Here is an 81497-nt window from a genome sequence, read left to right on the forward strand (position 1 = left end):
TTAGACGATATGGAGTGACACACCGCTTGTTCGTGGGGGTTTCGCTCCTCTTGGTGAGCCGGTACGTCCCTCGGTCGATGAGGGCGCGCTCAGCGCAGGGGTCGATGTCAACGTCGTTCATGCTCGCTGCGCTGCGCGTGCTCCACGTTGACATCACGGCCTGCGTTGAGCGGATACGCGATGATCGAGGGACGCCCCGATGACTGTGGCCCCACCTCGGCCAGGCCGAGGCCTCACGCACAAGATTCGTGGGTTACCGAGCAGACAAAGCCCGTCTGTCCGGCCTATCCGACAATTGTGGGAGGCCCCGGTGTTTACCGAGCGTACGAGCGTTGGACTGGACGTGCACGCACGTTCGGTCGCGGCAGCGGCCATCGACAACGTCACCGGCGAAGTGTTCCAAACCAAACTGACGCCGTCCTACGACCACATCCGGTCCTGGATCGCGGATCTTCCGAGTCCTGCAGCAGTGACCTACGAGGCCGGCCCGACCGGCTTCGGACTGTATCGAGCGTTGACGGACGCGCAGGTGCGGTGTGAAGTGGCCGCCCCGTCCAAACTGCAGAAACCGGCTGGAGACCGAGTCAAGACCGATACCCGAGATGCGCTACACCTGGCCCGGTTGCTGCGACTCGACGAGATCTGCACGGTGTCGATCCCCACCGTGGATCAGGAAGCGGCCCGCGATCTCGTGCGGGCCCGAGAGGATTGCCGCGGCGATCTGATGCGGGCCCGTCACCGCCTGTCGAAACTGCTCTTGCGGCATGGCATCGTCTACTACGGCGGAGCGGCGTGGACCGGAGTGCACGATCGATGGCTGCGCACCGAGGCAGCACCACAGCTGACCGCGGCGGCGACCAGGATGGCGTTCGACGCCGACTACGAGCATGTCCTCACGATGCAGGCCCGGCGTCGGCGTCTCGATACGGCGATCGAAGAGATGGCTGCCGCAAGTGAATTCACCCCGGTGGTGCGCCGGATGTGCTGTTTGCGTGGGGTGGGTACCTTGACCGGGTTCGGTTTGGCGGTGGAGATCGGCGACTGGAACCGGTTCACCGGCAATACCATCGGTTCGTTCGTCGGATTGGTGCCGTCGGAGTACTCGTCCGGTTCGTCACGGGTGCAGGGGTCGATTACGAAGACCGGCAACACCCATGCGCGTCGCCTGCTCGTGGAAGCTGCCTGGCATCACCGACCTCGATATTCCGTCGGGGCGGTGATGCGGTCGCGGTGGGATCAGGCCCCGGCAGCGGCCCGTGTCCGTGGTGACGAGGGTAATCGTCGCCTGCACGGCCGGTGGGTAGGGTTCCTCGAGCGCCGGAAACGGCCGGTGATTGCGAACGTGGCGATCGCGCGTGAGCTGGCGGGCTGGTGCTGGTCGTTGGCGGTGATGGACTGCTGATCGTCCCCTGAACTGCTTCGCCGGCGAGCTCGGTGATGACAAGCGCGTGGATCGACCCGCGATCCGACTATGAGCAGGTCTCTCGGGGCCGACGCTCGATTTTAGACACGCGGATGCGATCCTGCCGAACACCGTCCTGCGGTAGCCAATCCGCGTATATCAGTCTGACCGCGCGTCGTTTTATCGACACGCTCACCATAGGGCTTGGTGGCGAAGCGTAGAGGCGTCCCCGGGGCCGCTCCCCGGTGGCGCCTCACTCTGCTCTCTTGACAAACTTCTCGACATATCAGTCGGACATCCGGCCCGTCGGGAGTTGCCGCTCCTGGCGGGCCTTCTTCAATTGTGGCGCCACTCGGATCGGTGACGATCTTGGAATCCTGGCATCGAACGATTGCAAAGGCAATAGAAACGACGAATATTGCCCATGCCCAACGTGATTAACGCTGGGCATGGGCAACAACTGCATCAGGATGAGCGCGCCTGCACACTGAGATCGCGCAACGACCGCCCGTCGGAGAGCCTCCAGTCGCGCCAGCCGTTCCGGGTGCGACCGCACTTCTGGATAAGGGGAGCGGACGGGTGGTCGTACTCGTGACCATCGAACCCGAGATGTCCGGTGGCGGTCACTTCCGCGGTATGGGTGAGACCAGTGGCAGCGTCCTGGTAGCGAAGAGCGTCCCCCACGCTCAGCCGGCCGTCCCGCACGTGGTCGTACAACGCACCAGTGGCGCCGAGGTCGTCGGGTGTTATCCACTCCTCGATCCGGACCTTGTCCTCGGTGTCAGGACGAGATCCACCGACCAGCTGGCCGATGCCCCGCCCCACGACTCCCAGTCCTGATCCCACACCCGACAACCCCGCACCGAGGGCCCGGCCTGCGACCGATCCGGCTGCGAGCGCACGGCTGCCTACTTCGGCCAGGGCATCCCCAACGTTCGGTTTCTCGGCTTCCACCCATTCAGTGACCTGCCGGCCGCGGGCCTCGGCGAACCCGTCGAGGTCGTTGCGGAGGTGGACGATATCGTGCGAGAGACTGTGGGTGGCGCCCCATCGGAAACCGTCGAGCCGATCCATGCGGGCGTACTCGGACAGATGCTCGCGCGCGTGGTGCAACAGCATGCCGTCCTGTTCGGCGTTACCGGCGAGGAGTCCGCGGGCATCGTCGAGCACGATCTGGAGGTGGTCGGGTTCGGTTGCCTGAACCCGCGCGATCCGCAGTCGCTGCCACAGGTACAGAGACTGCTCGCTCACCACCAGCAGATGGAGGGTCTCGCCGAGTCGGTTGTCCTCGAGAGCCTTTCTGAGGTAATCAGCACGTTCGTTGACGGGCTTGGTGGGATCGAAGCCGGCGAGAGTGCGTTTGGCGTGTTCGCGTAGGCGCTCGATGGTGACCACGAGATCAGGACCGAGGCCCGCGACGGATTCCCAGTCTGTGTTCGTCAGGATCTGTCGTTCGTCGAGCTGGGCTGTGAGACGACTCAGGACGACGTAGTGGCCGCGGACATCGCCGGCGCGCGAAGCTTCGGCGAGCGCGAGGACTCGACCGACCTTGCCTTCGACACGAGCGATCGACTTCTCGACCGATGCGATGGCGCTGGCTAGTGCGACTTGGACGGCAAGCAGCTGGACGGTTGCCATACGCGCCGGGGCCATCGACACGTGCTGCCACTGCACCTGGTGCGTGAACTTTCCTGTGTTGCCGACCAATGTTCCGCGAAAAAATCCATTGCCGACAGGGAGTGCCCGAGCAGTCTTCAATGCCTCGACCGTTTCGGAAGAAAGCCGTACGAACTCTCCGGCTTGAGACGAGATGGCAAGTCCGGCTGCCGCAATTGCAGAGGCGTGTGCAGCGACCACAGGGGAGACATTGGCCGTGTCTATCGCATCCGAGACTAGCCCGCGGAGTTCGGCCACGTACTTGGCGACGGCGTTCTGGTCGCCACATACCAGCAATCCCTCCGGCTCGAGACACACCGCGAGGTCGGTGCCGGGGTCGCCCTCCACCGGCGCCACTGCTGCACCTGGGGTCCGCGCCAACTCATCCATTCGCTTGCTCTCCTCCGCTCGGCCCGACGGACCGGGAACCTACCCTGCGCTCCCGACATCGGTACAAACGGGATGTACGTAACAGGACAGTGCGCGACCGATTCAGGGTTCGTGCTGTCCAGGTCCTATCGGTCGCCGAAGCGATCCGCCCAGAACGCTCGGTTGCGGACGAGATCGATGTCCTGCTTCCGGTCGTCGAAAGCGAAGCCGATCAGGTCGTCCGCCAAGCTGTGAACATCTCGCGCGAGAGCCCACACGGGATCCTGGCTCGTGTACAGGAAGTACTGGCGGGGAGTCGTAAACGGCGGCTCCCACGACACTCGCACGGAGCACCCGTCGCCCGGGTTCTCAGTGATGGTTCCGCGGAGGTAGAAATCCATGACGGACACGCGGTGACCTCGTCGATCGAACGGGAGGTCGTCGGCGGTGGTATTCCGTCGCGTGCGAACTGCGATGGGTTCACCGGAGAGCATGTCCGCGACTTTCGCTTCATACCGAGGGTCGGGATCCATCCGCCATTCGCCCTTTGCGATGAAGTCATCGATCTGGTTTCTCCCTGATACGCGTGGCCCGCACCCCACGATCCAGTAGAGGTCCACGTCGCCGAGGTCCTCGACGTCGATGTTCGTGTCGGCCTCTGCGTCGATGCTCACGGACTCGACGTACGGAATGGAAGAATCCAGCTGTGTAGTGGCATCCTCTTGCGAATCGTCTGCCGACCTTCGATATTCGGGATAGACCAACTGCACCAGCTGCGGGCAGTGGTACCGCGTGTAGACACAGAAGTGCTTACGCATGAGGTCGAGGACGAGCTGCGCTGCGGCCGCCGTGACGTCGGGATCGGCCAGCAGTCCTTCAAGTGCATTCAGGTCCCTTGGCTTGAGGCAGATCAGGTCACCTCCGGCATCCACGTAATCGCGCACTTCGATGTGAACACCGGGATGCCTGCGTCGTAGGGAGCGCATCGACCCGACTCGCGATGACAGCGTGCTTTCGCGCACGTTCAAGATTCCCTGGACGGCACCGGGGGAGTCCTTGACGCCGTGGGCGACGAAGACTTCCATCATTCCGACGCTGACGCAGAATCGCCGAGGGAACTTACTGCCTCCGTACGTTCCGGTACTCACCGACCAGTACTGGAACTCCGTAGCGCGGGGCGACGGCACACACGCTTCGAGGAAAGTGCGCAGCAGCGCGGTCAGCGCAGCCGATTCGGGGAGGTCGCTGAAGCGGCGGGCGGCCGTAGAATACCGCACCTCCTGCTCGGAGAGATCCTTGAGGGGAGTGGTGTCGCGAGCATTGACTCCTCGCGGGTCGCGAATCCACAGCTTCTGCATTTCGTCGCTGAGCAGTTCCTTGAGCGCGTCGCGACCAGTCGTCACATCGGAATGAACGACGTTGCGCAGCGGAATCTTCTGTGCTCTCAACTCACGAATCAGCGAGCGCTCCACGACGCGAAGCTGTTGCTTCGATGCTGCTTTCGGCAGGAGACGAACTGTCGCAATTTCGTCACCCCACTTCGCCGCATGTCCGCCCATCCGAGAGCGGAGGTCGACCGATTCTCCGAGGTAGTACGTGTCGTCATTGAAGCTGAGCAGGTACCAGCCGCTCCGTTTCGGTCCGTCAGCCGACAGTGCGGACCGTCGCACATCCGCAAAGCTCACAGGAGCGCGGAACTTCCAGCCGTCTGCCCAATCATCGACACTACGAATCGTCACGGGCGAATAATAAGACTCCGCATATCGGGAGTTTCACGCGACCGGGTCATATCGGATGAATGTAACGAAGTGTGAAGCAGGGTCGATACAGGACAATTGGTGGTCGAATTCTGGCGCTCCGACCATATCGAGGAATCGAGCCCCTGATGACGCCGCTGCTCGTGGATCATTGGGCCCGATACTCACCACTCGTTCGGGTGGGACGGGTCGTACATTTCGTAGCTTCCGACTGCCCGCCACAGCACTGATCCGGTTGGCAGCGCAGCGTACGCTCCTCGCGCAACCGACTCGGTGCGCTTGTACAACAGCGGTATTCGTGTAGCCGAAGCGATATCAGGTAGGGATGCCCGACTCAAGGCGCGCGACATGTGTTCGAGCACCGGCATGCTGGCGGATTTTGCGAGATTGCATCGTGGATCGGTGGCTACGAGGTTGGCTACGCCGTCGATCGGGAGAAGCGACCAGGGGAGGACGTGGTCGATGTGGACCTCAGTCACTATGCGGCCGTCGCAGTAGAAGCACCGATTGTTCTGCAGTTCTCGGAGCGGCTCGGCGAGTGCGCGGAGAGCGGTACGGTCGGAACCGAACAGGAATCCGTCGAGATCTTCCGCATCGAGTTCCGCCCGGTTGAAGCCGATGACATCTTGGGCCCACCGCGACCGTACGAAGGTGCGGAGCAAGGTCGATGTTCGCCGCAATCCTTCGGGTACGCCTGGCCATAGGACGATGACGCCGATCCGGTCGATCTCAGTAACCGTCATCTTCTTGTGGAACTCGCTCGCATCGAACAGGAAGTCGTCGCGAATACGACTACGTGGCACCGTTTGAAGGTGGGTAAGCGGTTGTTGGGCAATCGTTGTCCGGAGTTCCCGAACCAGTGAGCGGTAAGCAGGATGGCCGACTTCGCGTGCTGCCTCCGCCGTGCGCAAACCGTCGCGCAGCAGTATCTCTTTCGCGTCGGCGATCTTGTCCGGAATCGATCTTCCTTGGCGTGACTGTGCGAGCCGGCCGTGTTGGTGAAATACCCGAACCTGCGGCCAGTAGTACCCGACGAACCGATGAGAGATCTCGTCGATAGGTACTGTGAGCGTTCCGTCGGGAGCCGACGAGTGCTCGACACAGATATCGATCAATGCCATCAAGGTCGCGAGCTTGTACGTCGACTCTCGACGTCCGGTTTCCACGAGCTGAACCACTCGGGCGGCGAGGTCCACCGCGTCGAGGGGTCCGCTGGCAGCCTGTTGCAGATCGCTCATCCTCGGTTCCATCAAGCGCAATAGTCGCAGCGCCCGCTACGAGGAAGGACAGTGTGATGCTCGGGGCACAGTTCGACTTTCTCGGGACGAGCGGCCGCGGCCTTACGCGCTGCCGCTTCGCGTGATGCGGTGACCTGGGGCGGGAGCGTAGGCGTGCCCCCATTAGAGGGGAGATCGGTGCTGTATGCGCGGTAGCACCTGAGGCGGGCTTCGGCAGCGTGATGATCGAAATCGTCGGGGATGGGCTCACCTGCCGTCTCGAGGACGAAGCGGTACCCGTCGCCGACGGTCTGGTTCTGGGTGACGCACAGCGAGGTGAGTGGCGGCTCGTCCCGCCGCGCACATTCTTCGACGACGACTGCCAGGACCTTGCCGATCCAATTGCGCATCTGCGACTTCGTTCGGATTCCGGAGATCTCCTGGACCTTCTCGGCCAGCTCCTTGTAGGTGACGAAGTCGTTGTAGCGGGAAGCGGTCTCGAGCAGGACGTCGTATGCGACCGCTCCCCACTCTGCGATCGCATCTCGGAAGGACACAGCAGATCCATCGGACACGCGCCAAGTGCCTGGGGTCGTGGTGGTCGCCGGCCCGGACTGATCGATTGTCTCGACGCTATCTGTGGGTCCGTCGCCTGCAGGCTCTGTATCCGAGGCACCGCGTGGCACGTAGACGCTCGTCGCAAAACCGCACTTCCGGAGCTGAGCCAGAGCGTAGTGGGTATTGAACTCGGAGCGTGGCTGCCCACTGATCAGGTGATACGCCTGCTTCGGAGGATAGAGAACTCCATCGATGTCGGCCCAATGCTCCTGGAGAGGTTCGGGCGCGTTCTTCCTGATCAGTGTGGCTGCAGCCGCGGAGTCGAAATCGGGCGTATCACTCATGTGCCCATTAGAGCGTGTCTGGCCGACACCCGTTGTCCCGGGTTCGGCATATCGGATTCTCGACGCCCCCGCGAGGGATCGACTTGCTTTCGTGAAGCGTTCTCCGAAGTCCCACGAGGGGAGTTCTTGAGTCAATCGTCTCTGCCAACGGCTCGGGATAGACGTGCGGTGTCCCCACCGCTGGACCACCAGCTGTGTCACGTAATGTGCCCAACCTTTGGGGCGATTCACCGGATGAGCGAGTAAACGCGAATGCGCCTTCGTTCCAATGATCTTGAAGTTTGACCGGCGAGGGCAGCATGGCCGAGAACATGACCCCATCAGAGGCGAAAGCTATCGCTGAGCGGCATCTTAGGTCGCTCGGGTTCACCGTTATCGCAAGCGGTGGGTCAAGCCGGATGCATATCGCAGCGACAGGCCTGGTTGCAAAGGTCACTGTTCGCGCCGCTCCAGTCAGCAGATCGGAGTTGGTGACCTTCTACATGAACCGCGACGTCGGTCCGCTCGACGCTCGGGCCTTCTTTGCGCTCAATGGCTATGGACCGACGGCCGTTGACTATGCAACGACGCACCGGATTCAACTGTTCGACATCGATCGTGCAGGTCGGGTCATCGAGCGCAACAAAGTAGGGCTCCCAGCACCCGGCGGGACGACACCACCATTGCCGCTCTTCCAAAGGACGGCCACTCCTCGGCGGGAATGGCCGACCGATCCCCGGGACCAGACAATACGGGTATTGGAGAATCTTGAAGCGGAGAAGGTCGGGAAGCTTCTCCTCCGCATTGCCAAATTTGTCGGGGCCGCAATCTCAGCGCACTTAGCGAAGAGGACCAAAACGGTGCCGCAGCGTGAAGTCTCGGCCACCCCCTCGATCCGCCGTGCGAATCGAGGTCTCCTTGCGGTCGGGGCCGTGATGTTTATCGTTGTCGTGGGAGCCGTATTGGCGGCGGTGAGTCGTCCGGATACGGGCCTACCGGCGGGCACCTCACCATCGGCATCCATGACGACGGTTCGTGAACTCTCGTCGGCAGTCACGACGCAAGAGACCACCCGATCGGACACTCAAGCACCGACAAAGGTCGAGTCCTCGAGCGCGATACCGACGACCAGTGTTATCACACCGCCACCGCCATTACTGACGCCATCAAGAACTCCGACGTACCTGCCCCCACCACCGGTGAACACTCCCGAGTACACGCCTCCGCCGGCACCGTCAGACTCGTGGGCTTATTACAAGAACTGCGACGCTGCCCGCAATGCTGGCGCCGCGCCTCTCCTTCGGGGCCAAGCAGGCTATAGGTCCGAGCTGGATCGCGATGACGATGGCGTAGCCTGCGAATGGAATTGAGTGCTGAGGGACAGTGATTTCGCTGACGTTCGATCGTGATGGTCATCGGGCTGCCGAGATCGCACGGACCGGCATCGCCGTTATCCCCTCTCAGGTGTTGGTGCGACTCCGCAAATCGATGACGAGTTCACGTCGAATACGGTCGTGGAGCGGCGTACGAGCTTCCTCTGCATCTGTTTCGGCCTCGTCGGCACTCGAGGCGCGGCCCATAACGACATCGAACCACGCTGCTCGGTCCTTCACGACACGGAACATTTTCTCGTCGTGAGTGCCTGCGAGATACGGCTCGTAGACCTGAATCTTCTCACCCACGGTTTCGGCGTATGAACCGATCCGATCGAGACGTCCGGTGCGCTGTTCGAGCTTGCTCGGGTTCCAATCCAGGTCGTGGTGGATCACGTGCCGGCACTCGTGGTGCAGGTCGATGCCTTCTCCCATCACCGAACTCGCAACGAGGATGTCCGGTGCGAAGGGGGTGTTGAAGACGGCGATAAGTCGCTCACGGTCTTCGCGTCGCGTACCTCCGTACGCGCGACGCACCGGGACGAGGCTTGCGCCGCGCCCCTCTTGCGTGGTCGAGTTATCATGTTCGCCGGTGAGATTCAATAATGTCTTCTCGCGTTCGACGTCTGTCGTAGACGCAAGACGAGCCGCGAAGGCCGTCCAACGATCGAGCAGAGCGACCCTGGCCGGATTTGCGCCGGCGAGACCATCGAGGACCGTTGTGCTGTCCATCCCAGGGGCGATGTGGGTATACCGGATGAGATTGGCCCGAGTCCGGAGATTGCGGATCGCGATAGCCGTCAACTGCTCTGCGAGGTCGGGGTCGTTCGCCACTGCGTCGAACGACTTGACCAGATGATGGTGGACGGTCTTGTACGAGGTGCTGGTGGGATCGAAAAGGCGTCGGGACGTCCGGTTCAGTTCGGTCACGGCCTGCGTGCGCGGGACACCGAACAGGTCCGCGGCACGGGTTTCGACCAGGTCGTCCACTCGGCGGCGCAAGGCGTCGCGGAGTGCTTCGGTGGTCCTGATGTACCAACAGAAGATCAGACACTTCTCGCCGGCCATCCACAACGAGGATGCTCGCTCGACCGTCGCTTCCACCTTGGGATGTCGCTGTCGCCGCTCCTCCGTCGCAAGGACATCGGAGATGTACCGGTGGTACCAGGCAGCAGAACCCGAAACCGAATGAGCAGGTACTTCCTCAGCAGATTCCTCGGTGTCCGAGTCGAGAGGAGTGCTGCCGGTTTCCAGACGAAGGTATGTCTCGTACGACGATGCGATGCCATATGCGAACAACGGTCGCGGAGCGCCTTCTTCGGAAGCGATCGCTTGAGCACGTGCTGCGAGGAGAAACGGCATCGCATCCTCGTCACGTATCGGAATGCCGCCCTCGCCATCCGCTGTACGGGGGAGCATGGCAGAGCCGCACAGGTAGTCGCGTCGGTGCGGTCGCTCATGCCGTATCAACCATGGCCGGAGACGGTCGTGCATGTGCCGACGCGCGCGAACGGTGAGTTGAGCGTCTTTCCAGGCACGCACCACGTGGGCGTCGAGCGACGTATCCGCCGGCGCGTCCGGGGACCACGAATCGAATGCCGGTAGGTCTTCGGCCGTGATCTTCGACCATGACTCGTCGAAACGGATCGCTGACACTTGCGCGTCGTACAAGGCGGCACCGAGCTGCGTGAGTCGTTGATCCAATGTCTGCGCGGGCTGTGGCTTGAGCGGACGGACCGCTTCGAGTCGGCGCAGGACGTTGACGAGCTCGTTGTGCCCCAGTTCGAACGGTGTTGCTGTGAGGAGGAGGATTCGGTCGAAGATTCCGTAGAGCGCTCCGTCGGTCGGATGATCCGGGTGCGGCGAGAACAAACGACTGATGCGGGTGTGATCGTTCTTCAGCGCATGAGCTTCGTCGATGATAAGAAGTGGAAGACGGATGTTCGCTTGAGTCAGAGCCTGTTTCCACACGAGTTGGGTGGCATCGTTCAGTGCTGTTCGTGCGTCCTTCAACCGCTGCTTCAGATTGGACGATTGCCGTTGCGGAAGTTCTCGTAGTACCTCCCAGACAGCATCCAGATCGAGCTCGCTCGATACTTGGTCGAGCGCGTGTGGAACGGGGTCGTCCCCGAGGTCTTCACCGGTGAGAGAAAGCCATTCGTCCCGCCACTTCGATGTCGGAGTCGACAGAAGTCGCTCGACGCGTTCCGGTGTGAACCGAGCGGTAGGGATCAGCCCATGGGTCTTTTCCGACCATTTTGCGATACGCGTGCGCACCTCGTTCGCTCCGCGCCGGTTGTAGACCGCATATGAGAGCAGAGCGAGCTGGATGAAGTGATCTTTCAGTGAAGTCGTCAACGCGCCGTGGGTAACGACCACAAGGTGTTTGCGACGTGATGCAGGATCGTCGAGCAGCCTGAGAAAGTCCTCGCCGCTGCGGATCGGTGCATCGACGCACCTGATCGTCCGAGCGGATGGCTCGAGTAACGCCTCACTGAACTTGCCCCACTCGTCCACCCACTTCTGCGCGACGCGTGCAGGGACGAACGCAACGACCTGTTGACCGGTGCTCTTCTTCAGGATCTCGGAGACCGCGACGGCGAGCGCGACATAGGTTTTCCCCATACCGACCTGGTCCGCGAGAACAACGCCTTCTTGAGTCTGAAGTCGTCTCAGGATGTCCTCGGCAGTCCGCCGTTGTCTCTCCCAGTCGTCGGCGAACTGGTTGTCGAGTGAGCGGCGAAGGTGCGTGCTCAGAAGTTCAGACATGCCCGTGCTTCCTTCGATGCGCTGTCGCTGTACTCCACTACTTCCCCTCCGCCGGTAAGCAGGTCGGAGCGCAGCCGGTCGAGATCGTCGAGAACCTGGCGAACAAGACGACGACCATCGGCGATGTCGATATGGGCACACACGGTCGGCCAGCGAACTCGCGAGATGGAGAGAGAAACCTCCGCCAGAGTGAACAACGCCTCTGCATTGCTCATGTGACGGGCCGCCGCATCCTCGACGACCTTCCTTGCAAGGAACCGGGGACCTAGCGGTCCTGACAAGCGAGCAGCAAGCATCTCGGTAGTAACCACCGGACGGGACAATCGCCGTTCGAAAGCGGCGAGTGCTGCGCCGAGCGCCCGCCCGCGTCGCATCAGGGTGCTGAGCGAATCAAAACGCTTCAGGGGATCGACAACTACGGGAGCGCCGGCTCTCGTGATGCCCCGCTCCTGTGTCTCTCGCACGATTTGCACAATCGAGTGACCCGACGAGAGAGCGGCAAACAAGTGGGAGGACAGCAGGTCCTCGAGGCCGAATCCGGGAGGAAGTGTTTGGCGGTCATCGGCCAGTACTGCCCATGTCGAGATCTTGCCTGCCCACCGAACATCGATGAACAGTGGGATCTCATCCTCCTTTACGGGGAAAGCGAACTGACCTGATCGCCCCTCGGAATCCCATCTCGCGGAGTTGAGAATTGCTGTTCCCGAAGGCATTCGGATTTCCCAGCTATCCGGGCTGGGTGCCGAGGTGAGTACGATCGTCAATTTCCAGTCGTTCTGATTGGTGCTGAGACGGCAGGTACCGAAAAAGGCGGGCAATGCGACGAGTTCGCTGACATCTTCGTCTTCGTCATCGGGCGCTGTGAAGGGAAGGTCGATGGTGAGGCTCTTGCCGCGCGGGATCAATGTGGAGAGAGCTTTGCCTTCCTTACTGTCCAGCGAAGCGCTGAGCCACACGTTCAGCTCACGGTGGCGATGCGCTCCCTTCAGGCCGAGGCCCGCTTCCGTGTGGTTGGAGCTGCCGACCATCACGGCGACCCGTGTCCTGCTGTAGAGAGCAAGGCATTTGGCGTGGAGTCGCCTGATTTCGTTGTCCACAGGCCCGAGCTCGACAACATCATCTACGTATTCTTCGGCGAGGAATTGTGGTGGGAACGTTGTCTCACCAGCGGGTCCGAGTGCGACCGCAACATCATGGTGCCGTGCCGATAGCGGAAGTCCGGTCAGTAGCTTGCGGACTGTGGTCAGAACAGTCGGCGAGGTCGAGTCCCAGAATGCGGAGACATGCGTGGCGCCCAGCGGCCGATTGCCATTCCATACCGACTCGAAGGAATCCAATGGACGAGTTGTTTCATTGGTGGGAGCGATTGCCACCGCTACAGAGGACGACGTACTCGGTTGAGCGGCGATACGACTTCGGAATTCATCGATCAGTGCGACCGCACGATGTCGCGCAGGTACGCCGTCAGTGAGGCCGGGAACGAGCGCGAGATAGGACTGCAGCTCGTTTGCGATGGACTGCAATACGTTCGGTGGAAACAGGCAATTGGGACCGAGGTCCGCTGCGAGCGCCATCTCGATATTCCGGCGATAACCGGCCTCTGTGAGGTTCGCCGAACCGACCATGACCCGGGTCGCGCGCTCCCACAGGAGTACAACCACTTTGGAGTGGAGAAGTCCACCGTTGACCTGGCAGTGGAGGACATCCCACCGAAGACTCGACCGCTCCGCCTGAGTGTGCCGATCCGCCAGCACGGTCACAGTCGTCGACCGCAAACCCTCTTCGAGTTCGAGCCGCGCCACGAGATCGTCGACGGAGCCGGTGTCCTCGTCGACGCTCTCCACCGCGAGGAATCGGGCGAGGCAATTTCGTTCGAAGAAGTCGGGTTCGAGGGTGAAGGTCGTGGCAATGACGCCGACGGGTTCGCCGGCGCCCGGTGGTGCCTGCCAGTGATCCAAGAGCGGAGAGGTCTTAGGTTGGCCTTTCACATGGTCTCCCGGACGAAAGTGGCGAGCGTATTGATCCGCATCGGATGGGTCCAGTAAGCGTTGTCCAGATCCAGGCTCTGGTTTCGGTACGGCGGTCTGACAACCCACCGGTTGTTCAGCTGGTCGAGCCACATCCGCTTGTGTTTCGCGTCCTGCACTTCTTGATGTCGAAGAATCAGTGCCGTGACAAACTCCGAGGGAGTGAGCCTATGGTCGAAGAGGGACAGGACCTGGGAGACATCGCGTGCCAAGTGCTCGTCGAGTGCGTGTGCCGCTTCGACGGCCCAAGCCACGAGATCCTCCAGCTGCGCTGCCGTCTCGGCTACGAGCGGAGCGTCGCAGCCTTGCTCCACAGAAAAAGCTCCGCCGAGACTGGTGGCGTAGGCAAGCAACCGTCGATATGCATATTCGATTGCAGTAGCGCACTGTTCGAACTTGATTGCAGTGGACAGAGCGACTCGGGTGGGCGTTGACGCGCGGGATAATAGATTCTCCGCCACTACCTGCTGGGGTGTGCCGGCTTCTGGCAAGTCGGTACGCAGCAGCGAGGCAAGCTCGTCGTGGATCGGCTGCCCGGTCGCGGTGACCAGCCTTCCCAGTTCGGCGCGTTCCCGCTTACGAACTCCTCCAGGCCTGAGAATCTCCGCGAGGCGTTGCATCAACCACCCGGTAGGGGGTGCGACGCTGTGGTTCGCGGCGAGAGCACGCTCCACTTCACGCTCGATCTCGCGACGGAGCTTTTCCCCCTCCGATCGGTAGGTGCCGTCAACGAAGCCCGATACGCCGTTGTCGGTTTCCCACGCGCGGACGAGCTGGTAGGCAGCCTCGCCCGGTAGCCCCTCCTTGCCGAGAACTTCTGACGCAACAGAGAAAGGTCTGTAGACGCCGGTGAATCCGAACACCCGAGGCCCGGACAGATATGTCGAAGGACCCAGTCGTTCCTTGGCTTTCTCTGCTCGCCGCGCCTTCTGGATACCGGGAAGGCCACGAATATCGTCAGCGGGTGCGTGACGCACCAGCGCTTCGACAAGGATCCACTCGAAGGCGATATCTGGTTTGGTCTTACCGTCCGTCGACACCACATCTTCGAGCTGTTGCCAGCCGAACGCGCCCACAGCGGCAAGTGTGACGAACCGTGGTTGAGCCATGCGTGCTCGTAAGTTCGGTACGAGGTGCTGTGCAATCCGCTCGGCGACCGCCCCGAGGCCGAGCGGATCGAGACTGCCTTCGCCTATCGCGCCCGGGTCGTACTGAGAGAAGTGGGGGAGTTGGTCGAGAAGCGTCACGGCAGTTGTCGGCTCTCGTTGTGGAGTGGGGGCAGCCCACACCTTCGCTCCGCTGTGTCGATGTACACGTGCTCCCGCATTTCTTCTCCGACCGATGCAACCCTGCATCGCACCTGGATCCGTTGTAGTGCCTCCTGCAAGAAGCTAGATCGACGACACGCCGTGTTTCGTTGCATCCCGGCGGGATATAAGCGCAGTTATCCAGTGCGCATTGGTGCATGACCGTCGAAGAAGCGGTCTCGGTCGCCTCGGTGCTAGCCATATCCGGGCATGGCGCACCAGCCGCTGACGGCTCTGCGGGCTTCGGCGGTGTCTTCCGTTCGCTGGAGGATGCCGAGTCGTGTGCGGTGATGGTGCTGCGGATCAACTCGCTGTGTGCGGTCATTTGGGTAGCACGGCAGCGAATGGTCGGCAATTGGACACGATTTGTGTGGTGCCAACCCCACTATCCGGGGTCGGAGCCACACAAATCGGTCAGAGGAAATGTGGTCGCCTCTGGGCCGCCCTTCGATTTACCTTTCCGCCAGACGCGACCGTCGTTGCTGCAGATCAGCGCAGCTGAGGTTCTTGCCGTCCCGCGCGATCGCTGCCGCCTCGCGGTCACCAGTGGATGGCTGCGACCGAATCCAGCGGTTCGGTGATCGCCTCCGTCGCGACCTGCAGATCCGCATCACGCAAGGCCTGCGGGAACCGCAGCAGTGCGCGCTGTTCGATCTCGGTCAACGGCACCTGGAAGACCCGGAACTCGTCGAGATCGAGCACCTCGAGCTGGTCGAGGTTCTGGGTCAGCAGGAAGCCTCGGGCCTTGAGCTCGCCGTTCTCGACGAATACGAGAACCTTCCAGAACTCGCGCGGGATCTTCACCCTCCTGAACTCGCGGTCGTCGTCCGCGAACACCGGGCCGCCGAACGCCGATACCTTCAGATCATCGACGTCCACGTCTGCGAAGACCGCGTCCTCGAGCTTGCCCCAGACGCCGTCGCGGGCGCTCTGGTTGAAGTCGTCCATCTGCGGGGTGATGTTGGTGTAGAAGAACGAGTCTCTGTTCGCCTTTGTTGCTTCGCTCAGACTGCCCCACAACAGGTCGGCCCGGCGTGCGAGGTGCCCGCGGTCGAGTCGGTTCGCCCGGTACAGCTCGTTGCCGACCTGGGCGTCCGCCGCCAGACGTGGGTCCTTGACGAAGTCGATGTTCTTGCGGCTGAGCTTCTTCATGGATCCGCCGTCGATGTTCCACGCCACCCAGGCCGCGAACCGGAGCGACTTCCGCATCGCCAGCGAGAAGTGCGTGTAGTGCAGCACCTCGGACCCGTCGTTCGCCTTCGCGATGTCGGGCTTCACCTCGGCCGTCACTTCGGGAAGGGGGACGGGCGTCGACAGGAAGTTCGGGTCGTAACCGACGGCCGCAACCGCCTCTTCCGACGTGGGCGGGGTGAGGGTCACACCCAGCTTCTCGAAGACGGACTGCGGCAGGCACGCCAGCGCGTGCTCGTCGGAGCTGCCGTTCGCTTCGCCGGCGAAATGCAGCCCGGCCAGGACGGTGGTCGCCGCGCCGGTTCCGGACCGGAACATCCACGCGGAACCCGAGTCGCCGCCGCTGCTGATCTCGCCGGCGGCTGCCGGGTGCTTCGGGTCGGGTCCGATCTCGAACCCACCGATGGACTTCGTGCCGACCCCTCGATACGTGATCTTGGCGATCACATCGACACGACGCACCAGACCGTGGGTGATACCGGTGGTGCGGCCGCTCTTGATCACCTTGTCACCGAGCTCGGGTTCTCCGATCGCGTCCGGAACGACGCCGAGCCCGCAGATCTCCGGATCGAACTGCCGATCCTCGATCGCCGCCACGGCACAGTCCCCGGCCGGCCCCAGATGCGACCGTACGAGTCGTCCTACCCGGTTGTCGTTGATGCGATTGTCGTCGTGCGGGCCGGGCTGGACGATCGTGTCGCCCACCCGACCCGTCGCGTTGTGCAGCACGTGCCAGTTGCTGAGCATGTACGGGGTGTGGTTGTCGATGTCGTAGACGATGCATCCGATCGTCCCGGCACTGACACTCGTGTGCCCGACGCTCACACCCGGGACGATCGGATCCAGTCGCGTCTTCCGGGGCGGCGTCGCTGCCTCCGGGACGCGATGGAATGCGGGTTCGTACGACCGCTCGATCACGTCGGTCGGAACTTCGACACCGTTCACAGTGATGCTCTCGGGAAGCGGGGAGGTGCCCAATGCTTCGAGAGCCTCGGGCTCCGATACCTTCTCGTTCACCGTGAACTGCACGGCGAGCTCGTCGGTGGGCATGCCGTCCACGTGCTTGTAACCGACGCCGACGGACGAGACATTCGGATCGTCGAGGTAGTCGGCGCCCTTGCTGCGGATGAACTTCCGCAGAGCGACGGCGAGCTCGTCCTTCTCGGGCCGGGGTGTGCGGCTGGTCCTGCCGTTCTTGGTAGCCATGTTCGATCCTTGTGGATACGACGCGACGATGACGCGGCGCCGTCGGGTGGATGAATCGGAAGCCGATCAGCTGAAGACGACCGTGTGATCCAGGCTCGTGGTGGGAACGATCAGCTTCTGGAGACCGCGGTTGGTTCCCGACGAGCTGGCGGTGTTCCAGCACCAGTCGAATGCCTGCTGCGGCAGGTTGGTGACGAACGGCCCGCTCCATTCCGGGCTGCCGCCTTCGCCGTGCGCGTAGAAGAAGAACTTGCTCCCGCCGACGAATCCCGAGCGGACCTTGGCCGTGGCACCCGGCGCGAGTCGCCACCAGCCTTTCTTCGCCCAGTTGCCGCCGTCCGAGCATCCCGATGAACTGTATGCGTATGCGACCCAGACGGATTCACCCGTCCGATTGCGGAAGAAGAGTCCCATGATCTATTCCTGTGTTGTGAGCGGCGGGTCGGCCGACAGATCGGCGTCCCCGTTGTCGTCGGTGGCATCGTTCGAGCCTGGGAAGTGCTCCGAGGCGGTTGCCGTGTAGGCCGGGGAGTCGGTATCGGGTTTGTCGACGGTCGGCGTCACCGGCATCGATTCGTCGGCCAGGGAGAGTGCGGCGGCCTCGGCTTCGTCCAACAGCCGCCACTGTCCGGGTTGCGTACTCATTCTCGGGACTCCGATCTGGAGGAACGCGGATCCGTCCGCGGTCTGTGAGAAGAAAGCTACGAGCGCGCAAGCACTCCGGGGAGAGTAGAGGGCTACTCGATTCGTGGTGGGACAGCGCATTCGGCGCTGCGGACCGGCAACTCGGGTCCGCCGCAGCAATCCAGCAGGGGTCGTACGTCTGCCGGTGAACGAGTAGTGGAGTACTCGTGACCGGACATATCCGTCGGTTCTACGGTCATGACGAATCGAAGAACTGCCGGAGCTCCAGCAGAGGTTGCGAGATGCGCGCGCTCGAAGGCTTCAACACACGATCTCGGTATCGGACCGCGGGCGCCGTCGTGGCCTTGGTGTTCTGCGTCGTGGGAGTCGCGGGGTGTGATCGGACATCCGGTGGATCGGGGTCGCCGACGTCCTCGGTGACGGGGAGTGTGCCTCGGCCTTCGTCGGAGTCCGTGCTGCCGACGATCGAAACAACGACGTGGTCGGCAACGACGTCATACACGGTGCCGACACGTAACCCGGGTCCTCGACCGACTACGACGGACACACCGCCTGGCCCGACGACGACCATAGAGCCCACGGTTCCCACCACAACCGACGTGACGGGTGACGACGTACCACCCGACGAGGATGTGCCGGTCCCCGATGAGTGACGATGCCATCCGCTCGAAAACGGCGTATCCGACCCACATGTGGGTCGGCCTGCTCGCCGGCATCGTCGCGCCGACGACCCTGCTTACGGGTCTGTGCTACTACTTCGGTTTCGTCTCCGCCCGAGCATATTTCGCGTACTTCGGTGTCGACACCGGTGCCTTCGGCTTCACGACGGCCGACTACGTGCTGCGCAGCGTCAGCGTCCTGTATCCCGCACTCGTCTCGTTCCTCGCCGTGGCGTGTGTGGCGTTCTGGGTCCGCACTCACGGTCTGCGGCTGGTTCGACGAGGCAGGCAACGTAGAGTCGTCCGGCACGCCGGATGGAGTGCGATCGGTGTGGGAGTTCTGCTCGCGGTTCTGTCGGTCTCCGCCGTGATGGTGCCGCGGTTCTCCCCGGTGCGCAGCGCGACACTTGTTCCGATCTTCCTGGCGGTGGGAGCGGTGCTGATCATCGTCGGAGTCGGCATCCGGTCGGCGCTGGGGGCGGACGGCGACTCGACGGTGTCGGCCGCGGAGCGATCGACCTGGTTGTTCGCAGGTGTTGCACTCGTGCTGGCGCTGTTCTGGTGCACCAACATCTTCGCCACCGAGTACGGACGTGGTCAGGCGCAGAACGTCGCGTCCGAACTGTGGGACAAGGAGACCGTCGTTATCCTCGACACCGCCGATCGCCTGTACGCGCCTGCGAACCTCGTCCACGAGACCGTTCTCGATCCGAGCCCGGAAGAACGATTCGGTTATCGGTACCAGTGTCTGAGAACGCTGTTGGTCGGACAGAACTATTGGGTGCTGCTTCCTGCGCGGTGGACGACCCAGTACGGATATGTCCTGGTTCTCCCCGTCGACGAGTACTCGCGCATCAGCATGACGCGGCTCGAAGGGATCGACAAGACCGACGCGGCGAATTGGGATGCGGAGTGGACGTGCCCGGAGGTCGCCCCGTTCTGAGACGCCGCGTGACCACAATCGCGTAGCGCACTACTCGTGCCTGCCGCACCCTGCCGCGTGACGATCGTTGCACCAGCTTCGAACCGATGCGGCAAGGACGAATCGACATGCCGAAGAACATCATCTATTGCGCTGACGGAACCTGGAATTCAGGGAAGCGGACGAACACGAATGTGCATCGTTTCCACGAAGCACTCGCGTCGACCCCCACCCAGGTCAAGATCTACGACTCCGGAGTGGGTACGGAAGGAAACCTGCTCTCGCGCTTGCGGGGCGGTGCCTTCGGGCGGGGCCTCGTCGAGAACGTACGGGAAGGCTACGGACGCATCGCCGACGTCTTCGAGGAAGGCGACCGCCTCTTCCTCATCGGCTTCAGCCGCGGCGCCTACACCGCGCGGAGTCTCGGCGGCATGATCGCCTACTGCGGGCTGCCGTCCCGTCGTCCCGCCGATCGCCTCGTCGAGCAGGCCTTCCGCGCCTACCGCAACCGGACACCCGCCGAGAAGAAGTGGACCGGACCTTCCGGCGGAACCCGCATGGTCGACGGGCACATCGAGATGATCGGCGTGTGGGACACGGTCGGAACACTCGGAATCCCGGGCGCACTCTTCGGCCGGCTCGACCAGAAGGACTACGGCTTCCTGGACACCCGGCTCCACCGCGACGTCAAGGCCGGCTACCACGCGCTGTCGCTCGACGAACGGCGTCGACAGTTCCCACCGACCCTCTGGGAGGGCCCAGGGGCGGACGGGCAGACCATCGAACAGGTCTGGTTCGCGGGAGTGCACTGCGACGTCGGCGGCGGCTTCCCGACGACCTCGCTCGCCGACATCAGCCTCGCCTGGATGTTGTCGAACGCCGAGAGGCACGGTGTCGAGATCGACCCGGCTGTCGCGGCGACCTATCCTGCACTCCTGCTGGACTGCACTGCGGCACTCGGACCGGTCAACGAGTCGTGGAATCCCCTGTGGGGCTTCCCTCGTCGCCGGACGGTCGGAAGCGATGCTCGCGTGGCCGACTCGGTTGTCTTCCGGGTGACCATGAACTCCCGATACTCACCTCCGCTCACCATGGACGCCAACCCGCGGCGACTGTCGGCGTCGTACCGGCTCGCCTCGGTGGTTCGCATCTAGCCGGTAATCACCGGCATCGATATCGACGACGGGAAACTCGATGTTCACACCTCTGCTGTTACCGACTCGCCGTCCACGTCGGCGCCACTCCACGCTGAAGTCGTCACCCCTGCTCTCCGGTCGTCTCCCGTGGATCGGGGCCGAGGTGGTCGGGCGGATCCCGCTCGCTCGGCGTCAGGCGAGCAGGTTGGCGATCGAGAAGTACGCCAACGCCGTGCCGCCGCGCCCGCGCCCGCTGACGTTGGCCGCCGATTACACGACGTGGACGAGCCTGACCGACCGCACCTACAGCGGACGCCACCTTCCTCCGTCCACCACACCGCCGGAGGAGTTGCCGGCGGTCGGGGACGTGGTGTCGTTGTTCCGGCGCACCCGCGACATTCCCTCGACCGATACGAGTGTGTGGTTCGCGTTCTTCGCTCAGTGGTTCACCGACAGTTTTCTGCGTACGAACAGGAAAGACCCGAGGAAGAACGACTCGAACCACGAGATCGACCTGTGCCAGATCTACGGGGTGAACCGGGCCAAGACGAAGATGCTGCGGGCCGGCTACGGAGGTCGTCTCGACAGTCAGGTCATCGACGAGGAGGAATATCCGCCGTTCCTGTTCATCGAGCGCAAGCCGGGGGAGGAGCTGCGGTTCGTTCCGAAGTTCGCGAAGCTGCACAACCGGGAGTACCTGCTGGAGACGGTTCTCCCACTGTGCCCGGACGAGCGGAAGGGGTCGGTGTTCGCGGTCGGACTCGAGCACGGCAACAGCACGATCGGCAACACCGTCCTGAACGTGCTGTTCCTCCGCGAACACAACCGGATCGCCGGCATTCTCGAAGGCGCGTATCCGGACTGGGACGACGACCGGTTGTTCGAGACCACCCGCAACATCATGATCGTCATCCTGTTGAAGATCGTCATCGAGGAGTACATCAAGCACATCGGGCCGTTCGACTTCCCGATCGAATTCGTGCCGTTCATGGCAGACAAAGCTTCGTGGAACAGAACGAACTGGTGCGCAATCGAATTCAACCTCCTGTACCGGTGGCATTCGCTGATTCCGGATTCGGTGGTGTTCGATTCGCAACGGGTGAGCACGCATAACTTCGTCGACAACAATCCCTTGGTGATCGACAGGGGCATCGAGTCGATCATCGGGCAGTTCTCGCGGCAGAAGGCGTCGAGGATAGGACTCGGGAACACCCCGGCCTTCCTGGTCGACCGTCATCCGATGTGCCCCGACCGCGAATCGGTCGAGGAGAGGACCGTCGGGCTCATGCGTCAGGCGCGGCTGCGCTCGTTCAACGACTACCTGGAGGCGTTCGGCCTCGGACGGCTGACGAGCTTCGCCGAGCTCACCGGTGATGTCGAGGTGCAGCAGAAGCTCGAGCGGCTCTATGGCGATATCGCCGAGCTCGAGTGGTACGTGGGGATCTTCGCCGAGGACTATCCGCGTCACCGCATGATGGGTGAGCTGCTGACCACGATGGTCGCCCACGACGCGTTCACGCAGGCGTTCACGAATCCGCTGCTGGCGCGCAACGTCTACAACGAGGACACCTTCTCGAAGGTCGGCATGGGCATCATCGAGCAGACACACTGCCTGCAGCAGATCGTCGAGCGGAATTCGCGGACAGGTCAGAAGGTGTACGCGAGCTTTCGCATCGAGTGAGCGGAACCTGTCAGAGAAGACGCACGACGACCGGCGCATGATCGGAATCCGCCGTGGCCCGCCGCAAGCGGGGGTCTGCGGTGATTCCGGTCAACGCGTCGGTGACCGCTGTGGCGGATTCGAGGTGGTCGAGCAGGCGATGGCTGACCAGGATGTGGTCGATCAGCTCGGGTTGTCCCTCGAAGATCCGCGAGAAGCGGTGCTCTTCGGGGATCAGTGGGGCGACGTTCCACAGGCGCGTTCGGTCGCCGTGATCGGGACGCGGGAACCCACCGGTGCCGATCTGCGAGCCGGGCGGTCCGTGGAGCACACGGGTGGTGGCGGCGTCGGCGGTGTCGTTGAGGTCGCCGAGCACGATGACCGCGGGATCGTCGCGCGGCGACCTGTCGTCGATCGCACCGTCGAGCAGGACGGTCGCCGCTGCCCGCACGGTGGCGGCTTCGGCTGCGCGCCGGTAGAGCGCGTAGGCACCGAAACGTGCACGCTCGTCCTCGTCGCGCGGAGAGAACCGGTTGCCGGGATAGGTGAGCAGCTTCGACTTCAGATGCGTGGTGATCAGGTCGAGCACACCGATCTCCGTCGCAACTCGAACTCTCAACGCGCCGCGTCCCATCCGCGTGGCGAAGCTGCCGGCCTCCGACCCGTCGGCCACCCGTACGGATCCCAGTTGCTCCGGGAAGGCCGTGATCTCGGACGAGTCGAGGAAGGTCGGCCGGGATACGAAACCCACCCGGATCCCGCGTGCATCCGGATGGGCGGACAGGCATCGGTGCCAGCGGTCGGGCAGCAGCGCGACGAGGTCGTCGAGGGCAGCGGGGTCGCCGACCTCCTGGACGGCGAGGATGTCGGCGTCGATCTCGGTCACGATGTCGGCGAGAGTGTCGAGCTTGCGCTGGTAGACCTCGTCGTTCGGGGGTCCGGATTCGTGCCCCGGACGGTACAGGTTCTCCAGGTTCCATGTCGCGACGGTGACCATGCGCTGCTCCCGGGATCTCCGCGTCGTCACGATGCGGATCCGGACGGCGCTGCGTTCTTCTCCCGAGCATGGGGGACGGCCGTCGGCATGTCGCGAGTAGCGCACTACTCGTTGACGTCACTCGTCCTCGTTGCGCATCAAGCGCCCGAGCTGTTCCCGATCGCTGACGCCGAGCTTGATACACGCCCGATAGAGATGACCTTCGACGGTGCGGACCGACACGAACAGCCGGTCGGAGATCTGCCGGTTCGTCAGCCCCGTGGCGACGAGCGCAGCGATCTCCCGCTCACGGGCGGTCAACGGAAGCGGGTGGGCGGCAGACTGGATCGCGGGCGTCGTGATCCCACCGCAGCGGGCGGCGAGTTTGAATGCCTTGGCAGCGGATTCGGTGCTCTGCCGCTTGTGGTCGTCATGGGTGTGGGCCGACGCCGCGAGCGCTGCGGCATCCGCCGCGTGCAGTAGTAGCCCCCGGTTCTCGAAGTCGTCGCTGACGGCGTCCAACCCGGCCGCATCGCCCTTCGCGACCGCGGCGGCGTGACGGGCCTGGAGCGACACCACCGGGCCGTCGACATGGTCGACGAGTTCGGCCAGGCGGCACGCGACGCTGCGGTCTCCGAAGCGTGCGGCATCGTGGAGGGCGTCCGCCTCGACGGCGTACTGCCCGGACGTGCGGGCGGCCTCGGCGGCTTCGCGGGCGAAGGCGATGCTGCGCTGCTCGGAGTTCTCGGCGGCGGCCAGCCAAGATTGGGCGATGAGTCGTGCGGGTCGGTGGATCGCCGTGTGGAGTCCGGTGTGTTCGTCGGCGGCGTCGAGGACTCGCTGTGCCTGCTGGGGTTGTCCGAGCACGGCGTACGCCTTGGCCAGAAGGATGGCGGCCGGCAGTCGCCACGGCAGAGGTACTTCGGCGGTGAACGCGGCCAGCGCCTGTTCGATCTCCGTGACGACCTCGGGGAAACACCCGCGGTTCGTGTGGATCACGGCGGCCATGATCTTGGAGAGCGCCCACGCGAGGTACTGGCCGGACGACGAGAAGTGCGAGATCTCGGCGACCCGCTGTTCGGCCAGTGCCAGGTCGCCGATCTGGGCGAGGGCGACGACGTCGCCGTAGCGGATCATCGTGCGGATCATGCCGTCGGTCGACTTGCGCATGTCGAAGCAGCGGCGGGCGATGGGTTCGAACTCGCTGCCCCGGCCGATGACCGGCAGGCCGAGGCCGGCGCTGAACGCGGCCCACTCGACCGCCTGTGCCAGCGCATCCGGGTCGGACAGGACCTCGGCCGACAGGGTGAGCCCCTCGTCGAGCCTGTTCTCGTGGACGGCGACCGAGGCGGTCACGGCGTCGACGAGCGTTCGCAGGGCGGGATGGTGGACCCGTTCGCGGAGCAGGTCGAGGACCCGGTGGGCACGCTCGACCTCACCGAGGGACCAGAACAGGACGGACATCTGCGGCATGCCCCACTGGACCAGTTCGAGCTCGTTCAGGCCGTCCGGATCGAACCGGGACAGTGTCTTCTCGGCGTGCTTGGGGTGACCCTGCCACAGGAGCGCGCGGGCCAGCAGTTCGGCAGCGGCGATTCCACCTCCGTTCTCACAGGCGCGACGGGCGATGCGTTCACCGAGCGGATGATTCGACAACGAGACCGCGTCGCGCGCCGCTGTGACGAGGAGTTCGGTGTCGGGCGTGCGGTCGCTACCCATGTAGAGCTCGGCGAGGCGGATGCGTTCCGCAGCGGTACTCGTACCGCGCTGTTGCAGTTCGTCGACGAGTCGCCCGCGAAGCCTGCGGGCCGATGCGGTGCCCATGCGTCCCCGCACGACCTCGCCGAGCAGGGGGTGGCTGAACCGCACGTCGAACCGGGAGCCGTCGGGTTCGATGCGGATCAGGTCGCGCAGCTCGGCCGCATCCACGGCGTCCTCGCCGGCGATGCGGAGCAGGACGTCGAGGTCGAGCGGCTCGCACAGGGCGAGCGGTCCGAGAGCGGCACGGACCTCCTGTCCGGCACGATCGAGGCGCAGTTCCAGCAGTTCGGCGAGCCCGGGGGTTGCGGCGGTCTGTCCGCGGAGCTGCCACACCCCGGACGTCTGCACCAGGTGGCCGGCGTCGAGCGCACCTTCGACGAGGTGCCGGAGGAACAGTGCGTTGCCGCCGGACATCTCCCACATGACGTCGGCGCTCAATTCCTCGAGCTGTCCGCCGAGGACGGACCGGACGAGGCGGATGCTCTCCTCCTTGGTGAACGGTCGCAGTTCGATGCGCTGCAGGTAGTCGTCCTTCCACAGCGAGGTGACGGCGTCGGGGACGGGTTCGCCGGAGCGGATCGTGGAGATGATCCGCACGGTGTGTTCGATTGCGAGCTGCTGGAGCAGGGTCGCCGACAGCTGGTCGAGCAGATGCGCGTCGTCGACGCCGAGCACGATGTCTCCCTGTCGGAGGAGGGACTGCCGCGCGGATCCGACCAGGGCGACTGCGTCACGGGTCGTCGACGGATCGACGAGCGGAGCGAACGCACCGAGCGGGATGCTGCGCGCGGACTCCGTCCCGGCGACCCACTGCACGGGAGAGCCGAGGGAGTCGGCGACGAGGTGGGCGAGCGTGGTCTTGCCGACCCCCGCGGCGCCGATCAAGATGGCGCCCTGGCCGTCTCCGGTCAGCTGGGATCGGATCGTATCGAATTCGTCGGGACGATCGATCAACTGCCAATTGATGGCCACGGTAACTCAGTATAAGGAGGCCGGGATCGGAAAAATGTGGATTGAGCAGTGCAAATGCAGTCTCCGCTATTCGGGAATATCGGAAATTGCGGTCGGCTCCACGCGGTCGATTCCGTTCACGCGGTGCCGGAATTCGCTCGACGCGTTGTACACGCGAAGCTTGAGACGGTTGATCGAACCCAGCGGCCGATGGGCGGCGAGCCCCGTCCACGAATTGAACGACACGACGTCTTCGGCGTAGTCACGCAACGCCTTGCTGCTCGTGTCCTGGCGAGGAATCCGGATTCGGGCCACCGGGACATGCCGTGACTCGTCCGCAGACCAGTGCACGGTGGCATCCTCGATCGGCATCTTCTCCGGATCGGTGCAGAGTTGGACGCGAACCTCGTAGTCGGCGCCGCTGTGCGCGAAGAACTTCTCGACGGACAGGCGATGGGCGTCGTCACCCGCACTGCTCGGAATACGTTGGCCGGTGAGGGCTTTGACCGAATCGGACAGGGGAGTGATGCACACCTTGGCGACGTGATCGCCGTAGCGCAGTGGCGCCGCCGAATGGTAGGTCTCGCCGAGGACGTGGGTGTTCGGTCGCGCGAACAGGAGCACCCCTGTCGGAAGGCGGACGTGCAGGGGAACGGCGACGCGCGCCGCGCCGCGGGCGAGCACGCAGGCTGCACGGAGCAGGGGATCGGGTGTACGCGCGAGGACCTTCGCGAGTCGCATCCCCTTACCCGCATACGAACGCACATCGGCGAACGGGAACGTATCGCTGTTCACGAGGATGAAATCCTGGGTGCTGTGGCCGTCCGGGACGATCCGTTCGCCGGTCACGCCGATCACTTTGATGGCCATTCCGCGGACGCCGCGAATCTGATCGCTGCGAATCGCTCCGGCCGTGCTCGACAGGCGAATGAGTACCGGATATGTCCGGGCTTTCGCGAACAATCCCTGCCGATACGGTTGCGGAAGATTCGGATATACGGCGAGTTCTCCCCGCATGACGCCGAGCCCTTTGGCATGGGCGTCGCGGATCGCGTGCTTGTATTTCTCGGCCGCCCATTCGTTGTTGCGGTGCAGCGACTCGACGATCCGCTCGATCAGGGCGTCTTCGTCGGGGTCGCGGCGTTCCAGGTCGTCGCGGTAGCGGACGAAGGTAGGAGCGAGTTTCGGGTGGGCCGTGGAACTGGTGAGAGACATGAGTTCTCCGATGGTCGGGACCTGCCGTTCCGTGAATACGAGTTTGGCGCGACCGACGTCCCGGGGCGTGAGTAGTGGTGTACTCGAATTCGAGATGACCCATCACCCCGATTTGTGTGGAATCAGCCCCGCTGAGCGGGGTCGAATCCACTGAAGATCGTCGAAGGAGTGAACCGCATGCGTCCGACCGGCATCACCACGAACATCAACGTCCCGGACATCGAAGGAGCGCGGAGCTTCTATACGGACTATCTGGGGCTGAGCGTCGAAGAGATGAACCTCGGATGGGTCGCGCGGTTCACCACTCCCGATGGTCGTGCCGTCGTCCAGTTGGTCAGCGGTGACGAGAGTGCTCCCGTGGACTCGGCGATCTCCGTCCACGTCGGCGACGAGGTGGAAGCCGCCTACGAGGAGGCGCAGCGTCGCGGGTTCGAAATCGTGTATCCGCTGACGACGGAGCCGTGGGGAGTGCGGCGGTTCTTCGTGCGCGCACCGGACGGCACGGTCGTCAACGTCGTCAGCCACTCCGACGACCCGCGGTAGATAGGCGTCCGATTCCTCTTTCCTGAACATCGGTGTACGAGTTACGGTGGTTCCGGCAGCACTGTTCGACTCAGCGGCAGACGTGAGCACGCCCGCGCCGTCGCGTGCGGAGGTCCGATCGACATGGCCACCTATACATTCGACGTCTTCACCAGCCTCGACGGATTCGGCACCGCGGTGGACTGGCCCGGATATTGGGGGAAGGAAGGACCCGAACTCGTCGAGAGTCGTGCGGAGGCATTCGGGGCGGATCGGATCCTTGTCCTCGGTGCCGACACCTACCGCGACTTCTATCGCATCGTGCAGTCCGGAGACGACCCGACGTTCGACCTCATCAACGCGGCAAGGAAGGTCGTCGTCTCCAAGACGCTCGAGGAGCCGCTGGAATGGTCGAACACGACGCTCGTCGCGGATGATGCCGTCTCGGCGATCCCGCGGTTGAAGGCCGAATCGGACGTGCCGCTGTGGTCGCACGGAAGTTTGTCGATGAACCGGGCGTTGATGGAAGCGGGGCTCGTGGACAGGCTCGTGATCACGGTCTTCCCGGTGATCACGGGGACCAGAGGTCGTGATCCGGTGTTCGTGCCGGGTGCGGAGTTCGATCTCGAACTCCTCGACGCACGACTATTCGACGGTCGCGTCCAGCAACTGACATACGCCCCGGCCCTTCACGAACGGAACTGAACGTCGAACAGAGGATCAGCACGATGTCGGATAGTGCTCTGAACCGATTCGCCGACGAGAAGGTCGTGCAACTCCAGACGCGTAAGCGCGACGGCACATGGGTGGACACCCCCGTCAACCTCGTCGTCGAAGCCGATCACGCCTACTTCCGCACGCCGGGTAAGGCGTCGAAGAACAAACGGTTACACAACTACCCCGAGGTCCGCATCCGTCCCTGCACGTGGTCGGGTAAGCCGACAGGCGCACCCGCGAAGGCGACCGCGCGGTTGTTGTCCGGCGACGAGTCGAAGCACGCCGGTGAGCTCATCGACAAGAAGTACCCGGTCGTGCAGCACGTCGGCGTCCACCTCGCGCATCGGCTGATGCGGACGTCGACGTTGCACTACGAGCTGACCGACATCACCGAGCTGTAGGTACATCAACCGGGATCACCGTGCGTGGCGCATCCGGAACATGCGTTTCGCGATCCTCATGTCCCGCTCGGGAGTGTCGACCGCGAACAGGGCCAGCGGGGCGCGGAACCGTTCCACCGTCACCGCGTGCGGCCGGCTGAACTCGCGCAGGCCGTCGGCACCGTGGATCCTGCCGAACCCCGACTCGCCGATACCGCCGAAGGGAAGAGCGGGTACCGCGCCGAAACTGAAGACACTGTTCACCGCGACTGCGCCACTACGGATCCGGCGTGCTGCCTCCAGACCCCGCTTCTTGCGACGTGTGAACACCGCTGCGCCCAGACCGTAGTGCGTGCCGTTGGCCCGTTCGATGGCTTCGTCGAGGTCGCGGACCGGATCGACGACCACGGTCGGCCCGAAGGTTTCCTCCTGAACAGCGGGGGAATCGTCCGGCACGTCCTGCAGGATGACGGGTTCGATATATCGCTCCCGGACGGAATCGAGACTGCCCATGACGGCCGTTGCACCGTGGTCCAGCGCCTCGCGGAGGTGACGGCGCACCACCTCGACCTGTCGCGGCAACGTCATCGGACCGTACGTGGCGGTGTCCTCGGGGCCAGGACGGGCGCGGGAGAGGGCAGCGGTAAGTTTGTCGACGAACTGCTGGTAAACCGGTTCGGCGACATAGATTCGTTCGACACTCGCGCATGCCTGTCCTGCGTTCAGGACCGTGCCGAACGCAGCAGCTTCCGCAGCCTTGTCGAGGTCGGCGTCCTCGGCGACGATCACGGCGTCCTTACCGCCGCATTCGGCGACCATGGGCGTCAACGTCTCGGCGCATACGGCCATCACCTTCCGTGCCGTGGCACCGGAGCCGGTGAAGGCGATCTTGTCGACGCCGGCACGTGCGAGCGACGCGCCCGTGTCGCCGAAGCCGGTGATCACCTGCAGGACCGGATGGTCGGGGACCACAGAATTCCACGTCGTCTCGAACCAGGTACCGACTCCGGGTGTCAGTTCGGACGGCTTGAACACCACCGCGTTGCCTGCAGCGAGTGCGTAGGAGATCGAGCCCATCGGAGTGAATGCGGGGAAGTTCCATGGGCCGATCACTCCGACGACGCCGAGAGGCAGATACTCGAGGATCGCCTTCTGGTTCATCGACGGCATAGAGGAGGAGACGCGCCGTGGTCGAAGAATCCTCGAGGCGTTCCTTGCGGCCCAGTCGAGGTGTTCGACGGTGAGCATCACCTCGACGAAACCGTCGTCGTGAGGCTTTCCGGTTTCGGCGGAGATGAGTGATGCCAGTGAATCAGCCTCGGCGGCAATGGCTTTCTTGAACTCGAGGAGAACCTCACGTCGACCGCGGAAACCGATTCCGTCCCACCACTGGGCGGCGGAGTGGGCACGCTCGACAGCCACCGCAACTTCTGTGGCATTGGTGATGCGATACATGCCCAGGGTGGTCCCGTCGCGCGGATCGACACTGGTGAACATGTGATCGGACTCGGTGGCGTCGGACAGCGCGGGTGCTTCGATGTCGTGGCTCATGGCGAACGCATCCTTCGTCGAGATCACGTCGGACCTAACGGCGTGGTCTAGTGGGCGGATACTCGATGCGGCGCCAAGAAGAAGCGTATCCCCGCGGTTCCTAGACAGTCCAGATGATGTACCGGAACCGATTTGTGTGGCTGCGACCCCGGATAGCGGGGCTGAAACCACATAAACAAGATCAGGCCGGTACCGATCCCCGCTGCTTGTATGCCACGATCAAACCCGCCGCCGCTATCACCTGACCGATCATCAGAGCCGTAGGCAAAGCGATCAGCTCCCAGCCGGTCGACGCGAAGCCGAATGCCCACACCACGATGGCCGCGGCTAAGGCCACTGTTGTCACGTGACCGAGCGCCATGAGGGCCGTCGCGCCTCCGCGGGTGCGTTGCTGAAAAACACAGGCCATGCCGACGACGGCTCCGACGAAGGAACAGGGCAATCCGATCAGTGTCGGAAGCGCCACCAGAAGTCCGAAATACGGACCGAGCTCGACCACACCGGACACGAACAGTTGAGGCACGACGAAGAGCAGCATCCCTACTGTGCACAACACCGAGACGATCGACACGGCCCGGAGCGTCTTCATGGAGTGAACGTAACGGACGAAGTGGACGATGTACCGGAACCGATTCGGGTGGGTTCGACCCCGGATAGCGGGGCTGAGTCCACATTAATCAGCTCAGACCGAGGTCGATCGCGGCGAGTCCTGCTTGGGTGCGGTTGTGGACGTCGAGCTTGGTGTACACGTGCTCGACGTGATTGCGGGTCGTCTTGTGGGCGATACCCAGCTCGTCGGCGATCTGCCGGTTCGAATAACCCAGAGCGACGAGTCTGAGGATCTCCACCTCGCGACCCGTCAGTCCCGCAGGCCAGGGCGCGCGTCGCTTCGTCGGGTGCCCCGCCGCGAGCAGCACGGCCTCGACCGCTTCCGTGTCGAACCGGCCTGCTTGTGCGTCGCGGCACATCCGGGCGGCCGTGGCCTCGGCCGTCAGAGCTCTACGGTGCGGTCGAGGTTCTCGTAGCCGCTGGTAGGTTTCCGCCGCGACGAGGATCCGCGCCGTCACGCCCAGGTCGGCGGCCCGGAGTCCGCCGGGATATCCGGAGCCGTCGAGTCGCTCGCGGTGCGTCACAGCGACGGCGACGACGGCCTCCAGCCCACCGACGCGGCTGAGGATCCGTCCGGTCAGATACGGATACAAGCGGACCCGCTCCCATTCCGCGGTGGTGAGCGGACCGACCTTCTCCCAGATCTGATTGGGCACACCCATCCGCCCCAGTCCGTGCACGAGACCCGCGCGGTAGAGGAGTTCGACCTCCGCGACCGGAAGTCCGCGATGCCGGCCCGCGGCCGCCGCCAGATCCGCCACGCGTCTCGAATGCCCCAACAGGTAAGGACATTTGAGGTCGACGAAATCCGCCATCGCACGCAACATCTCGTCCAGCTCGGGTCTGCTCAGGGTGTAGTCGTGATCGGATGCCTGCGCGAGCGCCGTAGACCACGCGTCCTGTTCGAGCACACCCGCCGTGATGGCGTCGACGTCGTCGACGAACACCTGCGCCACGCGCGGGCCGAACTGGGTTCCGCTTCGCGCACGAGCGACAGTGACCGCCTGCGCGGACCCACCGAGACGGACGTACACCTCGGCGACGTCGGCCAACTGCACGATCTGCATCTCGACAGGAATCTCGTCACCGCGAACGCCAGAAGGTAGCCCCGCACCGTCCCAGCGCTCGAAGGTGAAGGTCAGCATCGCGCTCACCCGAGGGTCCAGCCCGACGCGATCGGAGAGAACACTTGCGGACCCGCAGTGGGACCGGATGAGATCGGACACCTGCCGGCGCGCGGTGAACAGGAAGGCCGTGGCGTGGAGGAAGCGCTCGGCGTACGGCAGTCCCCGCCCGCTGTGCCCCATCAGCATGCGGAAGAAGGGGAGTCCCGTCATGTCCACCGCGTAGGTATCGGCGCGGAACGCGATGTCGTCGCCGAACATCCGAGCCAGTTCGTGGGAGTCCGCGTGGCATCCGATCCAGGCCACCAGGTTGGCGTAGAAGACGACGTCCCGCTGGTCGGCGCTCAGTCCCATCCGGTCGGCGATGCGCGTGGCGATCACTGCCGAGCGCAGCATGTGCTCCATCGGCTGACCGAGACCCAGATCGATGGCGAGGGACAGCGCGGCGACCAGTTCCGCCCGTCGCGGACCGTCACCCGTGGACGTCATGGAATCAGTGTCCTCGCACGATGCCCGGTCCGAAAGATGAGGCAGCGGCCTCATGACGTGCGGACGCCGCGAGCACAGGATCGAAGTACCCGCAATCGAGGAGGACGACATGACCATCACCCCGCACGCAGCCGCCCAGCAGTCCTGCGAACTGCCCCGGGTTTCCGGAGAGCGTTTCGCCGGCTACGCCGTGATCGGCGCGCCGTTCGCGAGCGGCCACTATCTCGCGCTGCGCAGATTCCCGACCAACAGCATCGGCGACGGCTTCACATCGGTATGGCATCGCGACCCGGACGGCACATGGACGGTGTACAGCGACGTCCCGGCCGAGCTGAGCTGCCCGCGCTATCTCGGTCGCGCGCTGAGCCGAACCGAGCAGACCGACGTGCGCGCCGAGTGGACCGGCCCGGCCGACCTGCACGTGACGGTCGGTACCGAACTGGAGTGGGACCTCCGGATGACCACCTCGCGGGCGACCACCGTCATGAACGCGGCGGGCAGTCTGATGCCCGACGCCCTCTGGCACAGTCCGACGGTGCTGGCCGCGATGGGTCGCGTCGCCGGACCGGTGCTCGGCGCCGGCCGGATGCGACTCGGTGGGCACCTGCCGAACGGGCAGTGGTTCCGGGCCAACCCGCGGCAACTGTGGGCCGCGCACACCGAGCGTGCCGTCGTCCGTGGAGTGGATCTCGGACCGGAAGGTCCACTGACCCAGCAGGACCGCTTCGGCGACTTCCGGCTCCCGCAGCGGGGATTGTTCGCGACGGTGCAGGTCTGGCTCGAACCGTACGACGCCCGGCGCCACCACCCGGCACGTCCCGACACGGTGTATGCGGACGGCGAGTGATCGGTGGGTGTTCCCGGCGGTAACAGCCTCTGGGGCAGAAGTGCCGCAAGGTTTCGTTCGAAAGTCGAGGCAACTCTTGCGCAAATGACACACAATGGATTTCGGTAACGAGTCGTCAAGTGGGAAAGGCAATTCAAGGTCAATTCACCCGCCCGCTCCGGTCTGCTGACACCTGCGGGAGGCCTGGCGTTTTCGGGATGCGCGATGATCGAAGCAGTCTTGGGAATCCATGCGAGAGACTACGAGCCCGTCGAGGTTCGATCCGTCCCGCCCACACGGACGGACGACGACGCAGGGGGCGGCGTAGAACTCGGAAGACTGCTTGCCGTAGCGACTTTGACGCCTGCGCAGGCCGCGCTGCTCGTCACCGATACGGTCGATCAACTCGAACTCGCGCACACCCGGGGCCACCATCCGATCCGCCTCCGAGGCGACGCCGTGATGGTGTCCGAGGATGGTCAGCTCACCATCGACTGCGTCAAGAACGCGGGCTCCTGGGACGAGGTGCGCGACGCGACGGCCGGACTTCTTCGCCGAATCGTGACGAACTGCCGCAACGAAGCGCTCGAGGAGAGGGTGGACGCGGCGATCGCCGAGTCGTCGGATCTCGTCGGCCTGGCGAGACGCGTTCGTTATGCTGCCGCAACCGAATTCGATGAAACCGAGGTAGGAAGGAAACGATCGCAGATCGCCGCGCTCGTCTCGGTGGTGAAGGGGCATGCTCGTCCGGTGGACGGTACGGCGGAACGGGCAGACGTGCCGCGCGTGACGGAAGAGAGGACCTTCGTCCCGAATCGACGTCGCCCGCCGGCCGGGACGGTGTGGCATCGCAAGAAGCGACGGCTGCCGCGACGCCGGACGGTCATCGCGCTGGTCGCGATCATCGCGCTCGTCGGGCTGGCGTGGGTAGCTCCCGCAGCGTGGTCGGAGCTGAATCGGGGCTGGCACACCCTTCTCGACCCGGTGGACTCGTCGATGGACGACCGGATCGATCCGGTCTCACCACCGCCACCGGTGCCCGAAGCGGCACCAGAGGCGGGCGTGCCGGGTCCCGTCGACACCGGTCTTCCCGCGAACGCCGGACCGATCACGCAGGTCGCCGCGAGCTTCGCGAACGGTCCGTGCGAGCCGGGACGATCGTGCACCGTCCGCGTCGACGTCGGGCTCGACCCCGCGGCGAATATCGGTGCGGTCACGTGGAATCTGACCGTCTACGACCGATGTACGGGCGTGACACTGCCGGGCGGGGCGATCACCCTGCCGGTGCCGGCGGGAAGCCCGGAGGCCTACGGCATCGGAAGCGTCGACATGCCACCCGGGTCGGCACTCGCCGTCGCCGCGGTCACCACCGTTCCTGCAGCGGCCGCGTCCGAGCCGGTGTACGTTCCCACCGAGAATGCCGCCTGCGTGCCCGGGGGCTCTCGTGACGGCGGATAGGCACCCATCCGATCCCTGGCTCGTCACGGCGGCCGTCGCACTGGTCGCTCTCGGCATGCTCAACATGATCTCGACGGGCATGTCGTCGCTCGCAGTGCGTCACGCCCTGCTCGCCGCCGTGGGGATCGGTGCGATGTGGGTGACGTCGCGCATGCGGATCGCCGCTCTGGGCCGTTTCGGGTGGGCGCTGTTCACCGCCTCGGTGGTCCTCCTCGCAGCGGTGCCGCTGGTGGGTATCGCGACCAAGGGCGCTCAACGCTGGCTCGATCTCGGCGTGTTCACCCTGCAGCCCTCCGAGATCGCCAAGCTCGCTTTGGTCATGGTTCCCGCCGCGATACTGGCCGGCGGATACACGCTCGGCAGGTTCGTCGGTGTCCTGATCGTGTCGGCGGTGCCGATCGCCCTGGTGGCGCTGCAACCCGACCTTTCGACCGCCGTGGTGCTCGTGGCGACCGTGCTGCTCATGCTGATCCTGGCGAGAGTCCCGCTGCGGTCGCTGTTCCCGCTGTTCGCGCTCGGGCTCGCCTCGTTGCCGATGGCCGTGCTGTTCCTGCGTCCGTATCAGCTCGAGCGGATCCACGTCTTCCTGTCGAACGACGCCGACCCGCAGGGATCGGGTTGGGCCGCATGGCAGGCGGACATCGCGATCGGCAGTGCGGGGTGGTGGGGCCTCGGCCGCGAACCGGACTACGACCTGCGGGCCCAGTACCTCCCCGAATCGGAACACGACCTCGCCTTCGCGAGTCTCGTGTACGGGTGGGGTCTGGTCGCCGGCATCGCCGTGGTGGCGGCTGTCGTGATCATCGTGTGGCGTTCCGTGGTCGCCGCCCGCGTCGCACGCACCCGGGAGGCGGCACTCGTCGCAGCGGGCATCGGCGGTGTGTTCGGGCTGCACACCGTGGTGTCGGTGGCCCAGAGCCTGTCGCTGCTGCCGCACACCGGCATGCCGATCCCGATTTTCAGCTACGGAGGCACCGCCTCGATCATCGGGTTCGTCTCGATCGGGTTGGTGCTCGCAGTGCGCCGCGACGGGGTGACCCGGCCGCTGTGGGTGACCGAGCCCAAGAAGCGGCGTCTGCCGCGAGGAGTGTCGGTGGGTGCGCTGACGCTGACGGCCTCGCTCGCCGCGATGTCGGTGTTCGCGTGGCAGATGCAGACCGAGCACGGCACCGAGTTCCGCGCGACGAGCGATACCCAAATGCTCCGCTGCATCCGCCTGCCCGCCGAGCGCGGCCAGATCCTCGACCGGACCGGCGTTCCCGTCGCGACCAACGTCGCCGAGTACACCGTCGCCGTGGTCGCCCGGATGTTCGCCGAAGGTGCCCCGTCGGCGCGCTACGAGCTCGCCGCGCTGCTCGGCATGCCCCCGGAGAAGCTCGACGAGGAACTGCGGAGCAGTACCAGCGGGGAGATCCAGGTCGTGCTGGGACGTGTCGGGCCCGAACAGGCCCGGGCGATCGTGGACGCTCGGCTGCCCTGGGTGCTCGTCTACCCGACGGGCCGCAGACAGTACCCGCACGGGGAGATGCTGGCGTCGCTCCTCGGATACGTCGGGATCGCGGACGAGCAGGACATGGAGCTGTGGCCGACACTCGCGCTCGGATCACGGGTCGGCAAGGCCGGGCTCGAGCGGCAGTACGACGCGTTGCTGCGCGGCGTCGACGGCAGGCAGTGCGTCTACGTCGACCCGTCCGGGCGCCCGGTGGGCACGGGGGAGCGGGTGGATCCGATCCGCGGCCACGACCTGCGATTGCACCTCGATCTCGGCATGCAGCAGGCCGCGACCGATGCGCTCGCGCAGACGGTGCGCACCAGCGGAGGCGACCTGGGCGCGGCGGTCGTGATGGACGCCCGCACCGGCGCGGTGCTGGCGCTGGCCAGCGTTCCCGGCTACGACAACAACGTCTACGGACCCCCGGCCGACCTCGCCGCGATCGCGGCGCAGACCGCGGCATCGGGTCCGGGCCGCATGCTCAACCACGCGGTGCAGACGGCAGCGCCACCGGGGTCGACGTTCAAGATCGTCACAGCGTCGACGAACGCGGCGTTCGACGTGCTGTCCCCGGATGCCTTCCTGGCGGGTGGTGCGGCCTACACCTACGGCGGTCACACCTTCGCCAATTGGCAGCCGATGGGCCCGAACAACCTGCTCGGGGCGATCCAGTGGTCCGACAACGTCTACTTCTACCAACTGGCCGACCTTCTCGGTCCCTACCGCATCGCGCAGATCGCTTCCGAGCTCGGCGCGGGTGCCCCCTCGGGAATCGATCTGCCGGCCGAGTCCGCAGGCTTCCTCGGTACCCCGGACAACGTCGAGAGCATCGGAGGTGCCTGGTATCCGGGTTCGACCCTGCTCATGGGTATCGGCCAGGGCACCGTCACGGCAACCCCCATCCAGGTCGCGCGGTGGACGGCGGGTATCGCGTCGGGGCAGATGGTGACGCCGAAGCTCGCTGCCGCCTACGGCCCCGGCGACGCGGTCCCGATTCCTACCGAGAAACCGCGGCCGTTGTCGTTCGCCGACAAGCTCGAACCGGTGCGCGCGGGCATGCGGGCGTCGGCGTCGGNCCGGTCAGCTCGCGAGCCTGCCGGTCACGGCCGCCGCCAAGACCGGCACGGCAGAGGATCCGTCGGCGCCGGGCAAGGGACTCAACGCGTGGTTCTCCGCGGTGGTGCCCGCCGAGTCGCCGGAGGTGGTGGTGACGGCGCTGGTGCGCGGCGGCGGCTTCGGATCGGCCACCTCGGGACCGGTCGTCAAGGGTCTGCTCGAGCGTTACCTCGCACAGCTCCGGACGCCGAATCCCTGAGTGGGTCGGGCGGCCGAGGGGTCAGGCGGCGTAGGCGGCGATCACGTCGGCGTGCTCGATGCACGAGGTCGCGCCCTCGGCGACGCAGGTGAGCGGCCGCTCGGCGGTCTTCACCGGCAGGCCGAAGGCCTCCTCGAGCAGTTGCGGCACGCCACGCAGCATCGATCCGCCGCCGATCGCCAGAATGCCTTCGGCCATCACGTCGCTGATCGCGCGCGGCGGCAGGTCGTCCAGGCAGCTCGACAGCGTCTGCACGATGCTCGTCGTGGTGGGCCGAACCGCATCCATGATCTCCTCGGTCTCGAGCGTCACCAGACGCGCGCGGCCGGTCGCGGCGTCGCGACCCTCGACCACGAGCGACCGTTCGTCGGCGGTCTCGGGCGCACCCACCTTGGCGCGCTCGGCGGTGAGTTCGCCGACGATGATCTGGTGTTCCGCGCGGAGATACCGGAGGATCGCGCTCGTCAGGTCGTCCCCGGCGATGCGGCAGCTGCGGTGCGACAGGACACCGCCGTAGCAGAGAGCGGTGACTTCCGAAGTGCCACCGCCGATGTCGACGACGAGATGGGTTCGGGGCTCGAGCGGGTCGATCCCGCAACCGATGGCACCGGCGACCGGCTCGGGAATCAACCCGACCTTCCGCAGGCCGGCCTCGTGTCCGACCTCGAGCAGCGCACGACGCTCGAGCGGCGTGGCCCCGGCGGGAGCTGCGATGACGCCCACGGGCCGGATGCCGTAGCGGCGGCGCGGGGCGAGCTGGGCGAGCACGGCCGTGACGAATGTCCGTGCCGTTTCGAGATCGACGATCACCCCGTCGCGTATCGGGTGGACGGGGGTGATCCCACCGGGTGTGCGGTCGACGAGGTCGCTCGCCTCCTTGCCGATCGCGAGCGCGCGGCGCGGTTCCTTCGTCCGAACCATCATCAGTGACGGTTCGTTGAGGACTATGCCCTCGTCGGGCGTTCCGACGACGGTGTTGGCTGTTCCGAGATCGATACCGAATCCACGCACGTCGGCCTCCGAGAGGATCCCAGCGAAATTTTCCGGATGGTGTCCAGCGGCATCGTGATGATGTCGTGTACCGCTCAGGTTACCGCCGCCGAATTCCCTTACGCGCGTTGTTCACCGGAATGATATGGCGCGTTGTGCCGCTGAGTGCCCCACTCGTCTCGGATGACCGGATCAGGCGGGATCGAGTTGCAGCACAACCTCGACGCGACCGCGTTCGTCGCGTGTCGCGACGGCGTGGCCGGTGCGTCCCTTGTCGTCGAGTTGGATGCTCATGGGAGCACCGGCGCCGAGAAAGTTGCGCCACCAGGACTTCTCGTCGGGCATCGCGACGCCGATCGTCACGGAGTCGCCCGAACGTCGGTAACTGATCGGCAACGTGATCTTCCTGCCGGATTTTCGACCCGTGTACGTGATCGGTGCGACATAGTTACGGATCCGGTTACCGATGACGGGTAGACCGGCGGCTCCCATGACCATGGAGTTGAAGGGACCTGCGAGACGGAACAGTGAACCGGCAATTGTCATGTCTACCTCCCGCAGACACGGTACGGGAAGGCGTAACCGTCCGACATCGGTTCGACTTCGGCCGGCCCACGACGATCTTCGCGCAGTGGGCCGGTGCGCACGTCGACGAGTTCCGCTGAGGTCTACTCCTCTGCCGGCCTCTACCCCTCTTCGGAAGCAGTGCTGGGAGGAGCCGGTATCACCGCGGTCGTCAGGGTGATGCGCATTCGGTCGTCACCGGTATCCGTGCGATACGGGGCGAGGATGTCGGCGAGCCTGCTCTGGATCTCCGCGAGATCGTCGGTCGTGACATAGAGCGGGGTGGTCCCGAAACCCAGATAGTCCCGCAGGCTCCGATCGTCGTCCCCGATGAACTTGTCGAAGCTCTCGCCGAGCGCACCCAGGAAGGTGACGAAGGCATTGCGCAGTTCGGCGTCGCTCATCGCCGCGAGGTCGTCGTGGCCGACGTGTGCCATGCGGTCACCGAGCGCGAGGGTGCGTTCTACGGTTCCACGCACGCGACGTTCGTCGACGACGGTGACGATCTCGGCGTCGATCAATGCTGCGACGTGCCGGTAGAGCGTGGCCTGGGTGACGTCGGGTAGTGCCGACCGGAGTTCGCTCGTGGTCAGCTGCCGTCCTCCGAGTTGCTGCACGATCCGCAGTCGAACCGGATGCAGCACGACTTCCGCGATCGGGGACGTCTTCGCCATCGGTACCTACCCATCATTGTTATCACCGTGATAATGTTCTCAGTGCTGTAGCCAGTTTACCGTCGACGGAAGGTCCGACGTCATGGCCGAAACGACATACGACAACGCAACCCTCCACCTGTCCTTCTCTCGGTGGGAAGCCTTCATGGTCCGCCGATCCGCGATGGAGGTGCCGATCTCGGCGATCACCGGCGTGGAGGTCCTTCCGGGATGGACGTCCGAGATCCTCGGCATCAGATCGGGCATGGTGATCTCCGGCTTCTTGAAGGTGGGCACCTTCCGGCACCCGCGCGGCATCAAGCGCCTGGTCGCCATGAAGCGAGGTCATCCGGTGCTGCGTGTCGCGCTGGGTGGCCCGGGCGTCGAGTTCGGCGAACTTCTCCTGAGCTCTCCGGAGGCGTACACCCTCGCGGACGCCCTGCGCTCGGCCGGGGTCCGATGAGCGGCGGCCTCAGTCGGTGAGTTCCGCGAACAGGGCCCGCGCCGCCTCCACGGTCGCGTTCTCGTCGCCGGCGATCACGGCGGCGACCAGAGCGGTGTGTTCCGGTTCGAAGCCGAGACCGGTGACGCGGACGTGCCGGTCGATGGTCCGCCGGATCGGCGGGAGCAGCGAGTCGTAGAACTCGAGGTACACCGCGTTGTGGCTGGCCTCGACGATGCCGCGGTGCAAGGCGACGTCGGCGGCCACCGCGGCGTCGGTGTCGGATCCGGCGAACAGCCGGTTGCGTTCGGCGAGCAACTGCTCGAGCCGGGCCACGTCGTCGGGGGTGCGTCGTCGCGCGGCCAGGACGGCGGCGGTGACGTCGAGTGCCTGCCGCAGTTCGAGGACGTCGCGTTCGTGGGCGGTGGCGAAGTATTTGCCGAGGGTGCCGGTGACGTCGGAGGTCGCAATGACATAGGTGCCCGAGCCCTGCCGGCGTTCGAGCATGCCGGTATGGACGAGTGCCTGCACGGCCTCGCGGACGGTGTTGCGTCCCGTGCCGGTGAACTCGCACAGCTGCGGTTCGGTGGGGACCTTCTCGCCCACCTTCCAGCGACCGCTGCAGATCTCACTGCGCAACTGCTCGGTGACCTGCTCGATCAGGTTCGTCCGCTGAACAGGTTTTCCCAAAGTCATCCCATCATCCTATGATTTCCGGTGTGAGTCTTCTGCGTGGCCGGCTGCTGGTGTTCTGTGCGATCGCGATGTCGGCCCTCGTGCTGAGACTTGCGGTCACCTCGTTCAGCCCGCTCGCCGCGCAGATCAGTGAGGAGATCGGCTTCTCGTCCACGGTCGTCGGTGTCTTCGGCATGATCCCGACCGCGATGTTCGCAATCTTCGGACTCGCCACCCCGGCGCTCGGCCGACGATGGGGACTCGAACGCACCGCGCTGATCGCGATGCTCATGGCCGGCGTGGGCATGGCGACCCGCGCGCTCATGACCGACACGTGGTCGCTGCTGCTCCTGTCGGGTCTCGCGCTCGGTGGGATGGGCATCGGCAACGTCGTCATCCCTCCTCTGGTCAAGCGCTACTTCTCCGACACGCTGGCACTCGTCAGCTCGGTATACATCGTCGGCGTGCAGCTGAGCACCATCGTGCCCGCTTTCGTCGCGGTTCCCCTCGCCGACGCCTTCGGCTGGCGCGTCTCGCTCGGGGTGTGGGCGCTCGTCGGATTCGCCGCGGCCGTCCCGTGGGTGTGGGTGCTGCTGCGTCATCGGAATGCCGATACCGGGGAGGTGGCTCCCGTCGACCCGAAGACTGACGGCAGAGTGTGGCGGTCGCCGGTGGGCTGGGGGATGGCCGGCATGTTCGGCATGACCTCGCTCGTCACCTACTCGATGTTCACGTGGATCCCGGACATCCTCGCCGACGCCGGAGCCAGTCCCGCCTTCGGAGGCGCGATGGTGGGACTGTTCGCCCTGCTCGGGTTGGTCTCCGCGTTCGGCGCTCCGTCGCTGTGCGCGCGGATGGAGAATCCGTTCCCCGTGGTCGTGGCGTGCGCGTCGTGCTTCCTCATCGCGTTCGCCGGTCTGTGGATCGCGCCGATGAGCGCGCCCATCTTGTGGATCGTCCTGCTCGGACTCGGGCCGAGCACGTTCCCGATGGCCCTGACGCTCATCAACCTGCGCTCCCGCAGCCATGCCGGATCCGCCGCTCTCTCGGGATTCACCCAGGGCGTCGGCTACACCGTCGCGTGCCTGGGCCCGCTGCTGTTCGGTGTCTTCCACGACCTCACCTCGGGCTGGACGGCCTCGTTCGCCTTCATGACCGTCGCCGTCGCCGTGTTGGTGACCGGCGCCTATCAGGCCTGCAAGCCGCGGGTGGTCGAGGACAGCTGGAACGCTCGCCCGATCTCGGTGGGTTAGACCCCGCTCAGCGGGGCCGGATCCACCGAAATCGTCGTTCGGTCCTGAGCCTTCCGGGAACGTCCCATTGAGCGGGCGCGTCCTTGGATCGTCTCGCCCGGGTCGACAGAGTCGAGGTGATGGGCGTCACGCAACCGCTGTGACCCCATCGATTCCGTCCCTGCGATCCCCAGGAGTGCTGAATGGAGCAGCCTGCGTCGGCCCCCACCGAGGAAACGAACACAGCACGCGACGTACAGAGCCCGCCGTCCGGTGACATCGCGCAACTGCGGAAGGTCACCCTCTCGAGCCTGCTCGGCACCACCATCGAGTACTACGACTTCCTGCTCTACAGCACGATGGCCGCCCTCGTCTTCGGCGACCTGTTCTTCCCGTCGTCGAACTCGGCGGTCTCGACGATCGCCGCCTTCGGAACACTCGCGGCCGGATACGTCGCGCGACCGCTCGGCGGCCTGGTGTTCGGGCACTTCGGCGACCGGCTCGGACGCAAGTCGATGCTCGTCATCACGATGGTGATGATGGGTATCGCCAGCTTCGCGATCGGCATCCTGCCCACCTACGAACAGATCGGCATGCTGGCACCCGTCCTGCTCGTGACGCTGCGTGTCGTGCAGGGCGTCGCTGTCGGTGGCGAGTGGGGTGGCGCGGCACTGATGGTCGCCGAGCACTCCGACGACCGTCGTCGCGGGCTGTGGACCGGGCTCATGCAGCTCGGTTCGCCGATCGGATTCCTGCTGTCGACGTCGGCCGTGATGCTCGCGACCCTGCTCCCGGACGCCTCGTTCGAGTCATGGGGGTGGCGACTCCCGTTCATCGCCAGCGCCGCGCTCCTGGCGATCGGCCTCTACGTGCGCATGAGCGTCGTCGAGAGTCCGGTCTTCGAGCAGGCTGCGGCGAAAGCGGAGGTCGCCGCCGAGGCGAAACCGCCGGTACTGCAACTGCTCCGACGTCCACGCCCGCTCGTTCTCGCGTGTGCGGTGGGTATCGGCCCGTTCGCGATGACCGCGCTGATCACGTCGCACATCATTGCCTACACGACATCGGTGGGATACAGCTCGTCGACCGTCATGCGGATTCTGGTGCTGATGTCGGTCGTCTCGATCGTCGCGATCCCCGGCTTCTCGGCGTTGTCCGACCGTGTAGGACGTCGCGCCGTGAGCCTCACGGGTGCGGCGGTCGCGGTGCTGTATGCCTTCCCGCTGTACATGATGATCAACTCTGGTTCGATCGCGCTGCTCACGGTCGCGTTGCTGTTCGGGCAGGTCGTGCAGTCGGCGATGTACGCGCCGCTCGCACCGATGCTGTCGGAGATGTTCGGCACCGACGTGCGGTACACCGGGGTGTCGTTCGGCTACCAGTTCGCCAGCCTGATCGGCGCCGGCTTCACACCGATGATCGCGGCGAGCCTGCTGGTCGCGTCGGACGGATCCAGTCTCCCGCTGAGCCTCATCCTCGTCGGCACCGCGTGTGTGACGATCCTCGCCGCGTGGATCGCGTCGGAGACCCGGGGCAACAACCTCGCCGCTGCCCAGACCGAACAGAACTGACGTCGATTTCGGTGGGTTCGACCCCGCTGAGCGGGGACGAACCCACCCAAGTCGTATGGCTGCTCTACTGGAAGGAGATACCGAGAGCAGAGGAGGACCTCGATGAGCGACACGAAGCCGAACACCGTCTCCGCGGAGTGGCTGTACGAGCAGTTGGGGGACGAGGACCTCGTCGTCGTCGACGCCACCGTGCACCTGAGCACGCCGCCGGACGGGTCCGTGCACATCGAACCCGGGTTGGCGACCTACCTGGAAGAGCACATTCCCGGCGCGGTCTACGCCGACCTGTTCACGGACTTCTCCGATCACGAAGCACCGCAACCGTTCACCGCGGCGTCGTCGGAACGGTTCGCCACCGCCGCCGGTGCGGTCGGCATCGGTGAGGGACGCCGCGTGGTGCTGTACGACCAGAAGAACGGCATCTGGGCCGCGCGACTGTGGTGGCAGCTGCGGCTCGAAGGCTTCGACGACGCCGCCGTGCTCGACGGCGGACTACCCGCCTGGAAGGCCGCCGGATATCCGGTCTCGGACGAGCAGGTGGTCCCGCACGGTGCGACGTTCACTTCACAGCACAGGCCCGAGCTCGTGCGGTCGACGGAGGAGATCGCGGCGTCGCTCGACGACCCGAACACACTGATCATCAACGCCCTGGATCCCGCGACCTACCGCGGGGAGAGCCCGTCCTACCCGCGACGCGGTCACATCCCGGGCAGCATCAACATCCCCTTCGGTGATCTCGTCGACCCGTCGACCGGACGCTTGAAGCCGGCGGCGGAACTGCGCGAGATCTTCGACAAGGCGGGCGCTCTGAACCCGGACGTCAAGCCGGTGACCTACTGCGGCGGCGGCATCGCGGCCTCCGGACTCGCGCACGCGCTCGCAGCTGCAGGTCGGTCGGACGTTGCGGTGTACGACGGTTCGCTCAACGCGTGGACCGCCGACGAATCCCTGCCGCTCGTGGAGGGCCCCGACCCCCGCTGATTCCCGAAACTTCGGTGTTCTCGACGNNGAAGTCGATTTCACCGTTGCATCATTTAGAGCAAACATGATTTAATCGCTGCCACAAGCGAAAGGCGGCGATGATGATCGCATTTCTGAACTCGACGGCGTTCACTGCACTCGGTACGCCCACCACCTGGGCCGAAGTGTTCGGCTTCGTCAGCGGCGCGTGGTGCGTGTACCTGGTGGGGCGGCAGTCGATCCTCAACTGGCCGATCGGTATCGCCAACAACCTCGTGTGGATCCTGCTCTTCGCGACCGCCGGGCTCTACGCCGATTCCGGACTGCAGGTCGTGTACATCGCGCTCGCCGTGTGGGGGTGGAGCAACTGGGCGCGGGGCAGGGACGAGGATGCCCTGCCGGTGACGGGCACGAACACGACCGAGTGGAGCGTGCTCGCGGTCGTCGGTGTCGCTGCGGTGATCGGGCTGACGGCGTTGCTGGAGGTCGCGACGAACTCGACCGTCGCGTTCTGGGACGCGACCACCACCGTGCTGTCGTTGCTCGCGACGTGGGGGCAGGCGAAGAAACGGTGGGAGTCGTGGCTGCTGTGGATCGCCGCCGACCTGATCTACATCCCGCTCTACCTGCACAAGGGACTGACGCTCACGGCACTGCTGTACGCAGGTTTCCTGCTCCTGTGCATTCGGGGCCTGGTTGCCTGGCGACGCTCCATGGCGGTCGAGCGGCAACTGGTGGAGGTGCAGTGATGTATCGGCACGCACTCGTCATCGGGAAGTTCTATCCACCTCACGTCGGTCACCATCACCTCGTCCGGCGCGCTGCGGAAATCGCCGAACGCGTCACCGTCGTCGTCATGTCCTCTGCAGCAGAGACGATTCCGTTGGGTGACCGCGTGTCGTGGATGCGCGAATCACACGCCGTCGACACGACGGTCACCGTGACGGGAATTCCGTGCGACGCACCGATGGACCTGGAATCGGACACCGTATGGGCCGGGCAGGTCGCCTGTATGAAAGCAGCCGTGCGCACCGTCACCGATGTTCCGGTCGATGCGGTGGTCTCCAGCGAGAAGTACGGTGACGAGCTCGCTCGACGCTTCTCGGCCACGCACGTGTGCGTCGACCCGCTGCGTGTCGCGCATCCCGCCTCCGGCACAGCCTGCCGTAATGATCTCGCCGGGCGCTGGGACGATCTCGACGCACCGGCCCGTGCCGGCCTCACGACCCGCATCGTCGTCCTCGGCTCCGAATCCACGGGCACCACCACCGTGAGCCGAGAACTGGTGCGTCGATTCCGAAATCGCGGTGGTGTGTGGGAACGAACCGGCTGGGTGCCGGAATACGGACGACAGGTCACCTACGACAAGCTCGGCACCGGAGAGGTGAGCGACATAATCTGGGCCGGAGACGATTTCGAGAAAATTGCCGTCGAACAGACGCGACTCGAGGAGCACGCGGCGAGGGAGGGTGCACCGTTGCTCGTCTGCGACACCGACGCGTTCGCAACGACCGTGTGGGAGCGACGCTATCTCGGCAGCAGTGAGCGGGCGTGGCGCGGTGTCCGCGACCGGCGAGCGCTGTACCTGCTCACCGACCACAACGGGGTTCCGTTCGTGCAGGACGGCATCCGGGACGGCGAACACATCCGCGCGCAGATGACGGAGTGGTTCGTCGACGCGCTCACTGCCGCGGGACGCTCCTGGGTGTTGCTCACCGGCAGTCTCGAGGAGCGGGTCGATCTGGCGGAACGGGTGGCGGATCAGGCCTTGCGGCTGGGTTCGCAGTTCGGCGCGCCGCTGTAGCGTCGGAATTCGTCTTCCCCCTCTCACGTTATACCGGATCCTCGGCCCTCATGAGGATCGAAAATTGGGTTCATACTCGCCCACACAGCATTGAAGTCGCAGGTGGGGAGCTGGAATGGGCTACGTACAGAATTTTCGGGAGATCGACCGCACGGCGGTGTCGATCGTGGGTGGCAAGGGAGCGAGCCTGGGGGAGTTGTGGCGCCTCGACGACGTCGACGTGCCCGACGGGTTCTGCGTGACGACGGACGCCTATCGAACGGTGCTCTCCGAGCTACCGCGTGTCGACGACCTGCTCGAGCGACTCGCGAAGGCCGAACCCGACGACATCGCAGCGCTGAGCGCGCAGATCCGCACGGAGATCGAGGAGTGCACGATCCCCGGCGACATCGTGGAGGAGATCGCCGTGCGGGTCCGCGAACTCGGGGAGGGCGTGCCCGTCGCGGTGCGCTCGAGCGCGACCGCCGAGGATCTGCCGACGGCGTCGTTCGCCGGGCAACAGGACAGCTACCTGGACGTCCGGGGCGTCGAAGACGTTCTCCGGCACGTGCGCAGGTGCTGGGCCTCGTTGTTCACCGAGCGCGCCGTCGCCTATCGGGTGAACAACGGCTTCGACCACCGGAAGGTACACATGGCGGTGGTCGTGCAGCGGATGGTGTTCCCGCAGGCCTCGGGTGTTCTGTTCACCGCCGATCCCGTCACCTCGGACCGCACGTCGTCCCGGGTGGATGCGGTCGCCGGGTTGGGTGACGACCTGGTGTCGGGCCTGGTGAACGCCGATGCGTACGTTGTGCGTGCCGGCGAGGTCGTGGACCGGACGCAGCGCCAGGAGGCACCGGTGCTGAGCGACACGCACCTCGTCGATCTCGTCAAGCTGGGCAGACGCATCGAAGCACACTTCGGGCGTCCCCAGGACATCGAATGGTGCTTGGCCGCCGGCGTCTTCCACATCGTGCAGAGCCGCCCGATCACCACGCTGTTCCCCGTCCCGGAGGCCGGCGACGACGACAACCACGTCTACCTCTCCGTCGGTCACCAGCAGATGATGACCGATCCGCTGAAACCGTTGGGAATCTCCATGTGGCAGTTGACCAGCCGTGCGCCCATGCGACACGCGGGTGGGCGGCTGTTCGTCGACGTCACGCCCATGCTGGCCTCACCCACCCAGGGGCCGGGCATCGTCGGGATGATCGGCAGTTCCGACCCGCTCTTCGGCGACGCGCTGCGAACCGTGCTCGATCGAGGATTCGTCCCGATGCGCCCGGACGATTCTGCCGCCGCGCGGGTCGGTCTGCCACCCGCCCCGGACGAGATCGACCCTGCCGTCGTGCCCGAACTCGTGGCGCGCAACGAGGCCGCGATTGCCGAGTCGGCGCGTCTCATCGAGAACGAAACCGATTCGGCGCTAATCGATTTCATCCGCACCGACATTCGCGAGCTGCAGGATTCGCTGTTCGGTAAGGAGGTCGGAGAGGTGCTCGCCGCCGGTATGCAGGCGGCCGAGCGTCTCAATGAGTTGGGGCAGGAATGGTTGGGGGAGAAGAACGTTGCGGACGTCGTCTCTCGATCCGTGCCCTACAACGTCACCTCGGAGATGGGGTTGGCGCTGCTCGACGTCGCCGATGCCGCGCGCCCGTACCCGGATGTCGTAGCGTTCCTGCGCCAGGTCGACGCGGAGGGCTTCGACGACGCACGCTTCCTCGACGCACTCGGCGCGCGTGAGGGCGGACCGCAGGTACGAGCGGCACTCGAGGACTTCCTCGACAGGTACGGCAGGCGATGTGTCGGGGAAATCGACATCACCCGGCCCAGGTGGGGTGAGCGCCCCACGATGCTGGTGCCGATGATCGTGAGCAATCTCGACAACTTCGAACCCGATGCCGCGACACAGCGTTTCGACGAGGGTCGCCGCCAGGCGGAGGAGAAGAAGCGCGAACTCCTAGAACGCGTGCGGGGCCTCCCAGACGGAGAACAGAAGGCTGAGGAGATCGAGAGGCTCGTCGACCGGGTCCGTGCCTTCGCGGGATATCGGGAGTACCCGAAGTACGGCATGATCGGCCGCTACTTCGTCTACAAGCAGGCACTGTTGCGCGAGGCGGAACGTCTCGTCCGAGACGGAGTCGTTGACGACGAGGAGGACATCTTCTTCCTGCGGTTCGACGAACTCGAGGACGTCGTGCGCGCGCCGCGGCCGGTCGGCGACCTCGTTGCGGAGCGGAAGCGGGAGTTCGCATCGTTCGCCACGCTCACGCCGCCTCGGGTGCTGCTGTCGACAGGCGAGACGCTCACCGGCGCGTACTGCCGTGACGGACTGCCCGACGGGGCGCTACCCGGTATCGCGGTGTCCACCGGTGTCGTGGAGGGCCGCGCCCGCGTGGTCACCGACATGGACCGGGCCGATCTCGAACCCGGTGACATCCTGGTCACGGCGTTCACCGACCCCAGCTGGACCCCGGCGTTCGTCACCGTCAGCGCGCTGGTGACGGAGGTCGGCGGCGTGATGACCCACGGCGCGGTCATCGCGCGCGAGTACGGGCTGCCGGCCGTCGTGGGTGTCGAGGACGCGACCCGCATCATCCGCGACGGACAGCGCATCCGCGTGCACGGCACGGAAGGGTACGTCGAGATCCTGTCCTGACCGGCGCCTCGGCAGCGCGACGTGTGAGGATTGTCGTCGTCGTGCAGCGGAGGAGGCCGAGTGAAGAGTGTCGAGGCGGCGGAGAGCAGGACGTTGCCGGTCTACGAGGCCGGTGAGATCGACGTGCCGTTCGTCATCGCGGGCATGGACGAGCTCGTCTCCCGCGAGACCCGCTTCGAGGCGCATTCGCATCCGACGCACGAGTTGCTGTGGAACGACCGGGGTGCGTCCACCGCGACCATCGGTTCGCGCACGTGGACCATCACCCCGACCATGGGACTGTGGATTCCGGCGGGCNTGCTCCACTGGGGCGTCATGCCCGCCGGAACCTGGTATCGCACCGCGCATTTCGGGATCGACTCGGCGCCGTCGTTGTCCGACGGTCCGGTCGCGGTGGAGATGACGCCGCTGCTGCGGCTGCTGCTCGACCGGCTGGCGGACGAGCATCTCGGCGACGGGTCGCGGTCGCTGACCGAACGCATGGTGATCGATGTGCTCGCCCCCGCCGAGAACGAACTGATGGTGCAGGTGCCGTCATCGGCGGTCGTGCGGCCGATCGTCGAAGCGATCGCCGAGGACCCCAGTGATCCGCGGACGCTCTCGGACTGGGCGGCCGAACTGGGGGTGAGCACCCGCACCATCACCCGCACCTTCCGGTCGGAGACCGGCCTGAGCCTCGGGCGCTGGGTCGCGGCGGTGCGTGCCCAGCGCGCGGTGATGCTGCTCGGTCACGGCACCGACGTCGACGACGTCGCCGAACAGGTGGGGTACCGATCGGCGAGCGCGTTCGGTGCGGCCTTCCGCAGGGTCACCGGCACGACGCCCGGGATGTTCCGCGCAGGGTGATGTCCCGATCGCTACAGGGGCTGTCCCGATCGAGCGATTGCGCCGGATCTGGTTCGACATTAGATTTAGGCAAACCTCGCCTAACTGCTCGCGGCAGATAGGGCCGAGCCCCCACCCCGTACGAGAGTGAGTTCTGCCTCCATGCGTTCGAAGCGCTTTCTGACGATCGCCGCCGCATCCGTCGCGGTCGCCCTCGGTCTCACAGCCTGTGGATCCTCCGACTCCTCGGACACCGCCGACTCCGGCTCCGCCGGTTCGGGCGAGTACCCGATCACCATCGAGCACGCGCTCGGCACCGTCACCCTCGACGAGAAGCCCGAGCGCGTCGCCACGGTCAACTGGGCCAACCACGAAGTGCCTCTCGCGCTCGGCGTCGTGCCGGTGGGAATGGCAGCCGCCAACTTCGGCGACGACGACGGCAACGGCATGCTGCCGTGGGTCGAGGAGCGTCTCGAGGAACTCGGCGCCGAGACCCCCGTGCTGTTCGACGAGACCGACGGCATCGACTTCGAGGCCGTGTCCGACACGAACCCCGACGTCATCCTCGCCGCCTACTCCGGTCTGACGCAGGAGGACTACGAGACCCTCAGCGAGATCGCTCCCGTCGTCGCGTACCCGGAGGCGCCCTGGGCCACCTCGTGGCGCGACATGATCGAGCTCAACAGTGCCGGAATGGGCATGGCCGAGGAGGGCAAGGAGCTCGTCGCGAGCCTCGAACAGGAGATCGCCGACGCGGCCGCCGCCCACCCCGAACTCGAGGGCAAGGCGACGATGTTCCTCACCCACGTCGACACCGCCGACCTGAGCCAGGTCAGCTTCTACACCGCCAACGACACCCGCGCCGCCTTCTTCGAGGACCTCGGACTGGCCACCCCGAAGAGCGTCGCGGACGCCTCCACCGACGACGCCTTCTCCAAGAAGGTCAGCGCCGAGCAGGTCGACGTCTTCGACGACGTGCAGATCATCGTCACCTACGGCGACCAGGAACTCGTCGACGCGCTCGAGGCCGACCCGCTGCTGTCGCAGATGCCCGCCGTCCGCAACGGCTCGATCGTCTTCCTCGACGGCTCCGGCCCGCTCGGCACCGCAGCGAACCCGACGCCGCTGGCGATTTCCTGGGTCCTGTCCGACTACGTCCAGCTGCTCTCCGACGCAGCTGCCAAGACGAACGCGGAGTGACCGCACTACACGACGAGTCGATGCCGAGCGCCTCCGAGAAGGGGCGCTCGGCCATCGGCAATTCCGTCTGGCTTCTCGTTCTGCTCGGTGTGCTCGTCCTGTTGGTGATCGCATCGATCACGATCGGTTCGCGCAACGTCGACTGGGCCGACATCGTCGCGGCCCTCGGCGGCGCCACTGACAACATCGGTCAGGGCGCGATCGCCAAACGCATCCCGCGCACGGTGCTCGCGCTGCTGGTCGGCGCGGCGCTCGGTCTCGCCGGTGCCGTGATGCAGGGGGTGACCCGTAATCCCTTGGCGGACCCGGGCATTCTCGGCGTCAACATGGGCGCCTCGCTCGCCGTCGTGATCGGCATGGCGTGGTTCGGACTGTGGACGCAGACCTCGATGATCTGGGTCGCGATCATCGGTGCCGCCGCTGCTGCGGTGTTCGTCTACACGATCGGGTCGCTCGGGCGCGGGGGAGCGACACCCCTCAAACTCGCTCTCGCCGGTGCCGCCACCTCGGCGGCGCTCGCATCGTTCGTCACCGCCGTGATCCTGCCGCGCGGCGACATCGCCGGCAGCGTGCGGTCGTGGCAGATCGGCGGTGTGGGCGGAGCGAACTACGACGCCATCTCCCAGGCGCTGCCGTTCTTCGGCGTCGGCTTCGCCATCTGCCTGCTGTCGGCGCGCAGCCTCAATTCGCTCGCGCTCGGTGACGACATGGCCGCCGGGCTCGGGGAGCGTGTCGCTCTCGTCCGGGGCACCGCCGCGCTCGGTGCGGTGCTGTTGTGCGGGGCGGCGACCGCCATCGCCGGTCCCATCGCATTCGTCGGCCTCGTCGTGCCGCACCTGTGCCGGTTGCTCATCGGCATCGACAACCGATGGCTGCTGCCCTTCTCCGCTCTCGTGGGAGCGGGACTGCTGACCGCCGCCGACGTCGTGGGCCGCATCGTGGCGCGACCCGCCGAGATCGACGTCGGCATCATCACCGCGCTCATCGGAGCGCCCTTCTTCGTGTACATCGTCCGACGGCAGAAACTGCGCGAACTGTGACCGCCACACTCGAGACCATCGACACCGGCATCGACGACCTCGCCGCGAGCCGGATACGGCGCGGACGCCGACGCCGTCTCGTCATCGCCGTGCTCGCAACCCTCGTGGTCGCGGCCTTCGCGGCGAGTCTGATGTTCGGCCGGACGTTCTATCCGCCCGCGGACGTGCTGCGCGTCGTCCTCGGACAGGACGTGGCCGGCGCGAACTTCACGGTCGGCCGCCTGCGGCTTCCCCGCGCGGTCCTCGCGGTGGTCGCCGGCATCTGCTTCGGCCTCGGTGGCATCACCTTCCAGACGATGCTGCGCAATCCGCTCGCGAGCCCCGACATCATCGGCATCAGCTCCGGCGCGAGCGCCGCGGCGGCCTTCGCCATCATCGTGCTCGGTCTCGGTGGTACCGGGGTGTCGGTCTTCGCGATCGTCGCCGGTCTGGCGGTGGCTCTCCTGATCTACGGACTGTCCTATCGCGGCGGGGTGGCGGGCACGCGCCTGATCCTCATCGGCATCGGTATCGCCGCCATGCTCGACAGCGTCACGTCCTACCTCCTGAGCACCGCGGCGACGTGGGATCTGCAGGAGACGATGCGCTGGCTCACCGGCAGCCTCAACGGTGCGACGTGGGGTGCGACGGTGCCCGTCGTCGTCGCCCTCCTGGTGCTCGGGCCCGTGCTGCTCGTGCAGACACGCAACCTGTCGATGGTCCAGCTCGGCGACGACGCGGCGCAGGCACTCGGCGTGCGGGTCGAACGCACACGCGTGTTCGCGATCGTCTCCGCGGTCGGACTCATCGCGTTCGCCACCGCCGCGGCCGGACCCATCGCATTCGTCGCCTTCCTGTCCGGCCCGATCGCCGCGCGGATCGTGGGGCGGGGCACGTCGCTGTTCGTCCCGGCGGCACTCGTCGGGGCGCTGCTCGTGCTGGTCGCGGATTTCGTCGGCCAGTACGCCTTCGGCACGCGCTACCCCGTGGGGGTGGTGACGGGTGCGCTCGGCGCGCCCTATCTCGTCTACCTCATCATTCGCTCCAACCGCGCGGGAGGCTCGCTGTGACCGCAACGCACACCCTGATCGCCGAGAACCTCGAACTCGGCTACGGCAACCGCACCGTCGTCGAGAACCTCGACCTGCAGGTGCCGCCGGGTCGGATCACGTGCATCGTCGGCGCCAATGCGTGCGGGAAATCGACGCTGCTGCGGTCGATGTCGCGGTTGCTGTCGCCGCGCGGCGGGCACGTCCTGCTCGACGGCAAGGACATCCACCGATTGCCCGCCAAGAAACTCGCCCGCACCCTCGGTCTGTTGCCGCAGTCACCGATCGCACCCGAGGGCATCGTCGTCGCCGACCTCGTGGGCCGCGGTCGGCATCCTCATCAACGGGTGCTCTCACGCTGGAGCCGCGAGGACGACGCGGCGGTCGCCGATGCGCTCGCCGCCACCCACACCACCGAACTCGCCGAGCGTTCCGTGGACGAACTGTCGGGCGGTCAGCGGCAGCGCGTGTGGATCGCGATGGTGCTGGCACAACAGACCGACCTTCTGTTGCTCGACGAACCCACCACCTTCCTCGACGTGAGCCACCAGGTGGAGGTCCTCGACCTGCTCACCGACCTCAACCGCGATCGCGGTACGACGATCGTGATGGTCCTGCACGACCTCAACCTCGCCGCGCGGTACGCCGACCACCTCGTCGCGATGGCCGACGGCAGTATCTACGCGTCGGGGGAGCCCTCGGACGTGCTCACCGGGGAGACGGTGAAGGCGGTCTTCGGTCTGGACAGTCGCGTGATCTCCGATCCGGTCTCCGGCAAGCCGCTCGTCCTGCCCGTGGGTCGGCACCACGTCATGTGACCGTCCATCCGCTACAGGAATGGTCATCCGCTACGGAAATTTCTGCAGCCGATGGCAAAAGCGGTAGCGGATGCTCCGGGGCAAGCCGGAGGGGTCGATCCTGTGCTCTCCGCGTGAACCCTGCTCTTCCGCCGTCGTGTCCCTACAATCCGGGAATGGGGAACAGGTCGGTCACCAGTTACGACGTCGCTCGCCGCGCAGGGGTGTCGCAATCGACGGTCTCGCGTGCCCTGCGCGACGACCCGCGCGTCGTGGAGAAGACCCGCCTGCGCATCCGGGCTCTCGCGAAGGAGATGGGGTACGTCCCGCACGTCACGGCTCGCAGCCTGATCACCCGGAAGTCGTCGACCATCGGGATCGTCAGCGGCGACCTGCACAACCCGTCGTACCCGACGCTGGTGAACACCCTGCAGGACTGCTTCGCCCGCAACGACTACCGGGTCCTTCTCATGAGCGACCGCACCGAGGGATCTCTGGAGAAGGACATCCTCGCGTTGCGCGGGGGACTGGTGGACGGCGTCGTGTTCATCTCCTCGCGACTGGATTCACCGATGGTGTCCGAGATCATCGACTGGAAGATCCCCCTGGTCATCCTCAACCGCGACGTCGACGGCCGGTACGCGCACCGGGTGGATCGGGTGACCTCCGACAACATCGGTGGCGGCAGACTCGTCGCCGACCATCTGCTCGACATGGGGCACACCCGCATCGCGCTGATCTCCGGTCCGTTGGACAACCCCAGCATCCGGTTGCGTGAGAAGGGCTTCCGCGACCGGCTCGAGGAGCGCGGTGTACCCATCGATGAAGCGTGTGTCCATCGTGGTGCCGTGGACGCGGCCACGGGTCTCGCCGGCGGGTTGACGCTGATGGCCGGACCGGATCGTCCCACGGCGGTGTTCTGTGCGACGGACTACATCGCCTACGGCACTCTTGACGCCGCCAAGCGGCTCGATCTCGATGTGCCCGGTGAGGTCTCGGTGGTGGGATACAACGACCTGCAGCAGTCGAGCTGGTCGATCTTCGATCTGACGACCGTGCGCCAGCCGCTCGAGGACATGGCGGTGGCCGCCGCGGAGCTGCTGCTGGCGCGGATCGACGGGGACGAGGGACGGCCGGTGCATCGGAACTTCGACGTCGAGTGGGTGCAGCGGGGGAGTGCGGCACCCTGTTCGGTGCCCTTTGCGCAGTCCGTCGCCGATCGTTAACGCGGGCAACAATCCCGTTACCCGTCGACACACATCCGGCAACAACTCCTGAATACATTCGAAGTCACAGCGAGCCAGGCAGTGCCGCCGGATCGCTTCCTCGAATCTCCCCGCCTCTCAGGAGTGAGTGACATGGAAATCGGCGTCTTCATCCCCATCGGCAACAACGGCTGGCTCATCTCCAAGAGCGCCCCGCAGTACATGCCGTCGTTCGATCTCAACAAGACGATCGTGCAGAAGGCGGAGGAGCACGGCCTCGACTTCGCACTCTCGATGATCAAGCTCAAAGGCTTCGGCGGGGAGACCGAGTTCTGGGACCACAATCTCGAATCCTTCACGCTCATGGCCGGTCTCGCGGCCGTCACCGAAAAGATCAAGCTCTTCGCCTCCACTCCGATCCTCACCCTGCCGCCGGCGATGGTCGCCCGGATGGCGTCGACGATCGACTCGATCGCTCCCGGCCGGTTCGGCGTCAACATCGTGACCGGTTGGGCGCCCAACGAATACACGCAGATGGGTCTGTGGCCCGGTGACGAGTACTTCGGCTACCGCTACGCGCAGGCCACCGAGTACGTGACGGTGATGAAGCAGTTGTGGGCCGACGGCGTCAGCAACTTCAAGGGTAAGCACTACACGATGGACGAGTGTGTGCTCTCGCCGAGCCCGTCCGGAGGCGGGGTACCGATCGTCGCGGCGGGACAGTCCAAGAGCGGCATGAAGTTCGCATCCGAGATGGCCGACTTCAACTTCATCATGGGCACCGGTATCAACACCCCGACTGCCATCTCGGAATCCGTGGCGACCCTCGTCACCGCGGCCGGCGAGACCGGCCGGGACGTCGGTGCGCTGACCCTGTTCATGATCATCGCCGACGAGACGGACGAAGCGGCACAGGCGAAGTGGCAGGACTACCACGACAACGCCGACCTCGCCGCACTCGGATACATGGCCGACCAGTCCGCCGCCGACGCCACCGCCGACCATTCCTCCACGGCGAAGACCATCTCGCTGCCCGAGGGTGCGGTGAACTTCAACATGGGCACCCTCGTCGGCTCCTACGAGACCGTCGCGAAGATGCTCGACGAGGTCGCGGAACTCGAAGGCATCAAGGGCATCATGCTCACCTTCGACGATTTCGTCGAGGGCATCGAGAACTTCGGCACCCGCATCCAGCCTCTGATGAAGAGCCGCAACACCATCCAGGCCGCCGCAGCCTGACACGAACGACGGGTGGGNGGAGCGCGAGCGTCGAGCCGCGCTCCCACCCGTCCTCCCATTTCCAGGAGGTTCCTCTTGACTTCGCGCACCCTCGACGTCGCCATCGTTCAGGCCGGCGAACTGACCGAGGACCTCCTCGGCAACCTTGCCGGGCTCGCCGCCCTCGTGCGTGCGGCAGCTGCATCCGGTGGCGACGGCACCACCCCCGACCTGGTGGTTCTGCCCGAACTGATCACCACCCCCTACTTCTGCACCAGCCACGACGTCGACTGCACGTCCTGGGCCGAGACCATCCCCGGCGATGCCACCGATCTGTTCGGCGCGCTCGCGCGAGAACTCGGATGCGCCATCGCCTTCGGAGTCTTCGAACGTACCGCCCACGACGTCACCCACAACTCCGTCGTGATGATCGACGCCACCGGTGAGATCCTGAGCTGGCGCACCCCCGACGGCGGAACACTGCCCGCCTACCGGAAGCTGTCGCTGCCGGCGAGCAAGGTCGGCGACGTCGACATCGACGAGAAGTACCACTTCGCACCCGGGCAGGCACCCGCCACCGTCGACGCCTTCGGCACCCGCTTCGGATGCGTCATCTGCTACGACCGCACGTTCCCCGAGAACTGGGCGGTCGCCCGCGCACTCGGCGCCGAGGTGATGCTCGCGATCGTCTCGTCGCTCGGCACCCGCGAGGACCTCTTCCTCGCCGAACTGCAGACCCGCGCCCTCGAATCGCAGATGTGGATCGTCGCGGCCAACCGCGCCGGCCCGGAGACCCTCAACGGGGTGACGGTCGACTACTTCGGCCTGTCGTGCGTGATCGCCCCCAACGGTGCGATCGTCGCCCAGGCCCCGGCCCATCGGGCGGGGGAGACGTTGCGGTTCACCCTCGACCTCGACGCGGTCCCCGCGCAACGCGCCGCCTTCCCTCTCACCCGGGACCGGCGCCCGGACGTACTGCGTCTGCTCGCAGACCTCACCGCGGGCACCGTGCGGCCCGCTCCGCTGCCTCGGCCGGCCTCCGCGACGACCGAGGTGCTCCGATGACCACCACCGACTATCCCGACCTCACCGCCGCATCGGCCACGACCGTCGACGACCTGCTCCCGCAGGCCCGCGCCGACATGGAGCCGCTTCTCGAGGCGGGGCGACACACGGCCCTGGCCCCGGTGCCGGACGGTCCGGCCTGCGAGCCGGCGCATTCGGCCGCGTTGCTGGCGGCGAGCCCGGTCCTCGCATCGCCGATCGAAGCGCCGGCCTACTCCGCTCGCACCGACGCACCCGTGCACGAACTCGGCGTCCTCGACCTGCTCGCCGCCTACCGGTCCGCCGCGACCACCCCCACCGACGTCCTCACCGCGCTGCGGGCCCGATGGAGCGACCCGGAACTGTCCGGAGGAGCCGTCCTCGCCGTGATCGAGGGCGCCGACGACGCGGCCGCGGACTCGGACCGACGATGGAGCGACGGCACCGCACGCCCGCTCGAGGGCATCTTCTTCGCCGTCAAGGACATCATCGACGTGGCCGGGGCGCCCGTCACCGCGGGCTCGCGCACCACCGGCGACCGCATCGCGGCGACCGACGCGACCGTCGTGGCCCGCCTCCGCGCGGCCGGAGCCATCCCCGTGCTCATGACCGCCACCACCGAGTTCGCCTGCGGTGCACCGCACAACGCACGCTACGGTGCCGTGACCAATCCGTGGGACCGGAACCGGTGGACCGGGGGATCGTCGAGCGGTTCGGCCGGCGCGCTCGCTGCGCGGCTCGTCCCGCTCGCCCTCGGCACCGACACCGGTGGATCCATCCGGGTGCCCAGCGCCTTGTGCAACCTCACCGGCATCAAACCGACCTACGGTCTCGTGCCGCGCACCGGCGTCGCGTCGCTGTCGTGGACCCTCGACCACATCGGTCCCATGGCACGTTCTGCCGCCGACCTGCGGATCGTCCTGGAGGTGCTCGCCGGGTCCGACGGTTACGACCCTGCTGCCGTCCCGGACGAGACGGGGCAGCAGGTGCGGGACGGGCTCGCCGTCACGGGAACCTCCGCCGTACCGTCCCTCGCCGGTGTACGCCTCGGCGTCCCCACCACCTGGTTCACCGAACTGTGCGACGCCGGCGTGCTCGCCGCCTGGGAGACCGTCGTGGACACCTTCCGCACCCTCGGCGCGGAGATCGTGCCCGTCGACATCCCGGACGCCCACCAGCTCCACGACGACGTCGCGATCGTCATGACCTGCGAGCTCGCCTCCAATCAGGAGGGCGCCCTCGAGAAGTTCGCGCTGTACGACATCGGCACGCAGGTGCGGATCGCGCGCGGACTCGTGCCCTCGGCGGTGGACTATCTGCGGTCGGTGCGCCGGCGCACGCTCGCCCAGCAGGACGCGATCCGTGCCTTCGACACCGCGGGTATCGATGTGCTCGTCACGCCGGGTATCGGCGCCACGGCGGCGCGGTTGTCGGACGTGACGATGGAGATCGACGGGGCGCGGTACCCGATGCAGTCGATCGTCGGCCGGAACACGGGCCTGTTCGACTATCTCGGCCTGCCCGCCGTCATGGCGCCCGCCGGCTTCTCCGACGGGATGCCGGTCGGTGTGCAGTTGGTAGGACGGCCGTGGGCGGACGACACGTGCCTGCGCCTGGCGCAGGTCCTCCAATCCGTCACCGACGTCCACAACCGCCGGTCCGATGGATAGCCTGGCCCCGCAGCGTCATCCGCATCCGTGGCGGGTGTTCTCGGCGACGAGCATCGGGGTCGTCGCGGTGTTCCTCAGCCTGAGCGGGTTGACCGTCGCACTGCCCACGGTCGCACGCGAACTCGATGCCTCTGGCGCCCAGTCGACGTGGATCCTGCTCGGCTACATGCTCGTCACGACCGCCCTGATCCTGGTGTTCGGCCGGCTCGCCGACATCATCGGGCGAAGGCCGCTCTACCTCGCGGGACTGATCACCTTCACCGTCGCGACGGGACTGTGCATGCTGGCGCCGTCGGCCGGATGGCTCGTCGCGGCCCGGGTTCTCCAGGGTGCCGGCGCCGCCGCTGTCGTCACGAACAACACGGCTCTGCTCACCGACACCTTCCCGCCGCGGACCCTCGGTCGGGCGCTGGGCTGGAACGCGACGGTCGCGGCCGTCGCACAGGTGGTGGGACCGGTGATCGGCGGTGCCGCCACTGCAGTCTTCGGGTGGCGCGGGCTGTTCGTCGTGGTGCTGCCCGTGGGGCTGCTCGCGATCGCCGCGTCGATCGCGGTGATTCCACGCAGTCCCTCCAGGGCGGTGACCCGGGAACCCTTCGACGTCTCCGGCGCGGTGCTGTCCACCGCGCTGCTCGCCGCGGTCGTCCTGGCTCTCACCCCGGGGGTCGGTTCGATGCCCTGGTTGCCCTGGGCGTGCGGCACGGCGAGCCTCGTCCTCGCCGGGGCATTCGTCGCGGTGCAGATCAGACGGACCCATCCGCTCGTCGACCTGTCGTTGTTCCGCAACCGAGGTATCGCGCTCGTTCTCGCCGCGGTGCTCGTCAATGCGATCGCCACCTACGCCGTGACGCTGCTCGTGTCGCTGTACGGGCAGGCGGTGAGCGGAATTTCCGCGGTCGCCGCGGGTGCGCTGGTGATGCCGGTCGCGATCGGCACCGTCGTCGCCGCGGCAGCAGTGGGATCTCTGATGCTGCGTTTCAGTCCTCGCACGCTCACCGCTACCGGCATGGGACTCAACGCCGTCGGTCTGCTCGGAGTGGCACTGTTGTTGTCGCCGGACGGCGGCTCGCTCGGGGCGACCGCGCCCTTCCTGTTCGTACTCGGTTGCGGCACAGGACTGTTCATGACACCGAGCACCAGCGCCTTGATGCTCACCGCCCCCGCGGACCGCCGTGGCATCGCCAACGGGCTGCGCTCGACCCTGCAGAACGTCGGCTACCTGCTCAGCACCGCACTGGCGCTCGTCTTCGCTACTGCCGGCCTCAGCGCTGCTGCCCGCCAGGCCGCCTACGGCGGAACTCTCGGCACGCTCGGCAGTGCGGAGGTGGCGCGGTTCGTCGACAACGTGCGAGCGGTCGGCATCGCGCTCGCCGTCGTCGCCCTGCTCGGTGTCGGCGTGTGTCTTGCCTTTCCGCGCCGCAATCCGGCCGCGACCGTCCACACCCTCGAATCCGTCACCCCACTGAAGGAGTCCGCATGACCATCGTCGATCGTGCAGAACAGGCCGCCGACTACGCCCGCGCCGGTTTCGGGCAGGAGCTCCAGCCCGGAACCCGTCCCGCGCTGGTCGTCGTCGATCCCGCCCGTGCCTACATCGATCCCGACTGCCCGCTGTATGCAGGGGTGGAGGAGAACGTCGAGGCGATGCGCAGCCTGCTCACTTCCGCGCGCGAGGCCGGAATCCCGGTGGTGATCACCGAGGTTCGTCTGCGCGCCGACGGTGCCGACGCCGGGGTGTTCTTCAAGAAGTCGGGCACCCTCGTCGCGTTCTGCGAAGGCAGTCCGTACGGAGAGTTGATCGAGGGTCTCGAACCGACGTGCGCCGAAATGCTGGTGACGAAGAAGTATCCGAGCGCGTTCTTCGGCACCACTCTCAATTCGCACCTCACGTCTCTCGGCGTCGACACCGTGCTCATCGCCGGGTTGTCCACCAGCGGTTGCGTCCGCGCGACGACACTGGATGCGATGCAGCACGGCTTCGTTCCGATCGTCGTGGAAGATGCTGTGGGAGATCGTGATCCGGTGATCCATTCGTCGAACCTGTTCGACATGCAGCAGAAGATGGCGGAGGTGTGGCCGCTCGGCCGGGCACGGGAGTACCTGGAGACGATTTCCGCACGCAATTAACACGAATGAACCAAGGATGTCGCCGCACGCAACACGCTGCGGATACATTCGAAGTCATCGCCTTCCCCAGCCGGTCCCGCAACGACGCGGCCGCTTCTTCTTCGGCACACTCCTCATCCCCCAGGAGAATCCATGCGTCATTCCCTCCCCGGCCGCGCTGCGATCGCCGCGCTCGCCTTCTCGGCCATCTTCGGTCTCGCCGCGTGCAGCAGCGGTGGCTCGGGTGGCGGCGACGTGTCCGACGCCGACGTCACCGCCGGAATCGAGTACGCCCGCGCCCAGCTCGCCCTGTACGAAGCGGACCCGGAGTTCACGCTCGAGGCCGAGCCGTTCCCGATGAAGGACATCGCCGGCAAGACGATCTTCGCGATCCCCACCAACAGCGAGAACCCGTACAACGTCGCCGTCGACGAGGAATCGAAGAAGGTCGCCGAAAGCTACGGCGCCACCTGGATCGAGTACACGAACCAGGGTCAGCCCGCCCAGTGGGCGACCGGTGTCGAACAGGCCGTGAACCAGAAGGTCGATCTCATCATCCTGTCGCAGGGTGTCGACGCATCCCTCATCAAGCCGGCGCTCGAAAAAGCCGAGGCAGCGGGGATTCCCGTTCTGCTCACCCATACCATCCTGCGCGGCGAGCCGGTGCCGACTGACCTCGAAGGGCTGATCGACGCCACCACCGACGCCCCGCTCTCCGAGGCCAACCGGCTCACCGTCGACTGGATGATCGACCGCACCGAAGGCGAGGGCAACGCGCTCATCATCACCTCCAACGAGGTTCCGCCGGCGAAGGCCGAGGTCGCTGCGATGGAAGACGAGATCGCACAGTACTGCCCGAAGTGCACCTACAAGATCGTGAACGTCCCGGTCACGGAGTGGGCCACCAAGATCCAGTCCGAGGTGCAGTCCGCACTCTCCGCCGACCCGAACATCAACTTCATCCTGCCCATCTACGACTCGATGTCGCTCTACGCCCAATCGGGCATCAAGGCCGCGGGCAAGACCGGCCAGGTCGAGATCTCCTCGGTCAACGGCACCCCCGCCGTCCTCAAGATCCAGCAGGACGACGGCATCGTCACCATGAACGTCGGTGAGTCCATCCCGTGGCTCGCATGGGCGACGATGGACCAGGCCGGTCGCCTCCTGCTCGGCTACGACCCCGTCCCGAACGGCGCACAGGAAACCCCGCTCAAGCTCATCACCGCCGAGAACATCGACGAGACCGGCACCCCGCCGCAGCCCGACAAGGGCTACGGCACGGCCTACGTCACCGGTTACGAAGCACTGTGGGGGCCCAGTGAGCAGTCCTGATCCCATCGTCAACATCGTCGGTCTGTCCAAGACCTTCGGTGAGCACACTGTGCTGAAGAAGGTCGGCCTGACGATCCACGCCGGTGAGGTGCACGGTCTGCTGGGTGAGAACGGTTCCGGCAAGTCCACGCTCATCAAGGTCCTGGCCGGCTTCCACGCCCCCGACCCCGGCGCCGCGCTGCAGGTGCGCGGCAGGGACGTGACACTGCCGGTCCCGGCCGGTGGATTCCGCGACCTCGGCATCAGCTTCGTCCACCAGGACCTCGCCCTCGTACCCGATCTGTCGGTGGTCGAGAACCTCCGCGTCGGACCGGTCGTGGCCGGATCGAGGCCGTGGATCTCGTGGCGACGCGAGAAGCGCACCGCCCGAGCGCTGTTCGAGCGCTTCGGACTTCACATCGATCCCGAGGCACCGGTGTCGAGCCTGAACGAGACCGAACGTGCCCTCCTCGCGATCCTGCGGGCGACCGAGGAACTGGGGGAGCGTCGCACCCTGCTCGTGCTCGACGAACCCACGGTCTTCCTGCCCCGCGAGGGCACCGACCTGCTGTTCGCCGTCGTCCGCGAAATCGTCGCCGACAAGAAGGCCGCCGTCCTGTTCGTCTCCCACGACCTCGACGAGGTGCTCGACCACACCGACCGCGTCACCGTGCTGCGCGACGGGGTGTCGCAGGGCACGCACCGCACCCGCGACCTCACCGCGACCTCGCTCATCGACCTCATCGTCGGACGCAGTCTCGACTCCGCCGACCCGCGCGTCGCCGGGCCCGTCCGCGACTTCGAGGACGTTCCCGCCCTCGCCCGGATCGAGGACCTCGAGACCACCACCGTCGACGGTGTCGGGTTCGACGTGCGGCCCGGGGAGGTCGTCGGACTCACCGGCATCGCCGGCTCGGGCTACGACGACGTGCTCCCCGCCCTGTACGGGGCGCGGCAGGCTCATGGCGGACGGCTGACGGTCGGCGACGACAGCGTGGACCTGCCCGCGATGACACCGATCGACGCGCTGGCCCGCAAGGTCGTCTACGTGCCGCCGGACCGCAAGGTCGAGGGCAGCGCACCCGAGCTGACCGTCGCCGAGAACGTCACCCTGCCCGTGCTCGGTACAGGCTTCGTCAAACCGCGAGCGCTGAAGGACATCGCGACCGCGCTCGCCGAGCACTGCGACGTCCGGCCACGGGACCCGCAGGCCGTCTACGGGTCGCTGTCCGGCGGCAACCAGCAGAAAGCTCTGCTCGGCAAGTGGCTCCAGACCGACCCGGTGCTGGTGCTCCTCGCCGAACCCACCCAGGGTGTGGACATCGGTGCCCGCGCCCGCATCTTCGAGATGCTGCGGGAGACCGCGCGTGGAGGAGCGGGCATCGTCGTCGCCAGCTCCGACTACGAGCAGTTGTCGGTCCTGTGCGACCGCGTCCTCGTCTTCTCCCACGGGCACATCGTCGCCGAACTCACCGGCGACAACCTGTCCAAACACCACATCTCGGACAGTGTTCTCGGTCTGACCCGACAGGAAGTGATCGCCTGATGTCCGTCACCATCGACAAGAGCACCACCGCGAAAACCGAATCCACCGGATCGGATCCCGCGCGCCCCCGTCGCTCTCTCGGTCCGCTGTTCGAGAAGTACGCGCTCGTCCTGGCGCTGGTCGCCGTCGTCGTCGTGTTCAGTGCCCTGCGACCCGAGACCTACCCGACCGCCAACAACCTGCAGAACATCCTCGGCTCCCAGGCCGTCCTGCTCGTCCTGGCCCTGGGGCTCATCGTCCCGCTCACCGCCGGCGAGTTCGACCTGTCGGCCGTGTCGACGATGTCGCTGGCCGCCATGACCATCGCGGTACTGAACGTGCAACACGGCTGGTCGCTGCTGCCGGCCATCGCTGTCGCCGTGCTCGCGTGCCTCGTCGTCGGCCTGATCAACGCACTGCTGGTCGTGCGATTGCAGATCGACTCGTTCATCGCGACCCTCGGCAGCGGAACCGTCGTCCTCGGTGTGGTGCAGTGGATCTCCGACTCGACCTCGGTCACCGGTGTCGACTCCGCGCTCGTGGACGCCACCATCGGCACCCGCATCTTCGGGGTGTCGCTGCAGTTCTACTACGCTCTCGCCCTGGTGCTGATCATGGCGGTGGTCTTCCAGTACACCCCGATCGGACGCCGACTGCTCTTCGTCGGACGCGGTGCCCAGGTGGCCCGACTCAGCGGCCTGCACGTCGACCGCATCCGCGGCGGTGCGCTCGTCACCTCCGCGCTCGTCGCGGCTCTGGCCGGCATCGTCTACGCCGGCATGCTCGGTGGCGCCGACCCGTCCTCCGGCCAGTCGTTCATGCTGCCGGCCTTCGCGGCCGCCTTCCTCGGCGCCACCGCGATCGTCCCCGGCCGCTTCAACGCCTTCGGCACGCTGGTCGCGGTGTACTTCCTCGTCGCCGGGGTGGTCGGCCTGCAGATGCTCGGTGTCGCCAGCTTCGTCCAGCAGTTGTTCTACGGCGGCGCACTGGTGGTCGCGGTCGCGCTGTCCGGCGCGGTGCGACGCCGCACGGCGTCACGTTCCACCCGCTGAGGCGGGCCGCGAGATCGTCGAATGCGAGTGCCTCGTCGTGTTGCGCGGCTGTCACGGTTGCGCAACACGGCGGGGCACTCGTCCCGTATCAGGACGAACGCTCCGGAACCCTGCTCCGAGGACTCGCGCAACGCGCGCGTTACCGCTACGGAACCGAATCGCCGCCGCTCGCCGACGACACTTCACACGCCACCGCGGACATGCGGTCACCCAGTTTCGGAAAGAAAAGGCGGAAGACATGTTTCATCTCGGATGGTTTCTCGGAAGCGGCTTCGGCATCCAGCCCTGGAACCCGGCCGGCGGCGACGGTGTGTACACCGGCGCGAACATGCGGGACTGGATGAAGCCGGATCTGTACGTCGATCTCGCGGCCTCGCTCGAGCGCGCCTGCTTCGACTACATCCTCATCGAGGACACGGCGATGGTCGAGGACAGCTACAACGGTTCCGCTGAGGTGTCGCTCCGACGGGGCTTCATGGCACCGAAGAACGATCCGATGCCCCTCGTGCCGCTGATGACCCAGCGCACCAAGCACATCGGCATCGTTCCCACCGTCTCGACGATCCAGTACCACCCCTATCTCGCCGCCCGCCTCTACACCACGCTCGACCACCTCACCGAGGGCCGGGTGGGCATGAACGTCGTCACCTCGGTGACCGACCGCGTGGCCCAGAACTTCGGCTTCGAGCAGCATTTCGACCACGACGAGCGGTACCGGATGGCCGAGGAGTGGGTCGAGGTCGTCAAGCAGCTCCAGCACTCCTGGGATGTCGACGCCGTGGTCGCCGACGACGTGAACGGCATCTACGCCGACCACACCAAGGTCCACCCCATCAACTTCGAGGGCGAGTACTTCCGCTCGCGCGGCCCGCTCAACACGATCCCCGGTCCGCAGCGCGACATTCCCGTCGTCTCGGCAGGCGGCTCGGTGCCGGGCCGCGAACTCGCTGCCCGCCACGGCGACACGCAGATGGCGATGTGTAAGACCGTCGAGGACATGAAGGCCTACCGGGACGACATCCACCGCAGGATGATCACCCACGGCCGCAAGCCGAGCGACATCAAACTGCTGTTCCTCGCCACCCCGATTGTCGCGCCCACGGACGCCGAGGCGCAGGAGAAGGCGGAGGCGCTGCGCCGGTACCGGTACACCGATGCCGCGGTGGAGTACAACCTCTGGAACATGAGCTACACGAGCGGCGGGCGCATCGACTTCGGGGCGATCGACCTAGACACCCCGGTCGCCGACATCGACCTGTCCAAGGGCAACGGCGAGCGCTCCTCGATCGCCAACCTCTTCCAGGACACCGAGGACAAGACCCTGCGGCAGGTCGCGGCCGAGTCCTTCCAGATCACCGACCTCGGTCTCGTCGGCAGCCCCGACACCGTGGCCGCGAAGATGGAGGAGATCATGGACGAGGTCGGGGGTGACGGCTTCCTGCTGTACGCGCCGATGACCCGCCACAGCATCGCGGAGATCGCCGACGGACTCGCACCCGCACTGAAGCGTCGCGGTGCGATCCGCGACGGATACACCTACACGACTCTGAACGAGAACATCCACGAGTTCTGATCCCGGTGGAACCGATCGAGGGCCGCATCCACCCGGTGCGGTCCTCGACCGGTTCGGCACCTCCGCTGTCCACCGGCCCGTAGTTTCCGGAGACCGAGAAGTATGAGAGAGAACGTCATCATGAGAGAGCGAGCCACGCATCCCCGCGCGGTGGGTGGCTCGGCCGGCAACCGCAACACCCTCTCGCGGCGCGTGCACGACATGTTGCTGGCCTCGGTGCATCACGGCATCTACGCCGAGGACCAGGTGCTCGTCGAGGATCAGCTGATCGCCCACCTCGACGCGAGCCGCACCGCCGTCCGTGAGGCACTCCGGAAACTGGCGGATGAGGGAGTCGTCGAACGGCATCCGCGCAGCGGCACGATCGTGGTGAACACGGGAGTGCGGATCGCGTTGGAGGACATCCGTCTCGCCGACGGACCCCCGGACGAGATGGACATCGTCATCACCGAACAACGCACGGTTCCCAGCACCTCACTGCTCAGGACCCGGCTGTCGACCTCGGATCGTCGTCTGCGGATGGTGGAGAACACGTTCGTGCTGCACGGCACCGTAATCGGTATCCGCACGGCGTACTTCCGATGCTCCTTCGAGGCGGTGAGCTACGACGGGCGCGCGGCGATGAGCGAGGTGGCCGCCCGGTTCTTCGGACGCACCGTGTCGCGGATCGACACCTCGATCGGAGCGACGACGGCCGACGCGCGCACCGCCCGGATCCTCGGGATCGCCGAGGGCTCCGCGGTCGTCGTACGCAACCAGACCTTCTACGACTCCCACGAGCGCCCCATCCAGATCGCATTCGACCACTACCGCGCCGACCGTGTCACCTTCGTCCACGGGCGTCCGTCGACCGCCGCGGTCGCCTCTCCGCACCTGCACGCGACCGGCGGGCAGGACCCGGAGCGACACCACCCCCTGCGCTGAGAGACATCGGAGTCGAGTGGGATTGTCCTCGTAACGATTTCGAAACGCCGATGGGATAGAAACGACCCATGACCGGCGTGGAGTCCGGTCGGTGTTCCAGGAGGCACAGTGCAGCAGGACATGCGTCGCGACGATTCATCAGTGCGAGGTTCGACGAATCAGACACGCCGCGCATACGGCTTGATCCGATCGTTGATCAGGTCGGGTTTTCTCGTCGACGACGAACAACTCGTCGAGGACCGCCTCGTCAAGACCATGGGTATTCCGCGGGCCCGGGTCCGGGAGGCACTCCAGCAACTCGCGGCCGACGGACTGGTGGAGCGGCGCCGGCGTACGGGAACCCGAGTGCGACAGGAGTACTTCCAGGTCCCCGTCGACGACATCCTTCCGTGGCACACCCCACCCGGTTTCGCGGTGCGGCAGACAGACAATCGCGTGGTGCCGTCGGGGCCGTCCATCAGGACGCGGCTCGGAACCCACGACACCCGTGTGGGACTCGTCGAGCACGTCTTCGAACACGTGACGAGTTCCGGCGTGGAACCGTTGGGGGTACGGATGGCCTACTACCGCGAGCAGTACGAGCAGCCCAAGGTGTGGCAACGCTGCCCGAGCCTCGCCGACGCCTTCGCACTGGTCTACGGCGTCCCGTTGGGCAAGGTGGACACCGTGATCGACGCCGTCGCCTGCGACACGGACACCGCCCGCGTACTCGGCCTGCGCGAGGGTTCCCCCGTACTCATGCGCGAACAGCTCCTGCGCGATGTGGAGGGGACCGTGCAGGAGTACACCTTCTCGTACTACCGGGCCGATCGGGTGTCCTTCCCGCTCGGCACGGAACCCGAACGGGTGGGGCAGTGACCCGCACCTGACGATCGGCTCGGGAGGACGTGCCCGCATTCCGGAAGGAATGCAGGCATTTCCGTTTTCCGGGGGAGTGCGGCCCCGGCGAATAGGGGAGCGCTCTCGGCGTATTGACCGGATGCCGGATCGAGCCCGGACCGGCCGACCCCGTCGACCTGCACGAATCGCTCACCGGATGCAGCGCCCGAGAGGGTTACACGGCGAAATCGACGCGCAAATGCGTCGACCAGGCGGCGAAATCGATGCCGCGTTGACTGATCGTCGTCACTGAGGCGAACGAGTTGTGGTGTCGCCGTGAACTCGATCCCGTGCCCGGCCGATGCACTGCATCACGGGCGTGTAGCTGGAACCGGAGAACGCATGAAATCGCTCAAGCATACGGCCGTCGGGGCCCTCTTCCTCGGTGCGTCGCTCGCACTGTCCGCCTGCACGGCGGCCACCGACGTCGGATCGGACGACACTACGGACAGGACCCTCTCCGCCTCGGCGCAGGAATGCGTCGACGGCGTCCAGACGCGTCTCGCCGCCGCGACCGCTCCGTCCGAGCTGATCGCCCCGACCGCACCCCTGGACCTCGCCGCGCTCCAGGGCGACACCATCTGGTTCATCACCGTGACGATGAACCAGTTCTCGGTGGACATGGTCGAAGGTGTCGAGGAAGCCGCCGAGGCCGCCGGGATGAAGGTGGTCCGCTTCGACGGCCAGGGCATGACCAACCGCTTCAACGAAGGCATCGAACAGGCCGTCGCGCAGAAGGCGGCCGGCATCATCCTGGTCGGTATCGATCCGAGCGTGGTGTCGTCGGCACTGGCCTCCGCCGAAGCCGCCGGCATCCCGGTGCAGAACACCCTCAACTCCGATCCGGACGACGCGGTCCCGTCGGGCATGTACGGCAACCTCACCGCGGACTTCAGCGCCGACGGGGCGATGGCCGCCGACTGGGTCATGGCCGACAGCGGCTGCGCCGGGAACCTGGCGATCATCTCGTCCACCTCGGTCACCGTGTGGGACTACCTCGCCCAGGGCGCGAAGTCGCAGATCGAGGCGGAATGTCCCGACTGCACCGTGACGATCATCGACGTCGACGTCGCCAACGTGGCGACCGATGTGGGCAGCCAGCTGCAGACCACGCTGCAGCGCCAACCCGACATCGACTACATCTTCCCCGTGTGGGACAGCGCCGTGACCTACGTCGACCCCGTGCTGGCCGCGGCCAACTCCAAGGCCAAGGTCCTCAGCCGCGACGGTCTGCAACCGAACCTCGACGCGATCGCGGGCGGTTCCGGCCAGGACATGGACATCGCGACCCCGCCCGCCGGCTGGATCGGCTGGCTGGCCGTCGACGACCTCGCCCGCGCGATCCTCGGTGAGAGCGCCCCGGGCTACGTGATCCCGACCCGCGTCGTCGACGCCGACAACGTGGGTGATGCGAGCGTCGAGTCGATCGCGCCCGAATACTCGGACTACCAGGTGGCATTCGTGTCCGCGTGGTCCTCGGCTCAATAACCGGCCGAACAGGAGATCCCATGACGACTTCCGCCACGACCCCCGACACGACGCTCACGGAGACGGTATCCCCCGTGACGAAGAGTTCCTCCCGCTTCGACGGGGCGTTCGAACGCTGGGCCCTCGTCGGCGCACTCGGACTGCTCGTCCTGCTGTGTGTCGCCACCCTCCCTCAGTTCCGCACGGCATCGTTGTTCACCACGATGCTCAACGCCCAGTCCCTGGTGCTCCTGCTCGCTCTGACCGCGACTATCGTGCTCCGGCTCGGAGACTTCGACCTCTCCATCTCGCAGACGATGGTGGCGACAGCGGCGATCGTGGCCGTGATGACGAAGAACGGCTATCCGGCCTACGTCGCGATCCTCACCGCCCTCGCCCTCGGCGCGCTGGTCGGAGCCATCAACGCACTCATCGTGGTGCGGGTGGGTGTCGACTCGTTCGTCGCCACACTCGGCTCGTACACGGCGCTGGCAGGTTTCGCGTACCTGATCACCGACAGCCGGATCGTGGCCGGCGTCCCCGACGGTTTCGTGAACTTCTCCCGCTCGCAGTTGCTCGGACTGCCGATGATCACCTGGTACGCCTGGGTGCTCGTGGTGGTCCTCTGGTACGTCTACCAGCGCACGCCGCTCGGCCGGTACACGGTCTTCATCGGGGGCAACCGCGCCGCGGCACGGTTGGCCGGCATCTCCGTCGACCGCATCCGGACCTCGGCGTACATCGTGTCGGGTCTGATCGCGGCCTTCATCGGTATCTGCTTCGCCGGATACTTCGGAGCGGTCGACCCGAGCGTCGGCGCCCAGTACATGCTGCAGCCCTTCGCGGCAGCCTTCCTCGGCGCGACCGCGATCACCGTGGGCCGGTTCAACGCGTGGGGCACCGTGGCCGCCCTCTACCTGCTGACAGTCGGCATCACCGCACTCCAGTTGCTCGGCGCACAGACCTGGGTGACCAACGTCTTCTACGGACTCGCGCTCATCGTGTCGGTCACCGCCGCCAAGCTGGTCGGCAAGCGCCGGGCAGGAGCCCGGACATGACGGCACTCAACGTGGTCGGCCTGCGCAAGTCCTACGGCGGCGCGGTCGCGCTCGACGGCCTGAACCTGCACGTCCGCCCCGGCGAGGTCCACGCTCTGCTCGGCCAGAACGGTTGCGGCAAGAGCACACTGGTGAAGTCGCTGACCGGGGTGGTGACGCCGGACGAGGGTTCGGTCGAGGTGTTCGGCCGCACCCTGACCCTGCCGGTGGATGCTCCGCACAAACACGGCATCGCCGTCATCCACCAGGACATCGGGCTGGTCGATGACATGACCGTGCTCGAGAACCTGGGAGCGAACGCCAGGTACGGTGCTCGTCTGCTGGCCCCGGTGCGGGTCGGACGGGAGAAGGCCGTCTACCGGGAACTGATGAACCGGCTCGGATTCGACTTCCCGCTCGACGCCCAGGTGTCGACCCTCAGCCCCGCGGAGCGCGCCCTGCTCGCGGTGGTGCGGGCCATGCGCCTGATGGACGGCAACACCGACGAGCAGCTGTTCATCCTCGACGAGCCGACCGCTGCTCTGCCCCGTCCCGAAGCGTCCCGGCTGCTGGCGCTCATGCGGCGCGTCGCGGACACCGGTGCCGGCGTGATCTTCATCAGCCATCGGCTCGCCGAGGTCATGGAGGTGTGCGACCGCGCGACGGTGATGCGCGCCGGCCGCGACGTCGTCGAGGTCGCGATCGAGGACACGAGCCGCTCCGAACTCGTCGCCCACATGCTCGGGCGGCGCATGGACGACTTCTACCCGGCTCCTCCCGGCGTGGAGTTCGGCGCCCCGCGCCTGACGGTGCGGGGACTCAGCGGCCGGCGCGTCGCGGACGTCGATCTCACGGTCCGCGCCGGCGAGGTCGTCGGAGTCACCGGGCTTGCGGGCATGGGGCAGGAAGAACTGCCGATGCTTCTGGCCGGGGACGAGAAGCCCACCGCCGGAACCGTCGTGGTGGACGGAACCGAACTGCGCGCGAGCGATCCGCGGCAGGCGATCGACCACGGGATGACCCTCGTCCCGGGAAACCGGCTGCGTGACGGATGCTGGGTGGAAGGCACCGCCGAGGAGAACGTGATCCTCCCCGTGGTGCACCGGCACCGGCGCTGGAAAGGGCTGGACATCAACGCGATGCGTGAGCGTGCCGCCCGGCTGATGACCGAGGTGAACGTCCACCCCAACCGGCCCGAACTGCCGATGTCCGCCTTCAGCGGCGGCAACCAGCAGAAGGTCGTGTTCGCGAAATGGCTACAACTGGACCCCAAGGTCCTGCTCCTGGACGAACCGACCCAGGGTGTGGATCCCGGCTCGGCCAAGGACCTGCTCGCCGACGCGATGGCAGCAGCGACGAAGGGCGCTGCGGTGGTGGTGTTCTCCGGTGAGCACGAACTCCTCGCGGCCGTGTGCCATCGGGTGCTGGTGCTCCACCACGGCCGCCTCATCGACGAACTGTCCGGTCCGCGATCGACCGAGCAGCAACTGCTCGAAGCGTGCGAGTCCCCGGCGGACGACGCACTCCTGGCAACCCACTGACCTCGCCGTCGGATCCCGACGGCACAGACTCCGGGCCCCGCGACAGCGGGACCGCGTTCGACGAAGAGAAGGACCACGAACATGACTGCAGATCCGTTCCGTCTCGGCTGGTTCGGCAACCTCGCTGCCCCTGAATGGAAGTCGCCGTACAGCGGCATCGACGCCACCACCAATTACTTCAACGGTCGCTTCTACGTCGACATGGTCCGGAACCTCGAGCGGGCCGGCTTCGACTTCCTCATGATCGAGGACTCGCTCATGGTGAGCGACATCTACCGCGGCACCGCCGAGATCGAACTCAAGCACGCCCGCTACGCACCGAAGATGGACCCGGTCGTGGCCGCCTCGATGCTCGCCGCCGCCACCGAGCACATCGGCATCATCGCCACCGCCTCGACGACCTTCTACCACCCCTACCAGCTGGCACGGCAGTTCGCGACGCTCAACAACCTCACCGGTGGCCGAGTGGGCTGGAACATCGTGACCTCCAGCGAGGACCTCGCCGCCCAGAACTACGGCCTCGACAAACTGCCGGAACACGATCTCCGGTACGAGATGGCCGAGGAGTTCGTCGACGTCGCGATGAAGCTGTGGGGATCATGGGAGGACGGTGCCATCCTCGCCGACCCGGAGAGCGGCTACTACGCCGACTACAAGAAGGTCCATCCGATCCACCACGAAGGTCGCTTCTACAAGTCCCGCGGACCGCTGAACGTTCCTCCGGGACCGGGTGGGCGTCCGGTCTTCTGCCAGGCAGGCGGATCGCCGCGCGGCCGCGACTTCGCCGCCGAGCACGCCGACATCATCCTCACCATCCCGCACGGCGTCGAGGGGGCGAAGGAATACCGCGCCGACATTCGTGCCCGAGCGGCCAAGTTCGGCCGCAATCCCGACGACATCAAGGTGTTCTCGGTGGTGTACCCGATCGTCGGTGAGACGGAACAGGAGGCCAAGGAGAAGAACGCCGCCTGGTACGCCCGCAAGGAACACAACTTCGAGGTCCAGATGGCGCACTTCGCGGCGACCATGGAGATCGACTTCTCCCAGTTCGACCCGGATCAGCCGATTCCGGACGACGTCTCGACCAACGGGCACCAGAGCCAGCTCGAGGTCTGGCGCAAGCAGCTCGGCGGCCGCACCATCCGCGAGGGCTTCAGCGGAATGCGCGTCCAGACCACCGAGATGGTCGGTACCCCGGACTCGATCGCCGCGCAGATGGACGAGTTCATGCAGGAGGTCGGTGGCGACGGTTTCCTCATCTACGGACAGCCCATCAGTCGCCAGTCGATCGCCGAGATGACCGACGGTGTCGCTCCCGCGCTGCAGCGCCGCGGCCTGCTGCGTACCGACTACGCCCACTCCACGCTGCGCGAGAATCTCCGCTCGTTCAGCTGATGATGTATCGCATCTATGTCGACACGCCGTGCGGGCAGGTTCACGCCCGCACGGCGGGGTCGGGCCCCGAGGTCGTGCTCCTGCTGCACCAGACGGCCTCGTCGTCGGAGATGTACGAGGCGTTCGCCGCGAAGTTCCTCGCGGCCGGCCACGGCGAGCGCTACACGCTGATCGCCCCGGACACTCCGGGCTTCGGGATGTCCTTCGCCCCACGTGAGCAGTACGCCCTGCAGTGGTGGGCCGACGACATGATCGCGCTGCTCGACGCCCTCGGTGTCCAGCACGCGCACCTGCTGGGGCATCACACCGGCGCCGCGATCGCCGCGACGATCGCAGCGCGTCACCCCGGCCGGACCGCGAGTCTGGCGATGGTCGGAGCGGTGGCCATGTCGCCCGAGGACCGTGCCCGGTGGCACGCCGGAGTCACGGCGATGACGCCGGCCGCCGACGGTGCACATCTGCTGACGGCCTGGGAACAGGTCGGAACGATCGATGCGGACCTCGCGTTCGCGCCGGACGTCGCCCTCCGGCATCGCGAGGTGGTGGACAAGCTCCGGGCCGGAGTGCGTTGGCACGAAGCGTATCTCGCCGTCTTCTCCACCGATGTCGGTGCTCTGCTGGAGGCGGTCGCGGCCCCGGCGCTGCTGCTGTGCGGCACCTCCGACGTGCTCCATCCCTACGTCCCGGAAACGAGGCGCGCGATCCCACACGCACGGTACGTCCCCCTCGAGGGCGGCGGATACATCCTCGACCAGGATCCCGCCACGGTCCTCGAGCACTACATCGAATTCCTCACCGACGTCTCCGAGGAGGTCGAATGCCCACCAGCCCGATAGCCGTGTGGTTCCTCGAACCCGGCAACGCTGCGACGATGCTCCGCACCGTCCTCCACCTCGATCTCGCCGGTGCCGATGCGGTGGTCCTTCCCGGCGAGGCGGACTGCCCGGAGGCGTTGTTGCTCGCTGCGGCTGCCTCACGGCGTGCGTCGCGGATCGGTCTCGTCGCAGAGATCTCGCCGTGGAGCCAGCCGCCCTTCCTCACCGCCCGAGCCCTGGGCACGCTCGACGCCCTGACCCGTGGCCGCGCGGGATGGCTCGTCTCCGGTCGCGACACCGGCACCACCTGTTCCGACGACAGTGGACGCTGGTCGGCCGGCGCCGCGAGCGCGGCGGAACGGCAGGACGCGCTCGCCGATTATCTCGCCGCGACCGCCGCGCTCGGCAACTCGTGGGAGCCCGACGCTCTCGTCGCGGACGTGTCCTCCGGGCGGTACGTGGATGCCGACTGCGTCCACGTCACGAACTATCACGGCCCCTACTTCTCCACCCGCGGTCCGCTGAACGCGCCCCGCCCACCACAGGGACGCGCGGTGCGCTTCGCCGAATATCGGCCGAACGCAGCAGAATCGGACGTCGCCGACGTTCTCGTCGTCGGATCCGAGGAGGACATTCCCGCAGCGCGGGCGAGCGCGGATCGGGTGTTGTTGAAAGTCGCGGGGGACGCCGCGGCCGCACCCCCGGTGACCTCGGCCGACGGCTACGCCTTCTGCGGCGTCACCGACGGCCGTCTGCTCGGGCAGGTGCTGCACGAGACGCTCCCGGCGCTCGTGCCCGCTCCGAGGTGTGGTCTCCTGCGCGACCGATTCGGTCTGAGCGCATCCGATTTCGAGTTCGTCCCGTATCACGCCGAACAGGAGGTACCGGTATGAACGAGCCGATGACGCTCGGATGGTTCGTCAACTACATGCCCATTGGATGGAACCGGCCCTGGGCAGGACCGGATCCGCGGGCATGGACCGACGGCAGTTTCTACGTGGACATGGCCAAGGCCCTCGAGCGCAGTTGCATCGACTTCGTCATGCTCGAGGATTCGAGCGTCGTTCCGGAGAACTTCGGCGGTGACATGGTCGCGGAGTTCAAGGCCACCGTGAAGGCCCCCAAACACGATCCGCTTCCGCTGGCAGCGGCCATCTCCCAGGAAACCAGCCGCCTCGGCGTGGTGACCACCATGAGCACGAGCCTGTACCCGCCGGATCGGCTGGCGCGGATGCAAGCGACGCTCGATGAACTGTCCGACGGCCGGAGCGGGTGGAACATCGTCACCTCGTTCGAGGATCTTGCAGCCCGGAACGTCGGGCTGGAGAAGCTGTGGGAACACGACGAGCGCTACCTCCGCGCCGATGAGTACCTCCGCGTGACCTCCGAGATGTGGTCGGGTACCGACGGAGTCGACTTCGACGGGCGTTACTACCGGGTGAACGGCCCGGCCGCTCCCATGAGCAGGCAGGAGCGGCCCGTCCTGTGCCAGGCCGGCGGATCACCCGCGGGCATGGATTTCGCAGCCGAATGGGCCGACCTGATCGTCTCCGTCCCGGTGGGCATCGACGCCATGAAGAAGTACCGGGACGGCATCCGGGAACGGATCGAACGCAGCGGCGGCGACCCGGACCGGTGCCGGGTGCTCTACATGGTCACACCGATCCTGGGGGAGACCGACGCCGAAGCGGCTGCGAAACGCGACCGCATGTACTCGCCGGAGTCGGACAACTTCCTGCGCCGGATCGTCCAGCTGTCCAACATCTCCGAGATCGACTTCTCGACCTACGATCTCGATGCACCGATTCCCGCGGACGCCACCACCAACGGGGCACAGAGCATCCTCGACACGATGAAGCGGCTGACCGAGGGATCCTCGCTCCGGCAGGTCCTCGGAAGCACCGGCGAATCGACCTCCCTCGACCTGGTCGGAACGCCGGCGACGGTCGCGGACCGCATGGAGGAAGCGATGGAGATCGTCGGCGGCGACGGGTTCCTGCTCTTCCACGGTGGGGGAGGCCTCATCACCCGGCGTTACCTCGACGAGGTGCTCGACGGTCTGGTCCCCGAACTCCAGCGCCGCGGACTCACCCGCAACGAATACGCAGAGGGCACGTTCCGGGAGCGCCTCGCCCGGTCGGTCCCCACCGGCGGATAGATCGAGTTTTCCGCGGTATCACCGCCGCGTCGCACAGTTTCCGCAGGTGAACGGTCTGCGGGGGCGATGTGCAACGGCGCAATATGTACGCCACATTTCGGTCGCACTCCCGACACAGACGTCGGGTCGAATAACCGGTGACGGGCGGAAAGCCTCGCCCGAAAGGAGATCCACATGAAGGTCACTGTCGTTGCCGGTAACCCGAAGCCCGGCTCCCGTACGCTCGACGCCGCCACCATGCTGGCCACCGCGCTCACCGGGGAGGCCCCCGATCACGTGGTCGACGTCGTCACCCTCGGTCCGGGCCTGCTCGGCTGGGGCGACGACGCGGTGAAGGAGGCGGTCGAGACCGTCGCCTCCTCCGACCTCGTGGTCTTCGCCAGCCCGACCTTCAAGGCCACCTACACCGGCATCCTGAAGCTGTTCCTCGATCAGTTCGCCACCGGTGACGGACTGCGCGACGTCACGGCAGTGCCGCTCATGCTCGGCGCCGGACCTGCCCACGCGATGGCGCCCGACCTGCTGCTCAAGCCCGTGCTCGTCGAACTCGGCGCCACCTGCCCCGCCGCGGGGCTGTACCTGATCGATTCCACCTACACCACCGACACCCGGATCGCCGAGTATGCCGAGCGCTGGGCGCCGGTGCTGCGATCCACCATCCGGACGGAGGCACGATGACCACCCTCGCCCTCGACGGCGCCGCCCTGCGCCGCGCGTTCGCCCACGTCCCCTCGGGTGTCGTCGCGATCTGCGCCGACACCGGCAGTGAGCGGATCGGCATGGTCGCAAGCACGTTCGTTCCCGTCTCACTCGATCCACCGCTGGTGGCGTTCTGCGTGCAGAACAGTTCGTCCACCTGGCCGAAGCTCGAAGCGCAACCGCGCCTGGGCATCAGCGTCCTGTCGTCGGAACACGACATCGCGGCCCGGGTGCTCGCCGCAAAGAACGGGGACCGGTTCGCGGGCATCGAGACCGAAACCCGTGAGGGTGGAGCGTTGTTCGTCAACGGCTGCGGTGTGCGGATGGACGTGTCGATCGAACAGCAGGTGCCGACCGGTGACCACGCGATCGTCGTGCTGCGCGTGCACGAATTGTTCTGCGACGAAGCCGATCAGGCGACGGAGCCGATCGTCTTCCACCGCAGCTCGTTCCGGCGTCTGGTGGCGTCGTGAGCCGCATCGAGGCGGCGCTCGAGGCGTTGCGGGCGGGTAAGCCGGTCCTCGTCTCGGACGCCGCCGACCGGGAGAACGAGGGCGACGTCATCCTCTCCGCCCAGCACGCGACCGCGGAGTGGATCGCGTGGACCGTCCGGCACACCTCGGGTCTGCTGTGCGCCCCGATGGCCGGTGCCCGCGCCGACGCCCTGGACCTGCCGGCGATGGTCGCCGACAACCAGGATCCGAAGCAGACCGCCTACACCGTCACGGTCGACGCCGCGCGGGGCGTCACCACCGGCATCAGCGCCGCGGATCGTGCGACGACCCTGCGTGTGCTCGCCGACCCGACGGCCACCTCGCGTGATCTGATCCGTCCCGGCCACATCCTGCCGTTGAGGGCCCGCCCGGGTGGAGTGCTCGAGCGTCCCGGTCACACCGAAGCCGCCGTCGACCTGTGTGCACTCGCGGGCCTGCCGCAGGTCGGTGTGATCGCCGAGCTCGTCTCCGACGACGGATCGATGATGCGCATGCCGGAGATCGAAGCGTTGGGCGCGCAGTACGACCTGCCCGTGCTCACGATCGAGGAGTTGATCCGCTACCGCGCGGCGCATCCGTTTCCGTCACCGGTGGTGCCGTCCGGACGGGTCGTGAGGGCCGACGAGGCATCGATGCCGACCCGCTTCGGAACCTTCCGTGCCGTCGGCTATCTCGACCGCCACACCGGTGCCGATCACATGGCGCTCATCGCCGGACCGCTGAGTGACGCCCCGCTGGTCCGGGTGCATTCGGAGTGCCTGACGGGCGAGTCGTTCGCGTCGCAACGCTGCGAGTGCGGTCCCCAGCTCGACACCGCGCTGGAACGGATCGCGCAGGAAGGCGGCGTCCTTGTCTACCTGCGCGGCCACGAAGGCCGGGGGATCGGCCTGCTCAAGAAGCTCGCGGCCTACCGATTGCAGGACGGCGGCTTCGACACGGTCGCAGCCAACCTCGAACTCGACGAACCGGCCGACGGGCGCGAATACGGCGGTGCCGCCGCGATACTCCACGATCTCGGCATCGGCTCGGTGCGGCTGCTCACCAACAACCCTGCCAAGATCGTCGGACTCGAGGGCAACGGCATCGTCGTCGCAGGGCGGGAGCCGCTGCACGTCGGCGTCGCACCGGCGAACGTGCGGTATCTCGAGACGAAGCGGCGGCGGATGGGGCACATGTTGCCCGCGGCGCAGAACTGAGTCGGATCCTCGCTGCACGAACCGAGGTTCGCCCCTGCTGCAGCAGGGGCAAACCCCGTTTCGGCGAGCGAAGTTCGATTTTCGCCGGCGTTACGGAAATCGTTGTGGGAGCGACGGTGCGGGCCTTAGCGTGACCTGCATGCGGACGCAGCAGCGAATCACAGTGCTCGGCGCCGGCGGGCGTGCGGGAAGTGCGATCACGCGAAGGGTGCTCGGGGAGGGGCACCGGGTCACCGCGCTCGTCAGATCGGCTGCCCGTCATCCGTGGCTCGAGGGGCGCGGTGTCACCGTCGTCGAGGGTGACGCGACCGATCCGGCCGATGTGGCGCGGGCCGTCACGGACGCGGACGCGGTGATCAATGCGGTGACGCCCTTCTCCGCCCCGCCGGCGTCGTTCGGCGGCTTCGACGAATCCTTCTACGAGCGGGTGATCGATGCGATCCTCGCAGGCATCCGCTCCAGTGCGGTACGCATCGTGACGGTGGGTCTGTCGGCCGACCTGCGGCTGCCGGACGGTCGAGTGGTGGCGGACGATCCCGAACTGTTCCCGCCCGCATTGCTGCCGTTCGCACGCGCGCACGCCCGGGAGCGACTCGCTCTCGAGGCTGCCTCGCCGACGCCGGACTGGCTGATCGTCGTCCCTCCGGCCGGTCTGTCCGCCGAGGTCCAGAGTGACGGGTACGTGCTGGCCGAGCCGGTCTTCTCGGATGCCGCGCTCTCGTACGGCAGCCTCGCCGCGGCGGNNCGCCGACGAGGCCGTGCGGCCGACTCGGCGAGGCAGCGTGTTGGCCCTTCCGCGAACGCAGTAGCAGGAGGCTGTGCGATAATCTGGTCGGCGACCGAGCATTGCCCGACAGGAGACGCCGTGACCACCACCGGTGAGACGCAGCCCGCCGCGCTGCGTACCGTGTGGCTCAGCTGGCGCCTGTATGTGGATCTGTGCCGCGTCTCGTCGCGGCGTTGTCGTCGCTGACTCCCTCGATCACCGAGTCTCGGTGATCGCCGAGTTCCGCGTACCCATCGACACCGCCCCGAAGGTTTCCTATGTCTCTGTCGTTCCACTGGTTCCTGCCCACGTCCGGTGACAGCCGCTCGATCGTCGGAGGTGGCCATGGCGCCGATCTGCGCGCTCAGGCCTCCGATCGTCCCGCGACCCTCGACTATCTCGGTCAGATCGCCCGGTCGGCCGAACAACTCGGCTTCGAGGCGGCGTTGACCCCGACCGGCCTGCAATGCGTCGACGCCTGGATCACCACATCGATGCTCATCCCGCAGACGCGACGCCTGAAGTTCCTCGTCGCGTTCCGTCCCGATGCGTTGTCGCCGACGCTGGCCGCGCAGATGTCCACCGCCTATCAGGAACATTCCGACGGACGCCTGCTCATCAACATCGTCACCGGTGGTGAGAGCAGCGAACAGCGCGCCTACGGCGACTTCCTGGAGAAGGATGAACGCTACCGTCGCACCGACGAATTCCTGTCGGTCCTGCGCGGACTGTGGCGCGGCGATCTGGTGTCGCTCGACGGTGAGCACGTCCACGTCGAAGGCGCCCGTCTCGACAGGACACCCGCGGTGACGCCGACGGTGTACTTCGGTGGTTCGTCGCCTGCCGCGCTGCCGGTCGCGGGTCGTCACGCCGACGTCTATCTCACGTGGGGTGAGCCGCCGGCCGCGGTCGCCGAGAAGATCGCCCGGGTGCGGGCCGAGGCGGAACGGTACGGCCGCGACCTGCGTTTCGGCGTCCGCCTGCACACCATCAGCCGCGACACTTCCGAGCAGGCGTGGGCGGAGGCGCAGCGACTGATGGACGACATGGATCCCGACGACATCGCGCTCGCCCAGGCCGGTCTCGCGGCCAGCGAATCCGAAGGGCAGCGCCGCATGCGCGAACTCCACGGCAGCGGCACCCGCCACGACGGTGACGCCCGCACTCTCGAGATCCATCCGGGTCTGTGGAGCGGGGTGGGTCTGGTGCGCGGTGGCGCGGGCACGTCCCTCGTCGGCAGCCACGCCGAAGTTGCCGCACTGATCGAGGAGTACCACGCCGCCGGTGTCGACGAATTCGTGCTCTCGGGTGTGCCGCATCTCGAGGAGGCGTACTGGTTCGGGGAGGGTGTGCTGCCGCTGCTGGCCCGTAGGGACTTGTGGACTCATCCGGACCGGGTTGTGCAGCCACAGCTCTCGACGCTGGTCCACTGACGACTGTGGG

At 66.2% G+C, this 81497-nt stretch carries 66 protein-coding genes and 1 pseudogene; 47 read left to right on the plus strand and 20 right to left on the minus strand.

The window, feature by feature from the left end:
- Nucleotides 1-310: 310 nt before the first annotated feature.
- Nucleotides 311-1402: an IS110 family transposase gene (locus tag ACLBYD_RS10635; RefSeq protein WP_447816405.1), complete on the plus strand. Its 1092-nt coding sequence runs from the start codon at nucleotides 311-313 to the stop codon at nucleotides 1400-1402.
- Nucleotides 1403-1867: 465 nt separating this feature from the next.
- On the opposite strand, the gene ACLBYD_RS10640 is transcribed toward ACLBYD_RS10635, so the two are convergent.
- From ACLBYD_RS10640 to ACLBYD_RS10655, 4 genes are all read right to left on the minus strand, one after another.
- On the minus strand, nucleotides 1868-3076 hold the full coding sequence (locus tag ACLBYD_RS10640) for a DUF4357 domain-containing protein (RefSeq protein ID WP_447816406.1): 1209 nt from the start codon (nucleotides 3074-3076) through the stop codon (nucleotides 1868-1870).
- A 497-nt stretch (nucleotides 3077-3573) separates the two neighbouring features.
- The gene (locus ACLBYD_RS10645) at nucleotides 3574-4899 is read right to left on the minus strand and encodes a hypothetical protein (RefSeq protein WP_447816407.1); all 1326 of its coding nucleotides are present in this window, start codon (nucleotides 4897-4899) and stop codon (nucleotides 3574-3576) included.
- A 449-nt stretch (nucleotides 4900-5348) separates the two neighbouring features.
- Nucleotides 5349-6422, minus strand: coding sequence for an HNH endonuclease (locus ACLBYD_RS10650; RefSeq protein WP_447816408.1), 1074 nt, complete (start codon nucleotides 6420-6422; stop codon nucleotides 5349-5351).
- A gap of 11 nt (nucleotides 6423-6433) precedes the next feature.
- On the minus strand, nucleotides 6434-6958 hold the full coding sequence (locus tag ACLBYD_RS10655) for a hypothetical protein (protein WP_447816409.1): 525 nt from the start codon (nucleotides 6956-6958) through the stop codon (nucleotides 6434-6436).
- A 1346-nt stretch (nucleotides 6959-8304) separates the two neighbouring features.
- Here ACLBYD_RS10655 and ACLBYD_RS10660 point away from each other — a divergent pair.
- Nucleotides 8305-8652 carry an excalibur calcium-binding domain-containing protein gene (locus ACLBYD_RS10660; RefSeq protein WP_447816536.1) on the plus strand — a complete coding sequence of 116 codons (348 nt, stop codon included), beginning with the start codon at nucleotides 8305-8307 and terminating at the stop codon, nucleotides 8650-8652.
- 90 nt (nucleotides 8653-8742) lie between these two features.
- On the opposite strand, the gene ACLBYD_RS10665 is transcribed toward ACLBYD_RS10660, so the two are convergent.
- The 6 genes from ACLBYD_RS10665 to ACLBYD_RS10690 form a co-directional block, all read right to left on the minus strand.
- Entirely contained in the window at nucleotides 8743-11424 is a 2682-nt protein-coding gene (locus ACLBYD_RS10665) for a helicase-related protein (RefSeq protein ID WP_447816410.1), read from the minus strand.
- Nucleotides 11409-13412: a hypothetical protein gene (locus ACLBYD_RS10670; RefSeq protein WP_447816411.1), complete on the minus strand. Its 2004-nt coding sequence runs from the start codon at nucleotides 13410-13412 to the stop codon at nucleotides 11409-11411. Before ACLBYD_RS10670 ends, ACLBYD_RS10665 begins: the two co-directional genes overlap by 16 nt.
- Nucleotides 13409-14698: a hypothetical protein gene (locus tag ACLBYD_RS10675; RefSeq protein WP_447816412.1), complete on the minus strand. Its 1290-nt coding sequence runs from the start codon at nucleotides 14696-14698 to the stop codon at nucleotides 13409-13411. The genes ACLBYD_RS10670 and ACLBYD_RS10675 overlap by 4 nt, the downstream gene beginning before the upstream one ends.
- Before the next feature lie 600 nt (nucleotides 14699-15298).
- Nucleotides 15299-17155, minus strand: coding sequence for a DNA/RNA non-specific endonuclease (locus tag ACLBYD_RS10680; protein WP_447816413.1), 1857 nt, complete (start codon nucleotides 17153-17155; stop codon nucleotides 15299-15301).
- Between the two features lie 66 nt (nucleotides 17156-17221).
- Nucleotides 17222-17569, minus strand: a complete 348-nt coding sequence (locus tag ACLBYD_RS10685) for a DUF1036 domain-containing protein (protein ID WP_060654429.1) — start codon at nucleotides 17567-17569, stop codon at nucleotides 17222-17224.
- 3 nt (nucleotides 17570-17572) lie between these two features.
- Nucleotides 17573-17800 carry a hypothetical protein gene (locus ACLBYD_RS10690; RefSeq protein WP_447816415.1) on the minus strand — a complete coding sequence of 76 codons (228 nt, stop codon included), beginning with the start codon at nucleotides 17798-17800 and terminating at the stop codon, nucleotides 17573-17575.
- Nucleotides 17801-18445: 645 nt separating this feature from the next.
- On the opposite strand from ACLBYD_RS10690, the gene ACLBYD_RS10695 reads away from it, so the two are divergent.
- The 3 genes from ACLBYD_RS10695 to ACLBYD_RS10705 all read left to right on the plus strand — a co-directional run bounded on the left by ACLBYD_RS10695 (nucleotide 18446) and on the right by ACLBYD_RS10705 (nucleotide 22198).
- Nucleotides 18446-19402 carry a hypothetical protein gene (locus ACLBYD_RS10695; protein ID WP_447816416.1) on the plus strand — a complete coding sequence of 319 codons (957 nt, stop codon included), beginning with the start codon at nucleotides 18446-18448 and terminating at the stop codon, nucleotides 19400-19402.
- Between the two features lie 107 nt (nucleotides 19403-19509).
- A complete protein-coding gene (locus ACLBYD_RS10700) occupies nucleotides 19510-20535 on the plus strand; it encodes a DUF2235 domain-containing protein (protein WP_447816417.1) in 1026 nt (341 codons plus the stop codon).
- Between the two features lie 40 nt (nucleotides 20536-20575).
- Entirely contained in the window at nucleotides 20576-22198 is a 1623-nt protein-coding gene (locus ACLBYD_RS10705) for a peroxidase family protein (protein WP_447816418.1), read from the plus strand.
- Nucleotides 22199-22208: 10 nt separating this feature from the next.
- Here the strand turns inward: ACLBYD_RS10705 and ACLBYD_RS10710 are convergent, their stop codons facing one another.
- The 3 genes from ACLBYD_RS10710 to ACLBYD_RS10720 all read right to left on the minus strand — a co-directional run bounded on the left by ACLBYD_RS10710 (nucleotide 22209) and on the right by ACLBYD_RS10720 (nucleotide 27080).
- Nucleotides 22209-23204: an endonuclease/exonuclease/phosphatase family protein gene (locus ACLBYD_RS10710; RefSeq protein ID WP_447816419.1), complete on the minus strand. Its 996-nt coding sequence runs from the start codon at nucleotides 23202-23204 to the stop codon at nucleotides 22209-22211.
- An 87-nt stretch (nucleotides 23205-23291) separates the two neighbouring features.
- Complete coding sequence (locus tag ACLBYD_RS10715) at nucleotides 23292-25886, minus strand: LuxR C-terminal-related transcriptional regulator (RefSeq protein WP_447816420.1); 2595 nt, start codon at nucleotides 25884-25886, stop codon at nucleotides 23292-23294.
- Nucleotides 25887-25952: 66 nt separating this feature from the next.
- Nucleotides 25953-27080 (minus strand): catalase family protein, encoded by a 1128-nt coding sequence (locus tag ACLBYD_RS10720; protein ID WP_447816421.1) that lies wholly within the window; start codon nucleotides 27078-27080, stop codon nucleotides 25953-25955.
- A gap of 177 nt (nucleotides 27081-27257) precedes the next feature.
- Here ACLBYD_RS10720 and ACLBYD_RS10725 point away from each other — a divergent pair, with 177 nt between their 5' ends.
- From ACLBYD_RS10725 to ACLBYD_RS10735, 3 genes are all read left to right on the plus strand, one after another.
- Complete coding sequence (locus tag ACLBYD_RS10725; protein ID WP_447816422.1) at nucleotides 27258-27623, plus strand: VOC family protein; 366 nt, start codon at nucleotides 27258-27260, stop codon at nucleotides 27621-27623.
- Nucleotides 27624-27746: 123 nt separating this feature from the next.
- Nucleotides 27747-28307, plus strand: a complete 561-nt coding sequence (locus ACLBYD_RS10730; protein WP_447816424.1) for a dihydrofolate reductase family protein — start codon at nucleotides 27747-27749, stop codon at nucleotides 28305-28307.
- Nucleotides 28308-28330: 23 nt separating this feature from the next.
- Entirely contained in the window at nucleotides 28331-28720 is a 390-nt protein-coding gene (locus ACLBYD_RS10735; RefSeq protein ID WP_447816425.1) for a PPOX class F420-dependent oxidoreductase, read from the plus strand.
- Nucleotides 28721-28735: 15 nt separating this feature from the next.
- Here ACLBYD_RS10735 and ACLBYD_RS10740 read toward each other — a convergent pair whose 3' ends face one another.
- The 3 genes from ACLBYD_RS10740 to ACLBYD_RS10750 form a co-directional block, all read right to left on the minus strand.
- Complete coding sequence (locus tag ACLBYD_RS10740) at nucleotides 28736-30250, minus strand: aldehyde dehydrogenase family protein (RefSeq protein ID WP_447816426.1); 1515 nt, start codon at nucleotides 30248-30250, stop codon at nucleotides 28736-28738.
- 181 nt (nucleotides 30251-30431) lie between these two features.
- Nucleotides 30432-30821 carry a hypothetical protein gene (locus tag ACLBYD_RS10745; RefSeq protein WP_447816427.1) on the minus strand — a complete coding sequence of 130 codons (390 nt, stop codon included), beginning with the start codon at nucleotides 30819-30821 and terminating at the stop codon, nucleotides 30432-30434.
- 106 nt (nucleotides 30822-30927) lie between these two features.
- Complete coding sequence (locus tag ACLBYD_RS10750; protein ID WP_447816428.1) at nucleotides 30928-32472, minus strand: HD domain-containing phosphohydrolase; 1545 nt, start codon at nucleotides 32470-32472, stop codon at nucleotides 30928-30930.
- A gap of 109 nt (nucleotides 32473-32581) precedes the next feature.
- Between ACLBYD_RS10750 and ACLBYD_RS10755 the strand changes: the two genes are divergently transcribed.
- The 3 genes and pseudogenes from ACLBYD_RS10755 to ACLBYD_RS10765 all read left to right on the plus strand — a co-directional run bounded on the left by ACLBYD_RS10755 (nucleotide 32582) and on the right by ACLBYD_RS10765 (nucleotide 37563).
- Nucleotides 32582-33319, plus strand: coding sequence for a hypothetical protein (locus tag ACLBYD_RS10755; protein ID WP_447816429.1), 738 nt, complete (start codon nucleotides 32582-32584; stop codon nucleotides 33317-33319).
- A gap of 336 nt (nucleotides 33320-33655) precedes the next feature.
- Entirely contained in the window at nucleotides 33656-34756 is a 1101-nt protein-coding gene (locus ACLBYD_RS10760) for a hypothetical protein (protein WP_447816430.1), read from the plus strand.
- A pseudogene (locus tag ACLBYD_RS10765) lies at nucleotides 34716-37563 on the plus strand (FtsW/RodA/SpoVE family cell cycle protein). Before ACLBYD_RS10760 ends, ACLBYD_RS10765 begins: the two are co-directional and overlap by 41 nt.
- A gap of 21 nt (nucleotides 37564-37584) precedes the next feature.
- Here ACLBYD_RS10765 and mreB read toward each other — a convergent pair.
- The 3 genes from mreB to ACLBYD_RS10780 form a co-directional block, all read right to left on the minus strand.
- Nucleotides 37585-38574 (minus strand): rod shape-determining protein, encoded by a 990-nt coding sequence (gene mreB, locus ACLBYD_RS10770; RefSeq protein ID WP_060654410.1) that lies wholly within the window; start codon nucleotides 38572-38574, stop codon nucleotides 37585-37587.
- 171 nt (nucleotides 38575-38745) lie between these two features.
- Nucleotides 38746-39099, minus strand: coding sequence for a hypothetical protein (locus ACLBYD_RS10775; protein ID WP_060654408.1), 354 nt, complete (start codon nucleotides 39097-39099; stop codon nucleotides 38746-38748).
- A gap of 140 nt (nucleotides 39100-39239) precedes the next feature.
- A complete protein-coding gene (locus ACLBYD_RS10780; RefSeq protein ID WP_060654406.1) occupies nucleotides 39240-39791 on the minus strand; it encodes a helix-turn-helix domain-containing protein in 552 nt (183 codons plus the stop codon).
- Between the two features lie 82 nt (nucleotides 39792-39873).
- Here ACLBYD_RS10780 and ACLBYD_RS10785 point away from each other — a divergent pair, with 82 nt between their 5' ends.
- A complete protein-coding gene (locus tag ACLBYD_RS10785) occupies nucleotides 39874-40233 on the plus strand; it encodes a hypothetical protein (RefSeq protein WP_060654405.1) in 360 nt (119 codons plus the stop codon).
- 9 nt (nucleotides 40234-40242) lie between these two features.
- Here the strand turns inward: ACLBYD_RS10785 and ACLBYD_RS10790 are convergent, their stop codons facing one another.
- Entirely contained in the window at nucleotides 40243-40908 is a 666-nt protein-coding gene (locus tag ACLBYD_RS10790; RefSeq protein ID WP_447816431.1) for a FadR/GntR family transcriptional regulator, read from the minus strand.
- 11 nt (nucleotides 40909-40919) lie between these two features.
- Here ACLBYD_RS10790 and ACLBYD_RS10795 point away from each other — a divergent pair, with 11 nt between their 5' ends.
- The 35 genes from ACLBYD_RS10795 (at nucleotide 40920) to ACLBYD_RS10965 (ending at nucleotide 81487) form a co-directional block, all read left to right on the plus strand.
- Nucleotides 40920-42140: a CynX/NimT family MFS transporter gene (locus tag ACLBYD_RS10795; RefSeq protein ID WP_447816432.1), complete on the plus strand. Its 1221-nt coding sequence runs from the start codon at nucleotides 40920-40922 to the stop codon at nucleotides 42138-42140.
- Nucleotides 42141-42322: 182 nt separating this feature from the next.
- Nucleotides 42323-43687, plus strand: coding sequence for an MFS transporter (locus ACLBYD_RS10800; RefSeq protein WP_447816433.1), 1365 nt, complete (start codon nucleotides 42323-42325; stop codon nucleotides 43685-43687).
- A gap of 102 nt (nucleotides 43688-43789) precedes the next feature.
- On the plus strand, nucleotides 43790-44668 hold the full coding sequence (locus ACLBYD_RS10805) for a sulfurtransferase (protein WP_016692111.1): 879 nt from the start codon (nucleotides 43790-43792) through the stop codon (nucleotides 44666-44668).
- Nucleotides 44669-44766: 98 nt separating this feature from the next.
- Nucleotides 44767-45396, plus strand: coding sequence for a nicotinamide riboside transporter PnuC (gene pnuC / locus ACLBYD_RS10810; protein ID WP_447816434.1), 630 nt, complete (start codon nucleotides 44767-44769; stop codon nucleotides 45394-45396).
- Nucleotides 45396-46451: an AAA family ATPase gene (locus ACLBYD_RS10815; RefSeq protein WP_447816435.1), complete on the plus strand. Its 1056-nt coding sequence runs from the start codon at nucleotides 45396-45398 to the stop codon at nucleotides 46449-46451. The genes pnuC and ACLBYD_RS10815 overlap by 1 nt, the downstream gene beginning before the upstream one ends.
- 115 nt (nucleotides 46452-46566) lie before the next feature.
- Complete coding sequence (gene rph / locus ACLBYD_RS10820; protein ID WP_447816436.1) at nucleotides 46567-49089, plus strand: rifamycin-inactivating phosphotransferase; 2523 nt, start codon at nucleotides 46567-46569, stop codon at nucleotides 49087-49089.
- A 60-nt stretch (nucleotides 49090-49149) separates the two neighbouring features.
- Nucleotides 49150-49935 (plus strand): AraC family transcriptional regulator, encoded by a 786-nt coding sequence (locus tag ACLBYD_RS10825; RefSeq protein ID WP_447816437.1) that lies wholly within the window; start codon nucleotides 49150-49152, stop codon nucleotides 49933-49935.
- A gap of 141 nt (nucleotides 49936-50076) precedes the next feature.
- The gene (locus ACLBYD_RS10830) at nucleotides 50077-51114 is read left to right on the plus strand and encodes an iron-siderophore ABC transporter substrate-binding protein (RefSeq protein ID WP_016692106.1); all 1038 of its coding nucleotides are present in this window, start codon (nucleotides 50077-50079) and stop codon (nucleotides 51112-51114) included.
- Between the two features lie 20 nt (nucleotides 51115-51134).
- Nucleotides 51135-52154 carry a FecCD family ABC transporter permease gene (locus ACLBYD_RS10835; protein ID WP_428689086.1) on the plus strand — a complete coding sequence of 340 codons (1020 nt, stop codon included), beginning with the start codon at nucleotides 51135-51137 and terminating at the stop codon, nucleotides 52152-52154.
- Nucleotides 52151-53203, plus strand: coding sequence for a FecCD family ABC transporter permease (locus tag ACLBYD_RS10840; protein WP_447816438.1), 1053 nt, complete (start codon nucleotides 52151-52153; stop codon nucleotides 53201-53203). Before ACLBYD_RS10835 ends, ACLBYD_RS10840 begins: the two co-directional genes overlap by 4 nt.
- Complete coding sequence (locus ACLBYD_RS10845) at nucleotides 53200-54000, plus strand: ABC transporter ATP-binding protein (RefSeq protein WP_447816439.1); 801 nt, start codon at nucleotides 53200-53202, stop codon at nucleotides 53998-54000. Before ACLBYD_RS10840 ends, ACLBYD_RS10845 begins: the two co-directional genes overlap by 4 nt.
- A 155-nt stretch (nucleotides 54001-54155) precedes the next feature.
- Entirely contained in the window at nucleotides 54156-55205 is a 1050-nt protein-coding gene (locus ACLBYD_RS10850; protein WP_447816440.1) for a LacI family DNA-binding transcriptional regulator, read from the plus strand.
- A 132-nt stretch (nucleotides 55206-55337) separates the two neighbouring features.
- Nucleotides 55338-56423 (plus strand): pyrimidine utilization protein A, encoded by a 1086-nt coding sequence (gene rutA / locus ACLBYD_RS10855; protein ID WP_447816441.1) that lies wholly within the window; start codon nucleotides 55338-55340, stop codon nucleotides 56421-56423.
- Between the two features lie 75 nt (nucleotides 56424-56498).
- Nucleotides 56499-57467 carry a carbon-nitrogen hydrolase family protein gene (locus ACLBYD_RS10860; RefSeq protein WP_447816442.1) on the plus strand — a complete coding sequence of 323 codons (969 nt, stop codon included), beginning with the start codon at nucleotides 56499-56501 and terminating at the stop codon, nucleotides 57465-57467.
- Nucleotides 57464-59116 carry an amidase gene (locus tag ACLBYD_RS10865; RefSeq protein ID WP_447816443.1) on the plus strand — a complete coding sequence of 551 codons (1653 nt, stop codon included), beginning with the start codon at nucleotides 57464-57466 and terminating at the stop codon, nucleotides 59114-59116. Before ACLBYD_RS10860 ends, ACLBYD_RS10865 begins: the two co-directional genes overlap by 4 nt.
- The gene (locus ACLBYD_RS10870; protein ID WP_447816444.1) at nucleotides 59109-60596 is read left to right on the plus strand and encodes an MFS transporter; all 1488 of its coding nucleotides are present in this window, start codon (nucleotides 59109-59111) and stop codon (nucleotides 60594-60596) included. Before ACLBYD_RS10865 ends, ACLBYD_RS10870 begins: the two co-directional genes overlap by 8 nt.
- Nucleotides 60593-61243 carry an isochorismatase family protein gene (locus tag ACLBYD_RS10875; RefSeq protein ID WP_447816445.1) on the plus strand — a complete coding sequence of 217 codons (651 nt, stop codon included), beginning with the start codon at nucleotides 60593-60595 and terminating at the stop codon, nucleotides 61241-61243. Before ACLBYD_RS10870 ends, ACLBYD_RS10875 begins: the two co-directional genes overlap by 4 nt.
- Before the next feature lie 132 nt (nucleotides 61244-61375).
- Complete coding sequence (locus ACLBYD_RS10880; RefSeq protein WP_447816446.1) at nucleotides 61376-62554, plus strand: sugar ABC transporter substrate-binding protein; 1179 nt, start codon at nucleotides 61376-61378, stop codon at nucleotides 62552-62554.
- Entirely contained in the window at nucleotides 62541-64079 is a 1539-nt protein-coding gene (locus ACLBYD_RS10885; RefSeq protein ID WP_447816447.1) for a sugar ABC transporter ATP-binding protein, read from the plus strand. The genes ACLBYD_RS10880 and ACLBYD_RS10885 overlap by 14 nt, the downstream gene beginning before the upstream one ends.
- Nucleotides 64079-65110, plus strand: a complete 1032-nt coding sequence (locus tag ACLBYD_RS10890) for an ABC transporter permease (protein WP_447816448.1) — start codon at nucleotides 64079-64081, stop codon at nucleotides 65108-65110. The genes ACLBYD_RS10885 and ACLBYD_RS10890 overlap by 1 nt, the downstream gene beginning before the upstream one ends.
- A 238-nt stretch (nucleotides 65111-65348) precedes the next feature.
- Nucleotides 65349-66683 carry an NtaA/DmoA family FMN-dependent monooxygenase gene (locus ACLBYD_RS10895; protein ID WP_447816449.1) on the plus strand — a complete coding sequence of 445 codons (1335 nt, stop codon included), beginning with the start codon at nucleotides 65349-65351 and terminating at the stop codon, nucleotides 66681-66683.
- A gap of 120 nt (nucleotides 66684-66803) precedes the next feature.
- Entirely contained in the window at nucleotides 66804-67607 is an 804-nt protein-coding gene (locus ACLBYD_RS10900; RefSeq protein ID WP_447816450.1) for a GntR family transcriptional regulator, read from the plus strand.
- Nucleotides 67608-67727: 120 nt separating this feature from the next.
- Entirely contained in the window at nucleotides 67728-68465 is a 738-nt protein-coding gene (locus ACLBYD_RS10905; protein ID WP_447816537.1) for a UTRA domain-containing protein, read from the plus strand.
- Between the two features lie 363 nt (nucleotides 68466-68828).
- The gene (locus tag ACLBYD_RS10910; protein WP_447816451.1) at nucleotides 68829-69974 is read left to right on the plus strand and encodes a sugar ABC transporter substrate-binding protein; all 1146 of its coding nucleotides are present in this window, start codon (nucleotides 68829-68831) and stop codon (nucleotides 69972-69974) included.
- Nucleotides 69975-69994: 20 nt separating this feature from the next.
- A complete protein-coding gene (locus ACLBYD_RS10915; protein WP_016692089.1) occupies nucleotides 69995-71011 on the plus strand; it encodes an ABC transporter permease in 1017 nt (338 codons plus the stop codon).
- A complete protein-coding gene (locus ACLBYD_RS10920) occupies nucleotides 71008-72531 on the plus strand; it encodes a sugar ABC transporter ATP-binding protein (protein WP_447816452.1) in 1524 nt (507 codons plus the stop codon). The genes ACLBYD_RS10915 and ACLBYD_RS10920 overlap by 4 nt, the downstream gene beginning before the upstream one ends.
- Nucleotides 72532-72612: 81 nt before the next feature.
- Entirely contained in the window at nucleotides 72613-73926 is a 1314-nt protein-coding gene (locus ACLBYD_RS10925; RefSeq protein ID WP_447816453.1) for an NtaA/DmoA family FMN-dependent monooxygenase, read from the plus strand.
- Nucleotides 73926-74762, plus strand: a complete 837-nt coding sequence (locus ACLBYD_RS10930) for an alpha/beta fold hydrolase (protein WP_447816454.1) — start codon at nucleotides 73926-73928, stop codon at nucleotides 74760-74762. The genes ACLBYD_RS10925 and ACLBYD_RS10930 overlap by 1 nt, the downstream gene beginning before the upstream one ends.
- Nucleotides 74744-75634, plus strand: coding sequence for an LLM class flavin-dependent oxidoreductase (locus tag ACLBYD_RS10935; protein WP_447816455.1), 891 nt, complete (start codon nucleotides 74744-74746; stop codon nucleotides 75632-75634). Before ACLBYD_RS10930 ends, ACLBYD_RS10935 begins: the two co-directional genes overlap by 19 nt.
- Complete coding sequence (locus ACLBYD_RS10940) at nucleotides 75631-76899, plus strand: LLM class flavin-dependent oxidoreductase (protein ID WP_447816456.1); 1269 nt, start codon at nucleotides 75631-75633, stop codon at nucleotides 76897-76899. Before ACLBYD_RS10935 ends, ACLBYD_RS10940 begins: the two co-directional genes overlap by 4 nt.
- A gap of 174 nt (nucleotides 76900-77073) precedes the next feature.
- Complete coding sequence (locus ACLBYD_RS10945; protein ID WP_447816457.1) at nucleotides 77074-77577, plus strand: NADPH-dependent FMN reductase; 504 nt, start codon at nucleotides 77074-77076, stop codon at nucleotides 77575-77577.
- Entirely contained in the window at nucleotides 77574-78071 is a 498-nt protein-coding gene (locus ACLBYD_RS10950) for a flavin reductase family protein (protein WP_447816458.1), read from the plus strand. Before ACLBYD_RS10945 ends, ACLBYD_RS10950 begins: the two co-directional genes overlap by 4 nt.
- Entirely contained in the window at nucleotides 78068-79288 is a 1221-nt protein-coding gene (gene ribB, locus ACLBYD_RS10955) for a 3,4-dihydroxy-2-butanone-4-phosphate synthase (protein WP_447816459.1), read from the plus strand. Before ACLBYD_RS10950 ends, ribB begins: the two co-directional genes overlap by 4 nt.
- Before the next feature lie 139 nt (nucleotides 79289-79427).
- Nucleotides 79428-80261 carry an NAD(P)-dependent oxidoreductase gene (locus tag ACLBYD_RS10960; RefSeq protein WP_447816460.1) on the plus strand — a complete coding sequence of 278 codons (834 nt, stop codon included), beginning with the start codon at nucleotides 79428-79430 and terminating at the stop codon, nucleotides 80259-80261.
- Between the two features lie 71 nt (nucleotides 80262-80332).
- Entirely contained in the window at nucleotides 80333-81487 is a 1155-nt protein-coding gene (locus ACLBYD_RS10965) for an LLM class flavin-dependent oxidoreductase (RefSeq protein ID WP_447816461.1), read from the plus strand.
- The last annotated feature ends 10 nt before the right edge of the window (nucleotides 81488-81497 follow it).

Source organism: Rhodococcus sp. C26F (assembly GCF_053345925.1).

What these genes read in the sequence shown, in the direction of transcription:
- ACLBYD_RS10650 (WP_447816408.1), bottom strand. Translation starts at nt 6,422, where the DNA reads ATGAGCGATCTGCAACAGGCTGCCAGCGGACCCCTCGACGCGGTGGAC.
- ACLBYD_RS10660 (WP_447816536.1), top strand. Translation starts at nt 8,305, where the DNA reads ATGACGACGGTTCGTGAACTCTCGTCGGCAGTCACGACGCAAGAGACC.
- ACLBYD_RS10665 (WP_447816410.1), bottom strand. Translation starts at nt 11,424, where the DNA reads ATGTCTGAACTTCTGAGCACGCACCTTCGCCGCTCACTCGACAACCAG.
- ACLBYD_RS10680 (WP_447816413.1), bottom strand. Translation starts at nt 17,155, where the DNA reads ATGGCTACCAAGAACGGCAGGACCAGCCGCACACCCCGGCCCGAGAAG.
- ACLBYD_RS10685 (WP_060654429.1), bottom strand. Translation starts at nt 17,569, where the DNA reads ATGGGACTCTTCTTCCGCAATCGGACGGGTGAATCCGTCTGGGTCGCA.
- ACLBYD_RS10690 (WP_447816415.1), bottom strand. Translation starts at nt 17,800, where the DNA reads ATGAGTACGCAACCCGGACAGTGGCGGCTGTTGGACGAAGCCGAGGCC.
- ACLBYD_RS10695 (WP_447816416.1), top strand. Translation starts at nt 18,446, where the DNA reads ATGAGTGACGATGCCATCCGCTCGAAAACGGCGTATCCGACCCACATG.
- ACLBYD_RS10700 (WP_447816417.1), top strand. Translation starts at nt 19,510, where the DNA reads ATGCCGAAGAACATCATCTATTGCGCTGACGGAACCTGGAATTCAGGG.
- ACLBYD_RS10705 (WP_447816418.1), top strand. Translation starts at nt 20,576, where the DNA reads ATGTTCACACCTCTGCTGTTACCGACTCGCCGTCCACGTCGGCGCCAC.
- ACLBYD_RS10720 (WP_447816421.1), bottom strand. Translation starts at nt 27,080, where the DNA reads ATGTCTCTCACCAGTTCCACGGCCCACCCGAAACTCGCTCCTACCTTC.
- ACLBYD_RS10725 (WP_447816422.1), top strand. Translation starts at nt 27,258, where the DNA reads ATGCGTCCGACCGGCATCACCACGAACATCAACGTCCCGGACATCGAA.
- ACLBYD_RS10730 (WP_447816424.1), top strand. Translation starts at nt 27,747, where the DNA reads ATGGCCACCTATACATTCGACGTCTTCACCAGCCTCGACGGATTCGGC.
- ACLBYD_RS10735 (WP_447816425.1), top strand. Translation starts at nt 28,331, where the DNA reads ATGTCGGATAGTGCTCTGAACCGATTCGCCGACGAGAAGGTCGTGCAA.
- ACLBYD_RS10740 (WP_447816426.1), bottom strand. Translation starts at nt 30,250, where the DNA reads ATGAGCCACGACATCGAAGCACCCGCGCTGTCCGACGCCACCGAGTCC.
- ACLBYD_RS10750 (WP_447816428.1), bottom strand. Translation starts at nt 32,472, where the DNA reads ATGACGTCCACGGGTGACGGTCCGCGACGGGCGGAACTGGTCGCCGCG.
- ACLBYD_RS10755 (WP_447816429.1), top strand. Translation starts at nt 32,582, where the DNA reads ATGACCATCACCCCGCACGCAGCCGCCCAGCAGTCCTGCGAACTGCCC.
- ACLBYD_RS10775 (WP_060654408.1), bottom strand. Translation starts at nt 39,099, where the DNA reads ATGACAATTGCCGGTTCACTGTTCCGTCTCGCAGGTCCCTTCAACTCC.
- ACLBYD_RS10780 (WP_060654406.1), bottom strand. Translation starts at nt 39,791, where the DNA reads ATGGCGAAGACGTCCCCGATCGCGGAAGTCGTGCTGCATCCGGTTCGA.
- ACLBYD_RS10785 (WP_060654405.1), top strand. Translation starts at nt 39,874, where the DNA reads ATGGCCGAAACGACATACGACAACGCAACCCTCCACCTGTCCTTCTCT.
- ACLBYD_RS10790 (WP_447816431.1), bottom strand. Translation starts at nt 40,908, where the DNA reads ATGACTTTGGGAAAACCTGTTCAGCGGACGAACCTGATCGAGCAGGTC.
- ACLBYD_RS10795 (WP_447816432.1), top strand. Translation starts at nt 40,920, where the DNA reads ATGATTTCCGGTGTGAGTCTTCTGCGTGGCCGGCTGCTGGTGTTCTGT.
- ACLBYD_RS10800 (WP_447816433.1), top strand. Translation starts at nt 42,323, where the DNA reads ATGGAGCAGCCTGCGTCGGCCCCCACCGAGGAAACGAACACAGCACGC.
- ACLBYD_RS10805 (WP_016692111.1), top strand. Translation starts at nt 43,790, where the DNA reads ATGAGCGACACGAAGCCGAACACCGTCTCCGCGGAGTGGCTGTACGAG.
- pnuC (WP_447816434.1), top strand. Translation starts at nt 44,767, where the DNA reads ATGATGATCGCATTTCTGAACTCGACGGCGTTCACTGCACTCGGTACG.
- ACLBYD_RS10815 (WP_447816435.1), top strand. Translation starts at nt 45,396, where the DNA reads ATGTATCGGCACGCACTCGTCATCGGGAAGTTCTATCCACCTCACGTC.
- rph (WP_447816436.1), top strand. Translation starts at nt 46,567, where the DNA reads ATGGGCTACGTACAGAATTTTCGGGAGATCGACCGCACGGCGGTGTCG.
- ACLBYD_RS10830 (WP_016692106.1), top strand. Translation starts at nt 50,077, where the DNA reads ATGCGTTCGAAGCGCTTTCTGACGATCGCCGCCGCATCCGTCGCGGTC.
- ACLBYD_RS10835 (WP_428689086.1), top strand. Translation starts at nt 51,135, where the DNA reads ATGCCGAGCGCCTCCGAGAAGGGGCGCTCGGCCATCGGCAATTCCGTC.
- ACLBYD_RS10850 (WP_447816440.1), top strand. Translation starts at nt 54,156, where the DNA reads ATGGGGAACAGGTCGGTCACCAGTTACGACGTCGCTCGCCGCGCAGGG.
- rutA (WP_447816441.1), top strand. Translation starts at nt 55,338, where the DNA reads ATGGAAATCGGCGTCTTCATCCCCATCGGCAACAACGGCTGGCTCATC.
- ACLBYD_RS10865 (WP_447816443.1), top strand. Translation starts at nt 57,464, where the DNA reads ATGACCACCACCGACTATCCCGACCTCACCGCCGCATCGGCCACGACC.
- ACLBYD_RS10870 (WP_447816444.1), top strand. Translation starts at nt 59,109, where the DNA reads ATGGATAGCCTGGCCCCGCAGCGTCATCCGCATCCGTGGCGGGTGTTC.
- ACLBYD_RS10875 (WP_447816445.1), top strand. Translation starts at nt 60,593, where the DNA reads ATGACCATCGTCGATCGTGCAGAACAGGCCGCCGACTACGCCCGCGCC.
- ACLBYD_RS10880 (WP_447816446.1), top strand. Translation starts at nt 61,376, where the DNA reads ATGCGTCATTCCCTCCCCGGCCGCGCTGCGATCGCCGCGCTCGCCTTC.
- ACLBYD_RS10890 (WP_447816448.1), top strand. Translation starts at nt 64,079, where the DNA reads ATGTCCGTCACCATCGACAAGAGCACCACCGCGAAAACCGAATCCACC.
- ACLBYD_RS10895 (WP_447816449.1), top strand. Translation starts at nt 65,349, where the DNA reads ATGTTTCATCTCGGATGGTTTCTCGGAAGCGGCTTCGGCATCCAGCCC.
- ACLBYD_RS10900 (WP_447816450.1), top strand. Translation starts at nt 66,804, where the DNA reads ATGAGAGAGCGAGCCACGCATCCCCGCGCGGTGGGTGGCTCGGCCGGC.
- ACLBYD_RS10905 (WP_447816537.1), top strand. Translation starts at nt 67,728, where the DNA reads ATGCGTCGCGACGATTCATCAGTGCGAGGTTCGACGAATCAGACACGC.
- ACLBYD_RS10910 (WP_447816451.1), top strand. Translation starts at nt 68,829, where the DNA reads ATGAAATCGCTCAAGCATACGGCCGTCGGGGCCCTCTTCCTCGGTGCG.
- ACLBYD_RS10915 (WP_016692089.1), top strand. Translation starts at nt 69,995, where the DNA reads ATGACGACTTCCGCCACGACCCCCGACACGACGCTCACGGAGACGGTA.
- ACLBYD_RS10920 (WP_447816452.1), top strand. Translation starts at nt 71,008, where the DNA reads ATGACGGCACTCAACGTGGTCGGCCTGCGCAAGTCCTACGGCGGCGCG.
- ACLBYD_RS10925 (WP_447816453.1), top strand. Translation starts at nt 72,613, where the DNA reads ATGACTGCAGATCCGTTCCGTCTCGGCTGGTTCGGCAACCTCGCTGCC.
- ACLBYD_RS10930 (WP_447816454.1), top strand. Translation starts at nt 73,926, where the DNA reads ATGATGTATCGCATCTATGTCGACACGCCGTGCGGGCAGGTTCACGCC.
- ACLBYD_RS10935 (WP_447816455.1), top strand. Translation starts at nt 74,744, where the DNA reads ATGCCCACCAGCCCGATAGCCGTGTGGTTCCTCGAACCCGGCAACGCT.
- ACLBYD_RS10940 (WP_447816456.1), top strand. Translation starts at nt 75,631, where the DNA reads ATGAACGAGCCGATGACGCTCGGATGGTTCGTCAACTACATGCCCATT.
- ACLBYD_RS10945 (WP_447816457.1), top strand. Translation starts at nt 77,074, where the DNA reads ATGAAGGTCACTGTCGTTGCCGGTAACCCGAAGCCCGGCTCCCGTACG.
- ACLBYD_RS10950 (WP_447816458.1), top strand. Translation starts at nt 77,574, where the DNA reads ATGACCACCCTCGCCCTCGACGGCGCCGCCCTGCGCCGCGCGTTCGCC.
- ACLBYD_RS10965 (WP_447816461.1), top strand. Translation starts at nt 80,333, where the DNA reads ATGTCTCTGTCGTTCCACTGGTTCCTGCCCACGTCCGGTGACAGCCGC.